Below are 99,571 nucleotides of genomic sequence, written 5' to 3' on the forward strand. Positions count from 1 at the left end.
CGGCAATGACGTGATCTGGACCGCCGGCAGCGCGTTGACGACCGTCTATGGCGACGAGTTTTCCGCTAGCGGCAGCTCCTCAAGCAACATGCTGCAGTTCGGCAACGACACGATCGACGCTTCCGCGGCCACGGCGGCCACGACGATTTATGGAGACACCTCCGCGACAGTTTTTTCGATGGGCGGAAACGACACCATAACTGGGAGTGGCTATGGAGACTTTATCTATGGCGATGCGACGAATGCTGCAACCAACGCCAGCACTCGGGCGACGGGCGGCAATGATGTGATCCATGGCGGGGGGGGCAACGACTCGATCTATGGCGACTCAACCACTGCCGCGACACAAACCTCTGCCTTTTTCACCGGCGGCGCCGACACGCTCTATGGCGACGATGGCCAGGACACGCTCTATGGCGACACCGTGACCTTCGGCTTCAGCAATGCACTCATAACACGCGTCGCGTCGACCACCTGCGGCAACGATACGCTCTATGGCGGCGCCGACGACGACACGCTGATCGGCGACGGCGCGACGGTAGCGAAGTCCCACACCCTCACCTGCGGCAACGACCGGCTCGACGGCGGCACCGGCGACGACAAGCTTTATGGCGACGTCTCCGGCACCATCGGCTCCGGCGCCACGGTGACCGGCGGCAACGACACCTTCGTGTTCCAGCCCGGCAGCGGCGCCGACACGATCTACGACTTCGGCCAGACCGCGGGCAGCAGCACCGGCGACGACCTCATTGACGTCTCCGCCTATGGCTACACCAACTTCGACAGCCTCAGCATCGCCAATAACGGCACGGCGTCGGTGACGATCACCTTCAGCGGCAGCGGCAACAGCGTGACGGTGCAGAACAAGGCCAACACCGCCCTCACCCTCGACGCCTCGGATTTCGTCTTCGCGGCGTGACGCTGCGGTACGTGCGGCGGGGCGGTCACGGCCCCGCCCTTCCCCTTGGACAGTGGCCTGGCGGTCACAGCCATTACATTCTTCAGGAATATCCAACCCGACAGGCGGAAATCCACACGGACACACTGGGCTTTCTCACACCCGTACGGTAACATGGCACCGCATACCGGAATCGCGTGGGGCGACCGGCCGACGCAGGAGTGAGACCGTGCAGTTTACCCGCTCCGGCAAATTCAGCCGGGCCAGCACCACCACCAACACCACCACCAACCAGACGCTGTCGACCACTGGCTTCTACGGCAGCTCGGTGATCTACACCGCGTCGGGCGGTGACACCACGCTGACCGGCAGCGACGCCAACGAGGCCTTCATCTACGACCTCACCCTCAGCGGCACCAACGCGTTGCGCTTCTCCGGCTTCACCGCCTTCGACGCCGGGGCCGGCGACGACATCATCGACTTCACCGTCCGCCCCGCCAATGCCGGCCATGAATATGCCACCGACGCCACGATCTATGGCGGGCTCGGCAATGACGTGATCTGGACGGCGGGTTCGCATCTCGGCGCGGTCTTTGGCGACAACGTAACCATAGCCGGCACCTCGGCCAGCGACCTGGTGCAGGGCGGCAACGACATCATCGACGCGTCCGCGGCGACGGTCGGCACGGCTGTCATTGGCGACGGCTATTACATGAGCTGGGCCAAGGGCGGCAACGACACCATCACCGGCAGCGCCGGCAACGATACGCTCTATGGCGATGGCTCGAGACTGGCCTCTGACGACACCTCCAGCGCGTTCGGCGGCGACGACGTTCTGCGGGGCGGAGCGGGCAAGGACACACTCTATGGCGACGGCTACAATCTCGGCTATGGCACGTCCAGCACGGCCGTCGGCGGCAACGACACGCTCTACGCCGGCACCGGCACCGAGGCCGACATGCTCTACGGCGACGGCAGCTATCTCTGCGTTGGCGCGGGCAGCACCGCCACCGGCGGCAATGACACGCTCTATGGCAATGACGGCGGCAACAGCCTTTACGGCGATGTGGGCTCACTCGGCTATGGCAGGAATACGACCGCAACCGGTGGCAACGACACGGTGCATGCCGGTGGCGGCGCCGACACCCTGTATGGTGACGCCAATGTCTTCGGCTACGGCAACGGCTCGACCGTGAAGGGCGGCATCGACACGCTCTATGGAGAGGATGGCGACGACACGATCTATGGCGACGGCAAAGCGTGCGGCAGCGGCACCAACGTCGTCACCGCCACCGGCGGCGGCGACACGCTCCATGGCGGTGCCGGTGCCGACATCCTGGTCGGTGACGCCGAGAGCGTAGCGGCGAAGGCGAGCCTGACCTGCGGCAACGATCGGCTCGACGGCGGCACCGGCAACGACAAGCTCTATGGCGACGTCTCCGGCACCATCATCACCGGCGGCAAGGTCACCGGCGGCAACGACACCTTCGTGTTCGAGCCCAATAGCGGCGCCGACACGATCTACGACTTCGGCCAGACCGCGGGCAGCAGCACCGGCGACGACCTGATCGACGTTTCGGCCTACGGCTACACGTCCTTCTCCGGCCTCAGCATCACCGGCAACGGCACCGCTTCGGTCGTGGTGAATTTCGGCAGCGGCAACAGCGTGACCGTGCAGAACAAGGCCAACACCGCCCTCACCCTCTCCGCCTCGGATTTCGTCTTCGCGGCCTGACCGGGCTCAGGCGGGGGCACGGCCGCCGCCTTCCCGCCGGACGCCGGCTTTGCCGAAGCGGCCGGACCGGCTAAGCAGGGGGCAGGAGCCACGCCATGCCGCTCGCCTCGCCCCTCGCCTCGCCCCCTGCCCCCGCGCCCGCCACCCTCGAGACGGCCTGCGCCATCGTCGGCGCCGGCCCCGGCGGGCTGATGCTCGGCCTGCTGCTGGCCCGCGCCGGGGTGGCGGTCACCGTGCTGGAGAAGCACGCCGATTTCCTCCGCGACTTCCGCGGCGACACCATCCACCCCTCGACGCTGGAGGTGATGCACGAGCTCGGCCTGCTCGACGGGCTGCTCGCCCTGCCGCACACCCGGGCGCCGCGGCTGCACGCCGAGATCGGCGGGCGCGACGTCACGCTGGCCGATTTCTCCCGCCTGCCCACCCGCTGCCGCTTCATCGCCTTCATGCCGCAGTGGGACTTCCTCGCCTTCCTCGCCCGCGAGGCGGCGCGCCATCCCCATTTCCGCCTGCTGATGCAGGCCGAGACGCAGGCGCTGATCGAGGAGGACGGCCGCATCGTCGGCCTGTCCGCCCGCACGCCGCAGGGCCCGCTCACCGTGCGGGCCGGCCTCGTGGTCGGGGCGGACGGGCGCAACTCCGTGGTGCGGGAAAAGGCGGGGCTGGCGGTGGAAAGCTTCGGCACGCCGAGCGAGGTGCTGTGGATGAAGCTCTCCCACCAGCCCGACGACCCGCCCTACACCATGGGCCATGGCGGCCCGCGCCAGGGCTTCGTCATGGTGGACCGCGGCGACTACTGGCAGTGCGGCTTCGTGCTGCGCGGCCAATCCTATGACGAGGTGCAGGCGAAGGGGCTGGAGGCGTTCCGCGCCAGCGTCGCCGCGGTGTCGCCGCTGCCGCCGGAGCGCATGGCCGAGGTGCGGAGCTGGGAGGATGTCAGCCTGCTCCGGGTGCGGATCGACCGGCTGACGCGCTGGTGGCGGCCGGGCCTGCTCTGCATCGGCGACGCCGCCCATGCCATGTCGCCGATCGGCGGCTTCGGGGTGAACCTCGCGATCCAGGACGCGGTGGCGGCGGCGAACCGCCTCGCCGCCCCGCTGAAGGCGGGCACCGTGTCCGACCGCGACCTCGCCGCGGTGGAGGCGCGCCGGCGCTTCCCCACCAAAGCGACGCAGAAGATGCAGCTCATGATGCGCGGCAAGCGCCGCAGCAATGACGCGACCCGCCGCAACGGCCCGCCCGCCTTCCTGAAATCCATCGCCCGCTGGCCGGTGCTGGCGCATCTGGCCGGCCGGCTGGTGGGGCTGGGCTTCCGGCCGGAACATGTGAAGCCGAACGGGGGCTGACGCACCCCGCCGGGGCCTTTGGCAACCGCCGGCCGGCGCCTCTGCTAGGGTGCAGGCTCAAACGGGGGGCCGGCGGGAATGGACAGGCGGTGGAGCGGATGGGCGGGCGCGCTCGCGGCGCTGCTGGCGCTGGCCCCCGCCCCGGCACGCCCCGACGACGCCGCCGCCGCCACCCTGACCGGGGACTGGGGCGGCGCCCGCACCGCGCTCGCCGCGCGCGGCGTCACCCTGTCGGGGTCGTGGACCGGCGAGGTGCTGGCCAACACCCGCGGCGGCATGCGCACCGGCGCGGTGTTCGACGGGCTGGCCGAAGCCCAGCTCGACCTCGATCTCGGCACGCTGGCCGGCTGGAACGGCGCCCGCTTCCACGCCAGCGGCTATTGGATCGAAGGGCGCGGCCTGTCCGCCGGCTATGTCGGCAATCTCCTCACCGTCAGCAACATCGAGGCGGAAGCCGGCTGGCGGCTGAACGAGCTTTATCTGGAACAGGGCCTTGCGAACGGCGCGCTGTCGCTGCGGGTCGGGCAGATCGCCGCCGACACCGAGTTCTGGCAGAGCCAGACCGCGAGCCTCTTCATCAATTCCAGCTTCGGCTGGCCCGGCCTCAACGCGCAGGACCTGCCCGGCGGCGGCCCGGCCTATCCGCTGCCGACGCCCGGCGCGCGGCTGCGCTGGAGCCCGCCGGGGCCGTGGTCGGTGCAGGTCGGCCTTTATAACGGCAACCCGCTCGGCGGCGACGGCAATGCGAACGGGCTCGACTTCCCCCTTGATCAGGGCCTCTTCGCCATCGCCGAGGCCAGCTACGCCGCGCCGGACAACGGCGGCACCTGGCGCGTCGGCGCCTGGTACAATTCAAACGCCTATGACGACCTCTCCACCGCCGCCGACGGACTGTCGCTGGCCGATCCCGCCGCCGGCGCCCCGGCGACCCATGTCGGCAATTACGCGCTCTACGCCATCGCCGACCGCCCGCTCTGGGCCGGCCGCCTGCCGAACGGGGCGAGCGCCAGCCTGTCCGGCTTCGTGCGGGTGGCGGTGGCGCCGGAGGCCGACCGCAGCCCCCTCACGCTCTATGCCGATGCCGGCCTCGCGCTCACCGGCCCGCTGCCCGGCCGGCCCAACGACATCGCCGGCCTCGCCGTGGCCTGGGCGAAGACCAGCCCGGCGCTCGCCCGGCTCGACCGCGCCGCCAATGGCTATGACGGCACGGACGGCCCGGTTGAGGACTATGAGGCGGTGCTGGAGATCACCTATCAGGCCGCGGTGACGCCGTGGCTCACCGTGCAGCCCTTCGCGCAATATGTGGTGCACCCCGGCGGCAACGTGCCGAACCCGATGGGCAACGACCCCGCGCAGGCGATGGCCGACGCGCTGGTGGTGGGGGTGCGGACGGGGGTGGTGTTCTGAGGAGGCTTACCATCCCCAAGCACCTGTCATTCAAACACCCATTCGCGATTACGCTAAGAAATCTGCAAGCCTATCGACCTCATCACGACGGTCTGCAATCTGCTTGGCATCAAGCTGGACTCGTTTACCGCCAACAGATCGCTTTCCTGGCTCTAAAGCAAAAAAGGGAGTACCTCGAGCAAATGCAACCACTCCCGTTGTTTGGAAATCGCGAATTTCTAGAACCCCATCCGACGATTTTGAAAAAGAAAAATATTCAGGATTAAGATTGATAATAGATTTTACATCATCATCTATCCTATTCAAGACAGCCCTATATGCAGACGCAGCTACGACATATTGAGTTATTCTATTTTTTACTATCAAATGAACCTTTGGAAGAGACAGCCCACCATTTTTAATACGCGTGGCGAACATATGCTGAGCATATATTTCAGATGGAAGCTTAAGGCCGAAAATCAACGAAAAGGCATTTTGTATAGCCCTGCGTGAAGAATCGTCGGCCATTACTGGCAATATCACGCGATCCGCAGCAGCCATCGCAATTTGCGTATAGATGGAAAAACTTGGATTTGCATCCAAGAAAATATAGTCATACTTCCCTTCGGTAGCCGATATAAAATCTTTCAACCAGCTAACTATTTTTATCCAAGTATCAGTTCCGGGAATTTGTGTGTTTGCAAGTGTAGACATAGAATTCGATTGCAATTCCAGAAGCGGATCTCCGGCCATTAAATAAATATTTTGGGGAACGTATTTATTAAATAAGAATGGATTACTTATATAAGCATCAGAAGAAATTGGAACAATACTAAAAGGAGATGGAAGTCTATACTGGAAATACCCGCCCACTGTCGCTCTTGGAATCTTTCCCTGAATCTTTAGAAGATTATCGCTTCCATTATACTCTAGTCCCCCAAGAAAAAGTTCCGACAAATTAGCTTGAGGACACACATCAATTACAAGTATTTTCTTATCGGAATGTTTTTTAGCAAAGCTACATATCGATTGGAAAGCAAGACTAGTCTTTCCGGTCCCGCCCTTATTGTTCCAAAATATCGTGGATACGGCCGACATAATTTCCTCTCCAGCCAAATGACATAGCAGAGAGGTACATGTCATTTTTGGACATGTCAATGTCTTATATGGACATACTCTTAGTAGTCCCCCTCACCCCGCCATCATGACCTTGTCGTCCGCCTCGGCCTCGCCGGTGGCATCCGCCGCCAGCTTGCGGAAGCGGACCATGGTGTACATGCCGAGCGCGACATTGCGGGCCTCGATCATCTCCACCGTGCCGTTCTGGCGGGCCCAGTTGCGCAGGCGGGCGAGCTGGAATTCCGGCCGCCAGCCCAGCTTGCGGGCGCGGCGGGCGAACCAGCGCTCGAAGGAGGCGCGCAGCCCGTCCTCGGCGCCGAGATGGTTGACGAGGATGATCTCGCCGCCCGGCCGCAGCACGCGGGCCATCTCGTCCAGCGTCTCCTCCGGGTGCGGCACCACGGTGATGACGAACTGCGCCACCACCACGTCGAAGCTGGCATCGGCGAAGCCCATCTGGGCGCCGTCCATCAGGCACAGCCCCTCCACATGGGTGAGGCGCTCCTTCTCGACCTTCTCGCGCGCCTTCTGCAGCATGGGCTCGGAGATGTCGACGCCGACGAAGCGGTTGCTGCGCTTGTAGGCCGGCAGGGCGAAGCCGGTGCCCACCCCGAATTCCAGGATGCGCCCGCCGATCCGCTCGACCTGGGCGATGGCCGCCTTGCGGCCCGGCTCGAACACCGCCCCGAACACCACGTCGTAGATGGGAGCCCAGCGGGCATAGGCTTCTTCGACGGTGGTGCGGTCGAGATCGGTGCTCATGGTCCCCCCGGGAACGGCTGCGGCGAATCGCGGCTAAGGCGTGACGGCCATCATTATCGGCTCGCGTGTCACCGGCGTGAACGCCCGCGGCGCGCGGCGTATCACCCCGCCGCCCAGCAGCCGCGCCGCGGCGCCGGAATCGGAATAGAACACGCAGGCCTGCCCCGGTGCCACGCCTTCCTCAGCGTCATGCAGATGAACCGCCACCCCGCCATCCGGTTCCCGGGCGAGATGGCCGGGCACCGGCGCCCGGGTGGAGCGCACCTTCACGTGGATTTCGCGCTCGGCCGCCAGCGCCGCCGCCAGCGGCTCGTCGCCCAGCCAGTTCACCTCCTCGACCCGCACCACGGCGACGCCCAGCGCCGTGCGCGGGCCCACCAGCACCCGGCGCGCGGCGGCGTCGATGCCCACCACATAGAGCGGCTCCTGCGCGGCGATGCCGAGCCCCTTGCGCTGGCCGATGGTGTAGCGCATCACCCCGGCGTGCCGGCCCAGCACCCGGCCGTCGAGATGCACGATCTCGCCCGGCTCGGCCGCCTCGGGGCGCAGCTTCTCGACGATGTCGGTGTAGCGGCCGGTGGGCACGAAGCAGATGTCCTGGCTGTCCGGCTTGTCCGCCACCTTGAGGCCGAAGCTCTCCGCCAGCGCCCGCACCTCCGGCTTGGTGGTCTCGCCGAGCGGAAAGCGCAGCATGGCGATCTGCTCGGGGGTGGTGGCGTAGAGGAAATAGCTCTGGTCGCGGTTCTCGTCCTGCGGGCGGAACAGGCCGCGCCCGCCGCCCGGCAGCGCCCGGCTGGTGACGTAGTGCCCGGTGGCGAGGATGTCGGCGCCGAGGTCGCGCGCGGTCTCCAGCAGGTCGCGGAACTTGATGGTGCGGTTGCACTCGACGCAGGGAATGGGGGTTTCGCCGGCGGCGTAGCTGTCGGCGAAGCGCTCGATCACCTGGTCGCGGAAGCGGCTCTCATAGTCGAGCACGTAATGGGGAATGCCCAGCCGCTCGCACACCATGCGGGCGTCGTAGATGTCCTGCCCGGCGCAGCAGGCGCCGGGGCGGTGGTGCATCGCCTCGCCATGGTCGTAGAGCTGCAGGGTGACGCCGATCACCTCATAGCCGGCCCGAGCGTACAGCGCCGCGACCACGGAGGAATCGACGCCGCCCGACATCGCCACCACCACGCGGGTCTGGCTCGGAAGACGGTCGGTGTCGTCGAGGCGGATCATGGCTGCTGGCGCGCTGCGGGGCGGAAAAAGGCGGCACGGCCGCCGGCTCAGGGCCCATATGGAGCCTTACTGCGGTTTTAGGAAGCCCCGGCCCCGGACGCAAGCGCGCCGGCGCGCCGGCGGCGGCGGCGCAGGGGCCGGCAAGGCGGCGGCGGGACGGCGCGGCAGCGGCCGGAGGCGGCGCCAAGGTTTCTCCAACGTTAACGCAATAACCGCCCGCAACGCCGTGATTCGCTTAGGGAAAAATTCATGGGTACCGCCTAGTCTTACCGCCGATCGGGTGTGTTTAGTGAGCGTACCAATGACCGAACCCTATCGCCCTAGGGTCAAATACGTTATCGGGCCGGACGGCAGTCCGCTGACCATTGCGGACCTGCCCCCGCCGGAAACCAAGCGCTGGGTCATCCGGCGCAAGGCTGAAGTCGTCGCCGCCGTGCGCGGCGGTCTGCTCAGCCTGGAGGAAGCCTGCCGCCGCTATACCTTGACGACGGAAGAATTCCTGTCCTGGCAGGCCTCGATCGACCGTCACGGGCTCGCCGGGCTGCGCACCACCCGCATCCAGCAATACCGGCAATAGGCGCGCCCGCCGCGCCGCCGCCCCCGCCGCTCCGCCCGCCTCGAGGCGGGCGCGTCACATTCCCGCGAGATAGGCCACAAGCCGCTCGCCGGCCGCCTCGACAGGCCCGTCATTCATCAGGGTCAGCTCCGGCACGGTCTCCAGCGCCGGGTCGCGCGCCAGCCGTTCCGCCACCTGCGGCGCCGCCTCGCGCCCGCGCGCGGCGAGCCGGCGGGCCAGAACCTCCGGCGGCGCGCTCACCAGCACCACCCGCACGTCGGAAAAGCGCGCCCGCGCCTCCTTCACCGCCGCCCGCGAGCCGTTGGCGACCACCAGATGCCCGGCCGCGAGCCCGGCGCGGCAATCCTCGCCGAGGGCATAGCCCAGCCCGTTGGCCCGCCAGTGCAGCGGAAACCGGCCCGCCGCGGCGGCGGCCTCGAAGCCGGCGGCATCGATCTCGATATGGTCCTCGGTGGCGTCCACCGGCCGGGTGATGAGCCGGCGGGCGAACACCACCGGCCGCGCCCCGCACGCCCCGCCGTCGAGCCGGCGCCGGGCATAGGCCAGCAGCGTGTCCTTGCCGGCCCCGGAGGGGCCCACCACGAAGACCAGCGTGCCGCCCGCCGCCGGCACCGGCGTGCCCGCCGCGCCCTCTTGCGTCGCGGTGGCGGCCGGCGCCCTGCTCATGTCCATGGTCCCGCTCCCCGCCGGCCAGACGTCACGCCGGCCCGCCTCACGCCACACGCTCGCCGGCACGCCACACCCGCCGCACCGCCGGCAGGCCGGCGACGGGGGAGACCTGCAGCAGGTCGGCCCGCAGCCCCGGCGCCAGCCGGCCGCGATCGCCGAGCCCCACCGCCGCGGCGGGGTTGGCGCTCACCAGCCGCACCGCCTCCGGCAGGCCCATCGCCCCCTCCTCCGCACCGGCGAGGGCGAAGGCCCCCATCAGCAGGCTGGCGGGCACATAGTCCGAGGAGAGGATGTCGAGCACCCCGGCCCGCGCCAGATCGTGGGCGGCGACGTTGCCGGCATGGGAGCCGCCGCGCACCACATTGGGCGCGCCCATCAGCACGCGGATGCCGGCGGCGTGGGAGCCGGCGGCGGCCTCCACCGTGGTGGGGAATTCGGCGATGGCGATGCCGTCCGCCACCGCCTCGGCGACATGGGCCTCGGTGGCGTCGTCATGGCTGGCCAGCACGATGCCGCGGGCGCGGGAGAGCTCGACCAGCCGCGCCCGGTTGGGCCGGGCGTGGTTGGCGTGGGCCTCCAGCCGGGCCGCCACGATCACGTCCATCTCCTCCTCGGTGATGCCGCTCTTCTTCATGTAGTAGCTGCGGAAATGGTGGACGGTGAGGAACTGGCGCTGGCCGGGGGTGTGGTCCATCAGCGAGACGAGGCGCACCTCGCCGGCCTCCATCAGCGCCTGCGCGTCCTCCACCACCCCGTCGGCCGCGACCTCGCAGCGCAGGTGGACGAAGTGCTCGGCGCGCAGCAGCCCCTGCGCCCCCGCCGTCTTCAGCGTGGCGGCGAGTTCGGCGGCGTCGCCGTCGACCCCCACCGCCCGGGTGTCGGGCCACACCCGCAGCGAGTCGAACACGGTGGTGATGCCCGAGGTCGCGATCTGGGCGTCATAGGCCAGCACCGCGGCGAGCGCGTTCCACTTCACCCGCGGGCGGGGGAAGAGATGGGTCTCGACATGGTCGGTGTGCAGCTCGACCAGCCCCGGCAGCAGGTAGTCGCCGCCGAGGTCGATCGCGCCGGCCGGCACCGCCCCGGTGCCGATCGCGGTGATGAGCCCGTCGCGCACCACCAGATGGCCGTGCAGCACCTCGTCGGGCAGCACGAGGCGGGCATTGGCGAAAACGGTTTCGGTCATGGCGTCCCCTCAGGCCGCCGCCGCGAAGGCGGTGACGTCGATAACCCGGTCGCACACCGCCTCGCGCACCTCGGCATCGTGGAAGATGCCGAGAATGCCGGTTCCGGCGCGCTTCTTCTCCTCGATCAGCCCCACCACCACCGCCCGGTTGGCGGCGTCGAGCGAGGCGGTCGGCTCGTCCATCAGCAGCAGCGGGCGGTGGGCGATGAGCCCGCGGGCGATGTTCACCCGCTGCTGCTCGCCGCCGGAGAAGGTGGCGGGCGGCAGGCCCCACAGCCGCTCCGGCAGGTTGAGCCGGGCCAGCAGTTCGCCCGCGCGCTCGCGCGCCGCCACGGGGGCGACGCCGTCCGCCACCAGCGGCTCGGCCACCACGTCGAGCGCGCCGACGCGGGGGATGACCCGGAGGAACTGGCTGACATAGCCGATGGTGGTGGCCCGCAGCCGGATCAGCCGGCGGGGATCGGCGCCGGCGACATCCACCACCCCGGCGCCGTCGCGCACCCTTATGCTGCCGGCATCGACGCGGTAATTGCCGTAGACCATCTTCAGCAGCGAGCTCTTGCCCGCCCCGGAGGGCCCGCCGAGCGCCACGCACTCGCCGTCGAACAGCTCGAAGCCGGCGCCCGAGACCACCGGCAGCCGCGCGCCCTCGCGCAGGTGCAGCACGAAGGTCTTGGCGAGGCCGGCGACGCAGAGCAGCGGGGCGCCCTCGGGCGGGGAGATGTCGTCAGCCGTGGTCATGGGGTGTGCCTGCCTGTCCATCCGGGCGCTCATGCCGCCAGCACCGAGGAAACCAGAAGCTGGGTGTAGGGCTCGCGCGGGTCGTCCAGCACCTGGTCGGTCAGCCCGGTCTCGATCACCCGGCCCTGCCGCATCACCACCATGCGGTGCGAGAGCAGCCGCGCCACCGCGAGGTCGTGGGTCACGATCACCACCGCCAGCCCCATCTGCGCCACCAGCCCGCGAATGAGATCGAGCAGCCGCGCCTGCACCGAGACGTCGAGCCCGCCGGTCGGCTCGTCCATGAAGACGAGGCGCGGCCGGGTGACGAGGTTGCGGGCGATCTGCAGCCGCTGGCGCATGCCGCCGGAGAAGGAACGGGGGTCGTCGTCGATGCGGTCGGCGGCGATCTCGACCCGGCCGAGCCAGTCCAGCGCCTCGGCGCGGATGTCGCCATAGTGGCGCCAGCCGACCGCCATCAGCCGCTCGCCGACATTGCCGCCGGCCGAGACCGCCATGCGCAGCCCCTCCGCCGGGTTCTGCCGCACCAGCCCCCAGTCGGTGCGCATCAGCAGCCGGCGTTCGGCGGGGCCGAGGCTGGCGAGGTCGGTCAGCGCGCCGTCCTTGAGGCGGTAGAGCACGCGCCCGGCGCTGGGGGCAAGCTCGGTGGAGAGCAGGCCGAGCAGGGTCGACTTGCCCGAGCCGCTCTCCCCCACCACCGCCAGCACCTCGCCGGGATACACCTCCAGCGAGACATCGCGGCAACCGATGCGGGCGCCGTAGTTCTTCGCCAGCCCCTCGGCGACGAGCAGAGGTTGATCGGTCATGACGCGCCTCCCGCGCGGAGCGGCACCGGCCGGGCCGGCATGGCGGTGGACGCGACGCCGGCCGCCTCCCCCGCCCCGGCCGCGTGGTCGAGCTCGATGGCATAGCTGAAGCCGTGGCGGGTGAAGCCGAGGCTCTCATAGAAGGCGTGGGCGCGCTCCCGGGTCATCCGGGTGGAGAGGCTGGCCTTGTAGCAGCCCTTCTCCCCGGCAAGGCGCAGCGCCTCGGCCATCATCGCCCGGCCGACACCCCGGCCCTGCGCGGCGGCGGCCACCGCCACCGCCTCGATCACCGCCGAGCGGGAACCGTGATGGGCGATGTTCTCCATCACCAGCAGGGTGAAAGTGCCGAGCACCTCGCCCGCCGCCTCGGCGACGTGGAGGCTGTAGTCGGGATAGAGCGCCATGCGGGCGAACACCGCCTGCGCGCCGGCGAGGTCGCCGGCGTCGGCGGGGTCGAGCTCGCGGTAGAGCCGCAGCACCGCCGGCAGGTCGGACGCGGTGGCGGGACGCAGCAGAAGGGGCGCGCTCATGCCGCCGCTCCCGGGGCGCCGCCCCACATCCCGCCATGATGGCCTTCGGCCTGCCGGGTCTCGCAATGGTCGGTGTCGGAGCACACGAACATCCGCCCGCCGCGATCGTCGAGGATCACCTCGTCGAGATAGACCCCGCGCGCGCCGCACATGGCGCAGGGCTCTGCGAAGCGCTGCACCCGGAAGGGGTGGTCGTCGAAATCCAGCGAGCGCACCCTTGTGTGCGGGGGAATGGCGTAGATGCGCTTCTCGCGCCCGGCCCCGAAGAGCTGGAGGGCGGGGCAGTCGTCCATCTTCGGGTTGTCGAATTTCGGGATGGGGGACGGGTCCATCACATAGCGGCCGGCCACCTCCACCGGATAGGCATAGGTGGTGGCGATATGGCCGTGGCGGGCGATGTCCTCATAGAGCTTCACATGGACGAGGCCGTATTCCGCCAGCGCGTGGAGCTGGCGGGTCTCGGTCTCGCGCGGCTCCAGGAAGCGCAGCGGCTCGGGGATCGGCACCTGATAGACCAGGATCTGCCGCTCGGTGAGCGGCTGCTCGGGAATGCGGTGGCGGGTCTGGATGACGCTCGCCTCGGAGGTGCGGGTGGTGGTGGCGACGCCGGCGGTCTTCTCGAAGAAGCCGCGGATCGCCACCGCATTGGTGGTGTCGTCGGCGCCCTGGTCGATCACCTTCAGCACGTCGTCCGGCCCCAGCACCGCGGCGGTAACCTGCACCCCGCCGGTGCCCCAGCCATAGGGCATCGGCATCTCGCGGGCGGCGAAGGGCACCTGATAGCCGGGAATCGCGATCGCCTTCAGGATGGCGCGGCGGATCATCCGCTTGGTCTGCTCGTCGAGATAGGCGAAATTATAGGCAAGCTCCGGCAGCAGCGGCCCGGCCGGGGCGGCATCGGATTCGGGGGTGGCGGGATCGGGTGCGGCGGGATCGGGTGCGGCGCTCATTCGGCGGCCTCCTCGAAGGCTTCGGGGCCGGCCTCCGCCGCCCGCTCCGCGCGCATGCGGCGGACGAGATCGAGCTCGGCCTGGAAATCGACATAGTGCGGCAGCTTCAGGTGCTCGACGAAGCCGGTCGCCTGCACGTTGTCGCTGTGGGCGAGCACGAACTCCTCGTCCTGCGCCGGGGCGCCCTTCTCCTCGCCGAGCTCGGCCCAGCGCAGCGAGCGCTCGACCAGCGCCATCGACATCGCCTTGCGCTCGCACTGCCCGAAGACGAGGCCATAGCCGCGGGTGAACTGCGGCGGCGCCTGCGCGGTGCCGGTGAACTGCGTCACCATCTGGCACTCGGTGAGCTGGAGCGTGCCGAGGCTGACCTCGAAGCCCAGCTCCTCGGCGAAGAACGACACCTCGACATCGCCGAACCGGATCTCGCCGACGAAGGGGTGGGTGCGGCCGAAGCCGCGCTGGGTGGAATAGCCCAGCGCGAGCAGATAGCCCTCGTCGCCCCGCGCCAGGGTCTGCAGCCGGGTGGCGCGGTCCACCGGGTAGGTGACGGGGGTGCGGGTGATGTCGAAGGGCTCCTCCCCCGCGTCGGCGGGCGAGGGCTCGATGAGGCCGTCGGCGCCGAGCAGGTCGGTCACCCGCGGCATCGGTCCGGCGCCGGCCGCACCGGCCAGGACGGCGACGTGATCGGTCGCATCGTCCACCTCATCATACTGACCCTCCACCCCGGCCGAGGCGCCGAGCAGGCGGTGGGTGTAGTCGAAGGTGGGGCCGAGAAGCTGCCCGCCGGGCAGGTCCTTGAAGGTCGCGGAAACCCGCCGCCGCACCAGCATCGCGGCGGTGTCGACCGGGCGGGAGGCGCCGAAGCGCGGCAGGGTGGTGCGGAAGGCGCGAATGAGGAAAATCGCCTCGATCAGGTCGCCGCGCGCCTGCTTCACCGCGAGAGCGGCCAGTTCCGGGTCGAAAAGCGAGCCTTCCGCCATGACCCGGTCCACCGCGAGGGTGAGCTGCTGGGCGATCTGCGCCAGCGTGATGTCCGGCAGATTCGGGTTTCCCCTCCGGCGCTTGGCCAGAAGGCGGTGGGCGTTGCGGATGGCCTTCTCGCCACCCTTGGCCGCGACATACATGGCTCAGGCCTCCCTCGCCACGACGGAGCGGGGCAACCCCGCCACCGCGCCGGGCGCCGTCAGAATGAGATCGACCCCGCGCGGAAACAGCGCGCGGTTGCCCGCAAGGCGCGCCGCGATGTCGGCCGGCAGCGGCCCGGCGGCGAAGGCGAGCGCCCCCTCCACCCCCGGCCCCTCCAGCCGGAGGGCGCGAGCCGCCGGAGCTTGCGGGGTGAAGCCGTCGAGCTGCAGCACCAGCGTCGCAGAGGCGTCGGGATAGTCCGGGCTGCCCGCCGCGAAGACCGAAAAATCCAGCATGTCCAGAGGATTGGAGACGATGGCGAAGCGCGCCGCGCCCGGCTCGGCGACGAGGGGCGCGCCGGTGTGGAAGCGCAGGAAGGCCGCCACCTCCGGCGCCGCCGCCAGCGCCGGGTCGAGCCAGAGCGGTGTTTCGTGGTCGCACAGCGCCAGCACCACCGCCGCCGCCTCGGCCGACAACGGTGCCGGCGGGACAAGGTCCACCGGCAGCGGCTCCGGCCGGCCGGGGCGCGAAAGCGCCCACATCACCGCCCGGAACGCCGCCTGCGCGCCGAACACGGGATCGCCGAAGCCGGCCGCCGGAACATAGGAAGGCGTTGCAGACTCGAAGGAAATATCCGGCACGCTCAGTCCTCCCCGCGCACGAGGGTGAAGAAGTCGACCCGCGTGGCGGCGGTCTCGGCCCGCACCGCCGCCGCCTCGGCGGCAAGCCGGGTCCGCACCGGCACCAGCGCGGCCTCCACCGCCTCGCGCCGCCCCGCGTCCTGCCACAGCGCATCGAGAATCGCCGCCGAACGGGCCGCCGCCACGCTGCGGCCGAGCCGGTAGGCAAAGCCGGCCGCACCGCCATCGAGCCGCACCGCGGCGCGGCTCACCGTCGCCTCGCCCAGATTGAAGGCGGCGCCGTCGCCGCCGATCCGCCCCCGCACCATGACGAGCCCGACCTCGGGCGCCCTGAGATCACGAACGGGAGGGACGGGAGCCAGGGCGGCGAGCGCGGCGTGGAGTTCGCCCGGTTCGGCCCGGGCCAGCACCGCCATCAGCGCGGGGCGGGCGGCCGCCACGGGGGCGGCGTCGAAGGGGGAAGGCTGCATGTCGGCCTCTGCTGTCCTCACTGGACGACGGCGGATTTGTATATTAATCTAGACAAATAGCAAGCGGCTCTACCCCGTTCAGCACCGGATTTCACCATGGACGAATTCGACAACGACCCGGTGACGCCTCCCACGCCCGCCGCAACCGTCGAGCGGGGCTCGGGAATTTCACTGTGGAAGCAGATCGCGGAGCAGCTCGCGGCGGAAATCGCGGACGGGCGCCTGCAGCCCGGCGCGCGGCTGCCCACCGAGGCCGAGATGGCCGAGCGGTTCGGGGTGAACCGCCACACGCTGCGCCGGGCACTGGCCGCGCTGAGCGAAGGCGGCGTCGTGGAAGCGACCCCGGGGCGCGGCACCTTCGTGAAGGAGCCGCCGATCCGCTACCCCATCAGCGCCCGCACCCGCTTCTCCGAGATCGTCTCCGGGGAAGGCCGCGCGCCGGGCGGGCGCTTTCTTTCCGCGCAGCGCGAGCCGGCCACGGCCGAACTCGCCGCGGCGCTGAAGATCCCGGCGGGAACCGAGCTGCTGCGCATCGAGATGGTGCGCGAGGCCGACGGCGTGCCCATCGTCTGCGGCACCCACTGGTACAGCGCGGAACGCTGCCGCGACCTCGAATTCCTCGTCGCCGCCACCGGCTCGGTCACGCGGGCGCTGGAAGCCCTCGGGCTGGGCGATTACCGCCGGCTCGAGACCCGCATCACCGCCCGCCCCGCCGACGAGCAGGAGCGCGGCCTGCTTGCGCTGCCGGCCGGCCGCGTGGTCATGGTAGTGGAGAGCATCAATGGCGACGCCCGACGCACCCCCATCCAGTTCACCCGCTCGCGCTTTGCGGCCGACCGCGTCCAGCTCCTCGTCAAGAACTGACGGCACCAACCCACGGAACACCCCATGGCCCGCATCACCCGCCTCGATGATCTTCGCGCCCTCTATGGCGAGGCGCGCGAGCGCAGCCGCCGCAAGGTGCTGCCCGCCCTCGATGCGCATTGCCGGCGTTTCGTGGCGCTGTCGCCGCTGGTGATGCTGGCGACCTATGGCGCGGACGGGAGGGCTGACGTCACACCCCGCGGCGAGGCCGCCGGTTTCGTCCGGGTCGAGGAGGCCGGCACGCTGCTGCTGCCGGACCGCCCCGGCAACAACCGGCTCGACAGCCTCACCAACCTCATCGCCAATCCCGCCATCGGCCTGCTTTTCCTGATCCCCGGCGTCGACGAGACGCTGCGCGTCAACGGCACCGCGGAAATCCGCGACGACGCCGACCTGCTCGCGGGCTACGCCATCGGCGAGCGCCAGCCCCGCACCGTGCTGCGCGTCGAGGTGCAGGAAGCCTATCTCCACTGCGCCAAGGCCTTCATGCGCTCCCGTGCCTGGGACCCCACGAGCTTCGTTCCCCGCGACGTCCTGCCGAGCATGGGGGAGATGCTGCGCGACCAGCTCGGCCTCGCCGCCGCCGAGACCCAGGCCGAGATGCTGGTGCGCTACCGCGAGACGCTCTACTGAGCCTGCCCCGCCGGCCACAGCACCTGCGGGCCGATGTCGGCGAGGGTGCGGCAGCCCGTCAGCACCATCGCCATCTCGAATTCGCAGCGCAGCAGGTGGAGCACATGGGCCACCCCCGCCGGCCCCGCCACCGCGAGGCCGTACAGGCAGGGCCGCCCGACCAGCACCGCGCGGGCGCCGAGAGCGAGGGCCTTCAGCACGTCGGTGCCGCGGCGGATGCCGCCATCCATCAGCACCGGCACCCGCCCCTCGACCGCGCGCGCCACCGCCGGCAGCGCCTCGAGGCTGGCGGGCTGGCCGTCCAGAATCCGTCCGCCATGGTTGGAGACGATGATGCCGTCGGCGCCTTCCGCCAGCGCCCGCCCGGCATCCTCCGGCGTCATGATTCCCTTGAGGATGAGCGGCAGCCGGGTGAGCGCGCGGAGTCGCGCGATGTCCTCCCAGCGCGGCACCACATCGAGGAAGCCGCCGAACATCAGGCTCTCGCCCAGCTCGGCATGGGCGACGTGGCGGGTGTGCAGCCCGCGCAGATTGGCGAATTCCGACAGCTTGGGCCCGCGGTAGAAGGCGCGCTGCTCGCGGTTGCGGGCGCCGAACACCGGGGCGTCCACCGTCACCACCAGGGCCCGGTAGCCCGCCGCCTCGGCCCGGCGCACCAGATCGGCGGTGAAGCCGCGATCGTGCTGGATGTAGAGCTGGAACCAGAGCGGGGTGCGCGCCACGGCGGCGACCTCCTCCAGCGTGTGGTCGGCCTCGGTGCTCACCACCATCGCGGCCCGGGCGCCGCCAGCCCCCACCACCGTCGCCCGCTCGCCATCGGGGTCGGCCAGCCGGTGCCGCCCGGTGGGCGCGACGAGGATGGGGTGATCGAGCGCGGTGCCGAACAGCTCCAGCCAGGTGCCGCCGCCCCGCAGGTCCGCCAGCACCCGGCTGCGCAGCCGGATGTCGTCGAAGGCGGCGCGGTTCCGCCGCAGCGTGCCCTCGTCGGCCGCGCCGCCGGCGATATAGGCGAAGGCGTCGGCCGGAAGCCGCTCGCGGGCCAGTGCCTCGTAATCCTCCACCGCGACCGTTCCCGGCGGAATCTCGTAGGCGCGGGACATCGCCCTCACACCGGTGCGCGGGGCGGAGCGGCGAGCACCCGCACGGTGCGCCGGGCGACGGTGGGATCGCCCGGGGCGAAGCCGCGCGCCTCCATCTCGCAGCGCCAGGCGTTCCCGTCCTGCCGCTCGATGCGGTAGAGGTGATAGCCGCCGGGCCAGCGCCGATCCTCCGGCCCCGCCGCCGCGGAGGGCGCCTCCACCACCGGGATGAGCCCATGCGGCCCGGGAAGCTGCTCCACCATCGGGCGGTGGTCGTGGCCGCAGATCACCAGCTCCGCGCCATGGCGGGCGAGACAGGCGCGGAAGCCCTCCGCGTCCAGCAGGCGCTTATGCGCCGCGCGGTGGCCGCAGGGCGGGTGGTGGATCATCACCACCCGGAACAGGCCCTCGCGGCCGAGCTGGTCGAGCACGCCGGCCAGCCGCGCGAGCTGCGCCCGGCCGACCCGGCCGGTCGCCATGAAGGGGTTGGTGGGGATGGCGCTCGACACCCCGACCAGCGCCACGTCGCCGCGCCGCCGCACGAAGGGGAAGGCCTCCTGGTCGGCGGCGCGGTCCGCCTCGGCGGAGTCGCCGCGCATATACTCGCCCCAGTTCAGCAAGGCGTGATGTGCGGTGGAGCGCACATAGGCGTCATGATTGCCGGGAATGACCGTCACCTTGTCCCCGGCGCCGAGAGAGCGCAGGAAGACGAGGCCGGTCTGGTATTCCGCCGGCAGGCCGACATTCACCAGATCGCCCGTCACCGCGATATGATCGGGGGCGAGCGCCTTGATGTCGTCGACGAGAAGCTCGATCGTACCCGGCGCGAAGCGCTTGCGTCGGCCGCGCCGCCAGTTGAGGAAACCAAGCGCGCGCTTGCTCGCCAGCTCCTTCAGCCTCACGGGCGGGAGCGGGCCGAGATGGGGATCGGTGAGATGGGCGAGAACGAACACGGCCGTTTCCATATCAGCCCGTACCGGGTGAAGGAAGGTGGCAACCGATCGCCGGTCGCCGCCCTGATAACGCCGACACGGCGCAAAAAGCTGCCGGGCTTCATCCATTTCTGGAGCCGGCTCACGCGCGGCATGACGCTGGGCGTGCGCGCGGTAGTGCTGGGGCCCGGCCGGCAGGTGCTGCTGGTGCGGCACACCTATGTCGCGGGCTGGCACCTGCCCGGCGGCGGCGTGGAACCGGGCGAGACCGTGCGCGAGGCGGTGGCGCGGGAGCTGGAGGAGGAGGCCGGGGTCGCGCTGCTCGGCGAGCCGCGCCTGCACGGGGTTTTCTTCAACTCCTTTCTCTCGCGGCGTGACCATGTCTTGGTGTTCGTGGTGGAGCGCTTCCGCACCGGGCCGGTGGAACTGCCCTCCCGCGAGATCGCCGAAGCGCGGTTCTTCCCGCTGGACGCGCTGCCGCCGGAAACCACCCCGGGCACGCGGCGACGGCTGCATGAGATCGCGGAGAAGCTGCCGCCCGCCCCGCGCTGGTGAGCCCCGGGGGCGCCTCCGCCCGGGCTCGACGGTGGCGCTTGAGGTGGACGGCGTGCGGCGCGCGCTTGACACGCGAAGGCCGGCTTCCTTATATCCCGCCACCTCGACGCGGCCGCGGCGCTTCGCGCCTTCGGCCGTCTGGGGCGGAGTAGCTCAGCTGGTTAGAGCACGGGAATCATAATCCTGGGGTCGGGGGTTCGAGTCCCTCCTCCGCTACCATCGGCGTCCAGTCGAAATCCGTACATCCTTCACCAAACGTCAGTTGAAGCGGCGGCAGCCGCGTGCCATGACGTCGTCCATCAGGGATCTGCCGGGGCGTCGGCGGCTCCCCGTCCGGTACCGAAGGATTCCGCCTCGCAATGGCTCATGGCCTCACCCTGCCCGACCCCGCGCTGTGTCCCGACGCCCCGGTGGACGCGCGCCTGTCACCACACTCCGTGTCCGATCCCGCCCGGCTGCTGGAGGGCGGCACCCGCTTCCTGCTCGCCCGCCCCCGCGCCGGCCTCAACGACGCGCTGATGCAGCTCGAACGCTGCCGGCGCTACGCCGCCGCCTATGACCGTACCCTGGTGCTGGACCTCACCCGCGGCGGCATGCGGCTGCCGTTCGGCGAGCTGTTCCGGGCGCGACCGGAGTTCGGCTGCGCGGTGCTCGACGCGAGCCCGGACGTCATCGCCGCGCTGGACCGGATCGCCGACGTGGAGCCCGCCGGCATCGCCGGGCGACTCGGCAGCTATGAGCCGACGTGGCACGAGCAGGGCCTGATGTATGCCTGCCGCGACACCGGCACGCCGCTGCGCTTCGACATGAGCCGCGATCATGCCGCCCGCTGTCTGGTCTACGAGCAGGCTGGCGGCGGGCTCACCGGGGTGTGGCCGCTGCGCGGCCTGTCGCTGGCACCCGACATCGCCGCCGAGATCGTCGCCCGGCTCGCCCGGCTGGGACCGGACTACGACGCGCTGCACGTTCGCCACACCGACTACCAGACCGACTTCCGCAAGCTGTTCGAGCGCACCAAGCCGCTCTTCGTCGGCCGCCGGCTGCTGGTCTGCACCGACAGCGCGGAAGTGCAACGCTTCGCCCGGTCCTATTTCGCCCCGGAGGTGGAGGTGCTGTTCAGCTCGGAGATTCCCGACCTTGGCGGCAAACCGATCCACGAGACCCGGATCGTCGCAGCCCGGGTGGCGGCGGTGGATCAGTTCTGCGACCTCATCGCCATGGCGCGGGCCCGCCGCTACCTGTTCTCGGCGCTGTCCAGCCTCGGCCAGAGCGGACGCCCGATGATCTCCGGCTATTCGATCCTTGTCGAGGGCATGCGGACCCTGCCGCAGGTGGCTGAAGGCCTGCTGGCGCTGGCGCCGAACCGGGAGATGCTGGCACGCGCCGCCCCGCCGGCGGCCGCCCCCCGGCTCTCTCTTGGCCAGCGCCTCGCCCGGGCGGGCGCGGAGATGGGAAGCCTCGTCTGGAACCGCCGGGTGCAGCGCAAGCGGCTGCAGGTCCGCCGCGCCGTGCTCGGGCGCGAGCCGCAACTTCGCTGATTCAGCCGGTCTGCGCGTCGCCGGGCTGGGGCGGCGCGAGCGGCACGAACAGCGCGCGGTCGGGCTTGATGTCGAGCAGCGGCGTTCCGTCGAGGCAGTCCAGCCCGCGCACCAGCAGCACGCCGTCTTCCTCCTGCCCCACGCGGGCGACGATGGCGGTGCCGATCGGGTTCGGCCGCACCGGCGAGCGCAGCGAGAAGGTGCCGCGCACCTCGCCGTCATTGCGCGGGCTCTGCAGCACGAGGTCGCGGCGGGAGCGGTGCAGCCAGTAGAGCACTTCCAGCCGCTCATAGAGTTCGACCCCGGCCAGCGCGACGCGCCACGGCGCGTCGATCTCCAGCCGGCACACCGGGCCATCGAGCCGGCCCTGGCGCGGGCAAAGCAGGCGCGAGGTCCATGGCGTGCGGATGCGGCCGATGAAGACGAGGCCGGCATCCACCGGCTCCGGCCACTCCACCGCGCGTTCGGCGGCGCGGATTTCGTCCTCGCGGACCATGGCGTCTTTCCTCCCTCGTCCTGCGATGCTCTGGCCGGTGGCGGGCCAAGCTATATACTGCACGCTATAGCAACACAGGCGCACGGTGAACATGTCCCCTCCCCCTCCCCGTGTCATCGCCCTTCAGGGCGCGCCGAGCCCGACGATCCAGCGGGCGCTGGCCGATTTCGCGGCGCGCCGGCGCGCCTCCGGCTGGCGGGTTGCCGGGCTCGTGGAGGAGCAGCTCGGGCCGCCCGGCAGCGGCTGCACCGGGCAGGGGCTGCGTGATCTGACGACTGGCGCCGTCTTTCCCATCGACCAGGACCTCGGCCGCGACTCCACCGCCTGCCACCTCGATTCGTCCGGTGTCGCCGCGGCCTGCATGGCGGCGCTTTCGGCGATCGAAGCGGGCTGCGACCTCGTGGTGATCAGCAAGTTCGGCAAGCTGGAGGCGGCGCGCGGCGGACTGATCGACGCCTTTCGCGCCGCGGTGGAGCGCGAGGTGCCGGTGCTCACCGCGGTGGCCCCGGCGCTGGCGGCGCCATGGCAGGCCTTCGCCGGGGAGATGGCGGCCATCGCCGCGCCGGATGAGACCGCGCTCGAGGCGTGGTGGCAGGCGGTGCGGCCGGTGGGCCGCCGCCAGGGCTGGCCTCGGCTGTCGGCGAGTTGACGGATGGCCAGCTTCGATTGACTCTAGATTGACAGACCGCCCCGCAGCCGGAAGCCATGCCCCATCTCAGCATCCGCCTCGATCTCGATCCGAACGGCCGCGTCGGCCCCGGCAAGATCGAGCTGCTCGAATGCATCGCCCGCACGGGATCGATCTCGGCCGGCGGGCGTGCCATGGCCATGTCCTATCGACGGGCCTGGGAGCTGGTGGACAGCCTCGGCCAGTTGTTCGGCCAGCCGGTCGTGCTGTCGCAGACCGGCGGGCGGCACGGCGGCGGCGCGCGCCTCACCCCCTTCGGCGAGGAACTGGTGTTCCGCTATCGCCAGATCGAACGCGCCGCGGAAGAGGCCGCCGCGGTCCACCTGCGGGCGCTTCAGGACGCGGTGAAGGGCCCGCCGGCCGGGCGCCCGACAGCGGCCGATGCGGGCCATCTCCATGAGACGTCACCGCCCCCGGCCGCGCCTGCACCCGACGAAGGCCACCGGTCGCCGGACGCCCCGCACGGGGACACGCCGGCCCGGCGCCGCCTGCCCCGCCTCAACGGCGCTGTGGTGGAGTAGCGGCACGTGGCGCCGGCAGATGCGCCGGCAGGCGGGTTCCGTTGTTGCGCGTTATATCCGAATGGATATAACGTCTGTCATCGTCCCTGCGAACGCCCTCCGCCGGACCGCCCGCATGAAGCGCCCCCGCCTCGTCGCCATCCGCCATGTCGCCTTCGAGGATCTCGGCATCCTCGCCGGGCTGTTGGACGGGCAGGGCTGGGACCTCGCCTATTGCGAGGCGGCGACGGACGATCTGGCGCATCGCTCGGTGACGGGGGCCGACCTCGTCATCGTGCTGGGCGGCCCGGTGCGGGTCGCTGATGCCCGCGCCTTCCCCTTTCTCACCCGCGAAATGGCACTGATCGAGACACGCCTGGGCCGCGGGCGGCCGACGCTCGGCATCGGCCTCGGCGCCCAGCTCATGGCCGCCGCGCTGGGCGCCCGGCTGTTCCCCGATCCGGGCAAGAAGATCGGGTGGGACCGCGTCGCGCTCACCGGCGAGGGGCGCGCCTCCGCCCTGGCCCCGCTCGCCGAACCGGACGCTGAGGTGCTGCACTGGCACGGCGATGCCATCGAGCTGCCACGGCAGGCGGCATGCCTCGCCCATGGCGCCGCCGGGGCGACGGAGGCCTTCGCCGTCGGGCGAGCCGGACTTGGGTTGCGGTTCCATCTGGAAGCCGGCCCCCGCGAACTGGAGGAGTGGTATGTCGGCCATCACGCCGCGCTGGTCGCGGCAGGGATCGACATTCCGGCGCTGCGGCGGGAGAGCCAGGCGCGCCGGCTGCGCACGGGTGAGCTGGCGGCGCGGGTGTTCGGCGGATGGCTGGCGCGCGCCTTTCCACGCCGGGCGGAGCCGATGTCCCTCGCGACGCAGGACGCCGCGCCGCCGCCGGGCTGATCCCGCGCCGCCGCCGGGGGCGGACGGACGATATCTGGAGCCGGGGCCCGCTGGCCTCCTACCGGCCATCGAAGCGAGACGGGTCGTTCCGCAGGCCCGGCATGCCGGAAGCTTCAGGCCGCGCGCGACGGCGGGCCGGCGGCGTCCAGCTCGGCGAGCTCGGCGTCGGTGAAGAGACGGCTGCGGGTCAGGAACCGCACCCCTTCGGGCGCCTCCAGCGAGAACCCGGAGCCGCGGCCCGGCACGACGTCGATGATGAGCTGGGTGTGCTGCCAGTATTCGAACTGCGCGGCCCCGATATAGAACGGACAGCCGGCGATGGTGCCGAGCCGCACATCCTGCGGGCCCACCCGGAAATCGCCGGCGGGATAGCACATCGGCGCGGAGCCGTCGCAGCAGCCGCCGGACTGGTGGAACATCAGCGGCCCGTGCCGGGCTTCCAGCCGCGCGACCAGCTCGGCGGCGGCAGGCATGATCTCGACGCGGTCAACCATGATCGCTCCCCTGTGCGGCGCAGGGCCGGCGCGGACATTCGCCGCGCCGGCCCGTGACGTCGATGGTTCGGCTCAGAAGAAGCCGAGCGCCTTGGTGGAGTAGCTCACCAGCATGTTCTTGGTCTGCTGGTAGTGGTCGAGCATCATCTTGTGGTTCTCGCGGCCGATGCCCGACTGCTTGTAGCCGCCGAAGGCCGCATGGGCGGGATAGGCGTGGTAGCAGTTGGTCCACACCCGGCCGGCCTGGATGGCGCGGCCGAAGCGGTAGGCCCGGTTGCCGTCGCGGGTCCACACGCCGGCGCCGAGGCCGTACAGCGTGTCGTTGGCGATGGCGAGCGCCTCTTCCTCGTCCTTGAAGGTCGTGACCGAGACCACGGGGCCGAAGATCTCCTCCTGGAAGATCCGCATCTTGTTGTGGCCCTCGAAGATGGTGGGCTCGACATAGTAGCCGCCCGCCAGCTCGCCCTCGAGCTCGGCACGCTTGCCGCCGGTCAGCACCTTGGCGCCTTCCTGCCGGCCGATGTCGATATAGGAGAGGATCTTCTCGAGCTGGTCGTTGGAGGCCTGGGCGCCGATCATCGTGGAGGAGTCGAGCGGGTGGCCCTGCTTGATCTTCTTCACGCGCGCCACCGCGCGCTCGATGAAGCGGTCATAGATGCTCTGCTGCACCAGCACGCGGCTGGGGCAGGTGCAGACCTCGCCCTGGTTCAGCGCGAACATGGCGAAGCCTTCGAGCGCCTTGTCGAAATAGTCGTCGTCCGCCGCCAGCACGTCGGCGAAGAAGATGTTCGGCGACTTGCCGCCCAGCTCCAGGGTCACCGGAATGAGGTTGTCGGAGGCGTACTGCATGATCAGCCGCCCGGTCGAGGTCTCGCCGGTGAAGGCGATCTTGGCGATGCGCTTGGACTGCGCCAGCGGCTTGCCGGCCTCGACGCCGAAGCCGTTCACCACGTTCACCACGCCCGGCGGCAGCAGGTCGCCGATCAGCTCCATCACCGCGAGGATGCTGAGCGGGGTCTGCTCGGCTGGCTTCAGCACGATGCAGTTGCCGGCGGCGAGCGCGGGCGCCAGCTTCCACACCGCCATGAGGATCGGGAAGTTCCACGGGATGATCTGGCCGACCACGCCCAGCGGCTCGTGGAAGTGATAGGCCACGGTGTCGTGGTCAATCTCGGAGATGCCGCCCTCCTGCGCCCGCACCGCGCCGGCGAAGTAGCGGAAATGGTCGATGGCGAGCGGCAGGTCGGCGTGGGTCGTCTCGCGGATCGGCTTGCCGTTGTCGAGGGTCTCGACCATGGCGATGAGATCGAGATTGGCCTCGAGCTTGTCGGCGATCCGGTTGAGGATCAGCGCCCGCTCGGCGGCGGAGGTGCGGCCCCAGGCGTCCTTCGCCTTGTGGGCGGCATCGAGCGCAAGCTCGATGTCCGCGGCGGTGGAGCGCGGAACCTCGCACAGCTTGCGGCCGGTCACCGGGCTGGGGTTGTCGAAATAGCGACCCTCGACGGGCGCGACCCACGCCCCGCCGATGAAGTTGTCGTAACGGTCGCGGATGAGGAGTTTGCTGGAGATCTTCTCCAGGGCCTGCTGGAACATGGTCTTTCCTCCTAGGATGAATCGCCCCTGAAAAGGCGTCCTTGCCGCGTGTCGACGCCACCCCCGGGGGAGGAAGTCGCCGCGTTTCTCATATCGGGGGCCCGCCGGGGGTTGCTCCCCCGTTCCGGCCCTTGGCGTCCGTGGCGGGGAGACTGCGCCTGCTTTCAAGTGGGCGTCAACGCCGTATTCAGTCGAACACAACGACGTGCGACGTTTGGGATCCGGCACCCGCAAAGCCGCGCCGCCAGAGGCTTCGCAGGCTCTCGCGGGAAGGGGCGACGGGGTCGGCCGGACGACATGTCGCACCCGGCGTCCCGGGGCGCGGCGCGTCCGCGGGAGGCGGCGAGGTGCTCATCGCCCGAAACGGCCCGGCTCTTGCTAAGCTGCGGTGGTGCGCTGGTGTCATCGTCCGGCACACACGATCTTACCGTTCGCCTGCCACGACCGAAGCCGGCGTCGCCGTCCCCACCTGCGAAGACCCCACCGGAACCTGACATGTCCCAGCCCACCCCAGACTTCTCCCGCGGCGCCGCCTATGTAAACGGCACGTTCGTGCCCATGTCGGAGGCGAAGATCCCGCTGGGCGACTGGGGCTTCACCCGCTCCGACGTCACCTACGACGTCGCGCATGTGAAGCATGGCGGCTTCTTCCGGCTGGACGACCATCTCGACCGCTTCGAGACGTCGCTGGCCGGCTACCGCCTGACGCCGCCGGTGGACCGGGCCCAGATGCGCGAGATCGTAGGGCGGTGCGTCGCGCTGTCCGGGCTGCGCGAGGCCTTCGTCGCCATGCTCTCCACCCGCGGGGTGCCGCGCGTCTTCGGCTCGCGCAACCCGCATGATTGCGACAACACCTTCTATGCCTACGCCATTCCCTGGCTCGACGTGATCAAGCCGGACGTGCAGGAGCGCGGCGCGCACCTGCTGGTCGCCTCGGTGCCGCGCTTCTCCAGCCGCTCGCTCGACCCGACGCTGAAGAACTACAACTGGCGCGACCTCAGCCGCGGCGTGTTCGAGGCGCTGGACAGCGGCTACGACACCGCCCTGCTGCTGGACGACGACGGCTTCGTCACGGAAGGGCCGGGCTTCAACGTGTTCATCGTGAAGGGCGACGTCGTCACCACGCCGGACCGCGGCGCCCTCCTCGGCATCACCCGGCGTTCCGTGCTGGAACTCTGTCCCGAGCTGGGCCTGGAACCCCGCATCGCGCCGGTCACCTTCGACGACCTGATGGAGGCGGACGAGGTGTTCACCACGACCACCGCCGGCGGGGTGATGCCGTGCGCGCGGGTCAACGACCGAATCTACGGAAACGACCGCCCGGGTGAGATCAGCCTCAGGCTGAAGGCGCTGTACTGGCAGAAGCATGCCGAGGGCTGGCATATGACGCCGGTCAATTACGACGATCCCGAGCGCCCCTTCGCTGCCGGACTGACTCCCGAGGGAGAAAAGCGCCCATAACGCTTCTAAATTGCTACTATTCGTTGTGTTATTTCTGCACCGCAGCGATTTATATCGGATATGTCACCGGTTTTGATATTTTTTATCTTTTCCGCGCCGCACAACAGCCCTACTCTATTATAGATATTTTGTATCCAAAGGGGTGCCCTGGTGGGCCGTGCGCGCGTTCTTTCGCCTGTGGGCGCGTGGGCGCTCACAGGGCTCCTCACGCTTGCGTCGATGAGTGCGCTGCCGGTGTCCGCGCCGGCCCAGCATCTCGCCGCCCGTGAAGGGATGCCGACCCCTGCCGTGGTGCCTGACCGGCCGGCGGTTGTCGTGCCGCTGCCGACCACGACCCTCGCGCCGACGCTGGCCGCAGCCCCTGCCCTTGCGTCCCCGCCACCGCCCGGGCCGGCGGCCGATGTCTTCATGCCCCTCGCCCGCCGCCGCGGCTACGTGCTGGCGGGGCAGTTTCCCCGCCATGCGCCGCGGCAGCAGATGGCAACGGAGCTGAGGCTGTTCTCCAACGCCCTGCTCAGCCTCGCCGTCGCCCGCGCCATACGGGACAACCCCCAGGCCCTGCCCGATGTCGAGACGGTGGCCCTTCTGGCGCAGCGCTTCGTTCACCCCGACCGGATCCGGCAATGGCTGGCGCCCCTGCGGCCCGCCGGCCGCGCGGGCTCGGCGCCGGACTGGCTGCCCTCGCTGAACGAGGAGGGCATCCGGCAGGTGCTCTACGCCGCCCCCGACCGGGAGCGCTTCGCGGTGCTGAGCGATTTCGCGGCGCATACCCTGCCGCTCATCGCCCGCGCGGCGCCGCGCCTGCCGCTGGACATCGTCATCCCCGAGCAGGCCAGCGCCGGCTACTACGCTCCCGACCGGGGCGGCCTCGTGCTGGTCGACACGCCGGTGCGGTTTACGGTGGAGGCCGATATCCCGGTGAACGCCACGCTGGAGATCGACAACCGCGTCATCCCGGTCTCGGCCGACACGGCCCAGCGGTTACGCCAGCGAACCGGCAGCACGGTGACCCTGGCCGCGTTCGCCCGGCTCACCGGCATGGACCCGACCACCTGGATCAGCGGCGACCTGCTCGGCGTTCCCCTCTACGCCCTGGAACAGGTCGGCGGGTTCCGCCTCGACCTCACGCTGAAATGGGTGTCGAGCTATGCCGACCCGGACCTCACCGATCCCATCGCCGAGCTGCCGCTGACGCGCATGGAAGAGGAGAGCGGCGAGCCCGGCGGCCCCTCGCCACAGGCTCTCCTCACCCTGCGCTTGGCCGGGGAGCCGCTGATCCGCCTCGGCGGCACGGGCATCAAGCCGGACCCGGCGCCGCTGTCGGTGGAAAAGGCGCCGCCGCCCGAGCCGGCCGCCAGCATCGAGGCCATGGCGGCGGCAGACAGCCCGGCGATGAGCCCGGCGAACATTACCGGCACCCTGCCGGCCGGCCGGCAGCGGCGCCATTACGACATTGCCGGCCTCTCGCTCGACATGACGCCCGCCGCCGCGGAACAGATCCTGCGGCGCGGGCGGCTCACCCAGCGGTTGAGCTTCAGCCCCTACCGGCTGAGCCCGGCGCTCGGCTTCGATCAGGCCCGCCTCTTCATGAGCGCCGACAATCGGGAAACCGTCGCTCTGGTCGCCGACCCGGACCGGCCCGACGGTCGCCTGCTGGCCATCGGGCGTTATGTCGTTGCGGCCGAGCCGTATGTCCGCGAGGAGCTGGTACGGGCGATGCTCACCAAATATGGCGAGCCACGGGCCGTGAACGGGCCCTTCCTGGTCTGGGGCGGCCAGCCCGGCCGGGGCGATGTCCACGGCCCCTGCTTCATGCGGCTGGACCAGCCGGCGCGTGGCCGGTGGGCCGATGCCGACGGCACCCCGCCGAACTGGCCCGACCTGACCCCCTCGCGCACGCTGCAGGGCTTCCCCGGTCCCCGCGCCATGCCGTGGCCCAGCTTTCCGACCGTCGATGCGGAGTCCACCGACATCCGCGCCTGCGGCCCGACCGTCGCCGCATGGGTGCCGCTGACACCCGGCGCCAGGGATTACGCGGTGTGGCTCACCGACGTCAGCGCTTTTCCCGGCCCCGTCGGCAGGGTCCAATCCGGCTCGGCCGCCCCGCAGCGCCCACGGCTCTAGCCGGCCCGGCGGCATTCCCCTCATCGGTTCCCGAACGGGCAGGCGCCGTGACGCCACGGGCGCCCGCTTGATCCCGCAGGTCGGTCGTGCGAATGATACATTGTATCATTCATGATGGAGCCGGGACCATGCCGGATACACGACTGCCCGTCACCGTCCTCTCGGGGTTTCTCGGGGCGGGCAAGACCACCCTGCTCAACCACATCCTCGCCAATCGCGAGGGGTTGCGCGTCGCCGTCATCGTCAACGACATGTCGGAGGTGAACATCGATGCCGAGCTGGTCCGCTCGGGCGATGCCAATCTCTCGCACACCGAGGAAAAGCTGGTCGAAATGACCAATGGCTGCATCTGCTGCACCCTGCGCGACGACCTGCTGGCGGAGGTGCGCCGGCTCGCCAGCGAAGGGCGCTTCGACTACCTGCTCATCGAATCCACCGGCATCGCCGAACCGCTGCCCGTCGCCGCCACCTTCGATTTCCGCGACGAGGCCGGCTTCTCGCTCGCCGACATCGCCCGGCTCGACACCATGGTGACGGTGGTCGACGCCGCCAACCTGCTGCGCGATTTCGGCAGCCGGGACTTCCTCGCCCAGCGCGGCGAGACCGCGGGCGAGGACGACGCCCGCACGCTGGTCGACCTGCTGACGGACCAGATCGAGTTCGCCGACGTGATCGTGCTCAACAAGGTTTCCGCCGTGCCGCCGGAACGGCTGGCGCAGGTGCGCGGGGTGGTGAAGGCGCTCAACCCCGACGCCCGTCTCCTCGAGGCCGACCATGCCCGCGTGCCGCTCGCCGCGGTGCTCGGCACCGGGCTGTTCGACCTCGAGAAGGCGCAGGCCGCCCCGCTCTGGTTCAAGGAGCTGAACGGCTTCCGCGACCATGTGCCGGAGACCGAGGAATACGGCGTCTCCAGCTTCGTCTACCGCGCCCGCCGGCCCTTCCATCCCGAACGGTTCAACGCCTTCCTCGCCCGCACCTGGCCGGGACTGGTGCGGGCCAAGGGGCTGTTCTGGCTCGCCACCCGGCCGAAGCGGGTCGGCGAGATGTCGCTGGCCGGGGCGATCTGCCGGACCGGCACCATCGGCCGCTGGTGGGCCGGCATTCCCGCCGAGCACTGGCCGACCCAGCCGGACTGGCGCTCCTGGCTGCGCAGCCACTGGGTGCCCGGCTATGGCGATCGCCGGCAGGAGCTGGTCTTCATCGGCGTGCGCATGGACGAGGCGGCGATCCGCGCCGCGCTGGACGCCTGCCTCGTCGGCCCCACCGATCCGGCGGCCTACGACCCCACCGCCCTCGCCGATCTGCCCGACCCCTTCCCCGTCTGGGCCGAGGCCACCGCTCCCGCGCTGGCGTGAGGCCACGGCGACGCCGCCTGTGCTGAACGACCAGCACAGGCGGCCCATTTCCTGCATGCCTGCTTCGACATGGTCACCACGCGGTGGCCCGGAAACGGGAGGCGGGCATGACGCGGACGCCGTCGCAGCAGCCGGAGCCGGCGGAGCCGGAACGCACCGCAACGCCACCGGCAGGAGCGGGAGAGGCTGCGGCCGGCGGGCTGGACTGGACCCAGTCCGCCCAGGCGCTCGCCAGTGTCGCCGGGCTCGACATCGCGGTGCGGGTCAAGGCGCTGGAAGAGCTGCTCACCCGCAAGGGTCTGGTCGACCCGCAGGCGCTCGACGCGGTGGTCGACCTCTACGAAAACCGCATCGGCCCGCGCAACGGCGCCCGCGTGGTGGCGCGGGCCTGGACCGACCCCGCCTACCGCGCCCGTCTGCTCGCCGACGCCGATGCCGCCATCGCCGAGCTCGGCTTCACCGGTGCGCAGGGCGAGAACATGGTGGTGCTGGAAAATACGGCAGAGGTCCATAATGTGATCGTCTGCACCCTGTGCTCCTGCTACCCGTGGCCGGTGCTCGGCCTGCCGCCGAACTGGTACAAGAGCATGCCGTACCGCTCCCGCATCGTGCGCGAGCCCCGCGCCGTGCTGGCCGAGTTCGGCACGGTGCTGCCCGCCTCCACCGAGGTGCGGGTGTGGGACAGCAATTCGGAGCTGCGCTACATGGTGCTGCCCCGCCGCCCCGCCGGGACCGAAGGGCTGGACGCCGAGGCGCTCGCCGCCCTCGTCACCCGCGACAGCATGATCGGGGTGGCCGAGGCCCGCCAGCCGGAGCGCGCGGCATGAACACGGTGCACGATTGCGGCGGCATGGACGGCTTCGGCCCGGTGGTGCCGCCCGGCTATGACGGCAGCGAGCCGGTCTTCAAGCAGGAATGGGAAAGCCGGATGTTCGCCGTGTTCATGGCGACCATCATCGGCGGGCTGTTCACCGACGAGGCGTTCCGCCAGTCGCGCGAACGGCTCGACCCCGCGCTCTACCTCACCCGGCCCTATTACGAACAATGGTGGTTCGCCGTCGCCCGGCTGCTGCTGGAAAGCGGCGCCATCACGCCCGGAGAGTTTGCCGCCGCCCTCGCGAAAGCGGGAGAGGCGGGCGCGGCAGCCGTGGCGGAGGGCGCACGATGAGCTTCGGCCCCGAGGAGATCGTCGCGCTGGTTCACCAGGGCGCCACCACCCGGGTCGCCGCGCCGGACGCGCCACCCCGCTTCGCCCCCGGCGACCGGGTGCTGACCCGCAACCTCAACCCGCCGACCCACACCCGCCTGCCACGCTACTGTCGGGGCAAGCGGGGCGAGGTGGTGCGGGTGCACGGCGTCTACGCCTATCCCGATGCCCGGGCACTGGGGGACGACGCGGCGCGGGAATATTGCTACGCCGTCCGCTTCACCGCTCGGGAACTGTGGGGGGATGGCGCGGCGGCCGGCGACACCCTCACCATCGACATGCACGACAGTTACCTGCTGCCGGACCCGGCGGCATGAGCGCGCCCCGGCCCGACATCCCGGACCTTCCGTGGCTCGACCGGCCGGAGACCTTCGCCGCGCCGTGGGAGGCGAAGGCGTTCGCTCTGGTCGTCACGCTGCACGAGGCCGGACTGTTCGGCTGGCGCGAATTCGCCGACCGCCTGAGCGCGGAAATCCATGCCAACCCGGACGAGGCCTATTACCGCTGCTGGTTCGCCGCCGCGGTGCGGCTGCTGGCGGAAAAGGCGATCATCGACCCGCGCGTTCTGGCGGTGCAGGCGCAGGCCGTCGCCGCCTTCCGCCGGGCCGACCACCAGCATGTCGCCCGCACCGGGCCGATCGCGGTGGCGCCGGGCCGGCCGGAGGCGCCGCCGCCGTGAGGCGCGGCAGAGGCCGGCCCGCTGGGTTGAGCCCGCTCACCCCTTGAGATAGCTCTCGGCCGTGTCCAGCGCCTTGCCGCAGGCCTGGGCGTCGCCACGGGCATCGGCGTCGCGGGCGGTGCGCAGCGCGTCGCTCAGCTCCCGCTGATGAATGACGGGCTGCTGGCCCTGGCCGTTGCCCTGCGCGGTCTGGGCGGCGGTGGGCTGGCCCTCGGTCTGGGCGCGGACATCGGCCGCCGAGGCGGCGCGGTTGCCGAGCGCGGTATTCATCCCCGGGGTGCCCGCGGTTCCCGGCGTATCGCCGGCCTTGGGCACCTGCCGCGGCGTCGCGGCAACCGTACCGTCGCTGCCGCCGGTGGTGGAGGCGGTCGGGCCGGAGCCGGCATCGGTGGCGTTCAGGGTCTTCTCGATCTGGGTGATGCGGCCGGCGCAGGGGCCGGCGAGCGCGGGTCCGGCGATCAGGACCAGCGTGCCGGCGAGGCCGACGATGTGGTGACGGGCGTTCATGCGTTCCTCCATGCCCGGCTTATGCGCCGGTTCGCTGCCGCGGAGCGCGGACCCGGGCTCAACACCCAGTTCAAGGGCTTGTTCCGCTTGCGGTAGCCGGCGCCGGACCGGCGACATCGCGCACGGCCGGGCCGGTCGCGGTCTCGATCTGCTCGGCAAGGCGGCTGCGACAGAGCGACATCGACGCGTTGTGCCCGGCGTCGGAGGAGGAGCGAACCGCGTCTTCCACGAGCTTCACGCGGTAGCCACCATCCGCCGCGAAGGCGGAGGAGCGCGGCCGGGCGGCGATCGCGCGGGTGGGCGACTCGGGCGAGCGCGCGCAGCCGTTCCAGCATGTCCGCCGGCAGGCGCGCCCGCGTGACCGCCTCCCGGCGGCGATGGACTCCTCGCCATGCCCCGACCGCGTCCTCGGCATGCACCGCGGGATGAAGCGGGTGAAGAGGTTGTGCCCGGCGAACCGCCCGGCAAGGTGACGAACTACCGGCGGCACCCGCTCCATCCACGGCGTCGGCCTTGGCCCTGCGGCCCGAACGGTTTCTGCAGGTCGACGCACGGGTGCGCCGTTCCCGCCCAGGGGCCGCCGTGGATGCGGGCGGCGGCGCCCTGAACCATGTCGTCCTCCGCCTGTCGCCTCGCACCGGCTCTCCGCTGGGCAACCGATGGCGAAGCCTGGGGGGCAGGCGGACGTATGCGAGGATGGACGCTGGGTAAGCCGCTGCGATGTCGTCGCGTCGCGGCGTTCCTCATGCTAGGGCATGCGCGAACGACGCCGGAACCCCGCATCATGCCGCCCATCCCTGATTCTTCCCGCATTTCCGTGGTCATCCCGGCCTATGAGGAGGCCGGGAATATCGGCCGTCTCGTCGCCGAGACCTTCGAGGCCATTCCCGCCGAGCGGATGGGCGAGGTGATCGTGGTGGACGATTGCAGCGCCGATGCCACCGGCGCCGAGGTCAAGGCGCTGCTGACCCGCTTTCCCCGGCTGCGCTATCTGCGCCACGCCACCCGGGCCGGGCAGAGCGCGGCGCTGCGCAGCGGCGTGCTCGCCGCGCGCTTTCCCATCATCGCCACCATGGACGGCGACGGCCAGAACGTGCCGGCAGACATTCCCCATCTGCTGGCGAAACTGGGGGGACCGGAGGGCGGCCCGGCGCTGGTGGGCGGCATCCGCGCCCGGCGCCTCGCGACCGGGTCGCGCCGTTTCGCCTCGCGCTTCGCCAACGGGCTGCGGGCCCGGCTCTTGAAGGACGACTGCCCCGACACCGGCTGCGGCATCAAGGCCTATCGCCGCGACGCCTTCCTGCTGCTGCCGTTCTTCACCAGCATGCACCGCTACCTGCCGGCGCTGTTCCTGAGCTACGGCCATGAGGTGGCCTATGTCCCGGTCGGAGACCGGCCACGGCTGGCGGGCCAGTCGAAATACACCAATTTCGGCCGGGCGCTGATCGGGATCTACGACCTGTTCGGCGTCACCTGGCTGAGGCGCCGCACCCTGATGCCGCGTATCGCGGAAGACGCGGCGGCACCGAAAGACAGCGCCAGCCGACCCGCCGAGACGAGCTGAGACCCTGCCGCCTGAAGCTGACGCCCCGCCGCAGCCGCCAGAGCGCGGCCCCGCCGCGCCGCGGCGAGGGCGAGATCATGCAGGGCGTAGTTGCACTCGATCCCGATCCGGGTGAGGCGGACTTCCATCCGCGGGTCGGAGAAGGCGGCGGCCCAGCGGCCATAGAGCAGCCGGTGCAGCACCGTCGCCAGCGTCGCGATCAGCGCGATGGAGATGGTGACATCGGAGAGGAAATGGCCGCCAAAGGCCACCCGGTTCATCGACACCATCACCACGAAGACGCCGATCAGAAGCCCGGCGGTCCTGCGCCGGGCCGGCGGCACGAAGGCGACCAGCGGCAGCAGGCAGGCCACCAGCGCCGCCTCGCCGGAGACGAAGGAGCGATGGCCGAGCACCTCCCCCCCCATGTGCCAGGCCGGCAGAAAGGCGCTGGCGCCGCCGAAATCGGACACGTTCACCGGCCTCGGCCGGTCCATAACCGCCTTGAGCACGCCGTTCACCAGCAGCGCCGGGCCCAGCAGGTAGAGCGAGACGAAGTAGAGCGCTAAGCGCGGCGAGCACAGGCTGCGGCGCAGCGGGCTCAGCAGCTTGAGAACGAGTGTGGCGCCGAGCAGCAGCACCACGGTGAGCGGCACCAGCGAGCCGACCTCGCGCAGGGTGCGCAGCACGCCCACATGCTTTGCCGCGAAACCCGCGGCCGGATCGTAGAACAGCTCAGAGACCGCGAGGTCGATGCCCGGGAAGGTGATGAACAGCGCCGAGAGCAGCAGCGTCGCCGCCACGCAGCCTGCGAGAAGGCGGTCCTGCAGGAAAACCTGCCCGGCCACCCTCGCCCGTTCCCAGCCCGGCATCCCCGCCCCCCTTCCGCACATTCCCGGCGCCTCCCGTAAGGCGCCGAACATCACGGTGTCACGACAGCGCCGTGACAATCCATGCCCTGGATCAATTCTATACCGTTCGTACGGCGACGGTACTGCGACGGATCATCAGCCGACCGAGCCCGACGGGCTCTCCGGTACCGCCGCCGCGCCGCTGTCCACCGGCAGGCCGGAACGCTCGCGGGTGATGAAATACAGGTTGCGGACATAGATCAGCAGCCCCGCCGCCTGTCCGACGATGAAGACCGGGTCCTGCCGGTAGATGGCGTAGACCAGCAGCGTCGTCCCGCCGAGCAGCGAGAACACCCAGAACGCCATCGGCACCACCGACTTGCGGGCCCGCTCGCTGGCGATCCACTGCAGCAGGAACCGCGTGGTGAACAGGCCCTGCCCGACGAAGCCGAACACCAGCCAGGGGTCGAACGGAAAGTTCATGGAAGGCTCCCTCGGGTCCGGCCAGTGGCCGGTGTCCTTGTGTGTAATGGCTTGCCGGCAAGATCAAGGCGAACCGGCACCGAGAAGCGACATGGTCAGCAGCCGGCCATTGCCGGTGTTAAGCCCGGTCACGGTGTCGAGCAGGCGCGGCGCCGGTCCGCCGCGTGCGGCCTGACGGGCATCGAACGCCGCCTTCTGGCGGTCGGAGACGATCGCCACCCGGCAGCCCGGTCCGGCGAGGAAATCGGCCGCGGCGGCGCCGTCGCCGAGACCGGTGTCCTTGCCGAGATAGAACAGCGCGCTCGCCTCGCTGTAGCCGGCGACGAAGAGCTGCGGCGCCGTGCACGGCGCGTGCGCCGCCACCGCCGCCGCCAGCCGGGGCGACAGCCACACCATGTCGAGCCGGGGGGCGACCACGCCGAAGCCCAGCCCGTAGAGCGCCACCGCCGCCGCGAACAGCCAGCGATAGGCCGTGGGCAGCGCCCCCGCCAGCGCCCGCCGCCCGGCCATGACGCCCGCCACCAGCCCGGCCAGCGCCAGCGCGAAGGACAGCGGCACCCATTGCTGCTGCAGCACCACCAGCGCCGCCGGCAGGGCGAAGGCGCTTGCCACCGCCCCGGCAGCGGCGGCCACCACCAGCCAGCGGGCCCAGCGCGGCGCCGGGTCGAGCCGGGGGGAATAGGCCGCCGCGCCCGCCAGCAGCGCGATGGCGGGGTAGGCCGGCAGGGTGTAGTGCGGCAGCTTGGTCGCGATCAGCTCGAACACGATCCAGAACGGGAGGATCCAGGCCAGCAGGAAGCGCACCTCGCGCTGCCGGCGATGTTCCCACACCCACGGCACGGCGGCGGCGGCCAGCGCCGCGCCGGGCCAGAACGCGATGAAGAAGGCGGCGAGATGGGCGCCCGGCGGGGCGCCGTGGGATTCCTGTCCCGCCGCCACCTTGCCGAGCAGGTCGTTGCCCACCGCCTCATGAAAGAAGTCGAGCCCGGAGGAGAGCGCGATGGCGATGACCCAGGGCAGCACGATCAGCGCCAGCACCGGCACCCCGACCTTCGGGCGCAGCCGGGCCAGCCAGCCGGCGCGGCGGTCCACGATGAGCAGCGCGAGGATGGTGAGCGCCGCCAGCATCGGGACGATGGGGCCCTTCAGCAATATGCCCGCGCCCATGGCGCACCAGAACAGCAGCGCCGGCCCCAGCCGGCGCGGCGCCTCGGCCGGGGCGAGGTAGCACAGCAGCAGCGCGAGCTGCCCGGCCACCGCCGCGGCGAGCTGGGTGGCGTCGGTCTTGGCGAGCCGCGCCTCGCCGTTCAGCACGAGGCAGGTGGCGAGCAGCGCCGCCCCCAGCAGCGCCGCGCGCGGACCGAACAGCCGCACGCCGATGGCGTGGGTCATCAGCACCGCGAGGATGGCGGCGATCAGCGAGGGCAGCCGCAACACCCAGATCGGCGCGGCGCCGTCGCCATGGCCGGTGAGATGGGCGGCGGCGCTCTGCAGCCAGTAGATGCCGATGGGTTTCTTGAAGCGCGGCTCGGCGCCGAGCCGCGGCGTCACATAATCCCCGCTCGCCAGCATCTGGCGGGTGGCCTGGGCGAAGCGGGCTTCGTCGCGGTCGACGGCAGGGAGGTGGAACAGCCCCGGCACCATCACCGCGAGGCAGAGCGCGACCAGCAGCACCCGGGCGACGACGGCGTTCGCCGCCAGCGCCGCCAGCCAGCGCCGTGGCGCCGCCGCTTCCGCGCCGGCCATCGATCCCGTGGTGTCCGCCATACGCCCTCACGCCGCGTCGCCGGCAGACCTGCTGCGGGCGTTCCATGGCGGACGTATGACACGGCCGGGCGGGGCCGCGAAAGATCACCAAGCGTCAGCCGCCGGGGCGGCAGGGCGCCGCGCCCGAAGCCGGGGCCGCTGGCGTCAGTCCGGCAGGCCGGGCTCGACCAGAATCGCGTTGGATTCCGCCCACCATTGAAAGGCGTTGCTGGCCTCGATGACCTCTTCGGTGCTGTCGGCGGCCTGAAGCCGGCGGATCAGCCCCTCCTGGTCGCCTTTCGGCTGGGGATTGGCGGTGGCGAAAGCCAGCGCCTCCTCGAGGGTCTCGATCTCGAAGACGGCGGAGCCGGCGCGCACGCGCAGCGGGGGCATGAGGCGGGTGGTGTTGGTATCCATGGCGAATCAATGCCGCAGCGCCCCGTCGGTTCCGCGCGTGGGTCACCGCGCCCGGCATGGCCGAAGGCGGCACCGACGCTCTTGCCCGCCCCTCGCCGCCACCGCATGATCCGCGCCCGCATCAACACTGTTTCCACGGAGTGAACCATGGATCTGGGACTTAAGGGGCTGCGCGCGCTCGTCACCGGCGGCACCAAGGGCATCGGCCGGGCCATTGCCGAGACCTTCGCGGCGGAGGGCGCCGACATCGCCATCTGCGCGCGCAAGGCGGAGGAGGTGGACGCCGCGGTCGCCGCCCTCGCCGCCAAGGGCGTGCGCGCCACCGGCCGCGCGGTGGATGTCGCGGACGGTCCCGGCCTCGCCGCCTGGGTGAAGGACGTGGGGGAGGAATTCGGCGGGCTCGACATCGTGGTGGCGAATGTCAGCGCGCTGGCCATCGGCCAGGACGAGGCGAGCTGGAACGCCAGCTACCAGACCGACATGATGGGCACGGTGCGGCTGGTGGATGCCGCCATGCCGTGGCTGGAGGCCAGCAAGGCCGCCGCCATCGTCACCATCTCCAGCGTGTCCGGCCGCGAGGTGGATTTCGCCGCCGGGCCCTACGGCACCTTCAAGGCGGCGATCATCCACTACACCCAGGGCCTCGCCTTCCAGCTCGCGGCCAAGAACATCCGCGCCAACACGGTCTCGCCGGGCAATACCTATTTCGAGGGCGGCGTCTGGAACCAGATCAAGGACGGCAACCCCGAGCTCTACGCCACCGCCCTCGCCCTCAACCCCACCGGGCGCATGGGCACGCCGCAGGAAATGGCCAATGCCGCCGTGTTCCTGGCGAGCCCGGCCGCCAGCTTCATCACCGGCACAAATCTGGTGGTGGACGGCGCCCTGACCCGGGGCGTGCAGTTCTGAGACCGGCGCCGCCGGCATGGGCGAAAAGGGCCGGGGCACCCTGCCCCGGCCCGGTTTCCCGGCGCCGCGGCAAGGCCGCCCGTTCCCGATCGCCGCGACCGGCGCGGCGATCCCGTTCTTGATGCGGCCGACGCGCTCAGTCCTGTCCGGGGTCGCCGGTGAGGCCGGCGGCGGCGATGCCGGCCAGCGCGGCGGCCTCGTCATTGTCCGAGGTGTCGCCGGAAATGCCGACCGCGCCGACGATCTCGCCCGCGGCGTCGCGGATCAGCACCCCGCCCGGCACCGGCACCAGCGCGCCGCCCGCGACATGGGACACCGAGGCGACGAAGAAGGCCTGCTCCTTCGCCCGCTTGAAGATGGAGCGCGAACCGATGCCGAGCGCAAGCGCGCCATAGGCCTTGCCATGGGCGATCTCGCTGCGCTTGAGGGCGGAGCCGTCCTCGATCGCGGCGGCCTTGAGCGCGCCGCGGGCGTCGAGCACCACGACGCCCATCGGCTTGAAGCCGCCGGCGCGGCAGTGGTCCAGAGCGGTGGCGACAATGGTCTGCGCCGCCTGGAGGGTCAGGGTGGTCATGGCGTCCTCGCACAGGGTTCGGCCCGCCTCGGGCGGCAGGCCGTCAGGTTGGTCCGGAAAATGGAAGGCGGCCGCGGGCCGGCGCCTCAGCGGATCGGCGGGGCGTAGAGGATGCCGCCGGCGCTCCAGATCTGGTTGACGCCGCGCGGGATGGCGAGCTTCGAGCCCGAGCCGACATTGCGCTCGAACACCTCGCCGTAATTGCCGACCGCCTTCACGATCCGCACCGCCCAGTCGTCGGTGAGGCCGAGCTGGGTGCCGAAATGGCCGTCCGTGCCGACGAAGCGCTTCACCGCCGGCTTCTGCGAGGCCTTGGCCTGTTCCAGCGTCTCGGTGCTGATGCCGAGTTCCTCGGCGTTCACCAGCGCGAACAGGCTCCACTTCACCACGTTGAACCAGGCATCGTCGCCCTGCCGCACCACCGGGCCGAGCGGCTCCTTGGAGATGACGTCGGGCAGCACGATGTGGTCGGCGGGGTTCGCCAGCTTCAGCCGCAGCGCGTAGAGCTGGGAGACGTCGGTGGTCAGCACCCCGCAGGTGCCGTCGCCATAGGCCTTCACCAGCTCGTCGACGCCCGGCAGCTCGATCAGCTCCAGCGTCATGTTGTTCTGGGCGAAGTAGTCGCGCGCATTGGCGGCGCTGGTGGTGCCGGCCTGGGTGCAGACCTTGGAGCCGGTCAGCTCCAGCGCCGAGGTGAGGTTGCGCGCGGCCGGCACCATGAAGCCCTGGCCGTCAAAATAGGACACGGCGGGAAACAGCAGCTTCAGCTCGGCCTCGCGCTGCAGCGTCCAGGTCGAGTTGCGCGAGAGCAGGTCGACATCGCCCTTCGCCAGCGCGGGAAAGCGCGCCTCGGCGCTGAGCGGGACATAGGTGACCTTCGAGGCGTCGTCGAAGATCGCCGCCGCCACCGCCTTGCACAGGTCGACGTCGAAGCCGCTCCACTGGCCCTTGTCGTCGGGCGCGGAGAAGCCGGCGAGGCCCTGGTTGACGCCGCATTTCAGCGTGCCGCGGGCCTTCACGTCGGCCAGCGTGTCGGCGTGGGCGCGTACCGGCGCGAGGCACTGCGCGGCCAGAACGAGGCCGGCCGCGGCCAGCACGGTTGCGAAACGTTTCATGATCCCCCCATTGCCGCCGGCCGGACCGGCGTCGTCCTGTGGCATCCCGGCGGGCCGCAGCGGCCCGCCCGTAGCGCCGGCATGTGGCATGCCGGCGGTCTGTGCGCCGGCATCCGGCGGCGGTCGTCGGCCCCGGCGCTCAGAGCGTCGGCGCCTGCCGGATGATGACCTTCGTGCCCACCGGCACGCGGTTGTAGAGGTCGGTGACATCGGCGTTCACCAGCCGGAAGCAGCCGGAGGACACCGCGAGGCCGATCGTGTCGGGCATGTTGGTGCCGTGGATGCGGTACACCGTCTTGCCGAGATAGAGCGCGGCCGAGCCCATCGGGTTGCCGGGGCCGCCGGCCATGAAGCGCGGCAGATAGGGCTGGCGGGCGATCATCTCCGGCGGCGGGGTCCAGTCCGGCCACTCCGCCTTGCGGGTGACGTGCTCGAGCCCGGACCACTGGAAGCCGTCGCGCCCGACCCCGATGCCGTAGCGGATGGCGCGGTTGTCGCCCTGCACGAGATAGAGGAACCGCTCGTCGGTGTGGATGATGATGGTGCCCGGCGGCTCGGTGGTGCGGAAATAGACCGGCTGCTTGCGGAAGGCGGGGTCGAGCTGGGACTCGCCGTCCGAGGGCACATAGCCCGGCTTCTCGTCGATCTGCATCACGGTGTTGCGCAGGTCGGCGGGCGGGCGGGTCTGCGCCCCGGCGCTGGACAGCAGCGCGCCGGTGAGCGCCAGCACGGCGACCGCAAGGGCGCCGCCGCCGGCGCGGGAGAGAAGGGATGTACGCATCCTCGGCCTTTCCTCGTCGGGGCACGGCGCCTTGTGCCGGCGCACGGCCCAAATCAGCCATGTCGTCGCCCGGGAGGATGGAAGGCGGGAAACGGGCGGAAGTCAACGCCCGCCCCCTGTGGAAGCGATCACCGCCGCGCCGCCTCAGCGGCCCCAGCGCAGCGTCGCGGTCTCCACCGGCGCGTCCCACAGCGGCAGCCATTCCTCGTCGAGCGCGGCGAGCGAGATCGAGCAGCCCGCCATCTCCAGCGAGGTGACGTAATTGCCGGTGAGGTAGCGCGCGACCTTGACGCCGTGGCGGTCGAGGATGCGGCCGGCGGCCTGCACCATGAGGTAGAGCTCGATCATCGGGGTGCCGCCGAAGCCGTTCACCAGCAGCAGGCAGGGCGCGCCGGGCGCGGGGTCGAGGTCCTTCAGCACCGTCTCCACCAGCTCCTCGGCGATGGCGTCGGCCGAGGCGAGCTTCACCCGCCGCCGGCCCGGCTCGCCATGGATGCCCACCCCCATCTCCATCTCGTCCTCGCCGATCTGGAAGGTGGGGGTGCCGGCGGCGGGCACGGTGCAGGAGGTGAGCGCGACACCCATGGAGCGGGTGCGCCGGTTCACCGCGTCGCCCAGCTCCTTCAGCGCGGCGAGCGGGCGGCCCTGCTCGGCGGCGGCGCCGAGGATCTTCTCCACCACCAGCGTGCCGGCGACCCCGCGCCGCCCGGTGGACCAGGTCGAGGCCTCCACCGCGACGTCGTCGTCGGTGACGACGGTGGCGATCGGGCTGCCGGTGATCTCGGCGGCCATCTCGAAATTCATCACGTCGCCCTCGTAGTTCTTCACCACGAGCAGCACCCCGGCGCCGGTGTCGACCGCCTCGATGGCGGCGACGATCTGGTCCGGCGTCGGCGAGGTGAAGACCTGGCCGGGGCAGGCGGCGTCCAGCATGCCGTGGCCGATGAAGCCGGCATGCATCGGCTCATGGCCGGAGCCGCCGCCGGAGACGAGGCCGACCTTGCCGGGCGAGAGCGCGGCGCGGGCGATGAACCGGCGCTCCTCGCCGAGCCGGACCAGCCCGGCATGGGCGCGGGCGAAGCCGTCGAGGCTGTCCTCCAGCAGGGTCGCGGGGGTATTGATGAACTTCTTCATGGCGTTTCCTCAGGCGTTTCCTCGAAGGAGCCGGCACGCCTCTGCGGGCGGGTCCGGCGGCGCGGCGCGGCAAGTCGGCGCGGCGGATCGGCGGCGGCCGGGGTCGGCGGCCGGGGTCGGCGGCCGGGGTCGGCGGCCGGGGTCGGCGACCGCAGGCCGGGCGGCTCAGGACAGGTCGTCGGCCAGCCGCGCCAGCCGGGCGGCGAAGTCGGCGATCATGTCGTCCACCATCTGGTTCTTGCGGGCGTCCCCGAGATCGGGAACGGTGATCTGCACGGTGCGCCGGCGCGGCACCTCGCTCGCCTTGAGCCGGCGGTTGGCATGGGCGTGGCGGTAGGCGTCGAGGAAGGCCCGGCGCTCCTCCACCGAGAAATGGCAGACCTCGAAGATCGCCTCGATGTGCTGGGCCGGGATCGGCACGGGATAGGAGGGATTGGCGATCTGCGAGACGAAGGAGCGGTTCTTGCCCAGCGCCTGCGCCAGCCGCTGCCGGGTGCCGGAGGGACGGTTGTCCAGCACCTGCCGCAGCAGCGCCTTGTAGAGCGCCACGCCCGAGGGCGGGGGGCTGTCCGCGGCCGCCTCGCTCATCGCCCCCGCCCGCCGGCAAGGTCCACGGCGCGCAGCGCCGCCTTGGCCGCCGGCACCAGACCCGGCGCCATGGAGAGCGCGCGCAGCCCGGTGCGCAGCAGGGCCGGGAGCGCCGCCGGGTCGCCGCCGGCATCCCCGCACAGGCTGACCTCGCGCCCGCGCGCCGCGCCATCCTGCGCCACCCGCTCCACCAGCCGCAGCACCGCGGGGTTGAGCGGGTCGGCGAGATCGGCCAGGGCGCCGATGTCGCGGCCGGCGGCGGTGACGTACTGGGTGAGGTCGTTGGAGCCGACCGAGTAGAAATCCGCCTCGAACAGGTCGATCGCGATCGCCGCCGCCGGCACCTCGATCATGATGCCGAGCGCCGGCAGCGCGGCGGGAAGGCCGGCGGCGGCGAGCGCGGCGAGCTCCTGCGCCAGCAGCGCGCGGGTGCGCGCCACCTCGGCCGGCACCGTCACCATGGGCAGCATCACCTTGAGCCCGGTCCCGCCCGGCCCGGCGGCGGCGCGCAGCAGGGCGCGGAGCTGGACCCGGAACACCTCCTCCCGCGCCAGCGAGAGCCGGATGCCGCGCACGCCGAGGAAGGGGTTGCTCTCGCCCTCCACCGTGAGGCCGGCGATCGGCTTGTCGCCGCCGGCATCGAGCGTGCGGATGGTCACCGGCCGGGCCCGCCCGTCGCGGCAGGCCCAGGCGAGGATGCGGGCATAGACCGCGCGCTGCGCCTCCTCGCCGGGCAGCGCGCCGGCGTCGTGGAACAGGAATTCGGTGCGCACCAGCCCGATGCCGTCGCACAGCGCGGGGTCGAGCCCGTCCAGCTCGGCGGGGTCGGCGACATTGAGCAGCACCGCGACCGGGGTGCCGTCGCGGGTCACGGCGGGCTCGAGCGCCCCGGCAGCCTCGGTGGCGGCGCGGCGGCCGTCCAGTTCGCGCTGGCGCTCGAAGGCGCGGCGGGTTTCCGGCGAGGGGTCGATCACCACCGCGCCGGCGGTGGCGTCCACCAGCACCTCGCCCAGAAGCGCCTCCGGCGCCACCCCCAGCCCGACGATCATCGGGATGCCGCGCGAGCGCGCCAGCATGGCGACATGGCTGGTGGGGCTGCCCCCCGCGAGCAGGATGGCGCCGCCCGCGGACCAGTCCATGCCGAGGAAGCGGGACGGCGGCAGGTCGTGCGCGGCGACGATGCCGCTGGCCGCCGCGCCGCTGCCCGCCCCGGAGTCGCCGCCGGCCAGCGCGTCCAGCACCCGGTCGCGCACATCCATCAGGTCGGCGGCGCGGGCGCGGAAATACTCGTCCTCCGCCGCCTCGTAGCCGGCGATCTCGGCATCGAGCGCCTGCTGCCACGCCAGTTCGGCCGGCACCCCGAGGGAAATGGCGTGAAACGCCCCCTCGGCGAGGGCGTCGTCCTCCAGCAGGGCGAGCTGGAAGCCCAGCATGTCGGCGGCGGCGGGCTCGCTGGTGGCGACCAGCGCCGCGATCTCGCCGGCCGCCCGGCTCATGGCGCGGCGCAGCGCCCCGGCGGCGGCATCGGGATCGAGCGCGGGGCGCGCCGCCGCGCGCGGGGCGGCGAGCAGCACCACCGGGCCGGCGGCCAGCCCGGGCGAGGCGCTGCGGCCCTGCAGGCGGGTCTCGCTCATGGCGCGTCCCCGTGGCCGCTCTCCTCCTCGTCGAAGCGACGCTCCACCAGCGCGACCAGCGCCGCGACCGCCGCGGCGGCATCCGGCCCCTCGGCGCGGAAATGCAGCACGGTGCCCTTGCCCGCCTTCACCCGCATGATCTTCACCGGGCTCTTGGCGTCGACCCAGGGCCCCTCGGCGCCGAGCCCGACCTCGATGGCGGCGGCGAAGCTCTTGGCGAGCTGGGTGAGCTTCACCGAGGGGCGGGCGTGCAGCCCCACGGCATTGGTCAGCAGCGCGCTGCCGCGGGCACCCGCCTCGCCGGCGTCGGCACCGGACGGGCCGGCGGCAGAACCGCCCGTGGGGTGGCTGGTCGCATTCATGGCCGCACTCCTGTCACACCGGCGAGAGTTCTTCCGCCGTCCGCCTCACCACATCGAGCGGGGAACCGCCCGACGCCTCGGTCGCCGCGATCACCGCGCCCTCGACGATGGGGGCGTTGCAGACCACGATCCGGTCGCGGCGGCCCTCCTCCATCATCTCCACCGCCATCTCGCTGTTGGTCTCGGCCCCGCCGAGGTCGACCAGCACGGCCACCCCGGCTTCCGACCACGCCGCGTCGATGGCCGCCATGATCGCAGCAACGTCCGTGCCGAGCCCACCCTCGGCATTGCCGCCGGCCCAGGCCAGCGGCACCGCCGCCCCCACCATCTGCCGCACCATGTCCGCCGCGCCCTCGGCCACCTTGGGCGAATGCGAGACGATGACGATGCCCACATTTCCCGCTGTCATCGCGTCCACTCCACCGCTTCCCGCCTCACGCGCCGACCGCGACCGCCGCCGGGCGAACCGGCTCGGCCGGTGCCGCAGCGGCCAGCGCGTCGCAGAGCGCGGCGATCATCAGCGCGGAGGACCGCGCGCCCGGGTCCATATGGCCGATGGAGCGGTCGCCGAGGAAGGAGGCGCGTCCGCGCACCGCGCGCATCGGCACGGTGGCCTCCGCCGCGGCCGCGGCGCGGGCCTTCAGCCGGGCCGGCAGATCGGCGGCGCCCTCGGCGATGCCGGCCTCCAGTTCGGCCAGCACCGGGGTCAGCACGTCGAGCAGGGTCTTCTGCCCCGGTTCGGACTTGCCGCGCGCCCGGGTGGCGGCCAGCGCCGCCGCCAGCGCCCGGCTGAGCTCCGCCAGGGTCGGTGCGTCGTTCACCTCCTTGCCGAGCGCCATGAAGAAGGTGCCGTAGAGCGGGCCGGAGGCGCCGCCCACCTTCATCACGAGCTGGGTGCCGACCGCCTTCAGCGCGTCCGGCAGCGGCTTCTGCGCCAGGGCGTCGGCCTCGGCGAGCACCGCCTCGAAGCCGCGCTTCATGTTGAGGCCGTGGTCGCCGTCGCCAATGGCCTGGTCGAGCGCGGTCAGCTCCTCGGCATGGGCGATCACGGTGCCGGCGAGGGCCTGGATGAGGGTCTTCTTCTGTTCTGCGTCCATCGGAGATGTCCCGGAATCAGGCCCCGGCCGCGATGCGGCGGCCGGCGGCGTCGAAATAGAGCGGGCGCAGGAACTCCACCCCGACCCGGTCGCCGACCGAAAGGTCGGAATCCGGCTCGCCGAGGGTCACGAGGTCCTGGCCGCGCAGGGTGACGTGAAGGTGGTTCTGGTCGCCCAGCCGCTCGATCCACCGCACGAGGCCCACCCCGTCGGCATGGCCGGCCCGGGCGATCCGCACATGCTCGGTGCGGGCGCCGATGGTGTGGGCGCCGGGCGGGGCCGGCACCTCCGGCAGCAGCGCGCGCGGCACCAGATTGATGCCGGGCTGGCCGAGCCGCTGGGCGACGTGCAGGTCCACCGGGTTCTCGTAGATCTCCCGCGGGGTGCCGACCTGCACCAGCCGGCCGCGATCGATGACACCGATGCGGCTGCCCATCGTCATCGCCTCGATCTGGTCGTGGGTGACGTAGAGGATGGTGGCGCCCAGCTCCTGCTGGATGCGCTTCAGCTCCAGCCGGAGGTCGGAGCGCAGCTTGGCGTCCAGCGAGGAGAGCGGCTCGTCCATGAGGTAGATGGCCGGCCGCCGCACCAGCGCCCGGCCGATGGCGACGCGCTGCATCTGCCCGCCCGAGAGGTGGGTGGCGCGGTTGTTCAGCTTGTCCTCGATCCGCAGCAGCCGGGCGACCTCGCCCACCTTGCGGCGGATCTCCGCCTCCGGCACCCGCCGCGCCGGCGAGCGCAGGGGAAAGGCGAGGTTGTCGTAGACCGACAGATGCGGGTAGAGCGAATATTGCTGGAACACGAAGGCGACGTCGCGCTCCGCCGGGTTCACCCCGGTGACGTCGCGCCCGCCGATGCTCACGCGGCCGGCGTCGGGCTTCTCCAGCCCGGCGATGAGGCGCAGCGTGGTGGTCTTCCCCGCCCCGGTGGGGCCGAGCAGGATGACCAGCTCGCCATCGCCGATGGTGAGGCTCATCTCGGCGATGGCGGTGACCGCCGCCTCGCCGGTGCCGAAATGCTTGCTGACGGCGTCGAGCCGGACCTCAGCCATGCGAGCCTCCCCTGCGGACCTGGTGGGATGCGGCGTGCCGGGGGGCGGGGTCGTGCAGCGCGGTGCGCAGCGCCCGCCCGCTCGCCGCGTCGAACAGCGACAGCCGGTCGGCGCGGAAATCGAGCCCGATCCGCTCGCCCGGCTTCACCGCGACGGTGGAGGGAACCCGGGCCTTCAGCGGTCCGGCGGGGGTCTTCAGCGTCACGATCTGGGTGGTGCCGAGATATTCGGTGCCGTAGACCTCGCCGCGCAGCGCCCCGGCCTCGGCGAAGCGCACATGCTCCGGCCGCACCCCCAGCACCAGCGGGCGCTCCTCCACCCCCTCGCGCAGCTCCGGCACGCCGACCGCGGCGCCGTCGAGCCGCACCGCGCGCGCCCCCGGCGCCAGCGCGCCGGTGAAGCTCAGCAGGTTCATCGGCGGCGAGCCGATGAAGTCGGCGACGAACAGGCTGGCGGGGCGGTCGTAGATCTCCTGCGGGGTGGCGTACTGCTCGATGATGCCGCGATTCATCACCGCGATGGTGTCGGCCATCGCCATCGCCTCCATCTGGTCGTGGGTGACGTAGACCGTGGTCGCCTTCAGCCGGTCGTGCAGCCCGCGCAGCTCGCCGCACATGAGGTGGCGGAACTCGGCGTCGAGCGCGCCGAGCGGCTCGTCCATCATGAAGGCGGCGGGCTCGCGCACGATCGCCCGGCCGAGCGCGATGCGCTGGCGGTCGCCGCCCGAGAGGCCCGAGACCCGGCTGTCCAGCAGGTGGGAGATGCGCAGGATGCGCGCCGCCTCCTCCACCCGGGTCGCGATCCCGGCGCGCTTCATGCCCATGCATTTCAGCGGGAAGCCGATGTTCTCGCGCACATTCATGTGGGGGTAGAGCGCGAAAAGCTGGAACACGAAGGCGATGTCGCGCTCGCCGGCGCGGTTGAAGGTCACGTCGCGGCCGGCAAGCTCGATGGTGCCGGAGGTCGGCAGCTCCAGCCCGGCGATCATCCGCAGCGTGGTGGTCTTGCCGCAGCCGGAGGGGCCGAGCAGGCAGAAGAACTCGCCGTCGCGCACGGTGAAGCTGGAATCGCGCACCGCGACGAAATCGGCGAAGGCCTTGTGGAGGTTGCGCACCCGGATCTCGGCCATCGCCTCACTCCGGGAACTTGGAGACGACGATGAACATCACCGTCCCCGCCAGCGTGGTGATGAACGACCAGCCATAGAGCGCGATCGAGAAGGGCTGCATCAGCATCACCACGCCGCAGGCGATCACCAGCGTGGCGAGGTTCTCCCAGGGCCCGCGCCGGAACAGGCGGAAGGGCCGGGCGGCGGGAGGGACGGGACGGGGTTCGTCGAGGGAACTCATTTGCGCACCGCGCCGAAGGTGATGCCGCGCAGGAGATGCTTCCTGAGCAGGATGGTGAACACGAAGATCGGGATGACGAACAGCGTGGTCGCCGCCGCCACGGCGGGCCAGTCCTGCCCGCCCTCGCCGATGATGAAGGGAATGAAGGGCGGCGTGGTCTGCGCCTCGCCGGAGGTGAGCAGCACCGCGAAGGCGTATTCGTTCCAGGCGAAGATCAGGCAGAAGATCGCGGTGGCGGCGATGCCGGTGGCGGCCTGCGGCAGCACGACCTTTCGGAAGGCCTGCAGCCGGGTGTAGCCGTCGATCATCGCGGCTTCCTCGTATTCGCGGGGAATCTCGTCGATGAAGCCCTTCAGCAGCCACACGGCGAGCGACACGTTGACCGCGGTGTAGAGCAGGATCATGCCGAGCTTGGTGTCGGACAGGCCGAGCTCGCGGTACATGAGGTAGATCGGGATCGCGACCGCGATGGGCGGCATCATCCGGGTGGAGAGGATGAAGAACAGCAGGTCGTCGGCCAGCGGCACCCTGAAGCGCGAGAAGCCATAGGCCGCCAGCGTGCCGAGCCCCACCGCCAGCAGGGTCGAGGTGAAGGCGATGACCAGCGAATTGACGAAGCGCGGCACGAATTTGGAGGGCCCGGCCACCACCATGTTGCGGCTGCGGGCGATCTCGTCGCACATCCCTTCCGCCGGGGGCAGGCCGGCGATGTATTCCGGCGTCTGCCGCGAGCGGGTGGTGAAGAGGTTGCAGTAGCCTTCCAGCGAGGGCTGGAACACCAGCTTGGGCGGGTAGGAGATCGAGTCCGGCGGGGTCTTGAAGCCGGTGAGCAGGATCCACGCCAGCGGGATCATCGTCAGCAGCGCGTAGAGGATGACGATGCCCTGCGCGATCCGCTTCGACAGGGCGGAGGGCTCGACGACGGAATGGGCGGTGGACAGGCCGGGCATGTCAGCACCCTTCGCTGGGGGTGGACGGGAGGCGACGCGGCAGCGGGCGGGTCATCGGCTCTTCACCCGGTTGAGCGCCTTCACATAGATGTTGGCGAGGCCGAACACGGTGACGAACAGGATGATGGCGAAGGCGGAGGAATAGCCCGTGCGCCATTTCTCGAACGCCTCGCGCTTCAGCGTGATCGAGGCGACCTCGGTGGTGGAGCCCGGCCCGCCCGAGGTGAGCAGGTTCACCATGTCGAACATCTTGAAGTTCTCGATGCCGCGGAACAGCACCGCCAGCATGATGAAGGGCATCGCCATCGGCAGGGTGATGGACCAGAACTGCCGGAAGGCGGAGGCGCGGTCGACTTCCGCCGCCTCGTAGATGTAATCGGGGATGGAGCGCAGCCCGGCGAGGCAGATGAGCATCACATAGGGCGTCCACATCCAGCTATCGACGATGATGATCGAGCAGGGCGCGAGCCGGATGTCGCCGATCATCTGGAAGGAGGAGGGATCGGTGCCGGAGAGGAAGCCGACGATGTAGTTGAACAGCCCGATCTGCGGCTGGTAGAGGAACTTCCAGAAATTCCCCACCACCGCGGGCGAGAGCATCATCGGCAGCAGGATCACCGTGGTCCAGAAGCCGTGGCCGCGGAACTTGCGGTCGATCAGATAGGCCAGCGCGAAGCCCAGCGCGGTCTGGATCACGATGGTCCAGAGCACGAAATGCGCGGTCACCTGCATGGAGTGCCACACATCCGGGTCGGAGAGGATGCTGGCGTAATGGTCGAGGCCGACATTCGACACCGCCGCGTTCGGCCGGTTGGCGCGGTAATTGGTGAAGGAAAGCTGGATGGTCCAGATCAGCGGGAAGATGTTGATCGCCAGCAGCAGCAGGATGGTGGGCGCGATGAACAGCCACGCAATGGCGCGGTCCGAGAGGCCGCGCACCCGCCGCGCCACCGGCTCGGGGGTCGACTGGGCGGCGTGGTGGACGAGGTGGTTCACCGTCGAGCTTTCCGTCATGGGCTTTTCCAACTGACCTGTTCACCGTGCGGGGTGAGGTTCCGGCGGGCGTTCCGAGAGCGCGGCCATGGGGCCGGCCATTGGGGCCGGCCATGGGTGTTCCACGGCCCCTCCCCCCGGCCGGCTCAAGCGGCACCGCAGGGCCGGACGCCGGGAAACCCCGGCACGGCGGGCGGACCCGCCCGGCACCGGCGCGTCGCCCGGTGCGTGGTCTGGCGCCGGGCCTGGGGAGAATTCGGCGGCGCCGGGAGGGGGCGGCGCCGCCGAAGCCGCCGGGCGGTGCCCGGCCGGCGAGCGGAAGGCGGGCGCGCCGCGTGCTGGCGCACCTCGCCGGGCGCGCCTCGGGCGGCACGCCGGGAGTGTGGACGGGGGACAGCGGCGCGGTTCCACCGGCCGCCGCCCGCCGGGCCTCAGATGCGGCCGTCTTCCTTGAAGGTCTTGGTCCAGTCCTTGATCAGCAGGTCCAGCGCTTCCTTCGCCGTGCCCTTGTCGGCGACGACATAGTCGTGGAGCCGCTTCTGCATCGCCTGCAGCAGCTCGGCATAGGAGGGCTCCTGCCAGAAGTCCTTCACCTGACCCATGGCGACGAGGAAATCCGCCGCGAAGGGCGCGGATTTGGCGAAGTCCGGCGCCTCCAGCACCGACTTGGCGCAGCTATAGCCGCCGAGCTGCCACCACTTGGCCTGCACGTCGCCCTGCGCGAACCACTTGATGTACTGCAGCGCGGCGTCCTTGTTGTCGGAATAGGCCACCACCGAGATGCCCTGCCCGCCCAGCGGGGAGGCCGCCACGTTCTCCTTCGGGTTGACGAAGAAGCCGATGCGGTCGCCGCCCACCTTCTCGTCCTTGTAGAGGCCGGGGAAGAAGGCGAACCAGTTCATCATCATGGCCACCTGGCCGGATTTGAACGCGTCGAGGTTCTCCTGCATGTAGGCGTCGGTGTAGCCGGGCGGGGTGCAGCACTTGAACAGCGCCTTGTAGGCCTCCAGCCCCTTCACCGCGTCGGGCGAATTGACGTAGCCCTCCATGTCGTAGGGCTTCTTCGGGTTCTGGTACTCGAAGCCGTAGGGGTAGAGCGCCGCGGTGGCGCCCATGGTGATGCCTTCCGAGCCGCGCTCGGTGAAGATGGCGGCGCCGTACACCTTCTTGCCGTCGACCTCGCGGCCCTGGAAGAATTCGGCGACCTGCTTCAGCTCATCCCAGGTCTTGGGCGGGGCGAGGTCGCGGCCGTATTTGGCCTTGAACGCCTGCTGGATCTCCGGCCGGGCGAACCAGTCCTTGCGGTAGGTCCAGCCCAGCGCGTCGCCCATGGCGGGCAGCGCCCAGTAATTGGTGGAGCCCTTCGGCCAGGTGGAATAGCCCTCCACCGCCGCCGGCAGGAAGGAGGACATCTGGATGCCCTCCTTCTCGAAGAAGTCGTTCAGCTTGACGTAATGGCCGTTCTCGGCGGAGCCGCCCAGCCACTGGCTGTCGCCGATCAGCAGGTCGCAGAGCTTGCCCTTGGAGTTGAGCTCGTTGAGGAAGCGGTCGGCGAAGCTGGTCCACGGCACGAACTCGAACTTCATCGGGATGCCGGACTTCGCGGTGAAGTCCTTGGACAGCTCCACCAGCGCATTGGCGGGGTCCCAGGCGGCCCAGCACAGCGTCAGCGGTTTTCCTTGGGCATGGGCCGGCGCCAGCGGCGCCGCGACAAGACCGGCGAGCACGCAGGCGGCCGCCATCAGCTTCCTCATGGGAAGTCCTCCTCGCATTGGCCGTCGACGACCGCGCACGCGTGCGCCATCGGTCCAGCGCAAGCTGGCACGCCGAAGGGCAGGTCCGGCCCAGTTGGCGCTGTGAAGCGGCCGGGGCGCGGCACGGTCATGGACGCTGGTTTACGTTTCCTCCCCGACGCCGGCGTTTCTGAGTGGGCCGGTCATGCGGGATTTGTTTAGTAGAACGCGTTTTACTAAACACGGCAAGATAAACTTTTCAGGCGCGAACTGAGGTACGCACATCAAAATCTAGCACGGTTCGGCCCCGCCGCGAAGGCCCCCCGCTGCCGCCCCCTCACGCTTCGTAAGGCGCGGCGGCGGGTGGGGATGGCGGGGGGGCGACGGGTCGGCCTCACCCGCCACGGCGGCACGAGATCGGCCTCATCGTCCACCTCACCGCACTGACCGCACCGTGGCTGCGGCTCACGCCGGCAGCGCGGTCCACACCCCGCCGGCGCGGGAGGACGCCACCGCCGCCTCGATGAAGGCGAGCCCGGCCACCCCCTCGGCGATGCCGGGAAAGGTGACGGCGGGATCGGGCGGCAGCCCCGCCCGCCGGGCCCGGATCGCCCGCGCCGCCTCGGCATAGATATTGGCGAAGCCTTCCAGATAGCCCTCCGGGTGCCCGGCCGGGGTGCGGCTCACCCGGCCCGCCTCCGGGCCGGCCCCGGCACCGGCGCGGGTGAGGATGCGGGTCGGCTGGCCGAAGGGCGAGAACAGCAGCCGGTTCGGCTCCTCCTGCCGCCATTCGAGGCCGCCCTTGTCGCCATAGACCCGCAGGGCAAGGCCGTTCTCGTTGCCCGGCGCCACCTGGCTCGCCCAGAGAAAGCCTTTCGCGCCATTGGCATAGCGCAGCAGCACCTGCACATTGTCGTCGAGCCGGCGGCCCTCCACGAAGGTGTCGAGCTCGGCCAGCAGCTCGCGCACCGGCAGGCCGGTGACGAAGCCGGCGAGGTTGTAGGCATGGGTGCCGATGTCGCCGATGCAGCCGCCCGCCCCCGCCCGCGCCGGATCGACCCGCCAGCCCGCCTGCTTGTGGCCGGTGTCCTCCAGCCGCTCGGTGAGCCAGTCCTGGGCGTATTCGACCTGCACCACCCGCACCGTGCCGATCTCCCCCGCCGCCACCAGGGCGCGGGCCTGCCGGATCAGGGGGTAGCCGGTGTAGTTGTGCGTCAGCGCGAACACCACCCCGCTCGATTCCGCCAGCGCCGCCAGGGCCTTGGCCTCCTCCAGCGTGGTGGTGAGCGGCTTGTCGCAGATCACGTCGATGCCGGCGGCGAGGAAGGCCCGCGCCGCCGGGGCGTGGAGATGGTTGGGGGTGACGATGGCCACCGCCTCGATGCCGTCGGCCCGCGCCGCCTCCGCCGCCGCCATGGCGGCGAAGTCGTCATAGACCCGCGCCGGGTCGAGCCCGAGCGCCGCGCCGGAACGGCGGGCCTTCTCCGGCTCCGCCGACAGCGCCCCGGCGACCAGCTCGAACTGGTCGTCGAGCCGCGCCGCGATGCGGTGGACCGCGCCGATGAAGGCGCCCTCCCCGCCGCCCACCATGCCGAGCCTTATGCGGCGCCCCGCGAGCCCGCCGTCGCCCTGTGCCTGGCCCTGTGCCTCGATCGCCATGTCCGCCTCCTCACGCCAGCCCGAGCAGGCGGTCGACCTTGCCCTGGTCGACCGCGCCGCCGGCGAAATCGTCGAACGCCTTTTCGGTGACGCGGATGAGGTGGGCGCGGATGAATTCCGCCCCCTCGCGGGCGCCGTCCTCCGGGTGCTTCAGGCAGCATTCCCATTCCAGCACCGCCCAGCGGTCATAGCCGTACTGCGCCATTTTCGAGAAGATCGCGCCGAAATCGACCTGCCCGTCGCCCAGCGAGCGGAACCGCCCGGCGCGGTCGACCCATGGCGCGTAGCCGGAATAGACCCCCTGCCGCCCGGTCGGGTTGAACTCGGCGTCCTTCACGTGGAAGGCGGTGATCCGCTCGTGGTAAATGTCGATGAAGGCGAGATAATCGAGCTGCTGCAGCACGAAATGCGAGGGATCGTAGTTGATGCCGCAGCGGGGATGCCCGCCCACCGCGTCGAGGAACATCTCGAAGGTGGTGCCGTCGAACACATCCTCGCCCGGGTGAATCTCGAAGCCGACATCCACCCCCGCCGCGTCGAAGGCGTCGAGGATCGGGCGCCAGCGCCGGCCGAGCTCGGCAAACGCGGTCTCGATCAGCCCCGCCGGGCGCTGCGGCCAGGGATAGGCGAAGGGCCAGGCCAGCGCGCCGGGAAAGGAGACGTGCCCGGTGAGCCCGAGATGGGCGGAGGCGCGGGCCGCGTGGCGCATCTGCTCCACCGCCCATTCCTGCCGGGCCTTGGGCTTGCCGTGCAGCCGGGCCGGGGCGAAGGCGTCGAACGCCTCGTCGAAGGCGGGGTGCACCGCCACGAGCTGGCCCTGCAGGTGGGTCGACAGCTCGGTGATGGCCAGCCCGTGGCCGGCGGCCACCCCGGCGATCTCGTCGCAATAGGTTTTCGACTCCGCGGCCTTTTCGAGGTCGAACAGGCGCGCGTCCCAGGAGGGGATCTGCACCCCCTCATAGCCGAGCCCGGCGGCCCAGCCGCAGATGGAATCCCAGGAATTGAAAGGCGGCGTATCGCCCGCGAACTGGGCGAGAAAGATCGCCGGCCCCTTTACGGTGGCAGCCATCGCGTCGTCTCCTTGGCGTTTCCTCGTGGCGCGCTGCGGCCTGTGGCTGAGCCTTTGACTCTTGGCGCCGTGGTCTCGTCGGACGCCGGGTCGCCCCGTGAGGCGAACCGGCAAAGCTCCCCTGCGGGAGAGAGCGGGCTTCCGGCCCCGCCCTGCGGGAGGGGCGGGGCCGGAAGAACACGCGGCGCCTTCGGGGGAAGGCGCCGCGTGAAACGGGCTCAGAAATAGCTCGTGAACAGGTTCTCGAGCCGTTCCTGCCGGCCGGAGCGCGGCTGCGGATCGAGATTCTCCGCCTCCACCCGGGCGGCGATATCCTCCAGTGAACGCTCGCCATGGAGCATCGCCTTGCCCTCGGCGCTGTTCCAGCCGGCATAGCGGTCCTCGACGGCCTGCTTCAGCGCGCCGTCCTCCACCATCTTCGCCGCCATCAGCAGGGCGCGGGCGCACACATCCATGGCCCCGGCATGGGCGAGGACGAGGTCCTCCGGGTCGATCGACTGGCGGCGCACCTTGGCGTCGAAGTTGAGGCCGCCGGTGGTGAAGCCGCCCGCCTTCAGGATCTCGTACATCGCGAGCGCGGTGTCCTCGACATTGGTCGGGAACTGGTCGGTGTCCCAGCCGGACTGCGCGTCGCCCTTGTTGATGTCGATGGAGCCGAACACGCCGAGCGCCGCGGCCATGGCGATCTCGTGCTCGAAGCTGTGGCCCGCCAGCGTGGCGTGGTTGGCCTCGAGGTTCAGCTTCACTTCCTTTTCCAGCCCGGCCCGGCACAGCAGGCCGTAGACCGTGCCGACATCGAAGTCGTACTGGTGCTTGGTCGGCTCCTGCGGCTTCGGCTCGATGAGGATCGTGCCCTTGAAGCCGATCTTGTACTTGTGCTCCACCACCATGTTGAGGAAGCGGCCCATCTGGTCCAGCTCCCGCTTCAGGTCGGTGTTCAGCAGGGTCTCGTAGCCCTCGCGGCCGCCCCACAGCACATAGTTCTGGCCGCCCAGCTCGTGGGTCACCTCCATCACGTTCTTCACCTGCGCGGCGGAATAGGCGAACACGTCGGGGTCGGGATTGGTGGCCGCGCCGCTCATGAAGCGGCGGTTGGAGAAGAGGTTGGCGGTGCCCCAGAGCAGCCGCACCTTCTCCGTCTCCATCTTCCTGGCGAAGATGTCGGCGATCGCCCGCACATTGGCGTTGGATTCCTTCAGGCTGCGGCCTTCCGGGGCGATGTCGCGGTCATGGAAGGCGAAGAACGGCACGTCGAGGATGCGGAACAGCTCGAAGGCGACATCCGCCTTCGCCCGCGCCAGCGCCAGCTCGTCGTCGCCATGCATCCACGGCCGCAGGAAGGTCTCGCCGCCGAAGGGGTCGCCGCCCGGCCAGGTGAAGCTGTGCCAGTAGGCCACGGCGAAGCGCAGATGGTCCTCCATCCGCTTGCCCAGCACGACGCGGTCCTTGTCGTACCAGCGGAAGGCGAAGGGGTCGCGGGACTCCGTTCCCGCGAAGCGCAGCGGCTCGGTCTGCGCGAAGAACCCGGTGGAGCCGGTCATGAGGTCACTCCCTTGAGGGCCGGGTACAGCGCGCGGTAGCGGGCGTAACGCTCGGCATAGGCGGATGAAAGCGCCGCGTCGGGCGCGATGGTCTCGAGGCGCTGGGGCGGGGTGCAGATCGCCTCGGGCGCCTCCCCCGTCACCGCCATGCGGGCGAGCCGGGCGGCACCGAAGGCCCCGCCCCGCTCGCCATCGGCGACCCGGTGGATCGGCAGGCCCAGCACGTTCGCGGTGACCGCGGTCCAGAACCGCGAGCGCGAGCCGCCGCCGATGATGTCGGCGGTCTCGATCCGGGTGCCGGCGGCGCGCAGCGCCTCCAGGCAGTCGCGGAAGGCGAAGGCGACGCCCTCCATCACCGCCTGGGTCAGCGTCTCGCGCGAGGTGTCGTGGTCGAGCCCGATGAAGGCGCCACGGGCGGCGGGGTCGTTGTGCGGGGTCCGCTCGCCCGACAGATAGGGCAGGAACAACACCGGCGCCGGGGCGGCCGGGGCCGGCCCCAGCCGGGCCTCGAGGTCGCCCGGCGCCTCGCCCGCCACCTTCGACCACCAGCCGAAGGCGGAGGCGGCGGAGAGGATGACGCCCATCTGGTGCCAGGTCGCGGGAATAGCGTGGCAGAAGGCGTGGACGCCGCTCGCCGGGTTCGGCGCGAAGCGGGCCGTGGTGGCCCACAGCACCCCGGAGGTGCCCAGCGAGACGAAGGCCGCGCCGTCGCGGATGGCGCCGAGGCCGATCGCCCCGGCCGCGTTGTCGCCGGCACCGCCGGCCAGGATCGGCGACCGGGTCATGCCCCAGCGGGCGGCGAGTTCCGGCTTCAGGGCGGCGGCGGCGGCGTTGCCCTCGATCAGCCGGGGCATGTGGCTGCGGTCCATGAAGGTCGCGGCCAGCGCCGCGTCCGACCAGTCCCGCGCGCCGGTGTCGAGCCACAGCGTGCCGGCGGCGTCGGACATCTCCTCCACCATCTCGCCGGTCAGGCGGTAGCCGACATAGGCCTTGGGCAGCAGCACCTTGGTGGTGCGGGCGAAGATCTCCGGCTCGTGCTTCCTCACCCACAGCAGCTTGGGCGCGGTGAAGCCGGGCATGGCGCGGTTGCCGGTCACGGCCGGCAGGTCGGGCCAGGCCTCCTCCATCTCGCGGCACTCGGCGCCGGAGCGGCCGTCGTTCCACAGGATGGCGGGGCGCAGCACGGCGCCGTCGCGGTCCAGCAGCACGGCGCCGTGCATCTGGCCGGAGAGGGCGATGCCACGGACGGCGGAAAGCTCGGCCGGGCGCTCGGCCTTCAGCGCGTCGATGCTGGCGAGCGTGGCCTGCCACCACTCCTCCGGGCTCTGTTCGCTGAAGCCGGGCTGCGGGCGGGAAATGCCGAGCGGGGTTTCCGCACTGGCGAGGACGCGCTGGTCCTCATCGACCAGCACCGCCTTGATGGCGGAGGTGCCGAGATCGATGCCGAGATACATGTTCAAGCCTCCAGCGGGCATGCGACGGGACGGAAAGGCGCCCCCGCCGGCAACGCGCCGGCGGGGAGACGGATGGAAAGGGCCGGGCGGGACGTCACGGCAGATTGTCCCGCACGAAGATGTCGATGCGGATACGCTCCTGCTCCAGCATCAGCGGCTCGCGCGAACAGCGCGCCAGCAGCACGCGGGCGGCGGAACGCGACTGGTGACCGGCATCCTGGTTGATCACCGCGTCCATCACCCCGCGCAGCAGGGCGCGGCGGGTGTCGTCGGTCAGGTCGTGGCCGATGAAGACGAGGTCGCGGGTGCGGCTGGCCGCCTCGATCGCCGCGGCGACGCCGCGATTGCCGGCGCCGACATTGTAGATGCCGAGCAGGTCGGGCACCTCGCGCAGCAGGCGGGCCGCCACCGCCTCGGCGCGGTCCTCCTCGTCGCGGCTCTCGCCGAGCGCGGCGATCCTGAGGGCGGGGTATTCGCCGCCGATCACCTGGTTGAAGCCGAACTGCCGCTCGGCATGGTCGCGCAGCGCCGCGGTGCCGAGGATCAGCCCCACCGAGCCGCGACGGCCGGCGGTGAAGCGGCCGAGCAGCGTGGCCGCGGTGCGGCCGGCGGCGATGTTGTCGATGCCGACATAGTGGCAGCGCTGCGAGCTCGGCACGTCGGAGACCAGCGTCACCACCTCGACCCCGGCCGCGACGAGGTCGTCGATCGCGGCGCGGACGCGGGGATGGTCGAGCGCGACCACGGCGACGCCGTCATAGCGCCCCGCCAGCCCCTCCAGCACCGCGGCGAGCTGCTCAGGGGCGAAGACGTCGACCCGGAGGGTGTCGATGAAGGCGTGCTGGGCGGCGAGCCAGTCGGCGGTGTTGTCGACCTGCTCGGCGAGCTGGCGCATGAACACGTTGGACCCCGCCGGCAGCACGAAGCAGAACCGGAACGTCTCCCCCCGCGCGAGCCGCGCCGCGGCGAGATTCGGCCGGTATCCGAGCTTGGCGATGGCCGCCTGCACCCGCTCCACCGTCTGCCCCCGCACCCCCGCCCGCCCATTGAGCACGCGATCGGCGGTCGCGAGCGACACGCCGGCCTCGCGGGCCACGTCCTGCAGGGTGATGCGCGAAAGAGGTCTGGACATGGCGAGATGTTGCCCTCAAAATCTGAGGGACGCAACTCATCCGTGGTGCGTGGCTTGCGACGAAGGGTTGAGAGCCGTCACACGGGAAGAACGCTAGTCTGACCACCGATCGAGGCCCTGCCGACGATGTCCAGCATTCCGGCGGGCAGTCCCGACGCCTGATGGCGTCGCAAAAACAGAAGGCCGTGCCGGCCGGGACGGCGCGGCCCGCACGAGATCCATGATTTTTGGGAGGAACGCATGAGGAATACCATCACGCTCTCGCTCGCCGCTCTGGCGACGGTGCTCAGCCTTTCGGCCGCCCGCGCCGCGGATACCGTCGTGGGGGTGAGCTGGTCGAACTTCCAGGAAGAACGCTGGAAGACCGACGAAGCCGCGATCAAGAAGGCGCTGGCCGCCGCCGGCGCGAAATACATCTCGGCGGACGCCCAGTCCTCGGCCGCCAAGCAGCTCTCCGACGTCGAGGCGCTGATCTCCCAGGGCGCCAATGCCCTGATCATCCTGGCGCAGGACTCCGACGCCATCGGCCCGGCGATCGCCAAGGCCGAAGCCGAGGGCATTCCGGTCGTCGGCTATGACCGCCTCATCGAGGTGCCCTACGCCTACTACATCACGTTCGACAACAAGGAAGTCGGCCGGATGCAGGCATCCGAGGTGCTGAAGGTCGCCCCCAAGGGCAACTACATCTTCATCAAGGGCTCCTCTGCCGACCCCAATGCCGACTTCCTGTTCTCCGGGCAGATGGAAGTGCTGAAGCCGCTGATCGACAAGGGCACGATCAAGAATGTCGGCGAGGCCTACACCGATGGCTGGCTGCCGGCCAACGCGCAGAAGAACACCGAGCAGTTCCTCACCGCGAACAACAACAAGGTGGACGCGGTCGTCGCCTCCAATGACGGCACCGCTGGCGGCGCGATCGCGGCGCTGGGTGCACAGGGCCTCGCCGGCACTGTGCCGGTGTCGGGCCAGGACGCCGACTTTGCCGCGCTGAACCGCATCGCCCTCGGCACCCAGACGGTGTCGGTGTGGAAGGATTCCCGCGAACTCGGCGCCAAGGCAGCGGAGATCGCGCTTGCGCTGGCCAAGGGCACGGCGGCCAACCAGGTGCCCGGCACCACGACCTTCAAGGGCGGCCCGAAGGGCGTGGCGATGAACTCGACCTTCCTGAAGCCGATCCCGATCACCAAGGACAACCTGAACGTGATCATCGAGGCCGGTTGGGTGCCGAAGGCCACCGTCTGCCAGGGCGTGCCGGCCGGCAAGGTCAAGGCCTGCGACTGATCGACGACCCCGAACGAGACGACGCCACGACAGCCGTGGAGCCGGCGACGGCTCCACGGCCTGCCGCAGGGGGTTGAGGAGGAAGCTTCATGAGCGACATTTCGGCCGGCAAAGCCCCGGCCCGGCCCGCATCGGCACCACAGACGGCTCCGACGTCCCTGCTCGGTGCACTCGAGGTCGATATCCGTTTTCTCGGCATGATCGGCGCGCTCGCCGTCATCTGGATCGTGTTCGACTTCCTGGCGGGAGGCACCTTCCTCACCAGCCGCAACCTCTGGAACCTCTCGGTCCAGACCGCCTCCATCGCGGTGATGTCCACCGGCATGGTGCTGGTCATCGTGATGCGCCACATCGACCTGTCGGTCGGTTCGATCCTGGGCGTGACCGGCATGGTGATGGCGGTGTTCCAGGCCAGCTACCTGATGCCCGCCTTCGGCTTCAACCACCCGATGGTGTGGATTCTCACGCTGGTTGTCGGCATCACGCTCGGTGCCGCCATCGGCGCGCTGCACGGCTTCATCATCGCCTATCTCGGCGTTCCGGCCTTCATCGTCACGCTCGGCGGACTTCTGGTGTGGCGCGGCGCCGCCTGGGCGGTGGCCGAGGGCAAGACCATTCCGCTGACGGACGACAATTTCAAGCTGCTCGGCGGCGGCGCCTCCGGCTCGATCGGCGCCACCTGGAGCTGGGTGATCTGCGGGCTCGCCATTCTGGCCATCATCTTCGCCACGCTGCGCGCCCGCCAGCAGCGCACCCGCTTCCACTTTCCGCTCAAGCCGGTGTGGGCGGAGTTCGTCACCGCCGGCGCCGGCTGCCTCGCGGTCATCGCCGCCACGGCGGTGGTGAACAACTACACCCTGCCGGCGGCGCTCGCCCGCCGCTATGCCGAGACGAACGGCATTCCGGTTCCGCCCGAAGGCCTCACCATCAGCTTCGGCTATGCGGTGCCGGTGCTGGTCGCCCTTGCCGTCGGCATCGCCATGACCTTCGTGACGACCCGCACCCGCTTCGGCCGCTATGTCTTCGCCATCGGCGGCAACCCCGAGGCCGCCGATCTTGCGGGCATCAACACCCGGCGCATCACCCTCATGGTGTTCGCGCTGATGGGCGCCCTGGCCGCGATCGGCGCCGCCATCTCGACCGCGCGCCTGACCTCGGCCACCAACGCGCAGGGCACGCTCGACGAGCTCTATGTCATCGCCGCCGCGGTGATCGGCGGCACCTCGCTCGCCGGCGGCGCCGGCACGGTGGCGGGCGCCATGCTCGGCGCGCTGGTGATGCAGAGCCTGCAGTCCGGCATGGTGCTGATGCGGGTCGACACGCCCTACCAGAACATCGTCATGGGCATGGTGCTGGTCTTCGCGGTGTGGATCGACACGCTGTACCGCAAGCGCTTCAAGTGAGGGGGAACGCCATCATGCAGCATAACCAAACGGCGGCACGTTCCACGCTTCCCATGGGCGCTTCGCTCATCGCCGGCACGCCGCTTGTCGAGATGCGCGACATGTCCATCGCCTTCGGCGGCATCCGCGCGGTCGACGGGGTCAGCATCGACCTGATGCCCGGCGAAGTCGTCGCCCTGCTCGGCCACAATGGCGCGGGCAAGTCGACCCTCATCAAGATCCTCGCTGGCGCCTACAAGGCCGACGCTGGCGAAATCCGGATCAACGGCCAGCCCGCGCCGATCTCCAACCCGCGCGATGCCAAGCGCTACGGCATCGAGACGATCTACCAGTCGCTGGCACTGGCGGACAATGTCGACGCCGCCGCCAACCTGTTTCTGGGCCGCGAGCTGACGACGGCGTGGGGCACGCTCGACGACGTCGCCATGGAGGCGGCGACGCGCGAGGTGATGGGCCGGCTCAATCCGAATTTCCGCAAGTTCAAGGAGCCGGTGCGCGGCCTCTCCGGCGGCCAGCGGCAGTCGGTGGCGATCGCCCGCGCGATCCACTTCAACGCCAAGATCCTGATCATGGACGAGCCGACCGCCGCGCTCGGCCCGCAGGAGACGGCGCAGGTGGGTGAGCTGGTGAAGCAGCTCAAGGCGGAGGGCATCGGCATCTTCCTCATCAGCCACGACATCCACGACGTGTTCGACCTCGCGGACCGGGTGAGCGTGATGAAAAACGGCAAGCTGGTCGGAACCGCCCGCACCTCCGATGTCACCCAGGACGAGGTGCTGGGGATGATCATCCTCGGCAAGGCGCCTCCCGGTGCGGCACCGGGACCCGGGGCCTCGTGAGGCCGCGAAAGCCTTTTTCGCGACGGCGCCTTCTGGACGGCGCCGTTTCAGCAACCGTTCAGCGGGGAGGCGTTCAGCATGGCCCCTTTCCGGTGGCGGCCGGGTTGCCCGGCTTGTCGATAGGGTTGAGGCCGGTGGCGGTCTCCGGCTGATCGCCGGCCCCCGTTGCATTGTCGTGCGAGGTGCCGATGAAGGAGCCGCCGGTGCCGCCGGTCCATCCGGTGGAGCCGCTGGCGCCGGGATCGGTGCCCGACGAATCGGCGCCGCGCGGCGGGGTGGCGGAATCCTGCGCCCCGGCGCGGGCGCCGGCGCAGCCCTGCCCCCCGGCGGGCTCGGTCTGGGCCATAGCCGCGGGCGACAGGCCGACAGCGAGCGCGAGCGCCATGGCCGGGCGAAGAATCTGGATCGGTGTGTGACGCAAGGGCGTTCCTCCAGCTGAGGCGCGCAGCGCAGCGCGGCGAGCCGTCGCGCAGGGCAACGCGCCGCATGACGGCGCGTTCCAACCCGCCCGGCTGCGTGCTACATCATCGCGACGCAGTGGCGACCGTTGGGAACAGGCAGGCATGACGCGCGGAAAGGCGCTGGCAAGACGGATGGGGTTCGCGCTCGCCGCGGCCTATCTGCTCGTGCTGCAGGCCTTTATCGGCGGCATGGCCATGGGTGCCCATGCCGGGGGTCTCTCGGCCAGTGGGGCGGCGGGGCAGATCATCTGCGCCAGCACCATGGGACAGCCGCAGCTTCCCGGCGGCGACCCCGCTCACCACACCCCGGACTGCTGCACCACCGGCTGCACCGTGGCCTTCGGCGCGGCGCTGCCGCCCCCCTCCGCCGGCATGGCGCCACCCCTGACCGGCCAGCTCACCGGGGCGCCGCTGGTGCGCGAGCCGGAGCGCCCCGGCACGCCGCGCTCCTCGCGCCAGGCACGTGCACCTCCCCTCGCCTGATCCACGCCGTCCCGCCCCGAAGGGCGGATCACGCCGAACGTCAGGACGATACGCCGGCCGCGCACCGCGAGACGGGCCGCCGGCAGGGAGACACCCATGAACCGCTTCATCCATTCCGCATGCCGCGTCACGCTGGCCGCCGCCCTCGGCGCCCTTCTTGCGACCGCCGCCCACGCCCACGGCTACAAGATCGGCACTCTCGAGATCGAACACCCCTGGAGCCGGACGACGCCGAACGGCGCCACGGTCGGCGCCGGCTATCTCGTGGTCGACAATGAAGGCGCCGAGGACGACACGCTGGTCAGCGCCACCGCCGAGGTGGCGCAGCGGGTCGAGATCCACGAAATGTCGGTCAAGGACGGCGTGATGACCATGCGCCTGCTGCCCGACGGAGCGCCGATTCCCGCCCATGGCAAGCTGACGCTGGCGCCGGGCGGCTTCCATCTCATGCTCATCGGGCTCAAGGCGCCGCTTAAGGAAGGCGAGAAGATCAAGGGCTCGCTCACCTTCGCCAAGGCCGGCACCGTGGCGGTGGAGTTCAAGGTGGAGGGCATGAAGGGCCCGGCGCCTATGGACCACGACGCGCACGCCGCGCCGGCGAACTGACGCCGCAGGTCTTCCGCAGCCATCCCATTCATCGACGCCGCGCCCGCCTCCGGCTTTTCCCCGGGGGCGGAAGCCGCGCGCTCGACCCGGAGCCATGCCATGTCCAGTCCCGAGGCGACTGCGTCACGCCTTCCGCTTGCCCATGATGCCACCCGCCACGCCCCCGATGCGGGCCTGCGCGCCATCAGCCTCTACCGCGCCGTCTGGCGCTGGCATTTCTATGCCGGACTGCTGGTGCTGCCCTTCATGATCCTGCTTGCCGTCACCGGCGGGCTCTATCTCTTCCGCGACGAACTTGACGGACTGATCCACCGCGACCTCAAGCAGGTCGTCGCCCAGCCCGGTCCGGCGCTGCCGGCCAGCCGACTGATCGATGCCGCGCTGGCGGCCAAACCCGGCACGCCGGTGAAGATCATAACCCCCGCCACCGCGACGACGTCCGCCGAAGTGGTCGTCAAGACCGCGGAGGGGCGCCGCTCGGTCTATGTCGATCCCTATGACGGGCACGTTCTGGGCGACCTCCCGGATCGTGGCACGGTGATGTGGCTGGTGCGCCGGCTGCACAGCCTCGCCGAGTTCGGTCCCATCGCCAACGGGATCATCGAGATCGTCGGCGGCTGGTCCATCCTGCTGGTCGGCACCGGCTTCTACCTGTGGTGGCCGCGCCGGCAGACCGGGGGCGTGGTCAGCGTGCGCGGCACGCCGGCCAAGCGGGTCTTCTGGCGCGACCTGCATGCGGTGACGGGCGCCTTCGCCGGCCTCGCCATCGGCTTCATGTCGCTGTCCGGCATGCCCTGGTCGGTGTTCTGGGGCGAGCATGTGAACGAATGGGCCAACGGCACCAACTTCGGCTACCCCTCCGGGGTGTATGTCGATGTGCCGATGTCGAACGACAAGCTCTCCGCCGCGAACGGCCCCACCGCCTGGTCGCTGGAACAGGCACAGATGCCAACGTCGACCCCGCCGGCGGCGCCGGTGCCGATCGGCGTGGATGCGGCGCGGGCGGCGGTCGACGCGCTCGGCCTGAGCCCAGGCTACACGCTGAGCCTGCCCGGCGGTCCCACCGGCGTCTACACCGCGACGGTCTACCCCGATGACGTCAGCCTGCAACGGGTAGTCCATCTCGACCAGTACACCGGCAAGCCGCTGATCAACATGAGCTATGCCGATTACGGCCCGGCCGCCAGGGCCATGGAATGGGGCATCAGCGTGCATATGGGCCAGGAATACGGGCTGGCGAACCAGCTCTTCATGCTGGCGCTCTGCCTCGCCACCGTCCTCATGGCGGTGTCGGCCGGGGTGATGTGGTGGAAACGGCGCCCGGCCGGCGGCCTCGGCGTGCCTCCCCTGCCCGGCGACCGGACCGCCATGCGCGGCCTGCTGGCGATCATGGTGGTGGTCGGCATCATCTTCCCGCTGGTCGGCGCCTCGCTGCTGGTGATGCTGGTGCTCGACGTGCTCGTCTCGTGGCGGCAGAGAACGGCCCGCGCGTAAGGCGAACGCTTCCGGGCGGCCGCCGGCTCGCCTATCATCGCAAAGATGAACACGGGACAGCCCAAGGCCGACCGGCCACCCGAAACCACGACCGACGCCCCCGAAACGGAGGAGCCCGTCGCGCGCCCGCGCGACGGGCTCTTCATCCGGGTCTATCTCGGCGACGGCCGCTTCCTCGGCCCCGGCAAGATCGACCTGCTCGAGGCGATCCGGGCCGAACGCTCGATCCTCTCCGCCGCCCGCAAAATGGGCATGAGCTATCGGCGCGCCTGGCTGCTGGTGGAGGAGCTCGACACGATGTTTGCCGAACGCGTGGTCGAGACCCATCCCGGCCGGCGAGGCCATGGCACGGAACTCACCGCCTTCGGCGAGCGTATCATCGCGCTCTACCGCGACATCGAGGCCCGCAGCGCCGCCGCGACGCAGGAAAGCGTCGAGGGGCTGCGGTCCGCGCTGGCGGCGGAATGGCCGCCGGCCCCTAGCCCTGCGCGATCAGGCCCGGGTCGTCGGGCGGGCTGAGCGAGGCGCCCCGGCTGTCCACCGCCACCGTCTTCACCAGCGCCCACACCGGCATGCCGGGGCGGAGCGCCAGCCGGTCGAGGCTCTCGCGCGTCACCATGGCGTGGAGGGCGGAGGGGCCGATCGCGACCTCGACATCGACATAGGCGCCTTCCATGGCGCGAATTCCGGAGACCACCGCCGGCAGCCGGTTCGTCACCGAGACGCCCTCGGGCCTCTGCAGCGCCAGCGCCACATCCCGCGAACGCACCCGTGCCCGCGTCGGCGCGCCGACCGGCACATCGACCAGCGGCACCCGCAATTCGCCGCCGGGAAAGCCGAGGGTGGACAGGCCGTACGCCGCATCATGCGCCACCACCACGCTTTCGAGGATGGTGCCGAGGTCGAACCGGCCCACCACCGGCAGGATGTCCGGCCGCGACATCACTTCCGCTACGGGCCCGGCCGCGACCACCCGGCCCGCCGCCAGCGCCACCACCCGGTCCGATAGCCGCAGCACCTCGTCGATCGAGTGGCTGACATAGAGCACCGGCACGCCCATCACGTCCCGCAGCCGCTCGATATAGGGCAGGATGTCGAGCTTGCGGGCTTCGTCCAGCGCGGCGAGCGGCTCGTCCATGAGCAGCAGCCGCGGCTGTGCCAGCAGGGCGCGGCCAATGGCGACGCGCTGGCGCTCACCGCCGGACAGGGTGTGCGGCCGCCGGCCCAGCAGGGCACGCAGGCCGAGCAGATCCACAACCGGATCGAAGCCGATGAACGGCGCCACCCGCGCGCGGCGTTCGCCATAGCGCAGATTGCGCTCCACCGACATATGCGGGAACAGCCGGGCGTCCTGAAAGACATAGCCGACCCGCCGCCGCTCCACCGGCAGGTCGATGTGGCGGTCGGCATCGAAATAGGCCGTCCCGTCGACCACGATCCGCCCGCGCACCGGCCGTACCACGCCCGCAACCGCCTGGATGATGGTCGTCTTGCCCGCGCCCGAGCGGCCGAACAGCGCGGTGATCCCGGCCGGCGGGGCCGAGAAGGCGGCCTCCAGCGTGAAACCGGGGCGGGCGATGCGAATATCGACCTCGATCATGCCCGCCCCACCAGCCGGCGGATGCGCCGGTCCGCCAGATTGGCGAGCAGCAGCGCGCCGAAGGCGAGGACAATTGAAACGACCGTCAGGCGCAAGGCCATGGCGTCGCCATCCGGCATATGGGTGGCGCTGTAGATGGCGAGCGGAATGGTGCGGGTCTGGCCCTCGACATTGGAGACGAAGGTGATGGTGGCGCCGAACTCGCCCAGCGCGGAGGCGATGGCCAGCAGGGCGCCGGAGAGAATGCCCGGCAGCATCAGCGGCAGCGTGATGGTGAGGAACACGTCGAGCCGGCCGGCGCCGAGGGTGCGCGCCGCCGTCTCCAGCCCGCGATCCACCGCCTCGAGCGCGAGGCGTATGGCGTTTACCGTCAGCGGAAAGCTCACCACCGCCGCGGCCACGGTCGCGCCGGCGGTGGTGAAGATGAGCCGGATGCCGAACCAGGCGTCGAGATACTGGCCGATCAGGCCGCGCGCCCCGAGCATCACCAGAAGCAGATAACCCACCACCACCTTGGGCAGCACCAGCGGGAGATAGACGAGCCCGTCCAGCAGGCCCTTGCCGGGAAAGGACGTTCGCGCCAGCACGAGAGCGACGGCAAGGGCGGCCGGCAGGCTCCAGAACGTCGCCCAGAAGGCGACCCGCAGGCTCAGGGCGACGGCGGTCCATTCCTCGGGCGTCAGCATGGGCAGGCGGGTCTCGGCACGGGATGGTCAAAAGGGGCGCGACGCCGCCGCTGCGGGACGGCCGGCACGGCACCCGGACGATCGCTGCCCCGCAGCCATCACCCGGACGGTCATTTCACCACAAATCCGTAGCGCGCATAGATGGCCTTGGCTTCCGGCCCGGTGAGAAAGGCCAGCAAAGCCCTGTTCGCCTCGGTGTCCTGGCCTTTCACCAGCTCGAACGGGTACTCGACCGGGGGATGGGTATCGGCCGGAAAGGTCGCGACCACCTTCACGTTCCTGGCGATGGCCGCGTCGGTGGAATAGACGATGCCCGCGGTGGCCTCGCCCCGTTCCACCAGCGCGAGCGCGGCCCGCACGCTTTCAGCACCCACCACCCTGTCCTTCACCTTGTCCCACTGGCCGAGGCTGGTGAGGGCGGTGCGGGCATAGATGCCGATCGGCACGCTGTCGGTCAGGCCGGTCGCGATCTTGCCGTCGGCGCCCAGAAAGGCGCTGAAATCGAACGAGCGGTCGATGGTGACCGGCGTGGCCTTGTCCGCCGGCATGATGAGGACGAGGCTGTTGCCGATGGGGGTGACGCGGCTGTCCTTGAGCGTCAGGCCCTTGCCGTCGGCATACTCCATCCACTTGATGTCGGCCGAGGCGAAGATCGCGGCAGGCGCGCCGGCGTCAAGCTGTTTTGCGAGCGCGGACGAAGCGGCGAAGGAAAACGCCACCTTGACGCCCGTCTTCGCCGCGTAAGCGGTGCCGAGGTCCTGCAGGGCATTGGTGAGGCTGGCCGCGGCGAACACGACCGGCGCCTCCTCCGCCCGCGCCGCCGGTGCGCCAAGGGAAACCGACAGCGCGGCGAGAAGCGGCAACACCCCCATCGCGACGCGACGGGAGAGGCGGGTGGCAAGGCGCACGGCGGTGTCGGTGCACGGGGTCATGGACGGCTCCCTGTAAGGTGTATCCGTCCATATACATCAATAGATATATCCGTCCATATACAAGACGCCCGCTTGCACGCGTGTCATCGTCCTTGCCGACGCCGAACCAACACCATCAGCCGTATGCAGGAGTGACCGCACGACGTGCCATTGAGCCGTAGGGGTGAGGACGGATGGAACGGGCCAGCGGCGCTCAGTCGATGAAGCCGCAGTCCCGTGCGGCGCGCGCCGCCGCGCTCTCCGCGGCCGTCAGCAGGTTCCAGGCAGCCACATTGCCATCCTTGGCGAAGACGATGGACGGGCCGCGGCTGACGACACGCTGGCCGCAGCCATTATCAACCAGGGCGAACTCGTAAATGTGGTGCTCGTCGCGATGCATGACGCGGATGGTCGACGCAGACAGGGTGACGATGTCGAAATCGGTGCCGGTCATGGCGGCGTTCTCCTCCCCCCGAGCGGCGGGAGCTCAAGGCTCCACCGCAGTTCCGAACCTCACACAGCGTAGCATTTCGGTAACTGTACCCCAAAAATATCGACTGGCCACATCATTCGACATGTTTCAGCCTTGACGCGATGGGCGCGCCCTGGAGGGAACCCAGCCTCTTCCGGTGGCATTATCAACCGAAATTGACGTTACGGAATATGGAGAGTTCCGCGTCATATCCGTCGGTTGGAGGGTTCTGATGACACGCACACCCACGCTCGTGGTGGCCGCCCTGGTATTGATCGCAGCGCTCGGCGCCGCCGTTCACTTTTCCGGCAGAGGCACGTCCGATGTCGCCGTGCCGCCGCAGGCGCCTGCCACCGCGCCGGGCGCACCAGCCGCTCCGCCGCCGGCGCAGTAGCGGGAAGGCCGCTCGGAGTCAGTCCTGGCGCTCGCGGTGCATCGCCAGCAGCGCCGCGTGCGCGCGGGCACCCTCGAGAACCGCGTCGACCGGCTGGGCCAGCCGGCGCCGCCAGTTCGGACGCTCCCGGTCGGTGCCGGGCAGGTTCACCGCGACCGTCTCGCCCGCGAGATCGTCAATCTGCGTCAAGGCGAGCATCGAGCGGGTGCGAGCGACAAAGGCGTGCACGGCGGCGACGAAGCCGTCATCCAACGGGGCGTCCGGCGGTGGCACTGCCGTGATCAACCCCTCCAGCAGAAGAGCGTCGGACAGGCTCTCCTTCTCCCGAAGCCGTTCCTTGCGGGAGTCGGCGGCGGCCTCCTCGCTCTCGAGGCCGAGCGCCACCCGTTCGGCGATGTCGACGCCATCCCACCATCCCGCGAGGGTCGGGAGATCGTGGGTCGAGACGCAGGCGGCCGCCAGCGCCGGATACTCCGCCGGCGGCGTAAAGCGGGCGTCGTGGCGCTCGAACCACAGCACCCGGTAGGACAGCATGCGCTCGGCCGCGAGCTGGTCGCGCATGCCGAACGGCACGGTGCCAAGATCCTCGCCCACCACCAGGCAACGGGCCCGCACGCTCTCCAGCGCGACCTGCCCGGCGAGATCCTCGAACGGGAAGGCGAGATAGGCGCCTTCCGCCGCGCTCGCGCCGTCCGGCATGAGGAAGAGACGGCGCAGCCCCATCACATGGTCGATGCGCAGCGCCCCGGCATAGCGCATGTTGGCCGCCACCAGCCGGGCAAAGCCGGCATAGCCGTCGCGCCGCAGCGCCAGCGGGTCGGGCGGCGGCAGATGCCAGTTCTGTCCCTCCGGCCCGAGCGGATCGGGCGGCGCCCCCACATTGACCCCCTGCATCAGCCGGTCCGATTCGGCCCAGGCCTCCGCGCCGTCCGGGGTCGTGCCCACGGCAAGGTCGCGGTAGAAGCCGAACCGCAGCCCCGCTTCCTCGCCGCGAATGGCGGCCTGCCGAAGCTGGCGATCGGCGGTCCATTGCTGCCACTGCACGAAACGGATCGGCCGCTCATGCGCGGCCGCGAACTGCGCGACCGCCGCCGAATCGGGGTGGCGCAGATTGTCAGGCCAATGCCGCCAATTCGTACCGCCCTGCGCCTGTGACAGCGCCTCGAAGATGGCGAAGCGCCGCAGCGCCTCGCCGCCGCCGGCGATGAACTGGTCGAACTCGCCGTCGCCCCGCGCCTCGCAGGCGGCGAAGGCCGCCTCCAGCACCGGGCGCTTGGCGGCCCAGACCCCGGTATAGTCCACCGCCCCGCGGGTGCTGAGCGCCGCGAACAGCTCGGTCTGCCCACCATAGGCCGCGGAGACCGCCGGATCGGCGGCGGCGAGCGCCGCGGCGTCGATATAGATCGGGTCGAGGAAGCGGCGGTCGGACGGCGAATAGGGGCTCGCCCGCTCCCGGTCATGGGGAAACAGCGCGTGCAGCGGGTTGAGCCCGACCAGCGCCGCCCCCAGCGCCGGGGCCCGCTCGGCCAGCGTGGCGAGGGTGGAGAAATCCCCGATGCCCTGGTCTTCCCCGGCGCGCCGCAGCGAATAGAGATGCGCGACGATGCCGAAATGGCGCTCGCCCGCCTTCAGCCCCGGCGGGAGATAGGAAGCCGCCGGAGCGACGGTCAGGCGGCAGGCCTCGCCCTCCAGCAGCAGCAGATGCCGCCCCGTCGGCAGCGCCGGCAGCCCGACATGGCGCACAATGGCAAAGCGGCCGTCGGGGCGTGGCAGCTCCGCCCGCTCGCCCTCGTCGGGCGCCAGCGGCCAGGGCCGCTCCTCGCCGTCCTCCAGCCGGATGCGCAGCTCCAGACGACGGGTGGTGCGCGCCGCGGCGCCGCCGAGCTGCAGCCGGGCCTGCGCCCCCTCCCGCACCACCAGCGCTTCCGGCAGGGTGCGGCCGAACTGCTGCTCGGACAGCCAGACCAGACTGTCCGAGGTGTCGCCGCGGGTGTCGGCGGGAAGGCGCAGCGCCTTGAGCAAGGCACGCTTGGTGTCAGCGGGCACCTCGTGCCGCACCCCCGTCACGTCCTGCCAGTCCGGCGCGATGCCGGCGGCGCGGGCGAGCCGGTCGAGGAAGGCGGGATCGGTGGCACGCCTCGGCGCGTCCGGCACCGCCTTCTCGCACAGCACGACCACGGCGCGGGCCGGCATGGGGAAGCGCTCCTCCACCAGCCGGGCCGGCGCGGCAGGCGAGCGGATATCAGGCCGGGAGGTATCGATCGCGATATCCCAGTCATGCTCGTCGCGCGCCTCCGGCAGAAGGACGTCGACGGCGTGGTCAGCGGCGTTCAGCACCGCCATCACCCGGTCCGGCCCGGCCTCGCCGGTGGCGGGAGCATAGAAGACGGCAATGAGGGTGTGGTTGTCCGGCGCATCCCAGGCGACGGGGCCGCCCCCCGGCGCCCTCCACTCCACGTCGGGAATGGTGCTGGCATCGAGCGGCCGCCCGGTCAGCGGCGCGCCGGAGCGCAGCGCGGCATGGGCATGGCGCAGCCGGACCAAGGCGGCGGTAAAGGCCGCCAGCGGCGCGTCGGCGCGGCTCCAGTCGAGCCAGGTCAGCTCGCTGTCCTGGGCATAGGCGTTGTTGTTGCCGCTTTGCGAGCGGCCGCACTCATCGCCCATGGTCAGCATCGGCGTGCCGCGCGAGATCAGCAGGGTTGCCAGCAATGCCCGCATATCGGCCTGCCGCGCCGCGAGGATCGCGGGATCGTCGGTCGCGCCCTCGACACCGTGGTTCCAGGAATAATTGGCGTCGGTGCCGTCGCGATTGTTCTCGCCATTGCCCTCATTATGCTTGCGCGCGTGCGAGACGAGGTCGGCCAGGGTGAAGCCGTCATGGGCGGTGACGAAGTTCACCGCGCGCGAGAGCGGCCGGCGGCGGGCGGCGAAGACGTCGGCGGAACCCGCCACGCGGGTAGCGAGCTGGCCGACCAGCCCGCCATCGCCGCGCCAGAAGCGGCGCACCGTGTCACGGTAATGGTCGTTCCACTCCGCCCAGTTGGCGGGGAAGCGGCCGACCTGATAGCCGCCCGGCCCGATGTCCCAGGGCTCGGCGATGAGCGCGAGATCGCGCAGCGTCGGGTCCTGTCCCATGGCGCCGAAAAACGGCGCGTGGGGATCGAAGCCGTTTGCGGTGCGCCCCAGCGTGGCGGCAAGATCGAAGCGAAAGCCGTCGAGGCCCGTGCCGGCCCAGCGCCGCAGGCAGTCCATCGCCAGCCGCAGCACGGGGGCGGATTCGAGCGCGAGCGTGTTGCCGGTGCCGGCATCGTTCACCAGGAGACCGGGGTCGGCCGCCGCGTGACGGTAGTAAGTGGCGTTGTCGAGCCCGCGCAGCGACACCGTGGGGCCGAGAATGTCGCTTTCGCCGGAATGGTTCAGCACCACGTCCAGCACCACGCTGATGCCGGCCTCGTGCAGCGCCGACACCGCCTCGCGCACCTCGGCAAAGCCGCCGGGAGCAAGGCGCGGGTCCGGCGCCCCGAACACCACGGGGTTGTAGCCCCAGTAATTGGTGAGGCCGAGCGGCGGCAGGTGCCGCTCATCGATCCACGCCATGGCCGGCATGAGCTCGACCGTGGTGATGCCGAGCCGCACCAGATGTTCGATCGCCGCGGGGTGGGCGAGCCCGGCGAAGGTGCCGCGCAGCGGCGCGGGAATGGCGGGGCAGAGCTTGGTGAAGCCGCGGACATGCAGCTCGTAGAACACCTCGTCGTCCCAGACGAAGGGCGATTTCAGCGGCGGCGCCGGCGGCTCGGCGGTCTCGACGATCGCCTTCGGCACGAAGCCCGCGCTGTCGGCATCGTCGCGGGAGGCGCCGCGGGCGCGCTGGTCGAACAGCGTGCCGTCCAGCCCGAAAGGCCGGTCCAGCCGTGTCGCATAGGGGTCGACCAGCAGCTTGGCCGGGTTGAAGCGATGGCCGTGGGCGGGATCCCAGGGCCCATGCGCCCGCAAGCCGTAGCGCGCGCCCGCCCCTATGCCGGCGATATGGGCGTGAAAGATATCGCCGGTCCGCGCCACCAGCTCGATTCGCTGAAGCTCCTCGCGGCCGTCGCGGTCGAACAGGCAGAACTCGATGGCGGTGGCGTGAGCGGAGAAGACCGCGACATTCACACCGTCCGCGTCGGGCGTGACGCCGAGCGGCTCGGGCGCGCCGCGCGAAACCCTGTAGTCGTTCACGCCGCGCGCTCCGCCACGAGGTCCTCATAGAGCCGGGCATAATGCGCGCCCGGCCGCTGCCACGAGACCTCGCACGCCATCGCGTTGCGCTGGGCCTGCCGCCAGGCCGGCCTGTCGCGCCAGAGCGCGGCCGTGCGCCGCAGCGCGCTGTGCAGGGCGCTCGCGGTGACGGGCTGGAACTGGATGCCGGTGCCCACCCCTGCCGAGCGGGCGGCCTCGTTGATGTCGACGACGGTGTCGGCCAGACCCCCGACCCGGGTCACGACCGGCAACGCACCGTAGCGCAGGGCGGAAAGCTGGGTGAGACCGCAGGGCTCGAAGCGGGAAGGCACCAGCAGCGCATCCGACCCCGCCTGGATGAGATGGGCGAGCCCCTCGTCATAGCCGATCTGCACCCCGACCCGGCCGGGATTGGCCGCGGCGGCGGTGCGGAAGCGCTCGGTCAGCACGGGATCGCCGGCGCCGAGCATGACGAGCTGCGCGCCCATGTCCAGCAGCACGCCGAGCGAATCCGCCACAAGATCGAGCCCTTTCTGCCAGGACAACCGGCTCACGATGCCGAACAGCAGCGCCTCCGGGTCGGGCTCCAGCGCGAAGCGGGCCTGGAGCGCCGCCTTGTTCGCGCCGCGCCGCTCCAGCGTGCCGGCAGAGAAGGTCGCGGGCAGCAGGGCGTCGGTCTCCGGGTCCCACACCGCGGTGTCGAGCCCGTTGAGGATGCCGTGCAGCACGCCCTGCCGCTGGTTCAGCAGCCCCTCGAGGCCCATTCCCGCCTCCGGCAGCAGGATCTCCTCGGCATAGCTGGGCGACACGGTGGTGATGCGGTCGGCGAATTGCAGCCCGGCCTTGAGATAGCCGATGGTGCCATAATACTCGACGCCGTCTATGGCCAGCGCGCTGCGCGGCAGTCCGAGCGTGTCGAGCAGATGGGCAGGAAACTGGCCCTGGAAGGCGATGTTGTGGACGGTGATGATGCTGGCCGGGCGCCGGCCGCCGGCATAGTGGAGATAGGCCGGCGTCAGACCGGCCTGCCAGTCATGGGCGTGGACCACATCCGGCGCGAAGCCCGAGATCAGGCCGCGCCCGATGCCCGAGCCGATCGCCGCCAGCGCGGCGAAGCGGATGGCGTTGTCGCCCCAGTCCTGCCCGTCCGCGTCGACATAAATCCCGCCCGGCCGGTCGTAGAGATGGGGCGCGTCGATCACATAGACATCGAGCCCGCCGGCGCGGCCGGACCACAGCCGACCGGCCCCGCCGAACAGGTGCTCGAAATAATACGCCTCCTGGCGGTCCTGCAGCGCCGCCATCACGGCGGGATAGCCCGGGACGAGGGTTCGCACCTCCACGCCCTCGGCGGCCAGCGCCCCGGGCAGGGCGCCGACCACATCGGCCAGCCCCCCGGTCTTGACGAGCGGGAAGACCTCGGAGGCGACCGAGAGCGCTTTCAGGCCGGGCATGCCGTTCTCACTTCTGCAGGGCGTCGATCATCGGCTGGGTGATGAGGCACACGCCCTTCTCCGTGCGGCGGAAGCGCTTGGCGTCGAGCTCGGGGTCCTCCCCCACCACCAGCCCGTCGGGAATGCGGACCTGCGCGTCGATGACGACGTTGCGCAACCGCACCGAGCGGCCGATCTGGGCATAGGGCAGGATGACGCCGCCCTCGATGTTGCCGAAGGAGTGCACATGCACGCCCGTGAACAGCAGCGAGCGCCGCAGCCGCGAGCCGGAGATGATGCAGCCGCCCGAAACCAGCGACTGCAGCGCCTCGCCGCGGCGGCCATCGGCATCGTGAACGAACTTGGCCGGCGGCGTGATCTCGCCATAGGTCCAGATCGGCCAGTCGCGGTCGTAGAGATCGAGCTCCGGCACCACCTCGGTGAGGTCGACATTGGCTTCCCAGTAGGCATCCACCGTTCCGACGTCGCGCCAGTAGGGCGTCACCTCGGAGGAGGACCGCACGCAGGAGCGCGAGAAATGATGCGCCCGCGCCGAGCCGTGCTTGACGATGTAGGGAATGATGTCCTTGCCGAAATCGTGGGACGAATGCGGGTCGGCCGCGTCGCGGCGGAGCTGGTCGATCAGGAAGGCGGTCTCGAAGACGTAGATGCCCATGCTGGCCAGCGCCTTGTCCGGGTGGCCGGGCATGGCGGGCGGGTTCTTCGGCTTTTCAAGGAAGGAGAGGATGCGGTCCTGCTCGTCGACATGCATCACGCCGAAGGCGCTCGCCTCCGCACGCGGAACCTCGAGGCAACCGACCGTGACGTCGGCGCCCTGGTCCACATGCTGCTGGAGCATGATCTCGTAGTCCTGCTTGTAGACGTGGTCGCCAGCCAGGACGATGATGTATTTCGGCTCGTAGCCCTCGATGATGTCGAGGTTCTGGTACACCGCGTCCGCGGTTCCTAGATACCACATCGTCTCCGACACGCGCTGGCTCGCGGGCAGGATGTCGAAGCTCTCGTTGCGCTCGTGGCGGAAGAAGTTCCACCCGCGCTGCAGATGCCGGATCAGGCTGTGGGCCTGATACTGCGTCGCCACGCTGATTCGGCGGATACCGGAATTCAGCGCGTTGGACAGGGTGAAGTCGATGATGCGCGACTTGCCGCCGAAATAGACGGCCGGCTTGGCTCGACGATCGGTGAGTTCGAGCAGGCGGCTGCCCCGGCCGCCGGCGAGAACATAAGCCATCGCAGAGCGGGCGATGGGGGCATTAACTGGCGCCGGCCGTTCCATTCAGCGCATCTCCCTCTAGACGTTTCACCCCGGTACACGCTTCTGCGCTCAGTCCGGTTCCCATTGCAGATAAAGGCACGCCAGGGGTGGAAGCACGAGTTCGGCGCTGGCGGGATAGCCATGCGCCGGAGTCTCGGTTGCGACCACCCCGCCGAGATTGCCAATGCCGGAGCCCCCATAGCAACCCGCATCGGTATTCAGCACCTCCCGCCAGCGGCCGGCACGCGGCAGGCCGAGACGGTAGAAGGAGCGCGGCACCGGGGTGAAATTCACCACCATCGCCACCGGCGCCCCACCCTCGCCGTCCTCGCGCAGCCACGCGAAGACGGACTGGGCGCTGTCGTCCACCACGATCCAGCGGAATCCCTCCGGCTCGCAGTCCCGCGCATAGAGTGCGGGTACTTTGGTATAGAGAGCATTGATGTCGCGCACGAGAAGCTGCACGCCCTGATGGCGGGAGCCATCCCACACCACATGCCAGTCCAGCGCGCGGGCCTCGCTCCACTCGTCGCGCTGGGCGAATTCCTGGCCCATGAACAGCAGCTTCTTGCCGGGATAGGCCCACATCATTGCGTAATAGGCCCGCACCGACGCGAATTTCTGCCAGTCGTCGCCGCCCATGCGCGACAGCACGGTGCCCTTGCCGTGGACGACCTCGTCATGGGAGAGCGGCAGCACGAAATTCTCGGTGAAGAGATAGGTGAAGCCAAAGGTGATCTTGTCGTGGTGCCAGTGCCGATGCACCGGATCGAGCGAGAGATAATCCAGCGTGTCGTGCATCCACCCCATGTTCCACTTGAAGCCGAAACCGAGGCCGCCGGCGTCCACGGGGCTGGAGACGCCGCTCCAGGTGGTCGATTCCTCGGCGATCACCGCGACGCCGGGGTTGAGGGCATAGATCGTCTCGTTGGCCTGCCGCAGGAAGGCGACGGCGTCCTTGTTGTCGTTCGACCCGTCGGGGTTTGGCGACCATTCGCCCTCCCGCCGGGAATAATTGAGGTACAGCATCGAGGCGACGGCATCGACCCGCAGCCCGTCGACATGGAAGCGGTCGAGCCAGTAGAGCGCGCTCGCCATCAGGAAGTTCGCCACTTCCCGGCGGCCGAAATCGTAGATCGCGGTGTTCCAGTCGGGATGAAAGCCGCGGCGGGGATCGGCATGCTCATAGAGCGGCCCGCCATCGAAATGGGCGAGGCCGTGGATGTCGGTGGGGAAATGCGCCGGCACCCAGTCGAGGATCACCGCGATTCCGGCGCGATGGGCGGCATCGACGAAGCGGGCGAAGCCTTCGGGATCGCCGAACCGGCTGGTCGGTGCGAACAGCCCGATCGGCTGATAGCCCCAGGAGGCGTCGAGCGGGTGCTCCGACACCGGCAGCAGCTCGATATGGGTGAAACCCATCCACGCGACATAGGGGATGAGTTCGTCGGCCAGTTCGTCATAGGTGAGGAAGCGGCCGCCCTCGCCGCGGCGCCAGGAACCGAGATGCACCTCATAGGTCGCCATCGGCTTGCGCCGGGCCTCGCCCTCGCCCCGGCCGGCGAGGAAGTCGGCATCGGTCCATTCGAACCGGTCGGTACGCGCCACGATCGACCCGGTGGCCGGGCGGAATTCGCCGCGCTGGCCGAAAGGATCGGCCTTGAGCGGCAGCAGGCGGCCATCGGCGGCGACGATCTCGTATTTGTAGATCGCCCCCTCACCCAGGCCGGGGGCGAAAATCTCCCACAGCCCGCTGTCGACCCGCTTGCGCATCTGGTGCAGCCGGCCGTCCCAACGGTTGAAGTCGCCGACCACCGAGACCCGTGCCGCGTTCGGCGCCCACACCGCGAAGCGCACGCCCTCGCGGCCCTCATGCTCGCAGGGATGTGAGCCGAGACGCTCATAGAGCTGGCGATGCCGTCCTTCGAGCAGGAGGTGGTCATCGAGCGGACCGAGGACCGGACCGAACGAATACGGGTCCTCCAGCGTCCAGTCGCCGCCCGCATTCGCGGCCTTCAATACATACCGGGCCCAGGCCGGGCGGCCGGGAACCAGCCCTTCGAAGAAGCCGGGTGCACGCGCGGCGAGTTCGAGGACGGGCGTACCGTCCGGCTCGAGCACGACGAGGCTGTCCGCATCGGGAACGAAGGCCCGTATCACGACGCCATCGGGGGTCTCGTGCGGCCCGAGCAGCGCGAACGGATCGGGATGGCGGGCCCCCATCAGGGCGTCGACCTCTCGGTCCGGCGCCTGCCACGCGAACATGCTCGTCGACCTTTCCAGCGCCAAAGACGCTCAACAAGTCCGGCGAAGGACCTTAGGTTCCGCCAGCTTCGCCGCAAAATACCTCAGTAACAAGCCGTTATCGAAGCTTACTCAGGGGAAATCGGCGTACACCGCCGACGAGGCGGGCGGATGTACCGGCGCACCGACGCATTCGGGTCGCAGCGACCGCGGGGTCGCTGCGAGCCGGGATGTGCGTTGTGCTGCTGCCGGGATTGGAAAAGGCGCGCCGGCTCACCGCACCGGGCGGGTCGGAACGTTCCAGATGTCCTTGGCGTACTCGCTGATGGTCCGGTCGGAGGAGAACCAGCCCATATTGGCGGTGTTGATGGCGCTCGCGGTCCACCACGCGTCCTTCTTGTACCACAGCGCGTCGACCTTGCGCTGGGCCTCCCAATAGGCGTCAAAGTCGGAGGTCACGAGGAAATAATCGTGATAGCGCAGCGCGTTGGTCAGCGGCTTGAAGCGGTCCCGCTCGTCCGGCGAGAACACCCCGGACTCCACCGCATCCAGCACCTCGCCCAGATGGGCGGAGCGGGCGATGGCACCGGCCTCGTCGATGCCGGTGCGGCGACGTTCCTCAACCTCTTCGGCGGTGAGGCCGAAGATGAAGATGTTGTCGTCGCCCACATGCTCCTTGATCTCGACATTGGCGCCGTCGAGCGTGCCGATGGTCAGGGCGCCGTTCAGCGCCATCTTCATGTTGCCGGTGCCGGAGGCTTCCATGCCGGCGGTGGAGATCTGCTCCGACAGATCGGCGGCGGGAATGATCATCTCGGCCAGCGAGACATTGTAGTTCGGCAGGAAGACGACCTTCAGAAGGTCCTTCACGGTGGGATCGTCGTTCACCACCCGCGCGACGTCGTTCGCCAGCTTGATGATGAGCTTGGCCTGATGGTAGCTCGCCGCTGCCTTTCCGGAGAAGATCTTGACGCGCGGCGCCCAATTCTTGGCCGGATTCGCCCGCATTGATTCATAGAGCGCGATGGTCTCCAGAATGTTCAGGAGCTGGCGCTTGTACTCGTGGATGCGCTTGATCTGGACGTCGAACAGCGCGCCCGGATTGACCTTGATGTCCATGCGGTCGCGGATGAGCCGCGCCAGCGCCACCTTGTTCTGGCGGCGGACGGCGGCGAGGCTGTCGTGCAGTCCCTTGTCGCCGGCACGGGAAACGAGGTTCAGCAGCGCCGCGGGATCGTCGAGCACCTCCGGCCCGCAGACCTCCGCCAGCAGCTTGGTGAGGCCGGGATTGGCCTCGATCAGCCAGCGGCGGAAGGTGATGCCGTTGGTCTTGTTGTTCATCCGCTCGGGGTAGAGGCGGAAGAAGTCCTTGAAGACGGTGGTCTTCATCAGCTCGCTGTGCAGCGCCGCGACGCCGTTGATGCTGTGCGAGCCCAGGAAGGCGAGATTGCCCATGCGCACGCGGCGCCCGCCACCCTCCTCGATCAGCGACACCGCCGAGAGCAGCCCGTCATCGCCGGGGAACTTCTCGCGCACCTCGCCCAGATGCACCGCGTTGAGGAGGTAGATGATCTGCATGTGGCGCGGCAGCACCCGCTCCATCAGCGGCACCGGCCACGTCTCGAGCGCTTCCGGCAGCAGGGTGTGGTTGGTGTAGGAGATGGTGCGGCGGGTGATGTCCCACGCCTCGTCCCAGTCGAGGTCGTGCTCGTCCACCAGCAGCCGCATCAGCTCCGCGACGGCGATGGCGGGGTGGGTGTCGTTGAGCTGGATCGCGACCTTGTCGGGCAGCGAGCGGATATCGCCGAAGCTGTCGACGTGGCGGCGGATCAGGTCGTGCAGCGAGGCGGCGGTGAAGAAGAACTCCTGCCGCAGGCGCAGCTCCTGCCCCGCCGGCGTCGCGTCGCTGGGATAGAGCACCTTGGAGATCGCCTCGGCCTTCACCTGCTCGACCAGCGCGCCGACATGGTCGCCCTGGTTGAAGGCGTCGAGCCGCAGCGGATCGGCGGCGCGCGCCGACCACAGCCGCAGCGTGTTCACGTGGCGGCCGCGCCATCCCACGATGGGAATGTCATAGGCCACGGCCTCGACCGTCTCGCCGGGGTGCCAGATGTGCTTCTTGCGCTCGCCGGAAGTCGGAACCGCCTCCACCGAGCCGCCGAAGCCGACGTCGTAGAACACCTCGGGACGCTCGAATTCCCACGGATTGCCGAAGGAGAGCCAGTCTTCCGGGTATTCCTGCTGCCAGCCGCCCTTGATCACCTGGCGGAACAGGCCGTGGTCGTAGCGGATGCCGTAGCCATAGGCGGCGATGGAGAGGGTCGCCATGCTGTCCATGAAGCAGGCCGCGAGACGGCCGAGGCCGCCATTGCCCAGCGCCGCGTCGGGCTCCACCTGCCGCAGCCGGTCGAGATCGACACCGAGGTCGCCAAGCGCCGCCCGCACGGTGTCGAGCAGTTCCAGATTGGTCAGCGCGTCGAACAGCAGCCGGCCGATGAGGAACTCCAGCGAGAGGTAGTAGACCCGCTTGCGGCCTTCCGAATAGGTCTGCCGCGTCGAGGTGATCCAGCGGTCCACGATCCGGTCGCGCGTGGCGAAAGCGGTAGCCAGAAACCAGTCACGGTCGCTGGCGGCCGCCGGGTTCTTGCCGACGGCATAGGTAAGCTTGGCGATGACCGCCGCGCGGAACCGGGCGACGTCGTCGACCGGCGGCACTGCCGCCGAGGCCTTCTCCACGCTGGCTGTCTCGAACGACTTCGCTTCGACTTCGATCGTCATGTCCCGCCTATGCTCCCAGTGGATACCCGCGAAACCGCATCAGACCGTCCCCTCGCGGTCGGCGCGGTGCGCATATCGATTCAAATCATGCAACGTTTTGGCCAAGTTCCGCGAGTGTCTCGGCCGCCAATCCGGCGGCGGCGCCGATTATCGCCCAGCCATTTGACCGGGCGACGTCAGCCGGGTCTCCTCATGATGACTTTGCGCCGCGTTGCAGGCCCGCCAGCGCGATCACCAGCCAGCCCGCCATCAGCATAGTCCCACCCGTCGGCGCGGCCATCGGAAAAATTACCATTCCGGCGAGGACCCGTGCCGCGATGGCGCCGCTGAACAGCGCCGTGCCCACCGCCAGCAGCCCCCCGCCCACTTCCGCGAACGACCAGGGCCGGCCCGCCACCACCGCCAGCGCGGCGGCCATGCCGATTCCGGCGGCGCCGAACAGCAGGAAATTCGCCGCCGTGGCGAGGCTGGCATCCACCGCCAGATGCGCCGCCGCGGCGGCGAGCCCCACCCCCGCGGCGCCGTAAAGCCCAGCCACGACAATCAGCAGGCGGCGAAAAACGGTCACGGGCTACTCCAGGGCGATGGCGTGGAAGAAACCACCCGATACAAGGCCGCGGCGCGAGCCGGCAAGCCCGAGATCGCGTCCGGTGCCGTCGGCGAGCGCGAAGAGCGGCGTGTCCCCGCCCGGCCGGATGGTGCTGGCATAGTGGAATTCATGGCCCCGCAGCACCGCCCCCGCCGGCCCCAGCGGGCCGTCCGCCAGCAGCCGGGCGCGGCGATAGCCGAGGTTCAGCCGGCGGCGGGCGAAGCTGGTGACATGGCCGAGCAGGCCGAGCATGGGATGGGCGATCCCCTGCGCGTCCTCGATCGCCTCGCCCAGCGCCATGTAGCCGCCGCACTCGCCATGCACCGGCCGGCTCGCGGCAAAACGGCGCACGCCCTCCCGGAAGCGGCCGTTCGCGGCAAGGCGCTCGCCATGCAGTTCGGGATAGCCGCCGGGCAGCCAGCACACGTCGCAGCCCTCCGGCGGCGGCTCATCGGCGAGCGGGGAGAAGGGAAAGATCTCCGCGCCCGCTGCCCGCCAGCCGCCCAGCACATGTTCGTATACGAAGCTGAATGCCTCGTCCTGCGCCAGCGCGATGCGCTGCCCGGGCGGCCTCGGCGTCGTCCAGCCGCCGCCGGGAAGCCGCATCGGCGCGGCGAGCGCGGCCACGGCGTCAAGGTCGACATGGGCGGCGATGGTCGCGGCGAGGCGGTCGAGATGGGCCGCGAGCGCGGGATGCTCGCGCGCCTGCACCAGCCCGAGATGCCGCTCCGGCAGCGCCATCGCCGCGTCGCGCGGCAGGCTGCCGAGCACCGGCACCCCGACCGCGGCGATGGCGTCGGCCGCCTGCAGCCGGTGGCGCTCGCTCGCCACCTTGTTCAGCACCACCCCGGCGATCCGCACCCGGGGGTCGTGGGTCGCGAACCCCCGCACCACGGCGGCGGCCGATTGCGACTGGCCGGAGATGTCGAGGACCAGCACCACCGGGAGCCCCAGCATCGCGGCGAGATCGGCGCCGGCGCCGGTGCGTCCCGGCTCGCCGGCGATGCCGTCGAACAGGCCCATCGAGGCCTCGACCAGCAGCAGGTCGGCCGCCGCGGCCGCCTCCCCGGCCAGCCGGCCGAGCTGCGCCGGCGCCATGGCGAAGCTGTCGAGATTGAGGCCGGGCGCGCCGCTGGCCGCGGCGTGGAAGGCGGGGTCGATATAGTCCGGCCCGGACTTGGCCGCCCGCACCCGCAGGCCCCGCCGCGCCAGGGCGGCGAGAAGGCCGAGCGTCACCGTGGTCTTGCCGGAGCCGGAGCGCGGCGCGGCGATCAGGAGGCCCGGCGCGGTCATTCCCGCCCCCGGAAACGGCGCTGATACGCTGCGTCGTACAGCGCGCTCTCGCGGAAGTCGCGCGCGCCGAGCGCCCGGCCCACCAGCACCAGCGCGGTGCGCTCCACCGGCGCCGCCGCCAGCCGCTCCACGATGTCGCCGAGCGTGCCGCGCACGGTGCGCTCGGCCGGGCGGGTGGCCTCGACCACGATGGCCACGGGACATTCCGCGCCAAGAACGGGAAGAAGTTCGGCCACCAGACGGTCGACCGCGTAGATGGCGAGGTGCAGCACCAGCGTCGCGCCGGTGGCGGCGAAGGTCGCGAGGTCCTCGCCCGCCGGCATCGCCGAGGCCCGGCCGGAGACCCGCGTCAGCACCACGCTCTGCGCCACCTCCGGCACGGTCAGTTCGCGCCCGAGCAGCGCCGCGGCGGCGGCGAATGCCGGCACGCCCGGCGTCAGCGTGTAGGGAATGCCGCGCGCGTCCAGCCGGCGCAGTTGCTCCGCCAGCGCCGAATAGATCGAGAGGTCGCCCGAATGCAGCCGCGCGACATCCTGCCCGGCGGCGTGCGCGGCCACCAGCTCCGCCTCGATAGCGTCGAGCGAGAGCGGGGCGGTGTCGACCTTGCGCGCGCCCGGCGGGCACCAGGCCAGCATCTCCGGCGGCACCAGCGACCCGGCATAGAGGCACACCGGGCAGGCGGCGATGAGATCGCGCCCACGCAGGGTGATGAGGTCGGCGGCGCCCGGCCCGGCGCCGATGAAATGCACGGCCATCGGCTCTCCTCAGGGTCGGTTGGCTTCGCGCGCCAGCGCACAGGTCACCGGGCCGAGCACGAAGCGGGGGCCGAGCAGCGTGGAGCGGCGCCCGGCCACCGCCAGCGCCGCCGCCTCGGCCACCGAGGGCATGCCCATCAGCGCCACCACCCGCTCGGAATGGGTCATGGCCCGGGCCCCGGCGGCTTCGAGCTGCGCCTGCGGCACCATCACCAGCAGCAGGCCGAGATCGAGCGCCGCGCGCATGATGCCGGCCTCGCTGCCCTTCAGCGCCGGCGTCGCCATCAGCGAGATTTCGCCGAGCTTCACCTCGTAGCGCGCGAGCGCGCCTTCCACCGCGGCGCGCACCTCTTGCGCGCTCACCCCGCGCCGACTGCCGACTCCGGCCACGATCATGGCTTCACCCAGCTCCACCGCGTCACCGGCATGGCCGGGCGCCAGCCGGTCATGCCGGCCACCGGCGCGGCGCGGCTGAGGGCGACCCGCAGCAGATCGCCGCCCTGCCGGGCATGGCGGGCGAGCAGCAGCGCCTCGGTCTCCAGCGTCACCGCATTAGCCGCCAGCCGGCCGCCGGGCCGCAGCGCCGCCACCGCGGCGTCGAGCACGCCCGGCTCGCTGGCGCCCCCGCCGATGAAGATCGCGTCCGGCACCGGCAGGCCGGCCAGCGCATCCGGCGCCCGCCCCTCCACCACCACCAGCCCCGGCACGCCGAGCGCGGCGGCGTTGCGGCGGGCGCGGGCGGCACGTTCGGCCCGTTCCTCGATGCCGATGGCCCGCAGCGAGGGGTCGACCAGCATCCATTCGATGCCGACCGATCCGGCCCCCGCCCCGATGTCCCACAGCAGCTCGCCCCGGCGCGGCGCCAGCGCCGCCAGCGTCAGCGCCCGCATCTCGTGCCGGGTGAGCTGGCCGTCATGCTCGTACAGCTCGTCCGGCCGGCCGGGCGTCAACGCCACGACACGGGCGTCCGCCCCCGCCACGACCTCGATGGCGACGAGGTTCAGCGGGTCGATGTCGGTGAGCGCGAAGGCCGCCGCGACGGTGGCGCGCCGGCGCTCGCGCGGGCCGCCGAGCGCTTCCAGCACCTGCAGCCGGGAACCGCCGAAACCTCTGGCGGCGAGCAGCGCCGCCACCGCGGCGGGACCGCCGGCATCGGGGCTCAGCGCCAGGATGCGGCGGCCGTCATGGAGGTGGGGTCGCAGCAGGTCGAGCGGGCGCCCGCAGAGCGAGAGGCAGGACACCTCCGGCAGCGCCCAGCCGAGCCGGCTCGCCGCCAGGCTGAAGGCGGAAGGCGCCGGCACCACCTCCATCTCCGCCGGGTCGACATGGCGGGCGAGGCTCGCCCCCACCCCGAACAGGAAGGGATCGCCGGAGGCGAGCACGCAGACCGGTCGCCCCCGCCGCGCCAGCACCTCGGCAAGGCCCGCCTCGAACGGGGTGGGCCAGACGACCGCCTCGCCGGCCAGCAGCTCGCCCGCCAGCGCCAGATGCCGCCGCCCGCCATACACCCGCGCCGCCCCGGCGATCAGGACCCGGGCGCGCGGGGACAGGCCGGCCACGCCGTCCTCGCCGAGGCCGACGATGGACAGCCAGCGCCCGGGGCGTGCATGGTCGGCGCCGGTCGAGTCAGCGTCAGCCATGAGCAGGTCCATGCGCCGCATCCTCCTTCTGGGCGGAACCACCGAGGCGCGGGCGATCGCCGAGGCGCTGGCCCCGCGCCGGGATATCGCGCTCACCGTGTCGCTTGCCGGCCGCACGCGCAACCCGCTCGCCCTGCCGGTGCCGGTGCGCAGCGGCGGCTTCGGCGGGGCGGAAGGGCTGGCCGGCCACCTCCGGGCGGAGGGCGTCGTAGCCCTTGTCGACGCCACCCATCCCTATGCCGCCGGCATCGCCGCCAATGCCGCCGAGGCCGCCCGGCGCGCCGGGGTGCCGCTGCTGGCGCTGGTGCGCCCGGAATGGACCGCCCTGCCGGGCGACCGCTGGCGCAGCGCGGCGAGCGTCGAGGCGGCCGTCGCCGCGCTGGGCGCCACCCCGCGCCGGGTCTTCGTCGCGCTCGGGCGCAACGAGGTGCGGGCGATCGAGGCGGCGCCGCAGCACGACTATCTCATCCGCAGCGTCGACCCCGTGGAGCCGCCGCCCGCCGTGCCGCGGCTGCGGCGGATCGAGGCGCGCGGCCCCTTCCGCGACGAGGACGAGCGCGCGCTGCTGGAAGAACACGGCGCCGAGGTCGTGCTCGCCAAGAACAGCGGCGGCAGCGCCGGCTACGGCAAGATCGCCGCCGCCCGCGCGCTGGGCATCGAGGTCGTGCTGGTGGCACGGCCGGCGCAGCCGGCGGTGCCCACCGTCGGCTCGGTCGCCGAGGCGCTGGCCTGGATCGACGCCCTGCCCGCTCACGAGGCGCCCCCCGCCGCACCGCGCACCGCGCGCGGGGCATAGACCAGCGGCGGACGGCCCGGCCGCTCGATCCGCCGGGTTTCGGCGGAGCCGACGATGATGCAGGTCGCCATGTCGGCGAGATCGGCCCGCGCCGCCGCGAGCGGCACGATGACGGTGCGGGCGTCGGGCCGGCCGGCCGCACGCCCGAAGATCACCGGAACGCTCGCCGGCAGCAGCCCGCGCAGGATGTCGAAGGCTCGGTCGAGCTGCCAGGGACGCGCCTTCGACACCGGGTTGTAGAACGCCATCACCAGCCCCGCCTCGGCGGCGAGACGCAGCCGCTTTTCCACCAGCTCGAACGGCTTCAGATTGTCCGACAGCGACATGGCGCAGAAGTCATGGCCGAGCGGAGCGCCCGCCGCCGCCGCCACGGCGAGCATGGCGGTGACGCCCGGCACCACCTCGACATCGAGCGCGCGCCATTCGGCCGGGCCGGCCTCGATCGCCTCCATCACCGCCGCCGCCATGGCGAACACGCCGGGGTCGCCGCCCGAGACCACCGCGACCCGGCTGCCCGCCGCCGCATGGGCGAGCGCGGCGCGGGCGCGGCCCAGCTCCTCGCGGTTGTCGGAGGCAAGGCGCGCCTGCCCCGGCCGCAGCGGGACGCGGTCGAGATACGGGCCATAGCCATAGAGCGCCTCGGCCTCGGCCAGCGCCGCGGCGGCCTGCGGGGTGAGGAAGCGCGCCTCGCCCGGGCCGAGGCCGACCACCACCAGCCGGCCGCCGGCCGGCCCGGCCGCGCCCTTCTGGCCGTCAGGCTCGCCCCCCGCGCTCATTCCCGGCCTCCCCAGCCGGGCACCAGCACGATGGCGAAATAGGGCGCCGGCTCCTCGCCGCGCGCCGCCAGCGGCACCGCCCGGGAATCCGCCATGGTGCCGCGCTCGACATAGAGCGCGCGCGGCAGCCGCCCGGCCGCCGCCAGCGCGCGGCGGATCTTCGGCAGGTTGCGGCCGACCTTCATGATCACGGCGGCGTCCGCCTCCCGCAGCCGGCGTGCCAGCTCGGCCTCCTCCAGCGTGCCGGGCAGCACGCTCAGCACGTCGTCGCCCTGCGCGATCGGGGTGCCGAGCTGCGACCAGCAGCCCGACATGCCGGTGACGCCGGCGATCACCTGCGTGGGATAGCGGGCGGCGAGCCGCACATGCAGGTGCATGTAGGAGCCGTAGAACATCGGATCGCCCTCGGACAGCACGGCCACGGTTCGGCCGGCGTCGAGCTGGCCCGCCACCGCCCGCGCCGCGGCGTCGTAGAAGCCGCCTATGGCGTCGCGATAGGCTGGGTCGTGGCGGTGCAGCTCGGTGGTCACGGGATAGCCGAGCGGCATCTCCACCACGCCCGGCCGCATATGGTCGCCGGCGATGCGGCGGGCGTGGCTGTCATTGCCCAGCTTGGCGAAATAGGCCACCACATCGGCCTCGCCGAGGGCGCGCACCGCCTTCAGCGTCATCAGCTCGGGATCGCCGGGGCCGACACCGACGCCGATCAGCCGGCCGCAGGAAGGCGCGGCCCCGCTCACAGCCCCGGCCTCGCCAGCGCGTTCACCGCGGCCGCGGTCATGGCGCTGCCGCCGAGCCGGCCGCGCACCACCAGCCACGGCACGCCATGGTCGCCCGCCGCCAGCGCATCCTTCGATTCCGCCGCGCCGACGAAACCGACCGGGATGCCGAGAATCGCGGCCGGCGCGGGGGCACCCGCCTCCAGCATCTCGAGCAGATGGAACAGCGCGGTCGGCGCATTGCCGATGGCGACCACGGCGCCCGCCAGCCAGGGCCGCCACAGCTCCAGCGCCGCGGCCGAGCGGGTTGTGCCGAGCTTTTCCGCCAGCGCCGGCACGGCGGGGTCGCGCAGCGTGCACACCACCTCGTTGTCAGCCGGCAGCCGGGCGCGGGTGATGCCGTGGGCGACCATCGCGGCGTCGCACAGGATCGGCGCCCCGGCACGCAGCGCGGCGCGCGCCGCGCGCACCACGCCGGGGCCGAAATCGATGCAGGCGGCGGCCTCCACCAGCCCGCAGGCGTGGATCATCCGCACCGCGACATCCGCCTCCTCCGGCGAGAAGCGGCCGAGCTCCGCCTCGGCGCGGATGATCGCGAAGGAGCGCTCATAGATCGCGCTGCCGTCACGCTCATAAACATGGGGAGTGGGCTCAGCCAAGGTCGGTCTCCAGCAGGCGCCGCACCGCCGGAACGAGGCCATCCAGCGGCAGCAGGCGGCGCGGTGCATCGCACGCGGTGCCTTGCAGCACGAGCCCGGCCCCCGCGTCCAGCCCGACAAGGGTGATCGCCGCCGCCGCCGGGTGGGCGCAGCCCTTGGCACAGCCCGAGACATGCAGCGTTGGCCCGGCGGGAAGCGCAGCCGGCACGGCCGCCACGGCCTCGGCCAGCGCCTCCGCCAGAAGCCGGGCCGGCAGCCGCCCCGAGGCGCAGGCCGGCGCGCCCGGACAGGCGGCGATGCGGCGGCGCGGATCGGCGGGATCGGCGAGGAAGCCGAGCCCGGCGGCGAGGGCGCGCAGCGATTCGGCCTGTCCGGCGAGGAGGCCCAGCACCAGCAGCCCGCGCCCCGGCGCCGGCACGATGCCGTCGGCGCCATGGGCGGCGGCGGCCCGCGCCAGCGCGGCCAGCGCGGCCGCGCTCATCTGGCCGAAGGCCGGGGCGAGGCCGAGCGCGAACCGGCCCGGCTCCAGGGGGTGCAGCCCCAGCGGTTCGGCGGCAGCGGCGGCCGGCTCCGGCCCCTCCAGCGGCTGGAAGCCGGCGACAGCGGCCAGCCTCGCCCGCAGCAATGCCACGCCCTCCGCTCCCCCCGAACCCACCAGGGCGGCCATGCGAGCCGCCGGCCCGTGCTCCGCCAGCAGGCCGAGCAGCGCAAGCACCGCCGCCGCCGCTTCAGCCGGGGGCAGCCGGCCGACCAGCCGGCCGCCGGCCGACAGCACGAGGCCGCCCGGCCGATCCTGCGCCTCGGGCGGGCCGGCGTGTTCCGACCGCCCGCCTCCGGCCGGGGAAATGTCAGCCTCCGGGGCAAGCCGGATATCCGCCGGCAGCCCCGCGAGGGGCAGCAGCCCGCCGCCATCCACCACCACCGCCACCTTCGGCGCGACGCGGGAGGCGGGGCCGGAACGGGCGCCGGCGGCGATCGCCGCGGCGAGCGGGCGGGGATCGAAGGCGCAGCGGCGGTCGCGCCCGGCGAGCGGGCTGGCCTGCACCTCCAGCCCCTCGCGGATCGGCAGGCCAAGCTCGCCCACCGCCGCCGCGAAGGCCGGCGCGCTGGCGGCGGTGAGGCCGCGCACCTGCAGCTTGCCGCGCGCGGTGACCTCCAGAATGCCGTTGCCATGGGCCAGCGCGAGCCCGGCCAGCGCCGCAAGGGACCCGGGCGCCGCCGGCCCCGCCAGCGCGAGGCGGGCGAGCAGGCCGTCGCCGGTCGCCATCGGCTCCGGCAGGGTGGGACAGGCGCCGCGCCGCGCCACCGGCGCAGCCTGCGGCCCGGCGTGCGGCACCGTCGACCGGGCTTGTACCAAGGCGGCCTCCGCCCGCTCCGGCGCGGGGGCCGCGGACCACGGCGGGCCCGACCCGTCGTCCCGCGCCGCGACGGCCCCGGCCCGGCCCTCTTCCTTCGCCCGGGCGCTCATTCCGCGGCCTCCCCGGCAAGCTGGGCGAGGTCGGCGGCAATGTCGTTGCGGCGGGGGTGCCACAGCCCGCGCGCCTGCGCCTCGCTGAAGCGCCGCGCCACCAGCGCCGCCGCCTCGGGGCTGGCGGCCTGCAGGAACGCCCGCACCTGCGGGTCGCCGACATAGGCGGCGTGCAGCCGCTCGATCAGCGTGCCGGGCACGGCGCGGGTCGTCGCGGCGAAGCCGACCAGCCGGTCGACCGTCTCGGCGATCTCCGCCGCGCCGCGCGGGCCGTGGCGCAGCAGCCCGGCGATGTAGCGCGGCGCCACCCGGCCGCGGACGAGGCGGGCGAGGCTCTGCGCCAGCGGCCGCGCCGTGGGCCGGGCGGGATCGGATGTGTCGAGCACGACGAGATCGGGCGAGCGCCCCAGCCGGGCCGCGGCGGCGGCGAAGCCGGCGACGAAGGCAAGGTCGGCGTCGCCTTCCAGCAGGTCGCGGCCGGGGTCGTCCGCGCCATGGATCAGCAGGTCGGCCGCCGCCACCCGCGCCGCGAAGCCGGCGGAGGGCCGCCCGAGGCCCTCCGCGCCGCCATAGGCGTGGGACGCGCTGGCGAGATAGGCCTCGCCGAGCGCGGCTTCCTCCGGCAGGCCGGCGGCCAGCCGGTCGAGCCCGGCGCCATAGCTGCCCGGCGCGCTGCTGAAGAGACGGGGGGCGCCGGGGTCGGCCCGCAGCGGGTTCTCCTCCACGCTCTCCTCCCGCGCCGCCACCGCCCGCACCGCGGCGTCGAGCAGGGCGATCTGACCGGGAAAGAGGTCGCGGAACAGGCCGGACAGGCGGAAGGTAACGTCGACGCGCGGCCGCCCCAGCACCGCCGGCGGCAGCACCTCGACGCCGGTCACCCGCCCGCTGGCGGGGTCCCAGACCGGGCGGCAGCCCATGAGCGCCAGCCCCTGCGCGATCTCCTCGCCCCCGGTGCGCAGGCTGGCGCTGCCCCACAGGTCGAGCACCAGCGAGGTCGGCCAGTCGCCGTGCTCCTGCGCATAGGCGCGCAGCACCTCCTCCGCCGCCAGCCGGCCGAGATCGACGGCGGTGGGGGTCGGCAGGGTGCGGGGGTCGCTGGCGAAGATGTTGCGCCCGGTCGGCAGCACGTCGGTGCGCCCGCGCGCCGGCGCCCCGGCCGGCCCGGCCGCCACCCGGCGGGCGTCCAGCGCGGCGAGGAGGCCGTCGCGCTCCTGTTCCCCGCACGCACCCCGGCCATAGACGTGGAAGCCGTCCTTGAGCCGCATCTCCTTGAGGTCGCAGAGCCAGGCGTCGATCGCCGCGAGCGCCCCGGTGCCGGCCGCGCCGGCCCCGATGCCGGCCTCGGCGGCGACGCCGACCCGCGCCGCCTCGTCGAGGATGAGCCCGGCGAGGCGCTCGCGCCGGCGGCGGTCCAGCCCCTCGGCCTCGGCATATTCGTCCAGCAGCCGCTCCAGCCGGTCCAGCTCGCCGCCGGCCGCTCCTTCCACCAGCGGGGGCGGCAGGTGGCCGAGCGTCACCGCCGCGATCCGCCGCTTGGCCTGCGCCGCCTCGCCGGGGTTCGAGACGATGAAGGGATAGACCACCGGCAGCGCGCCGAGCACCAGCTCGGGAAAGCAGCCGGCGGTGAGCGCGGCCTGCTTGCCCGGCAGCCATTCCAGCGTGCCATGCGCGCCCATGTGCACCAGCGCGTCCACCCGCGCGACCCCGCGCAGCCACAGCCCGAAGGCCAGCAGGCCGTGCCGCGGCGACAGGGCGGGGTCGTGATACTGCGCGCGGCGCTCCGCCCGGCTGCCCCGCTCCGGCGCCAGCGCGACCCAGACATGGCCGAACCGGCGAGCGCGGAAATGGAAGGCGCCGTCCCTCACGTCGGGGTCGCTCTCCGGGTCGCCCCAGGCGGCTTCGACGGCGGCGACCGCGCCGGGCGGCAGCGTCGCCAGCCGGGCGCGGTAGGCGTGGAGCGACAGGCGGGCGCCGTCCGCCGCCCCGGTGCCGGGCGCCAGCGCGTCGAGCAGCTCCCGCCCCCCGGCCGGCGCGCCCTCGACCTTGTAGCCTGCCGCCGCCAGATCGCCGAGCAGCACCCGCACGCTCTCCGGCACGTCGAGGCCGACCGCCCAGCCGGTGCGGCCCGGCGCGCCGGCATAGTCCGGCATCAGCACCGCGAGCCTTCGCGCCGCGCGCGGGGTACGCGCCAGCGCCGCCAGCGCGGCGACGCGGTCGGCCACCTGCGCGACGCGGTCCGGCTCGGCGGCGTTGACGAGACCGGTGTGCAGCAGGTCGGGGTCGCGCGGCTCCTCCACCTTGAAGGACACAGCTCCCGCCAGCACCCGCCCGTCCAGCTCGGGCAGCACGACATGCATGGCGAGATCGGTGCCGGTGAGGCCGCGCGCGCCGTCCCGCCACGCCTCGCGCCGGGTGGTGGCGACGATCGCCTGCAGCACGGGAACGCCCGGCCCGTCGAGCACGCCCGCCGCGCCGGGCTCGCTGGCGGCGAAGGCGGTGAGCGCGACCACGGCGACGGGGTCGCAATCCGCCAGCGCCCCGCGCAGGAAGGCGGCGGAGGCCGGCTCGCGCAGGCTGGCGACGAAGATCGGCCGGGGCGCCAGCCCGCGCGCCGCCAGCGCGGCGCACAGCGCGTCCACCGGCGCGGTGTCGGCCGCCAGCCACATCGAGCGGTAGAACACCACGGGCACGACCGGCGCCTTCGCGGCAGCCCCGCCGGCGACCGGCCCGTCAGCGACGGGGACGCCGGACGGCGCCGCGGCGGGCCAGGGGTAGAAGCCCGCCAGCGGCACGAGCGTGGGCGCCTCGGGCCGCCCGGAATCGCCCGCCGCCGGGGCCTGCGGCCGCCCGGCATGGCACGCCAGCCGGCGCAGCAGCACCGCCATGTTGGCCGGGCCGCCGGCGCGGAAGCAGGCCAGCAGCGCGGCGAGCTCCTCGGCCGGCAGGGTGGAGAGCGCGGCGAGGCGGTCGTCGTCACGGTCCTCGCCGGGCAGCACCGCGAGGGCGATGCCGCGCGCCCGCGCCAGCGCCGCCAGCCGCTCGGCGCCGTAGCGCCACCACTCCAGCCCGCCCAGCAGCCGCAGCACCACCACACGGGCGTGGGCCGCCACGCGGTCGATCCACAGATCCACCGACATGGGGTGGCGCAGCGCCGCCAGCGGGGCGAGCCGCAACGAGGGCAGCCCCTCCCGCCCGGCGCGATAGGCCCGCGCCAGCGCGCCGAGGTCGCTGTCGGTGAAGGAGGCGATCACCATGTCGCCCGGGCTCTGGCCGAGATCGATGGGCTCGACGAGGTCGTCGAGGCTGGCCGAGGTGGTGGCGAGGATGTGCATGCCCGCCTCCCGCTACAGCAGGCCCCGCCGCGCGAAGGCGGCGGCGAGCGCGGCGGGGGTGGTGAAGCGATGGGCGTCGAGACCCGCCGCCCGCGCCCCGGCGACGTTCACCGCGAGGTCGTCGACGAACAGCGTCTCCCCGGGCGCCACCCCCAGCGCCGCGAGGCAGGCGTGGAAGCAGGCGGCGTCGGGCTTGGCCGCCTTCAGCGCGGCGGAGGCGTAGATATCCCGGCCGAACAGCGCGGGCAGCTCGGGAAAGAGATAGCCGATATGCTCGGCGACCAACGTGGTGTTGTTGGTCAGCACGGCGACGCGCGCGACCTGTTTCACCCGCGCCACCAGCTCCAGCACCTGCGGGATCGGCGTCATCGAGGCCTTGCGGCTGGCGAGCCAGTCCTGAAGGGTGAGGGGATAGCCGATGCGCCGGCCGTAATCGGCGAGATAATCCTCCGGCGTCACCTCTCCCGCCAACGCCGGCGCGCTGAAATGGCTGCCCCACAGGGCGGCGTAGACCCGCTCGGTGGTGGAGCCGGCGAGCCGGGCGAGATGGGCCGAGCGCACGCGCTTGTCCGAGACGCAGAGCACGTCGTCGAGGTCGAACAGCACGAGCGCCGGCGCAGCCATCGCGGTCAGGCCGCCGCCGGCAGGCCGAGCGCGGCCTCCACCGCCGCCCGGTCCAGCCCCTTGAGCCCGATCACCACCAGACGGCCGGCGCGCGGCTCGGCGCCCCAGGCGCGGTCATACTGGTGGCTGACGCGCGGCCCCACCCCCTGCACCAGCAGGCGCATCGCTTTGCCGGCCACCGGCACGAAGCCCTTGGCGCGCAGCACGCCCGCCCGCTCCGCCGCGCCGGCGAGCCGGGCGGAGAGGTCGGCGGGGTCGGCGATCTCGGGAATGTCGAGCACGAAGCTGTCGAAATCGTCGTGGTCGTGGTCGAGCTCGTCGTCGTGGTGGGTCCGGCGGTTGGCGATGTCGGCCTCGGTGCCGACGCCGAGGCCGAGCAGCAGGGCGGGGTCGAGCGCGCCGGCACGGGCGGTCACCACCCGCACCGCCGCCGGCAGCTCCGGCGCCAGCGCGGCGCGGGCGCGGGCCTCGCCCTCGGCGTCCAGAAGATCGGCCTTGGTCATCACCACGAGGTCGGCGCAGGCGATCTGGTCGTCGAACACCTCCTCGATCGGGTCGTCATGGTCGAGCGCGCCATCGGCGGCGCGCTGGCGGGCAAGCGCGTCGAGATCGTGCGCCACCTGCCCGGCGGCGAGCGCCGCCCCGTCCACCACCGCCACCACGCCGTCGACCGTCACCCGGCTGCGGATCGCCGGCCAGAGGAAGGCCTGCACCAGCGGCTTGGGCAGGGCGAGGCCGGAGGTCTCGATCAGGATGTGGTCGACCCTGGGACTGCGGGAGAGGATGGCGTCCAGCGCCGGCACGAAATCGTCCGCCACGGTGCAGCAGATGCAGCCATTGGCGAGTTCGACGATGTTCTCCTCCGGGCAGCTCTCGACGCCGCAGCCGCGCAGGATCTCGCCGTCGATGCCGACGTCGCCGAACTCGTTGACGATCACCGCCAGCCGGCGACCCCTGGCGTGCTCCAGCACGTGGCGGATCAGCGTCGTCTTGCCGGAGCCGAGAAAGCCGGTGACGATGGTGCAGGGGACACGGGCGAGGCTGGCGGCGGCGGTGGTCATGCGGGCGTCTCCGAAAGCGTGAACGATCGGGGCACACCGGCCGCGGAAGAGTTTCCGCGCACACCGACGCCCCGGCAAGGGCGTGCGGCATCACCCGTCCGCCGGGCACCCCGCCGGCAAACGCGACCGAACCGTCGGCAGGTCTCCTGGCTCGCGGGTCGTCGCCCTCATCGCCGCCTTCCCGGATCGCTCCAGTGGCCTGTGGCTCGGGCTCGCCGCTTACAGTTGCGGGGGCAGCCGCGGAATCGGCGGGCTTTGCAGGACCCGCCTCACCGCATTCCCTCTTCGTCCCTCCCGGCAGGGGAGGAAACCGTCGGTCGCCGCCACTAAAGGAGCGGCGCGGGCGAATGTCAAACCGGCGGACGCTCAGGGGCGGGCGACAGGCCCGGCTGGCCTCCTTGGCAATCAGGACAGTGTCGGATGTGAACGTCGCAGCCATTGGCGCCATAGGTCCCGCCGCAGAAGGTGCAGGCGAGAACCCACACCCTCGCGAAGCGGTGGTTGCCGGAACGTCCGGTTTTTTCCACGAGCTTCTGCCCGTGCCGATTCACATCGCCGCGTTCGGCCATGCTTTGGTCCCCCTTCCTCATCGCGGCCAACTTGGCTGTGGCTGCCCATTGCGGCGCGCCGATCGGTCGCTATAGTCGGCACGTCGTCGGTTCCCGTGATGCGCACGGGACGCAAGACGGGAACGCGGTGGGCCGGCACGTGCGCAACACGTCCGGCGAATCCGCGGCTGCCCCCGCAACTGTAAGCGGTGAGCCTTCTTCCACAAGCCACTGGCGCGTTGCCGGGAAGGCGGAGGACGGCACGGACCCGCGAGCCAGGAGACCGGCCGTCGACGCAACCCGCCGGCCCTCGGGTGGAGGGCACAGGAGAACGCCATGACGAAGCTGCCCGCGCCGGGACATCCGGCAACTGCCACGCACCCGGGAAACCCCGCTTCCCTTCCGCTCGACGCCGCCTCCCCGGCGGCCCGCGCCCTCGCCGTCAGCCTCGCCGCGCTGCTCGGCGTGCTGGTGCTCGGCGGGGTGGGGTTCTCCCATGTCGAGGCGGTGCACAACGCCACCCACGACGTCCGGCACGCCAACGCCTTCCCCTGTCACTGAGGGGGCCGTCATGCAGGGTTTCGCGCCGCTCGCGCGGACGATTCTGTTCGTCGCCGCCCTTGCGGGCATCGGCGCCGGCAGCGTCGGCGCCGCGCTTCATCTCGTCTCCACCGTCCCCCTCATCCTGAAGGCGGAAGCCTATGAGGAGGGCGCCGCGCCGGATGCCGCCCTCGCGGAGACCGCCGCCGCTCACACCCACGCCGGCACGGACGCCGCCGGGGCTCACCAGCACGCCGGCACGGACGCGGCCGCCGCCGGCCACGACCACGGCGCGGGCGCCTGGGAACCGACGCCCGGGCTGGAGCGCAACGGCCTCACCCTCCTCTTCACCCTCCTCACCGGCTTCGGCTTCGCACTGCTGCTGGTCGCCGCCAGCGAGCTGGCCGGCGGGCTGGCCTCGTGGCGGCAGGGCATCGGCTGGGGGCTGGCGGGCTTTGCGGTCTTCACCCTGGCGCCCGGCCTCGGCCTGCCGCCCGAACTGCCGGCCATGCCGGCGGCGGAGCTGATGGACCGCCAGATCTGGTGGAGCGTCACCGCGCTCGCCACCGCCCTCGGCCTCGCCTGCCTCGCCTTCGGCCCGCGCCCGCTCCATGCCGCGCTCGGCGTGCTGCTGATCGCGGCGCCCCACCTCGTCGGCGCGCCGCAGCCGGCGAGCTATGAGAGCCCGATCCCGGAGGGCCTGCACCACAGCTTCGTCGTCGCCAGCATCCTCGCGAGCTTCGTGTTCTGGGTGCTGCTCGGCGGGCTGGCCGGCTGGCTGCGGCCGATCGTGGCCCGCCACCAGGCGGAGCCGGCGGCGCGGCCGGCGTGAGCCTCAGCCTCGTCCTCGGCGGCGCCCGCTCCGGCAAGAGCCGGCACGCCGAAGCCCTCGTCGAGGCGCGGCCGGCGCCGTGGTGCTACCTCGCCACGGCGCAGGCCTTCGACGACGAGATGGCACGCCGCATCGCCGACCACCGCGCCCGCCGCGGGCCGGGCTGGGAGACGATCGACGCCCCGCACCACCTCGCCGCCGCGCTGCGCACCGTGCCGCGGGGCCGCCCGGTGCTTGTGGACTGCCTCACCCTGTGGCTCACCAACCGGATGCTGGCCGGGGCCGACCTCGAGATGGAGGCCGCCGTGCTCACCACCGCCCTGCTCGCGCATGAGGGCGAGGTGGTGCTGGTGTCCAACGAGGTCGGCCTGTCCATCGTGCCGGAAAACGCCCTCGCCCGCCGCTTCCGCGACGCGCAGGGCCGGCTCAACCAGCAGGTCGCCGCGCTGGCGGACCGGGTGGTCTTCATGGTCGCCGGCCTGCCCCTGACCGTGAAGGACGACACGCGATGAGCGATGCCCCGCCCGCCATCTCGCCCGAGGAGGCCGCCCGCCACCGCGCCAGGATGGAGAAGCGCAAGGCGGTGCAGGACGCCGAAGTGGCCGGAAAGACCGCGGAAAAGGGCCTGCTCATGGTCCATACCGGCCCCGGCAAGGGCAAGAGCACCGCCGCCTTCGGGCTGGCGCTGCGGGTGCTCGGCCACCCCGACACCGGCGCCGGCGGCCGGGTCGGCGTCGTCCAGTTCATCAAGGGCGGCTGGCAGGCGGGCGAGCGCGCGGCGCTGGAAAGCTTCGGCCCCCGCGTCGCCTGGTTCACCATGGGCGAGGGCTTCACCTGGGAGACGCAGGACCTCGCCCGCGACATCGCCGCGGCCCGCGCGGCCTGGGCCAAGGCGCTGGAGCTGATGGCCGACCCCGCCATCGGCCTGCTCATCCTCGACGAGATCAACATCGCGCTGCGCTACGACTACCTGCCCGAGGCGGAGGTGGTGGCGGCGCTGAAGGGGCGGCGCGCCGGGCTCCACGTGGTCGCCACCGGCCGCAATGCCCGCCCGGCCCTGATCGAGGCGGCCGACCTCGTCACCGAGATGGGGCTGGTGAAGCACCATTTCGCCGCGGGGGTGAAGGCGCAGAAGGGCGTCGAGTTCTAATTTTCTTTAATTTTCATATACTTAGCTGAAAATCTGGCGTAGAATCAGCTCTATAACAAGTGCCTCTAGGAGATGAGCAATGAATTTGAATGAACGACTGGCAAAGAAGAAAAACGCGAAATTTATCAACGACTTAATTCTAAATACAGTACCCATCTGCAAAACCCGGCTTTGCCGCCGGGTTTTGCAGATGGGTGAATAAAGCAAAGAATCCTTTTCATTTTATACTCGGCCTACATCAAAACCCGGAAATTTCGCGGGTCGATGATATGGAAGT

Annotated in this window: 96 protein-coding genes, 1 tRNA gene, 1 pseudogene and 2 riboswitches; of the genes and pseudogenes, 34 read left to right on the forward strand and 64 right to left on the reverse strand. The window is 71.2% G+C overall.

Translation table 11 applies throughout. The features are described from left to right. The 4 genes from KHC27_RS02285 to KHC27_RS02300 form a co-directional block, all read left to right on the forward strand. Positions 1–919 (forward strand): calcium-binding protein (locus tag KHC27_RS02285; RefSeq protein WP_213334543.1); only part of this gene is annotated, 919 nt, incomplete at its 5' end. A gap of 208 nt (positions 920–1,127) precedes the next feature. Further along, positions 1,128–2,633: a calcium-binding protein gene (locus tag KHC27_RS02290; RefSeq protein WP_213334545.1), complete on the forward strand. Its 1,506-nt coding sequence runs from the start codon at positions 1,128–1,130 to the stop codon at positions 2,631–2,633. A 95-nt stretch (positions 2,634–2,728) separates the two neighbouring features. Next, positions 2,729–3,979: an FAD-dependent oxidoreductase gene (locus KHC27_RS02295; protein ID WP_213334548.1), complete on the forward strand. Its 1,251-nt coding sequence runs from the start codon at positions 2,729–2,731 to the stop codon at positions 3,977–3,979. A gap of 78 nt (positions 3,980–4,057) precedes the next feature. Then, the gene (locus KHC27_RS02300) at positions 4,058–5,386 is read left to right on the forward strand and encodes a carbohydrate porin (protein WP_213334552.1); all 1,329 of its coding nucleotides are present in this window, start codon (positions 4,058–4,060) and stop codon (positions 5,384–5,386) included. A 48-nt stretch (positions 5,387–5,434) separates the two neighbouring features. Here KHC27_RS02300 and KHC27_RS02305 read toward each other — a convergent pair whose 3' ends face one another. The 3 genes from KHC27_RS02305 to mnmA all read right to left on the reverse strand — a co-directional run bounded on the left by KHC27_RS02305 (position 5,435) and on the right by mnmA (position 8,467). Further along, a complete protein-coding gene (locus tag KHC27_RS02305; protein WP_213334554.1) occupies positions 5,435–6,463 on the reverse strand; it encodes a ParA family protein in 1,029 nt (342 codons plus the stop codon). Positions 6,464–6,556: 93 nt separating this feature from the next. Then, on the reverse strand, positions 6,557–7,246 hold the full coding sequence (locus KHC27_RS02310; RefSeq protein WP_213334557.1) for a class I SAM-dependent methyltransferase: 690 nt from the start codon (positions 7,244–7,246) through the stop codon (positions 6,557–6,559). Positions 7,247–7,279: 33 nt separating this feature from the next. Continuing rightward, a complete protein-coding gene (gene mnmA / locus KHC27_RS02315; protein ID WP_213334560.1) occupies positions 7,280–8,467 on the reverse strand; it encodes a tRNA 2-thiouridine(34) synthase MnmA in 1,188 nt (395 codons plus the stop codon). 301 nt (positions 8,468–8,768) lie between these two features. Here mnmA and sciP point away from each other — a divergent pair, with 301 nt between their 5' ends. Next, on the forward strand, positions 8,769–9,044 hold the full coding sequence (sciP, locus tag KHC27_RS02320; protein WP_213334562.1) for a CtrA inhibitor SciP: 276 nt from the start codon (positions 8,769–8,771) through the stop codon (positions 9,042–9,044). A 54-nt stretch (positions 9,045–9,098) separates the two neighbouring features. Here sciP and phnN read toward each other — a convergent pair whose 3' ends face one another. The 9 genes from phnN to phnG are packed head-to-tail and all read right to left on the reverse strand — an operon-like array spanning position 9,099 to position 16,162. Continuing rightward, positions 9,099–9,710, reverse strand: coding sequence for a phosphonate metabolism protein/1,5-bisphosphokinase (PRPP-forming) PhnN (phnN, locus tag KHC27_RS02325; protein ID WP_213334564.1), 612 nt, complete (start codon positions 9,708–9,710; stop codon positions 9,099–9,101). 46 nt (positions 9,711–9,756) lie between these two features. Continuing rightward, the gene (locus tag KHC27_RS02330; protein ID WP_213334566.1) at positions 9,757–10,899 is read right to left on the reverse strand and encodes an alpha-D-ribose 1-methylphosphonate 5-triphosphate diphosphatase; all 1,143 of its coding nucleotides are present in this window, start codon (positions 10,897–10,899) and stop codon (positions 9,757–9,759) included. Between the two features lie 9 nt (positions 10,900–10,908). After that, on the reverse strand, positions 10,909–11,640 hold the full coding sequence (phnL, locus tag KHC27_RS02335) for a phosphonate C-P lyase system protein PhnL (RefSeq protein WP_213334568.1): 732 nt from the start codon (positions 11,638–11,640) through the stop codon (positions 10,909–10,911). 29 nt (positions 11,641–11,669) lie between these two features. Further along, the gene (phnK, locus tag KHC27_RS02340; protein WP_213334570.1) at positions 11,670–12,446 is read right to left on the reverse strand and encodes a phosphonate C-P lyase system protein PhnK; all 777 of its coding nucleotides are present in this window, start codon (positions 12,444–12,446) and stop codon (positions 11,670–11,672) included. Further along, a complete protein-coding gene (locus KHC27_RS02345; protein WP_213334572.1) occupies positions 12,443–12,976 on the reverse strand; it encodes a GNAT family N-acetyltransferase in 534 nt (177 codons plus the stop codon). Before KHC27_RS02345 ends, phnK begins: the two co-directional genes overlap by 4 nt. Continuing rightward, the gene (locus tag KHC27_RS02350) at positions 12,973–13,926 is read right to left on the reverse strand and encodes an alpha-D-ribose 1-methylphosphonate 5-phosphate C-P-lyase PhnJ (RefSeq protein ID WP_281416948.1); all 954 of its coding nucleotides are present in this window, start codon (positions 13,924–13,926) and stop codon (positions 12,973–12,975) included. The genes KHC27_RS02345 and KHC27_RS02350 overlap by 4 nt, the downstream gene beginning before the upstream one ends. Further along, positions 13,923–15,050, reverse strand: a complete 1,128-nt coding sequence (locus KHC27_RS02355; RefSeq protein WP_213334575.1) for a carbon-phosphorus lyase complex subunit — start codon at positions 15,048–15,050, stop codon at positions 13,923–13,925. Before KHC27_RS02355 ends, KHC27_RS02350 begins: the two co-directional genes overlap by 4 nt. A 3-nt stretch (positions 15,051–15,053) precedes the next feature. Next, the gene (phnH, locus tag KHC27_RS02360; protein WP_343210812.1) at positions 15,054–15,692 is read right to left on the reverse strand and encodes a phosphonate C-P lyase system protein PhnH; all 639 of its coding nucleotides are present in this window, start codon (positions 15,690–15,692) and stop codon (positions 15,054–15,056) included. 2 nt (positions 15,693–15,694) lie between these two features. Next, a complete protein-coding gene (phnG, locus tag KHC27_RS02365) occupies positions 15,695–16,162 on the reverse strand; it encodes a phosphonate C-P lyase system protein PhnG (RefSeq protein WP_213334578.1) in 468 nt (155 codons plus the stop codon). A gap of 96 nt (positions 16,163–16,258) precedes the next feature. Between phnG and phnF the strand changes: the two genes are divergently transcribed. Continuing rightward, entirely contained in the window at positions 16,259–17,026 is a 768-nt protein-coding gene (phnF, locus tag KHC27_RS02370; RefSeq protein ID WP_213334581.1) for a phosphonate metabolism transcriptional regulator PhnF, read from the forward strand. Between the two features lie 24 nt (positions 17,027–17,050). Continuing rightward, positions 17,051–17,659: a pyridoxamine 5'-phosphate oxidase family protein gene (locus KHC27_RS02375; RefSeq protein WP_213334584.1), complete on the forward strand. Its 609-nt coding sequence runs from the start codon at positions 17,051–17,053 to the stop codon at positions 17,657–17,659. On the opposite strand, the gene KHC27_RS02380 is transcribed toward KHC27_RS02375, so the two are convergent. Both KHC27_RS02380 and KHC27_RS02385 read right to left on the reverse strand, forming a co-directional pair. After that, the gene (locus KHC27_RS02380; RefSeq protein ID WP_213334590.1) at positions 17,653–18,759 is read right to left on the reverse strand and encodes an alpha-hydroxy acid oxidase; all 1,107 of its coding nucleotides are present in this window, start codon (positions 18,757–18,759) and stop codon (positions 17,653–17,655) included. The genes KHC27_RS02375 and KHC27_RS02380 overlap by 7 nt on opposite strands. A gap of 5 nt (positions 18,760–18,764) precedes the next feature. Beyond that, positions 18,765–19,691 (reverse strand): metallophosphoesterase family protein, encoded by a 927-nt coding sequence (locus tag KHC27_RS02385; protein WP_213334592.1) that lies wholly within the window; start codon positions 19,689–19,691, stop codon positions 18,765–18,767. Between KHC27_RS02385 and KHC27_RS02390 the strand changes: the two genes are divergently transcribed. From KHC27_RS02390 to KHC27_RS02400, 3 genes are all read left to right on the forward strand, one after another. Then, positions 19,674–20,225, forward strand: a complete 552-nt coding sequence (locus KHC27_RS02390; protein ID WP_213334594.1) for an NUDIX domain-containing protein — start codon at positions 19,674–19,676, stop codon at positions 20,223–20,225. The two genes, KHC27_RS02385 and KHC27_RS02390, sit on opposite strands and share 18 nt — an antisense overlap. 142 nt (positions 20,226–20,367) lie before the next feature. After that, a tRNA-Met gene (locus tag KHC27_RS02395) sits at positions 20,368–20,444 on the forward strand. Between the two features lie 140 nt (positions 20,445–20,584). Beyond that, complete coding sequence (locus tag KHC27_RS02400) at positions 20,585–21,763, forward strand: hypothetical protein (protein ID WP_213334596.1); 1,179 nt, start codon at positions 20,585–20,587, stop codon at positions 21,761–21,763. Between the two features lies 1 nt (position 21,764). On the opposite strand, the gene KHC27_RS02405 is transcribed toward KHC27_RS02400, so the two are convergent. Beyond that, a complete protein-coding gene (locus KHC27_RS02405; protein ID WP_213334598.1) occupies positions 21,765–22,259 on the reverse strand; it encodes an SAM-dependent methyltransferase in 495 nt (164 codons plus the stop codon). A 91-nt stretch (positions 22,260–22,350) separates the two neighbouring features. Here KHC27_RS02405 and KHC27_RS02410 point away from each other — a divergent pair, with 91 nt between their 5' ends. The 3 genes and pseudogenes from KHC27_RS02410 (at position 22,351) to KHC27_RS02420 (ending at position 24,348) form a co-directional block, all read left to right on the forward strand. Beyond that, positions 22,351–22,908, forward strand: coding sequence for a DUF2478 domain-containing protein (locus KHC27_RS02410; protein WP_213334599.1), 558 nt, complete (start codon positions 22,351–22,353; stop codon positions 22,906–22,908). Positions 22,909–22,964: 56 nt separating this feature from the next. Beyond that, a pseudogene (locus tag KHC27_RS21460) lies at positions 22,965–23,297 on the forward strand (winged helix-turn-helix domain-containing protein); the annotation flags it as partial. 286 nt (positions 23,298–23,583) lie between these two features. Next, on the forward strand, positions 23,584–24,348 hold the full coding sequence (locus KHC27_RS02420; RefSeq protein WP_213334602.1) for a glutamine amidotransferase-related protein: 765 nt from the start codon (positions 23,584–23,586) through the stop codon (positions 24,346–24,348). A 113-nt stretch (positions 24,349–24,461) separates the two neighbouring features. On the opposite strand, the gene KHC27_RS02425 is transcribed toward KHC27_RS02420, so the two are convergent. Then, on the reverse strand, positions 24,462–24,842 hold the full coding sequence (locus KHC27_RS02425) for a DUF779 domain-containing protein (protein ID WP_213334603.1): 381 nt from the start codon (positions 24,840–24,842) through the stop codon (positions 24,462–24,464). A gap of 72 nt (positions 24,843–24,914) precedes the next feature. Next, positions 24,915–26,435, reverse strand: coding sequence for an aldehyde dehydrogenase (gene adh, locus KHC27_RS02430; protein WP_213334604.1), 1,521 nt, complete (start codon positions 26,433–26,435; stop codon positions 24,915–24,917). A gap of 495 nt (positions 26,436–26,930) precedes the next feature. On the opposite strand from adh, the gene KHC27_RS02435 reads away from it, so the two are divergent. The 7 genes from KHC27_RS02435 (at position 26,931) to KHC27_RS02465 (ending at position 33,261) form a co-directional block, all read left to right on the forward strand. Next, positions 26,931–27,896: an aminotransferase class IV gene (locus KHC27_RS02435; RefSeq protein WP_213334606.1), complete on the forward strand. Its 966-nt coding sequence runs from the start codon at positions 26,931–26,933 to the stop codon at positions 27,894–27,896. 219 nt (positions 27,897–28,115) lie between these two features. After that, complete coding sequence (locus tag KHC27_RS02440; RefSeq protein ID WP_213334608.1) at positions 28,116–30,020, forward strand: hypothetical protein; 1,905 nt, start codon at positions 28,116–28,118, stop codon at positions 30,018–30,020. 128 nt (positions 30,021–30,148) lie between these two features. Next, on the forward strand, positions 30,149–31,375 hold the full coding sequence (gene zigA / locus KHC27_RS02445; RefSeq protein WP_213334610.1) for a zinc metallochaperone GTPase ZigA: 1,227 nt from the start codon (positions 30,149–30,151) through the stop codon (positions 31,373–31,375). Between the two features lie 107 nt (positions 31,376–31,482). Continuing rightward, complete coding sequence (nthA, locus tag KHC27_RS02450; RefSeq protein WP_213334611.1) at positions 31,483–32,202, forward strand: nitrile hydratase subunit alpha; 720 nt, start codon at positions 31,483–31,485, stop codon at positions 32,200–32,202. Next, positions 32,199–32,543 carry an SH3-like domain-containing protein gene (locus KHC27_RS21810; RefSeq protein ID WP_213334614.1) on the forward strand — a complete coding sequence of 115 codons (345 nt, stop codon included), beginning with the start codon at positions 32,199–32,201 and terminating at the stop codon, positions 32,541–32,543. The genes nthA and KHC27_RS21810 overlap by 4 nt, the downstream gene beginning before the upstream one ends. Beyond that, on the forward strand, positions 32,540–32,899 hold the full coding sequence (locus KHC27_RS21815) for an SH3-like domain-containing protein (RefSeq protein ID WP_213334616.1): 360 nt from the start codon (positions 32,540–32,542) through the stop codon (positions 32,897–32,899). Before KHC27_RS21810 ends, KHC27_RS21815 begins: the two co-directional genes overlap by 4 nt. Then, positions 32,896–33,261, forward strand: coding sequence for a nitrile hydratase accessory protein (locus tag KHC27_RS02465; RefSeq protein ID WP_213334618.1), 366 nt, complete (start codon positions 32,896–32,898; stop codon positions 33,259–33,261). Before KHC27_RS21815 ends, KHC27_RS02465 begins: the two co-directional genes overlap by 4 nt. Before the next feature lie 36 nt (positions 33,262–33,297). Here KHC27_RS02465 and KHC27_RS02470 read toward each other — a convergent pair whose 3' ends face one another. After that, a complete protein-coding gene (locus KHC27_RS02470) occupies positions 33,298–33,768 on the reverse strand; it encodes a hypothetical protein (RefSeq protein ID WP_246518728.1) in 471 nt (156 codons plus the stop codon). Positions 33,769–34,552: 784 nt separating this feature from the next. On the opposite strand from KHC27_RS02470, the gene KHC27_RS02475 reads away from it, so the two are divergent. Further along, positions 34,553–35,332 (forward strand): glycosyltransferase family 2 protein, encoded by a 780-nt coding sequence (locus KHC27_RS02475; RefSeq protein WP_213334620.1) that lies wholly within the window; start codon positions 34,553–34,555, stop codon positions 35,330–35,332. Here the strand turns inward: KHC27_RS02475 and KHC27_RS21820 are convergent. The 4 genes from KHC27_RS21820 to KHC27_RS02495 all read right to left on the reverse strand — a co-directional run bounded on the left by KHC27_RS21820 (position 35,221) and on the right by KHC27_RS02495 (position 38,808). Next, a complete protein-coding gene (locus tag KHC27_RS21820) occupies positions 35,221–36,159 on the reverse strand; it encodes a phosphatase PAP2 family protein (RefSeq protein WP_213334623.1) in 939 nt (312 codons plus the stop codon). The genes KHC27_RS02475 and KHC27_RS21820 overlap by 112 nt on opposite strands. Before the next feature lie 159 nt (positions 36,160–36,318). Further along, entirely contained in the window at positions 36,319–36,645 is a 327-nt protein-coding gene (locus KHC27_RS02485; RefSeq protein WP_213334625.1) for a lipid-A-disaccharide synthase N-terminal domain-containing protein, read from the reverse strand. A 63-nt stretch (positions 36,646–36,708) separates the two neighbouring features. After that, complete coding sequence (locus KHC27_RS02490) at positions 36,709–38,412, reverse strand: ArnT family glycosyltransferase (RefSeq protein ID WP_213334627.1); 1,704 nt, start codon at positions 38,410–38,412, stop codon at positions 36,709–36,711. A gap of 144 nt (positions 38,413–38,556) precedes the next feature. Further along, a complete protein-coding gene (locus KHC27_RS02495; protein WP_213334630.1) occupies positions 38,557–38,808 on the reverse strand; it encodes a hypothetical protein in 252 nt (83 codons plus the stop codon). Between the two features lie 147 nt (positions 38,809–38,955). On the opposite strand from KHC27_RS02495, the gene KHC27_RS02500 reads away from it, so the two are divergent. Beyond that, positions 38,956–39,717 (forward strand): SDR family NAD(P)-dependent oxidoreductase, encoded by a 762-nt coding sequence (locus tag KHC27_RS02500; RefSeq protein WP_213334631.1) that lies wholly within the window; start codon positions 38,956–38,958, stop codon positions 39,715–39,717. Positions 39,718–39,853: 136 nt separating this feature from the next. Here KHC27_RS02500 and KHC27_RS02505 read toward each other — a convergent pair whose 3' ends face one another. From KHC27_RS02505 to KHC27_RS02600, 20 genes are all read right to left on the reverse strand, one after another. Then, the gene (locus tag KHC27_RS02505) at positions 39,854–40,291 is read right to left on the reverse strand and encodes a GlcG/HbpS family heme-binding protein (RefSeq protein ID WP_213334633.1); all 438 of its coding nucleotides are present in this window, start codon (positions 40,289–40,291) and stop codon (positions 39,854–39,856) included. Positions 40,292–40,377: 86 nt separating this feature from the next. After that, a complete protein-coding gene (locus KHC27_RS02510; protein WP_213334635.1) occupies positions 40,378–41,406 on the reverse strand; it encodes an amino acid ABC transporter substrate-binding protein in 1,029 nt (342 codons plus the stop codon). A 139-nt stretch (positions 41,407–41,545) separates the two neighbouring features. Continuing rightward, entirely contained in the window at positions 41,546–42,187 is a 642-nt protein-coding gene (locus KHC27_RS02515; protein ID WP_213334637.1) for a L,D-transpeptidase, read from the reverse strand. A 144-nt stretch (positions 42,188–42,331) separates the two neighbouring features. Beyond that, positions 42,332–43,321, reverse strand: coding sequence for a dihydroxyacetone kinase subunit DhaK (gene dhaK / locus KHC27_RS02520; RefSeq protein WP_213334639.1), 990 nt, complete (start codon positions 43,319–43,321; stop codon positions 42,332–42,334). 165 nt (positions 43,322–43,486) lie between these two features. Next, positions 43,487–43,909, reverse strand: coding sequence for a hypothetical protein (locus tag KHC27_RS02525; RefSeq protein ID WP_213334641.1), 423 nt, complete (start codon positions 43,907–43,909; stop codon positions 43,487–43,489). Continuing rightward, positions 43,906–45,543, reverse strand: a complete 1,638-nt coding sequence (locus KHC27_RS02530; protein WP_213334643.1) for a phosphoenolpyruvate--protein phosphotransferase — start codon at positions 45,541–45,543, stop codon at positions 43,906–43,908. Before KHC27_RS02530 ends, KHC27_RS02525 begins: the two co-directional genes overlap by 4 nt. After that, positions 45,540–45,905 carry an HPr family phosphocarrier protein gene (locus KHC27_RS02535; RefSeq protein ID WP_213334645.1) on the reverse strand — a complete coding sequence of 122 codons (366 nt, stop codon included), beginning with the start codon at positions 45,903–45,905 and terminating at the stop codon, positions 45,540–45,542. Before KHC27_RS02535 ends, KHC27_RS02530 begins: the two co-directional genes overlap by 4 nt. 13 nt (positions 45,906–45,918) lie before the next feature. Further along, a complete protein-coding gene (dhaM, locus tag KHC27_RS02540) occupies positions 45,919–46,314 on the reverse strand; it encodes a dihydroxyacetone kinase phosphoryl donor subunit DhaM (RefSeq protein WP_213334647.1) in 396 nt (131 codons plus the stop codon). A gap of 25 nt (positions 46,315–46,339) precedes the next feature. Next, entirely contained in the window at positions 46,340–47,002 is a 663-nt protein-coding gene (gene dhaL / locus KHC27_RS02545; RefSeq protein WP_213334650.1) for a dihydroxyacetone kinase subunit DhaL, read from the reverse strand. Between the two features lie 16 nt (positions 47,003–47,018). Next, positions 47,019–48,053 carry an ABC transporter ATP-binding protein gene (locus KHC27_RS02550; protein WP_213334653.1) on the reverse strand — a complete coding sequence of 345 codons (1,035 nt, stop codon included), beginning with the start codon at positions 48,051–48,053 and terminating at the stop codon, positions 47,019–47,021. Then, positions 48,046–49,182, reverse strand: coding sequence for an ABC transporter ATP-binding protein (locus KHC27_RS02555; RefSeq protein ID WP_213334656.1), 1,137 nt, complete (start codon positions 49,180–49,182; stop codon positions 48,046–48,048). Before KHC27_RS02555 ends, KHC27_RS02550 begins: the two co-directional genes overlap by 8 nt. Positions 49,183–49,186: 4 nt before the next feature. Further along, positions 49,187–49,402: a hypothetical protein gene (locus KHC27_RS02560; protein WP_213334659.1), complete on the reverse strand. Its 216-nt coding sequence runs from the start codon at positions 49,400–49,402 to the stop codon at positions 49,187–49,189. Beyond that, entirely contained in the window at positions 49,399–50,352 is a 954-nt protein-coding gene (locus KHC27_RS02565) for a carbohydrate ABC transporter permease (RefSeq protein WP_213334661.1), read from the reverse strand. Before KHC27_RS02565 ends, KHC27_RS02560 begins: the two co-directional genes overlap by 4 nt. Before the next feature lie 51 nt (positions 50,353–50,403). Further along, positions 50,404–51,366: a carbohydrate ABC transporter permease gene (locus KHC27_RS02570; RefSeq protein ID WP_213334663.1), complete on the reverse strand. Its 963-nt coding sequence runs from the start codon at positions 51,364–51,366 to the stop codon at positions 50,404–50,406. A gap of 410 nt (positions 51,367–51,776) precedes the next feature. Then, positions 51,777–53,087 carry an ABC transporter substrate-binding protein gene (locus KHC27_RS02575; RefSeq protein ID WP_425514853.1) on the reverse strand — a complete coding sequence of 437 codons (1,311 nt, stop codon included), beginning with the start codon at positions 53,085–53,087 and terminating at the stop codon, positions 51,777–51,779. A gap of 456 nt (positions 53,088–53,543) precedes the next feature. Beyond that, entirely contained in the window at positions 53,544–54,737 is a 1,194-nt protein-coding gene (locus KHC27_RS02580; protein ID WP_213334667.1) for a Gfo/Idh/MocA family protein, read from the reverse strand. Between the two features lie 10 nt (positions 54,738–54,747). Beyond that, entirely contained in the window at positions 54,748–55,806 is a 1,059-nt protein-coding gene (locus KHC27_RS02585) for a sugar phosphate isomerase/epimerase family protein (RefSeq protein WP_213334669.1), read from the reverse strand. Between the two features lie 218 nt (positions 55,807–56,024). Beyond that, complete coding sequence (gene xylA, locus KHC27_RS02590) at positions 56,025–57,347, reverse strand: xylose isomerase (protein WP_213334672.1); 1,323 nt, start codon at positions 57,345–57,347, stop codon at positions 56,025–56,027. After that, entirely contained in the window at positions 57,344–58,801 is a 1,458-nt protein-coding gene (gene xylB / locus KHC27_RS02595) for a xylulokinase (protein WP_213334675.1), read from the reverse strand. Before xylB ends, xylA begins: the two co-directional genes overlap by 4 nt. Before the next feature lie 94 nt (positions 58,802–58,895). Further along, the gene (locus KHC27_RS02600) at positions 58,896–59,933 is read right to left on the reverse strand and encodes a LacI family DNA-binding transcriptional regulator (RefSeq protein ID WP_213334677.1); all 1,038 of its coding nucleotides are present in this window, start codon (positions 59,931–59,933) and stop codon (positions 58,896–58,898) included. A 240-nt stretch (positions 59,934–60,173) separates the two neighbouring features. On the opposite strand from KHC27_RS02600, the gene xylF reads away from it, so the two are divergent. The 3 genes from xylF to KHC27_RS02615 all read left to right on the forward strand — a co-directional run bounded on the left by xylF (position 60,174) and on the right by KHC27_RS02615 (position 63,456). Further along, entirely contained in the window at positions 60,174–61,214 is a 1,041-nt protein-coding gene (xylF, locus tag KHC27_RS02605) for a D-xylose ABC transporter substrate-binding protein (RefSeq protein WP_213334679.1), read from the forward strand. 89 nt (positions 61,215–61,303) lie between these two features. Further along, positions 61,304–62,617: a sugar ABC transporter permease gene (locus KHC27_RS02610; protein ID WP_213334681.1), complete on the forward strand. Its 1,314-nt coding sequence runs from the start codon at positions 61,304–61,306 to the stop codon at positions 62,615–62,617. A gap of 14 nt (positions 62,618–62,631) precedes the next feature. Next, positions 62,632–63,456, forward strand: a complete 825-nt coding sequence (locus tag KHC27_RS02615) for an ATP-binding cassette domain-containing protein (protein WP_425514851.1) — start codon at positions 62,632–62,634, stop codon at positions 63,454–63,456. Between the two features lie 73 nt (positions 63,457–63,529). Here KHC27_RS02615 and KHC27_RS02620 read toward each other — a convergent pair whose 3' ends face one another. Continuing rightward, on the reverse strand, positions 63,530–63,877 hold the full coding sequence (locus tag KHC27_RS02620) for a hypothetical protein (RefSeq protein ID WP_213334683.1): 348 nt from the start codon (positions 63,875–63,877) through the stop codon (positions 63,530–63,532). A 142-nt stretch (positions 63,878–64,019) separates the two neighbouring features. On the opposite strand from KHC27_RS02620, the gene KHC27_RS02625 reads away from it, so the two are divergent. The 4 genes from KHC27_RS02625 (at position 64,020) to KHC27_RS02640 (ending at position 67,019) form a co-directional block, all read left to right on the forward strand. Continuing rightward, positions 64,020–64,400: a DUF2946 family protein gene (locus KHC27_RS02625; protein WP_213334685.1), complete on the forward strand. Its 381-nt coding sequence runs from the start codon at positions 64,020–64,022 to the stop codon at positions 64,398–64,400. A 96-nt stretch (positions 64,401–64,496) separates the two neighbouring features. Then, positions 64,497–65,006 carry a copper chaperone PCu(A)C gene (locus KHC27_RS02630; protein WP_213334688.1) on the forward strand — a complete coding sequence of 170 codons (510 nt, stop codon included), beginning with the start codon at positions 64,497–64,499 and terminating at the stop codon, positions 65,004–65,006. Between the two features lie 99 nt (positions 65,007–65,105). Continuing rightward, positions 65,106–66,500 carry a PepSY-associated TM helix domain-containing protein gene (locus KHC27_RS02635; RefSeq protein ID WP_213334691.1) on the forward strand — a complete coding sequence of 465 codons (1,395 nt, stop codon included), beginning with the start codon at positions 65,106–65,108 and terminating at the stop codon, positions 66,498–66,500. A 45-nt stretch (positions 66,501–66,545) separates the two neighbouring features. Then, entirely contained in the window at positions 66,546–67,019 is a 474-nt protein-coding gene (locus KHC27_RS02640) for a winged helix-turn-helix domain-containing protein (protein ID WP_213334694.1), read from the forward strand. Here KHC27_RS02640 and modC read toward each other — a convergent pair. The 14 genes from modC to cbiE form a co-directional block, all read right to left on the reverse strand. Next, on the reverse strand, positions 66,979–68,100 hold the full coding sequence (gene modC, locus KHC27_RS02645) for a molybdenum ABC transporter ATP-binding protein (RefSeq protein WP_213334697.1): 1,122 nt from the start codon (positions 68,098–68,100) through the stop codon (positions 66,979–66,981). The genes KHC27_RS02640 and modC overlap by 41 nt on opposite strands. Further along, a complete protein-coding gene (gene modB / locus KHC27_RS02650; RefSeq protein ID WP_213334700.1) occupies positions 68,097–68,786 on the reverse strand; it encodes a molybdate ABC transporter permease subunit in 690 nt (229 codons plus the stop codon). The genes modC and modB overlap by 4 nt, the downstream gene beginning before the upstream one ends. A 110-nt stretch (positions 68,787–68,896) precedes the next feature. After that, a complete protein-coding gene (modA, locus tag KHC27_RS02655) occupies positions 68,897–69,718 on the reverse strand; it encodes a molybdate ABC transporter substrate-binding protein (RefSeq protein WP_425514852.1) in 822 nt (273 codons plus the stop codon). A gap of 193 nt (positions 69,719–69,911) precedes the next feature. After that, entirely contained in the window at positions 69,912–70,151 is a 240-nt protein-coding gene (locus KHC27_RS02660; RefSeq protein ID WP_213334703.1) for a hypothetical protein, read from the reverse strand. 430 nt (positions 70,152–70,581) lie between these two features. Next, positions 70,582–74,781 (reverse strand): glycogen debranching protein GlgX, encoded by a 4,200-nt coding sequence (gene glgX, locus KHC27_RS21975; protein ID WP_213334705.1) that lies wholly within the window; start codon positions 74,779–74,781, stop codon positions 70,582–70,584. Further along, positions 74,778–76,235: a glycogen synthase GlgA gene (glgA, locus tag KHC27_RS02670; protein WP_213334707.1), complete on the reverse strand. Its 1,458-nt coding sequence runs from the start codon at positions 76,233–76,235 to the stop codon at positions 74,778–74,780. The genes glgX and glgA overlap by 4 nt, the downstream gene beginning before the upstream one ends. 7 nt (positions 76,236–76,242) lie before the next feature. Then, the gene (gene glgC / locus KHC27_RS02675; RefSeq protein WP_213334709.1) at positions 76,243–77,511 is read right to left on the reverse strand and encodes a glucose-1-phosphate adenylyltransferase; all 1,269 of its coding nucleotides are present in this window, start codon (positions 77,509–77,511) and stop codon (positions 76,243–76,245) included. A 48-nt stretch (positions 77,512–77,559) separates the two neighbouring features. Beyond that, a complete protein-coding gene (gene glgB / locus KHC27_RS02680; protein WP_213334711.1) occupies positions 77,560–79,755 on the reverse strand; it encodes a 1,4-alpha-glucan branching protein GlgB in 2,196 nt (731 codons plus the stop codon). A gap of 252 nt (positions 79,756–80,007) precedes the next feature. Further along, positions 80,008–82,512: a glycogen/starch/alpha-glucan phosphorylase gene (locus KHC27_RS02685; protein WP_213334713.1), complete on the reverse strand. Its 2,505-nt coding sequence runs from the start codon at positions 82,510–82,512 to the stop codon at positions 80,008–80,010. Between the two features lie 190 nt (positions 82,513–82,702). Beyond that, the gene (locus KHC27_RS02690) at positions 82,703–83,080 is read right to left on the reverse strand and encodes a DUF423 domain-containing protein (protein ID WP_213334715.1); all 378 of its coding nucleotides are present in this window, start codon (positions 83,078–83,080) and stop codon (positions 82,703–82,705) included. A gap of 3 nt (positions 83,081–83,083) precedes the next feature. After that, on the reverse strand, positions 83,084–84,394 hold the full coding sequence (locus KHC27_RS02695; RefSeq protein ID WP_213334718.1) for a cobyrinate a,c-diamide synthase: 1,311 nt from the start codon (positions 84,392–84,394) through the stop codon (positions 83,084–83,086). Beyond that, positions 84,391–85,149 (reverse strand): precorrin-4 C(11)-methyltransferase, encoded by a 759-nt coding sequence (cobM, locus tag KHC27_RS02700; protein ID WP_213334720.1) that lies wholly within the window; start codon positions 85,147–85,149, stop codon positions 84,391–84,393. The genes KHC27_RS02695 and cobM overlap by 4 nt, the downstream gene beginning before the upstream one ends. A 9-nt stretch (positions 85,150–85,158) precedes the next feature. Further along, positions 85,159–85,545: a cobalamin biosynthesis protein gene (locus KHC27_RS02705; protein ID WP_213334723.1), complete on the reverse strand. Its 387-nt coding sequence runs from the start codon at positions 85,543–85,545 to the stop codon at positions 85,159–85,161. Further along, on the reverse strand, positions 85,542–86,789 hold the full coding sequence (gene cbiE, locus KHC27_RS02710) for a precorrin-6y C5,15-methyltransferase (decarboxylating) subunit CbiE (protein ID WP_213334726.1): 1,248 nt from the start codon (positions 86,787–86,789) through the stop codon (positions 85,542–85,544). The genes KHC27_RS02705 and cbiE overlap by 4 nt, the downstream gene beginning before the upstream one ends. 10 nt (positions 86,790–86,799) lie before the next feature. On the opposite strand from cbiE, the gene KHC27_RS02715 reads away from it, so the two are divergent. After that, positions 86,800–87,585 (forward strand): cobalt-precorrin-6A reductase, encoded by a 786-nt coding sequence (locus tag KHC27_RS02715; protein ID WP_213334729.1) that lies wholly within the window; start codon positions 86,800–86,802, stop codon positions 87,583–87,585. Here KHC27_RS02715 and KHC27_RS02720 read toward each other — a convergent pair. The 7 genes from KHC27_RS02720 to cobW are packed head-to-tail and all read right to left on the reverse strand — an operon-like array spanning position 87,540 to position 96,224. After that, the gene (locus KHC27_RS02720) at positions 87,540–88,361 is read right to left on the reverse strand and encodes a precorrin-3B C(17)-methyltransferase (RefSeq protein ID WP_213334731.1); all 822 of its coding nucleotides are present in this window, start codon (positions 88,359–88,361) and stop codon (positions 87,540–87,542) included. The genes KHC27_RS02715 and KHC27_RS02720 overlap by 46 nt on opposite strands. Further along, positions 88,358–89,101 carry a precorrin-2 C(20)-methyltransferase gene (locus KHC27_RS02725; protein ID WP_213334733.1) on the reverse strand — a complete coding sequence of 248 codons (744 nt, stop codon included), beginning with the start codon at positions 89,099–89,101 and terminating at the stop codon, positions 88,358–88,360. Before KHC27_RS02725 ends, KHC27_RS02720 begins: the two co-directional genes overlap by 4 nt. Continuing rightward, positions 89,098–89,739, reverse strand: a complete 642-nt coding sequence (locus KHC27_RS02730) for a precorrin-8X methylmutase (protein ID WP_246518730.1) — start codon at positions 89,737–89,739, stop codon at positions 89,098–89,100. The genes KHC27_RS02725 and KHC27_RS02730 overlap by 4 nt, the downstream gene beginning before the upstream one ends. Then, a complete protein-coding gene (gene cobG, locus KHC27_RS02735; RefSeq protein ID WP_213334738.1) occupies positions 89,732–91,207 on the reverse strand; it encodes a precorrin-3B synthase in 1,476 nt (491 codons plus the stop codon). The genes KHC27_RS02730 and cobG overlap by 8 nt, the downstream gene beginning before the upstream one ends. Next, on the reverse strand, positions 91,204–94,539 hold the full coding sequence (gene cobN / locus KHC27_RS02740; protein ID WP_213334740.1) for a cobaltochelatase subunit CobN: 3,336 nt from the start codon (positions 94,537–94,539) through the stop codon (positions 91,204–91,206). The genes cobG and cobN overlap by 4 nt, the downstream gene beginning before the upstream one ends. A 12-nt stretch (positions 94,540–94,551) precedes the next feature. Then, positions 94,552–95,163 (reverse strand): HAD family hydrolase, encoded by a 612-nt coding sequence (locus KHC27_RS02745; protein ID WP_213334742.1) that lies wholly within the window; start codon positions 95,161–95,163, stop codon positions 94,552–94,554. A 5-nt stretch (positions 95,164–95,168) separates the two neighbouring features. Further along, positions 95,169–96,224 carry a cobalamin biosynthesis protein CobW gene (cobW, locus tag KHC27_RS02750; RefSeq protein ID WP_213334744.1) on the reverse strand — a complete coding sequence of 352 codons (1,056 nt, stop codon included), beginning with the start codon at positions 96,222–96,224 and terminating at the stop codon, positions 95,169–95,171. A gap of 119 nt (positions 96,225–96,343) precedes the next feature. Beyond that, a riboswitch (cobalamin riboswitch) is annotated at positions 96,344–96,554 on the reverse strand. Positions 96,555–96,863: 309 nt separating this feature from the next. Then, a riboswitch (cobalamin riboswitch) is annotated at positions 96,864–97,078 on the forward strand. 30 nt (positions 97,079–97,108) lie between these two features. Between cobW and KHC27_RS02755 the strand changes: the two genes are divergently transcribed. The 4 genes from KHC27_RS02755 to cobO are packed head-to-tail and all read left to right on the forward strand — an operon-like array spanning position 97,109 to position 99,294. After that, positions 97,109–97,333 (forward strand): CbtB domain-containing protein, encoded by a 225-nt coding sequence (locus tag KHC27_RS02755; protein ID WP_213334747.1) that lies wholly within the window; start codon positions 97,109–97,111, stop codon positions 97,331–97,333. Between the two features lie 10 nt (positions 97,334–97,343). Continuing rightward, positions 97,344–98,144, forward strand: a complete 801-nt coding sequence (locus tag KHC27_RS02760) for a CbtA family protein (protein ID WP_213334750.1) — start codon at positions 97,344–97,346, stop codon at positions 98,142–98,144. Further along, positions 98,141–98,656, forward strand: a complete 516-nt coding sequence (cobU, locus tag KHC27_RS02765; protein ID WP_213334752.1) for a bifunctional adenosylcobinamide kinase/adenosylcobinamide-phosphate guanylyltransferase — start codon at positions 98,141–98,143, stop codon at positions 98,654–98,656. The genes KHC27_RS02760 and cobU overlap by 4 nt, the downstream gene beginning before the upstream one ends. Next, entirely contained in the window at positions 98,653–99,294 is a 642-nt protein-coding gene (gene cobO, locus KHC27_RS02770; RefSeq protein WP_213334754.1) for a cob(I)yrinic acid a,c-diamide adenosyltransferase, read from the forward strand. Before cobU ends, cobO begins: the two co-directional genes overlap by 4 nt. Positions 99,295–99,571: the final 277 nt, after the last annotated feature.

This window comes from Ancylobacter lacus (genome assembly GCF_018390635.1).
Classification (GTDB): Bacteria; Pseudomonadota; Alphaproteobacteria; order Rhizobiales; family Xanthobacteraceae; genus Ancylobacter; species Ancylobacter lacus.

What these genes read in the sequence shown, in the direction of transcription:
- KHC27_RS02295 (WP_213334548.1), top strand. Translation starts at nt 2,729, where the DNA reads ATGCCGCTCGCCTCGCCCCTCGCCTCGCCCCCTGCCCCCGCGCCCGCC.
- KHC27_RS02300 (WP_213334552.1), top strand. Translation starts at nt 4,058, where the DNA reads ATGGACAGGCGGTGGAGCGGATGGGCGGGCGCGCTCGCGGCGCTGCTG.
- KHC27_RS02305 (WP_213334554.1), bottom strand. Translation starts at nt 6,463, where the DNA reads ATGTCGGCCGTATCCACGATATTTTGGAACAATAAGGGCGGGACCGGA.
- KHC27_RS02310 (WP_213334557.1), bottom strand. Translation starts at nt 7,246, where the DNA reads ATGAGCACCGATCTCGACCGCACCACCGTCGAAGAAGCCTATGCCCGC.
- mnmA (WP_213334560.1), bottom strand. Translation starts at nt 8,467, where the DNA reads ATGATCCGCCTCGACGACACCGACCGTCTTCCGAGCCAGACCCGCGTG.
- sciP (WP_213334562.1), top strand. Translation starts at nt 8,769, where the DNA reads ATGACCGAACCCTATCGCCCTAGGGTCAAATACGTTATCGGGCCGGAC.
- phnN (WP_213334564.1), bottom strand. Translation starts at nt 9,710, where the DNA reads ATGAGCAGGGCGCCGGCCGCCACCGCGACGCAAGAGGGCGCGGCGGGC.
- KHC27_RS02330 (WP_213334566.1), bottom strand. Translation starts at nt 10,899, where the DNA reads ATGACCGAAACCGTTTTCGCCAATGCCCGCCTCGTGCTGCCCGACGAG.
- phnL (WP_213334568.1), bottom strand. Translation starts at nt 11,640, where the DNA reads ATGACCACGGCTGACGACATCTCCCCGCCCGAGGGCGCCCCGCTGCTC.
- phnK (WP_213334570.1), bottom strand. Translation starts at nt 12,446, where the DNA reads ATGACCGATCAACCTCTGCTCGTCGCCGAGGGGCTGGCGAAGAACTAC.
- KHC27_RS02345 (WP_213334572.1), bottom strand. Translation starts at nt 12,976, where the DNA reads ATGAGCGCGCCCCTTCTGCTGCGTCCCGCCACCGCGTCCGACCTGCCG.
- KHC27_RS02350 (WP_281416948.1), bottom strand. Translation starts at nt 13,926, where the DNA reads ATGAGCGCCGCACCCGATCCCGCCGCACCCGATCCCGCCACCCCCGAA.
- KHC27_RS02355 (WP_213334575.1), bottom strand. Translation starts at nt 15,050, where the DNA reads ATGTATGTCGCGGCCAAGGGTGGCGAGAAGGCCATCCGCAACGCCCAC.
- phnG (WP_213334578.1), bottom strand. Translation starts at nt 16,162, where the DNA reads ATGCAGCCTTCCCCCTTCGACGCCGCCCCCGTGGCGGCCGCCCGCCCC.
- phnF (WP_213334581.1), top strand. Translation starts at nt 16,259, where the DNA reads ATGGACGAATTCGACAACGACCCGGTGACGCCTCCCACGCCCGCCGCA.
- KHC27_RS02375 (WP_213334584.1), top strand. Translation starts at nt 17,051, where the DNA reads ATGGCCCGCATCACCCGCCTCGATGATCTTCGCGCCCTCTATGGCGAG.
- KHC27_RS02380 (WP_213334590.1), bottom strand. Translation starts at nt 18,759, where the DNA reads ATGTCCCGCGCCTACGAGATTCCGCCGGGAACGGTCGCGGTGGAGGAT.
- KHC27_RS02390 (WP_213334594.1), top strand. Translation starts at nt 19,674, where the DNA reads ATGGGCGAGAACGAACACGGCCGTTTCCATATCAGCCCGTACCGGGTG.
- KHC27_RS02400 (WP_213334596.1), top strand. Translation starts at nt 20,585, where the DNA reads ATGGCTCATGGCCTCACCCTGCCCGACCCCGCGCTGTGTCCCGACGCC.
- KHC27_RS02405 (WP_213334598.1), bottom strand. Translation starts at nt 22,259, where the DNA reads ATGGTCCGCGAGGACGAAATCCGCGCCGCCGAACGCGCGGTGGAGTGG.
- KHC27_RS02410 (WP_213334599.1), top strand. Translation starts at nt 22,351, where the DNA reads ATGTCCCCTCCCCCTCCCCGTGTCATCGCCCTTCAGGGCGCGCCGAGC.
- KHC27_RS02420 (WP_213334602.1), top strand. Translation starts at nt 23,584, where the DNA reads ATGAAGCGCCCCCGCCTCGTCGCCATCCGCCATGTCGCCTTCGAGGAT.
- KHC27_RS02425 (WP_213334603.1), bottom strand. Translation starts at nt 24,842, where the DNA reads ATGGTTGACCGCGTCGAGATCATGCCTGCCGCCGCCGAGCTGGTCGCG.
- adh (WP_213334604.1), bottom strand. Translation starts at nt 26,435, where the DNA reads ATGTTCCAGCAGGCCCTGGAGAAGATCTCCAGCAAACTCCTCATCCGC.
- KHC27_RS02435 (WP_213334606.1), top strand. Translation starts at nt 26,931, where the DNA reads ATGTCCCAGCCCACCCCAGACTTCTCCCGCGGCGCCGCCTATGTAAAC.
- KHC27_RS02440 (WP_213334608.1), top strand. Translation starts at nt 28,116, where the DNA reads ATGAGTGCGCTGCCGGTGTCCGCGCCGGCCCAGCATCTCGCCGCCCGT.
- zigA (WP_213334610.1), top strand. Translation starts at nt 30,149, where the DNA reads ATGCCGGATACACGACTGCCCGTCACCGTCCTCTCGGGGTTTCTCGGG.
- nthA (WP_213334611.1), top strand. Translation starts at nt 31,483, where the DNA reads ATGACGCGGACGCCGTCGCAGCAGCCGGAGCCGGCGGAGCCGGAACGC.
- KHC27_RS21810 (WP_213334614.1), top strand. Translation starts at nt 32,199, where the DNA reads ATGAACACGGTGCACGATTGCGGCGGCATGGACGGCTTCGGCCCGGTG.
- KHC27_RS21815 (WP_213334616.1), top strand. Translation starts at nt 32,540, where the DNA reads ATGAGCTTCGGCCCCGAGGAGATCGTCGCGCTGGTTCACCAGGGCGCC.
- KHC27_RS02465 (WP_213334618.1), top strand. Translation starts at nt 32,896, where the DNA reads ATGAGCGCGCCCCGGCCCGACATCCCGGACCTTCCGTGGCTCGACCGG.
- KHC27_RS02470 (WP_246518728.1), bottom strand. Translation starts at nt 33,768, where the DNA reads ATGAACGCCCGTCACCACATCGTCGGCCTCGCCGGCACGCTGGTCCTG.
- KHC27_RS02475 (WP_213334620.1), top strand. Translation starts at nt 34,553, where the DNA reads ATGCCGCCCATCCCTGATTCTTCCCGCATTTCCGTGGTCATCCCGGCC.
- KHC27_RS02485 (WP_213334625.1), bottom strand. Translation starts at nt 36,645, where the DNA reads ATGAACTTTCCGTTCGACCCCTGGCTGGTGTTCGGCTTCGTCGGGCAG.
- KHC27_RS02490 (WP_213334627.1), bottom strand. Translation starts at nt 38,412, where the DNA reads ATGGCGGACACCACGGGATCGATGGCCGGCGCGGAAGCGGCGGCGCCA.
- KHC27_RS02495 (WP_213334630.1), bottom strand. Translation starts at nt 38,808, where the DNA reads ATGGATACCAACACCACCCGCCTCATGCCCCCGCTGCGCGTGCGCGCC.
- KHC27_RS02500 (WP_213334631.1), top strand. Translation starts at nt 38,956, where the DNA reads ATGGATCTGGGACTTAAGGGGCTGCGCGCGCTCGTCACCGGCGGCACC.
- KHC27_RS02505 (WP_213334633.1), bottom strand. Translation starts at nt 40,291, where the DNA reads ATGACCACCCTGACCCTCCAGGCGGCGCAGACCATTGTCGCCACCGCT.
- KHC27_RS02510 (WP_213334635.1), bottom strand. Translation starts at nt 41,406, where the DNA reads ATGAAACGTTTCGCAACCGTGCTGGCCGCGGCCGGCCTCGTTCTGGCC.
- KHC27_RS02515 (WP_213334637.1), bottom strand. Translation starts at nt 42,187, where the DNA reads ATGCGTACATCCCTTCTCTCCCGCGCCGGCGGCGGCGCCCTTGCGGTC.
- dhaK (WP_213334639.1), bottom strand. Translation starts at nt 43,321, where the DNA reads ATGAAGAAGTTCATCAATACCCCCGCGACCCTGCTGGAGGACAGCCTC.
- KHC27_RS02525 (WP_213334641.1), bottom strand. Translation starts at nt 43,909, where the DNA reads ATGAGCGAGGCGGCCGCGGACAGCCCCCCGCCCTCGGGCGTGGCGCTC.
- KHC27_RS02530 (WP_213334643.1), bottom strand. Translation starts at nt 45,543, where the DNA reads ATGAGCGAGACCCGCCTGCAGGGCCGCAGCGCCTCGCCCGGGCTGGCC.
- KHC27_RS02535 (WP_213334645.1), bottom strand. Translation starts at nt 45,905, where the DNA reads ATGAATGCGACCAGCCACCCCACGGGCGGTTCTGCCGCCGGCCCGTCC.
- dhaM (WP_213334647.1), bottom strand. Translation starts at nt 46,314, where the DNA reads ATGACAGCGGGAAATGTGGGCATCGTCATCGTCTCGCATTCGCCCAAG.
- dhaL (WP_213334650.1), bottom strand. Translation starts at nt 47,002, where the DNA reads ATGGACGCAGAACAGAAGAAGACCCTCATCCAGGCCCTCGCCGGCACC.
- KHC27_RS02550 (WP_213334653.1), bottom strand. Translation starts at nt 48,053, where the DNA reads ATGGCTGAGGTCCGGCTCGACGCCGTCAGCAAGCATTTCGGCACCGGC.
- KHC27_RS02555 (WP_213334656.1), bottom strand. Translation starts at nt 49,182, where the DNA reads ATGGCCGAGATCCGGGTGCGCAACCTCCACAAGGCCTTCGCCGATTTC.
- KHC27_RS02560 (WP_213334659.1), bottom strand. Translation starts at nt 49,402, where the DNA reads ATGAGTTCCCTCGACGAACCCCGTCCCGTCCCTCCCGCCGCCCGGCCC.
- KHC27_RS02565 (WP_213334661.1), bottom strand. Translation starts at nt 50,352, where the DNA reads ATGCCCGGCCTGTCCACCGCCCATTCCGTCGTCGAGCCCTCCGCCCTG.
- KHC27_RS02570 (WP_213334663.1), bottom strand. Translation starts at nt 51,366, where the DNA reads ATGACGGAAAGCTCGACGGTGAACCACCTCGTCCACCACGCCGCCCAG.
- KHC27_RS02575 (WP_425514853.1), bottom strand. Translation starts at nt 53,087, where the DNA reads ATGGCGGCCGCCTGCGTGCTCGCCGGTCTTGTCGCGGCGCCGCTGGCG.
- KHC27_RS02580 (WP_213334667.1), bottom strand. Translation starts at nt 54,737, where the DNA reads ATGGCGATCGAGGCACAGGGCCAGGCACAGGGCGACGGCGGGCTCGCG.
- KHC27_RS02585 (WP_213334669.1), bottom strand. Translation starts at nt 55,806, where the DNA reads ATGGCTGCCACCGTAAAGGGGCCGGCGATCTTTCTCGCCCAGTTCGCG.
- xylA (WP_213334672.1), bottom strand. Translation starts at nt 57,347, where the DNA reads ATGACCGGCTCCACCGGGTTCTTCGCGCAGACCGAGCCGCTGCGCTTC.
- xylB (WP_213334675.1), bottom strand. Translation starts at nt 58,801, where the DNA reads ATGTATCTCGGCATCGATCTCGGCACCTCCGCCATCAAGGCGGTGCTG.
- KHC27_RS02600 (WP_213334677.1), bottom strand. Translation starts at nt 59,933, where the DNA reads ATGTCCAGACCTCTTTCGCGCATCACCCTGCAGGACGTGGCCCGCGAG.
- xylF (WP_213334679.1), top strand. Translation starts at nt 60,174, where the DNA reads ATGAGGAATACCATCACGCTCTCGCTCGCCGCTCTGGCGACGGTGCTC.
- KHC27_RS02610 (WP_213334681.1), top strand. Translation starts at nt 61,304, where the DNA reads ATGAGCGACATTTCGGCCGGCAAAGCCCCGGCCCGGCCCGCATCGGCA.
- KHC27_RS02615 (WP_425514851.1), top strand. Translation starts at nt 62,632, where the DNA reads ATGCAGCATAACCAAACGGCGGCACGTTCCACGCTTCCCATGGGCGCT.
- KHC27_RS02625 (WP_213334685.1), top strand. Translation starts at nt 64,020, where the DNA reads ATGACGCGCGGAAAGGCGCTGGCAAGACGGATGGGGTTCGCGCTCGCC.
- KHC27_RS02630 (WP_213334688.1), top strand. Translation starts at nt 64,497, where the DNA reads ATGAACCGCTTCATCCATTCCGCATGCCGCGTCACGCTGGCCGCCGCC.
- KHC27_RS02635 (WP_213334691.1), top strand. Translation starts at nt 65,106, where the DNA reads ATGTCCAGTCCCGAGGCGACTGCGTCACGCCTTCCGCTTGCCCATGAT.
- KHC27_RS02640 (WP_213334694.1), top strand. Translation starts at nt 66,546, where the DNA reads ATGAACACGGGACAGCCCAAGGCCGACCGGCCACCCGAAACCACGACC.
- modC (WP_213334697.1), bottom strand. Translation starts at nt 68,100, where the DNA reads ATGATCGAGGTCGATATTCGCATCGCCCGCCCCGGTTTCACGCTGGAG.
- modB (WP_213334700.1), bottom strand. Translation starts at nt 68,786, where the DNA reads ATGCTGACGCCCGAGGAATGGACCGCCGTCGCCCTGAGCCTGCGGGTC.
- modA (WP_425514852.1), bottom strand. Translation starts at nt 69,718, where the DNA reads ATGACCCCGTGCACCGACACCGCCGTGCGCCTTGCCACCCGCCTCTCC.
- KHC27_RS02660 (WP_213334703.1), bottom strand. Translation starts at nt 70,151, where the DNA reads ATGACCGGCACCGATTTCGACATCGTCACCCTGTCTGCGTCGACCATC.
- glgA (WP_213334707.1), bottom strand. Translation starts at nt 76,235, where the DNA reads ATGCCCGGCCTGAAAGCGCTCTCGGTCGCCTCCGAGGTCTTCCCGCTC.
- glgC (WP_213334709.1), bottom strand. Translation starts at nt 77,511, where the DNA reads ATGGAACGGCCGGCGCCAGTTAATGCCCCCATCGCCCGCTCTGCGATG.
- glgB (WP_213334711.1), bottom strand. Translation starts at nt 79,755, where the DNA reads ATGTTCGCGTGGCAGGCGCCGGACCGAGAGGTCGACGCCCTGATGGGG.
- KHC27_RS02685 (WP_213334713.1), bottom strand. Translation starts at nt 82,512, where the DNA reads ATGACGATCGAAGTCGAAGCGAAGTCGTTCGAGACAGCCAGCGTGGAG.
- KHC27_RS02695 (WP_213334718.1), bottom strand. Translation starts at nt 84,394, where the DNA reads ATGACCGCGCCGGGCCTCCTGATCGCCGCGCCGCGCTCCGGCTCCGGC.
- cobM (WP_213334720.1), bottom strand. Translation starts at nt 85,149, where the DNA reads ATGGCCGTGCATTTCATCGGCGCCGGGCCGGGCGCCGCCGACCTCATC.
- KHC27_RS02705 (WP_213334723.1), bottom strand. Translation starts at nt 85,545, where the DNA reads ATGATCGTGGCCGGAGTCGGCAGTCGGCGCGGGGTGAGCGCGCAAGAG.
- cbiE (WP_213334726.1), bottom strand. Translation starts at nt 86,789, where the DNA reads ATGGCTGACGCTGACTCGACCGGCGCCGACCATGCACGCCCCGGGCGC.
- KHC27_RS02715 (WP_213334729.1), top strand. Translation starts at nt 86,800, where the DNA reads ATGCGCCGCATCCTCCTTCTGGGCGGAACCACCGAGGCGCGGGCGATC.
- KHC27_RS02720 (WP_213334731.1), bottom strand. Translation starts at nt 88,361, where the DNA reads ATGAGCGCGGGGGGCGAGCCTGACGGCCAGAAGGGCGCGGCCGGGCCG.
- cobG (WP_213334738.1), bottom strand. Translation starts at nt 91,207, where the DNA reads ATGAGCGCCCGGGCGAAGGAAGAGGGCCGGGCCGGGGCCGTCGCGGCG.
- cobN (WP_213334740.1), bottom strand. Translation starts at nt 94,539, where the DNA reads ATGCACATCCTCGCCACCACCTCGGCCAGCCTCGACGACCTCGTCGAG.
- KHC27_RS02745 (WP_213334742.1), bottom strand. Translation starts at nt 95,163, where the DNA reads ATGGCTGCGCCGGCGCTCGTGCTGTTCGACCTCGACGACGTGCTCTGC.
- cobW (WP_213334744.1), bottom strand. Translation starts at nt 96,224, where the DNA reads ATGACCACCGCCGCCGCCAGCCTCGCCCGTGTCCCCTGCACCATCGTC.
- KHC27_RS02755 (WP_213334747.1), top strand. Translation starts at nt 97,109, where the DNA reads ATGACGAAGCTGCCCGCGCCGGGACATCCGGCAACTGCCACGCACCCG.
- KHC27_RS02760 (WP_213334750.1), top strand. Translation starts at nt 97,344, where the DNA reads ATGCAGGGTTTCGCGCCGCTCGCGCGGACGATTCTGTTCGTCGCCGCC.
- cobO (WP_213334754.1), top strand. Translation starts at nt 98,653, where the DNA reads ATGAGCGATGCCCCGCCCGCCATCTCGCCCGAGGAGGCCGCCCGCCAC.